104 protein-coding genes (1 of these 104 cut by a window edge) are annotated in these 115,343 nt (G+C 52.8%); 58 read left to right on the plus strand and 46 right to left on the minus strand.

What is annotated here, in order from left to right; translation table 11 throughout:
• Positions 1 to 147 precede the first annotated feature (147 nt).
• The 6 genes from ACTJIK_RS06095 (at position 148) to ACTJIK_RS06120 (ending at position 6,955) form a co-directional block, all read left to right on the plus strand.
• Complete coding sequence (locus ACTJIK_RS06095) at positions 148 to 1,026, plus strand: EboA domain-containing protein (RefSeq protein ID WP_440645466.1); 879 nt, start codon at positions 148 to 150, stop codon at positions 1,024 to 1,026.
• Between the two features lie 64 nt (positions 1,027 to 1,090).
• The gene (locus ACTJIK_RS06100) at positions 1,091 to 2,077 is read left to right on the plus strand and encodes a TatD family hydrolase (RefSeq protein WP_440645467.1); all 987 of its coding nucleotides are present in this window, start codon (positions 1,091 to 1,093) and stop codon (positions 2,075 to 2,077) included.
• Between the two features lie 44 nt (positions 2,078 to 2,121).
• Positions 2,122 to 3,024, plus strand: a complete 903-nt coding sequence (eboC, locus tag ACTJIK_RS06105) for a UbiA-like protein EboC (RefSeq protein ID WP_440645468.1) — start codon at positions 2,122 to 2,124, stop codon at positions 3,022 to 3,024.
• Between the two features lie 109 nt (positions 3,025 to 3,133).
• Complete coding sequence (locus ACTJIK_RS06110) at positions 3,134 to 4,285, plus strand: 3-dehydroquinate synthase (RefSeq protein WP_440645469.1); 1,152 nt, start codon at positions 3,134 to 3,136, stop codon at positions 4,283 to 4,285.
• 40 nt (positions 4,286 to 4,325) lie between these two features.
• The gene (eboE, locus tag ACTJIK_RS06115; RefSeq protein WP_440645470.1) at positions 4,326 to 5,534 is read left to right on the plus strand and encodes a metabolite traffic protein EboE; all 1,209 of its coding nucleotides are present in this window, start codon (positions 4,326 to 4,328) and stop codon (positions 5,532 to 5,534) included.
• Positions 5,535 to 5,584: 50 nt separating this feature from the next.
• Complete coding sequence (locus ACTJIK_RS06120; protein ID WP_440645471.1) at positions 5,585 to 6,955, plus strand: alkaline phosphatase family protein; 1,371 nt, start codon at positions 5,585 to 5,587, stop codon at positions 6,953 to 6,955.
• A 2-nt stretch (positions 6,956 to 6,957) separates the two neighbouring features.
• Here ACTJIK_RS06120 and ACTJIK_RS06125 read toward each other — a convergent pair whose 3' ends face one another.
• Positions 6,958 to 8,064 carry a Fic family protein gene (locus tag ACTJIK_RS06125; RefSeq protein WP_440645472.1) on the minus strand — a complete coding sequence of 369 codons (1,107 nt, stop codon included), beginning with the start codon at positions 8,062 to 8,064 and terminating at the stop codon, positions 6,958 to 6,960.
• Positions 8,065 to 8,353: 289 nt separating this feature from the next.
• Here ACTJIK_RS06125 and ACTJIK_RS06130 point away from each other — a divergent pair, with 289 nt between their 5' ends.
• Complete coding sequence (locus ACTJIK_RS06130) at positions 8,354 to 9,688, plus strand: Gfo/Idh/MocA family oxidoreductase (protein ID WP_440645473.1); 1,335 nt, start codon at positions 8,354 to 8,356, stop codon at positions 9,686 to 9,688.
• Positions 9,689 to 9,731: 43 nt separating this feature from the next.
• On the opposite strand, the gene ACTJIK_RS06135 is transcribed toward ACTJIK_RS06130, so the two are convergent.
• Positions 9,732 to 10,073 carry an MmcQ/YjbR family DNA-binding protein gene (locus ACTJIK_RS06135; protein WP_440645474.1) on the minus strand — a complete coding sequence of 114 codons (342 nt, stop codon included), beginning with the start codon at positions 10,071 to 10,073 and terminating at the stop codon, positions 9,732 to 9,734.
• 107 nt (positions 10,074 to 10,180) lie between these two features.
• The gene (locus tag ACTJIK_RS06140; RefSeq protein ID WP_440645475.1) at positions 10,181 to 11,542 is read right to left on the minus strand and encodes a 3-keto-disaccharide hydrolase; all 1,362 of its coding nucleotides are present in this window, start codon (positions 11,540 to 11,542) and stop codon (positions 10,181 to 10,183) included.
• A gap of 460 nt (positions 11,543 to 12,002) precedes the next feature.
• Between ACTJIK_RS06140 and atpG the strand changes: the two genes are divergently transcribed.
• The 3 genes from atpG (at position 12,003) to ACTJIK_RS06155 (ending at position 14,579) form a co-directional block, all read left to right on the plus strand.
• Positions 12,003 to 12,887, plus strand: coding sequence for an ATP synthase F1 subunit gamma (atpG, locus tag ACTJIK_RS06145; RefSeq protein ID WP_440645476.1), 885 nt, complete (start codon positions 12,003 to 12,005; stop codon positions 12,885 to 12,887).
• Positions 12,888 to 12,993: 106 nt separating this feature from the next.
• Positions 12,994 to 14,160 (plus strand): SMC-Scp complex subunit ScpB, encoded by a 1,167-nt coding sequence (gene scpB / locus ACTJIK_RS06150; RefSeq protein WP_440645477.1) that lies wholly within the window; start codon positions 12,994 to 12,996, stop codon positions 14,158 to 14,160.
• 140 nt (positions 14,161 to 14,300) lie between these two features.
• On the plus strand, positions 14,301 to 14,579 hold the full coding sequence (locus ACTJIK_RS06155) for a hypothetical protein (protein WP_440645478.1): 279 nt from the start codon (positions 14,301 to 14,303) through the stop codon (positions 14,577 to 14,579).
• A gap of 13 nt (positions 14,580 to 14,592) precedes the next feature.
• Here ACTJIK_RS06155 and ACTJIK_RS06160 read toward each other — a convergent pair whose 3' ends face one another.
• Positions 14,593 to 16,146: a serine hydrolase domain-containing protein gene (locus tag ACTJIK_RS06160; protein WP_440645479.1), complete on the minus strand. Its 1,554-nt coding sequence runs from the start codon at positions 16,144 to 16,146 to the stop codon at positions 14,593 to 14,595.
• Positions 16,147 to 16,372: 226 nt separating this feature from the next.
• On the opposite strand from ACTJIK_RS06160, the gene ACTJIK_RS06165 reads away from it, so the two are divergent.
• A complete protein-coding gene (locus ACTJIK_RS06165; RefSeq protein ID WP_440645480.1) occupies positions 16,373 to 16,852 on the plus strand; it encodes a LytR/AlgR family response regulator transcription factor in 480 nt (159 codons plus the stop codon).
• On the opposite strand, the gene ACTJIK_RS06170 is transcribed toward ACTJIK_RS06165, so the two are convergent.
• The 4 genes from ACTJIK_RS06170 to ACTJIK_RS06185 all read right to left on the minus strand — a co-directional run bounded on the left by ACTJIK_RS06170 (position 16,853) and on the right by ACTJIK_RS06185 (position 20,457).
• The gene (locus ACTJIK_RS06170) at positions 16,853 to 17,674 is read right to left on the minus strand and encodes a purine-nucleoside phosphorylase (RefSeq protein WP_440645481.1); all 822 of its coding nucleotides are present in this window, start codon (positions 17,672 to 17,674) and stop codon (positions 16,853 to 16,855) included.
• A 56-nt stretch (positions 17,675 to 17,730) separates the two neighbouring features.
• Positions 17,731 to 18,336, minus strand: coding sequence for a 3-keto-disaccharide hydrolase (locus tag ACTJIK_RS06175; protein ID WP_440645482.1), 606 nt, complete (start codon positions 18,334 to 18,336; stop codon positions 17,731 to 17,733).
• Positions 18,337 to 18,440: 104 nt separating this feature from the next.
• Positions 18,441 to 20,006, minus strand: a complete 1,566-nt coding sequence (gene rny, locus ACTJIK_RS06180) for a ribonuclease Y (RefSeq protein ID WP_440645483.1) — start codon at positions 20,004 to 20,006, stop codon at positions 18,441 to 18,443.
• Between the two features lie 157 nt (positions 20,007 to 20,163).
• Positions 20,164 to 20,457: a cell division protein ZapA gene (locus ACTJIK_RS06185; RefSeq protein ID WP_120518383.1), complete on the minus strand. Its 294-nt coding sequence runs from the start codon at positions 20,455 to 20,457 to the stop codon at positions 20,164 to 20,166.
• 234 nt (positions 20,458 to 20,691) lie between these two features.
• On the opposite strand from ACTJIK_RS06185, the gene ACTJIK_RS06190 reads away from it, so the two are divergent.
• Positions 20,692 to 21,180 (plus strand): antitoxin Xre/MbcA/ParS toxin-binding domain-containing protein, encoded by a 489-nt coding sequence (locus ACTJIK_RS06190; RefSeq protein ID WP_440645484.1) that lies wholly within the window; start codon positions 20,692 to 20,694, stop codon positions 21,178 to 21,180.
• A gap of 12 nt (positions 21,181 to 21,192) precedes the next feature.
• Entirely contained in the window at positions 21,193 to 21,642 is a 450-nt protein-coding gene (locus ACTJIK_RS06195; RefSeq protein ID WP_440645485.1) for an RES family NAD+ phosphorylase, read from the plus strand.
• Positions 21,643 to 21,768: 126 nt separating this feature from the next.
• On the opposite strand, the gene ACTJIK_RS06200 is transcribed toward ACTJIK_RS06195, so the two are convergent.
• Positions 21,769 to 22,074, minus strand: coding sequence for a hypothetical protein (locus ACTJIK_RS06200; RefSeq protein WP_440645486.1), 306 nt, complete (start codon positions 22,072 to 22,074; stop codon positions 21,769 to 21,771).
• On the minus strand, positions 22,075 to 24,507 hold the full coding sequence (gene pheT, locus ACTJIK_RS06205) for a phenylalanine--tRNA ligase subunit beta (RefSeq protein ID WP_440645487.1): 2,433 nt from the start codon (positions 24,505 to 24,507) through the stop codon (positions 22,075 to 22,077).
• A gap of 485 nt (positions 24,508 to 24,992) precedes the next feature.
• Here pheT and dnaB point away from each other — a divergent pair, with 485 nt between their 5' ends.
• From dnaB to ACTJIK_RS06220, 3 genes are all read left to right on the plus strand, one after another.
• Positions 24,993 to 26,570, plus strand: coding sequence for a replicative DNA helicase (gene dnaB, locus ACTJIK_RS06210; RefSeq protein ID WP_440645488.1), 1,578 nt, complete (start codon positions 24,993 to 24,995; stop codon positions 26,568 to 26,570).
• Positions 26,571 to 26,647: 77 nt separating this feature from the next.
• Positions 26,648 to 28,009: an MATE family efflux transporter gene (locus ACTJIK_RS06215; RefSeq protein ID WP_440645489.1), complete on the plus strand. Its 1,362-nt coding sequence runs from the start codon at positions 26,648 to 26,650 to the stop codon at positions 28,007 to 28,009.
• A 9-nt stretch (positions 28,010 to 28,018) separates the two neighbouring features.
• Positions 28,019 to 28,729, plus strand: coding sequence for an RsmE family RNA methyltransferase (locus tag ACTJIK_RS06220; RefSeq protein ID WP_440645490.1), 711 nt, complete (start codon positions 28,019 to 28,021; stop codon positions 28,727 to 28,729).
• Between the two features lie 204 nt (positions 28,730 to 28,933).
• On the opposite strand, the gene ACTJIK_RS06225 is transcribed toward ACTJIK_RS06220, so the two are convergent.
• From ACTJIK_RS06225 to ACTJIK_RS06255, 7 genes are all read right to left on the minus strand, one after another.
• Entirely contained in the window at positions 28,934 to 29,722 is a 789-nt protein-coding gene (locus tag ACTJIK_RS06225) for a TerC family protein (protein WP_440645491.1), read from the minus strand.
• 3 nt (positions 29,723 to 29,725) lie between these two features.
• On the minus strand, positions 29,726 to 30,757 hold the full coding sequence (locus tag ACTJIK_RS06230) for a quinone-dependent dihydroorotate dehydrogenase (protein WP_440645492.1): 1,032 nt from the start codon (positions 30,755 to 30,757) through the stop codon (positions 29,726 to 29,728).
• A gap of 79 nt (positions 30,758 to 30,836) precedes the next feature.
• Entirely contained in the window at positions 30,837 to 31,415 is a 579-nt protein-coding gene (locus tag ACTJIK_RS06235) for a YdeI/OmpD-associated family protein (RefSeq protein ID WP_440645493.1), read from the minus strand.
• Between the two features lie 42 nt (positions 31,416 to 31,457).
• A complete protein-coding gene (locus tag ACTJIK_RS06240; RefSeq protein WP_440645494.1) occupies positions 31,458 to 32,045 on the minus strand; it encodes a YdeI/OmpD-associated family protein in 588 nt (195 codons plus the stop codon).
• 10 nt (positions 32,046 to 32,055) lie between these two features.
• Positions 32,056 to 32,445 (minus strand): DoxX family protein, encoded by a 390-nt coding sequence (locus ACTJIK_RS06245; RefSeq protein WP_440645495.1) that lies wholly within the window; start codon positions 32,443 to 32,445, stop codon positions 32,056 to 32,058.
• A 6-nt stretch (positions 32,446 to 32,451) separates the two neighbouring features.
• A complete protein-coding gene (locus tag ACTJIK_RS06250; protein WP_440645496.1) occupies positions 32,452 to 32,919 on the minus strand; it encodes an SRPBCC domain-containing protein in 468 nt (155 codons plus the stop codon).
• 7 nt (positions 32,920 to 32,926) lie between these two features.
• The gene (locus ACTJIK_RS06255) at positions 32,927 to 33,250 is read right to left on the minus strand and encodes an ArsR/SmtB family transcription factor (RefSeq protein WP_440645497.1); all 324 of its coding nucleotides are present in this window, start codon (positions 33,248 to 33,250) and stop codon (positions 32,927 to 32,929) included.
• A 141-nt stretch (positions 33,251 to 33,391) separates the two neighbouring features.
• On the opposite strand from ACTJIK_RS06255, the gene ACTJIK_RS06260 reads away from it, so the two are divergent.
• The 10 genes from ACTJIK_RS06260 to ACTJIK_RS06305 all read left to right on the plus strand — a co-directional run bounded on the left by ACTJIK_RS06260 (position 33,392) and on the right by ACTJIK_RS06305 (position 46,828).
• Positions 33,392 to 33,898, plus strand: coding sequence for an RNA polymerase sigma-70 factor (locus ACTJIK_RS06260; RefSeq protein ID WP_440645498.1), 507 nt, complete (start codon positions 33,392 to 33,394; stop codon positions 33,896 to 33,898).
• 65 nt (positions 33,899 to 33,963) lie between these two features.
• Positions 33,964 to 34,944 carry a FecR family protein gene (locus ACTJIK_RS06265; RefSeq protein ID WP_440645499.1) on the plus strand — a complete coding sequence of 327 codons (981 nt, stop codon included), beginning with the start codon at positions 33,964 to 33,966 and terminating at the stop codon, positions 34,942 to 34,944.
• 32 nt (positions 34,945 to 34,976) lie between these two features.
• Positions 34,977 to 37,622 (plus strand): TonB-dependent receptor, encoded by a 2,646-nt coding sequence (locus ACTJIK_RS06270; protein ID WP_440645500.1) that lies wholly within the window; start codon positions 34,977 to 34,979, stop codon positions 37,620 to 37,622.
• 1 nt (position 37,623) lies between these two features.
• Positions 37,624 to 38,472, plus strand: coding sequence for a DUF4249 domain-containing protein (locus ACTJIK_RS06275; protein ID WP_440645501.1), 849 nt, complete (start codon positions 37,624 to 37,626; stop codon positions 38,470 to 38,472).
• Between the two features lie 46 nt (positions 38,473 to 38,518).
• On the plus strand, positions 38,519 to 39,697 hold the full coding sequence (locus tag ACTJIK_RS06280; RefSeq protein ID WP_440645502.1) for a thiolase family protein: 1,179 nt from the start codon (positions 38,519 to 38,521) through the stop codon (positions 39,695 to 39,697).
• Between the two features lie 272 nt (positions 39,698 to 39,969).
• On the plus strand, positions 39,970 to 41,613 hold the full coding sequence (locus ACTJIK_RS06285) for a DUF1800 domain-containing protein (protein WP_440645503.1): 1,644 nt from the start codon (positions 39,970 to 39,972) through the stop codon (positions 41,611 to 41,613).
• Positions 41,614 to 41,799: 186 nt separating this feature from the next.
• Positions 41,800 to 43,377: a DUF1501 domain-containing protein gene (locus tag ACTJIK_RS06290; protein ID WP_440645504.1), complete on the plus strand. Its 1,578-nt coding sequence runs from the start codon at positions 41,800 to 41,802 to the stop codon at positions 43,375 to 43,377.
• A gap of 85 nt (positions 43,378 to 43,462) precedes the next feature.
• Positions 43,463 to 43,801, plus strand: a complete 339-nt coding sequence (locus tag ACTJIK_RS06295; RefSeq protein WP_440645505.1) for a hypothetical protein — start codon at positions 43,463 to 43,465, stop codon at positions 43,799 to 43,801.
• A gap of 80 nt (positions 43,802 to 43,881) precedes the next feature.
• Entirely contained in the window at positions 43,882 to 46,230 is a 2,349-nt protein-coding gene (locus ACTJIK_RS06300; RefSeq protein WP_440645506.1) for a TonB-dependent receptor, read from the plus strand.
• A gap of 22 nt (positions 46,231 to 46,252) precedes the next feature.
• Positions 46,253 to 46,828 (plus strand): hypothetical protein, encoded by a 576-nt coding sequence (locus ACTJIK_RS06305; RefSeq protein WP_440645507.1) that lies wholly within the window; start codon positions 46,253 to 46,255, stop codon positions 46,826 to 46,828.
• A gap of 150 nt (positions 46,829 to 46,978) precedes the next feature.
• On the opposite strand, the gene ACTJIK_RS06310 is transcribed toward ACTJIK_RS06305, so the two are convergent.
• The 3 genes from ACTJIK_RS06310 to ACTJIK_RS06320 form a co-directional block, all read right to left on the minus strand.
• Positions 46,979 to 48,181, minus strand: a complete 1,203-nt coding sequence (locus ACTJIK_RS06310) for a hypothetical protein (RefSeq protein WP_440645508.1) — start codon at positions 48,179 to 48,181, stop codon at positions 46,979 to 46,981.
• Positions 48,182 to 48,560: 379 nt separating this feature from the next.
• Positions 48,561 to 49,025, minus strand: coding sequence for a DUF983 domain-containing protein (locus tag ACTJIK_RS06315; RefSeq protein ID WP_440645509.1), 465 nt, complete (start codon positions 49,023 to 49,025; stop codon positions 48,561 to 48,563).
• An 86-nt stretch (positions 49,026 to 49,111) separates the two neighbouring features.
• Positions 49,112 to 50,911, minus strand: a complete 1,800-nt coding sequence (locus ACTJIK_RS06320) for an ABC transporter ATP-binding protein (protein WP_440645510.1) — start codon at positions 50,909 to 50,911, stop codon at positions 49,112 to 49,114.
• A 213-nt stretch (positions 50,912 to 51,124) separates the two neighbouring features.
• Here ACTJIK_RS06320 and ACTJIK_RS06325 point away from each other — a divergent pair, with 213 nt between their 5' ends.
• Positions 51,125 to 53,263, plus strand: a complete 2,139-nt coding sequence (locus tag ACTJIK_RS06325; RefSeq protein ID WP_440645511.1) for an elongation factor G — start codon at positions 51,125 to 51,127, stop codon at positions 53,261 to 53,263.
• Here ACTJIK_RS06325 and ACTJIK_RS06330 read toward each other — a convergent pair.
• From ACTJIK_RS06330 to ubiE, 5 genes are all read right to left on the minus strand, one after another.
• Entirely contained in the window at positions 53,260 to 54,843 is a 1,584-nt protein-coding gene (locus tag ACTJIK_RS06330) for a YifB family Mg chelatase-like AAA ATPase (RefSeq protein WP_440645512.1), read from the minus strand. The two genes, ACTJIK_RS06325 and ACTJIK_RS06330, sit on opposite strands and share 4 nt — an antisense overlap.
• A gap of 42 nt (positions 54,844 to 54,885) precedes the next feature.
• A complete protein-coding gene (locus tag ACTJIK_RS06335) occupies positions 54,886 to 56,214 on the minus strand; it encodes a MutS-related protein (protein ID WP_440645513.1) in 1,329 nt (442 codons plus the stop codon).
• A 127-nt stretch (positions 56,215 to 56,341) separates the two neighbouring features.
• Positions 56,342 to 57,679 carry a dihydroorotase gene (locus tag ACTJIK_RS06340; protein WP_440645514.1) on the minus strand — a complete coding sequence of 446 codons (1,338 nt, stop codon included), beginning with the start codon at positions 57,677 to 57,679 and terminating at the stop codon, positions 56,342 to 56,344.
• Positions 57,680 to 57,696: 17 nt separating this feature from the next.
• Positions 57,697 to 58,401 (minus strand): outer membrane beta-barrel protein, encoded by a 705-nt coding sequence (locus ACTJIK_RS06345; RefSeq protein ID WP_440645515.1) that lies wholly within the window; start codon positions 58,399 to 58,401, stop codon positions 57,697 to 57,699.
• The gene (gene ubiE / locus ACTJIK_RS06350; RefSeq protein ID WP_440645516.1) at positions 58,374 to 59,117 is read right to left on the minus strand and encodes a bifunctional demethylmenaquinone methyltransferase/2-methoxy-6-polyprenyl-1,4-benzoquinol methylase UbiE; all 744 of its coding nucleotides are present in this window, start codon (positions 59,115 to 59,117) and stop codon (positions 58,374 to 58,376) included. The genes ACTJIK_RS06345 and ubiE overlap by 28 nt, the downstream gene beginning before the upstream one ends.
• Positions 59,118 to 59,159: 42 nt before the next feature.
• Between ubiE and yihA the strand changes: the two genes are divergently transcribed.
• The gene (gene yihA, locus ACTJIK_RS06355) at positions 59,160 to 59,768 is read left to right on the plus strand and encodes a ribosome biogenesis GTP-binding protein YihA/YsxC (RefSeq protein WP_440645517.1); all 609 of its coding nucleotides are present in this window, start codon (positions 59,160 to 59,162) and stop codon (positions 59,766 to 59,768) included.
• Here the strand turns inward: yihA and ACTJIK_RS06360 are convergent.
• The 8 genes from ACTJIK_RS06360 to ACTJIK_RS06395 form a co-directional block, all read right to left on the minus strand.
• Positions 59,765 to 60,238 carry a ribonuclease H-like YkuK family protein gene (locus ACTJIK_RS06360; protein ID WP_120518413.1) on the minus strand — a complete coding sequence of 158 codons (474 nt, stop codon included), beginning with the start codon at positions 60,236 to 60,238 and terminating at the stop codon, positions 59,765 to 59,767. The two genes, yihA and ACTJIK_RS06360, sit on opposite strands and share 4 nt — an antisense overlap.
• A 164-nt stretch (positions 60,239 to 60,402) precedes the next feature.
• A complete protein-coding gene (locus ACTJIK_RS06365) occupies positions 60,403 to 60,774 on the minus strand; it encodes a CoA-binding protein (RefSeq protein WP_440645518.1) in 372 nt (123 codons plus the stop codon).
• 147 nt (positions 60,775 to 60,921) lie between these two features.
• Positions 60,922 to 61,875 (minus strand): TIGR01777 family oxidoreductase, encoded by a 954-nt coding sequence (locus ACTJIK_RS06370; protein ID WP_440645519.1) that lies wholly within the window; start codon positions 61,873 to 61,875, stop codon positions 60,922 to 60,924.
• A gap of 81 nt (positions 61,876 to 61,956) precedes the next feature.
• Positions 61,957 to 62,463, minus strand: coding sequence for a GbsR/MarR family transcriptional regulator (locus ACTJIK_RS06375; RefSeq protein WP_440645520.1), 507 nt, complete (start codon positions 62,461 to 62,463; stop codon positions 61,957 to 61,959).
• Between the two features lie 329 nt (positions 62,464 to 62,792).
• The gene (locus ACTJIK_RS06380) at positions 62,793 to 63,182 is read right to left on the minus strand and encodes a VOC family protein (RefSeq protein ID WP_440645521.1); all 390 of its coding nucleotides are present in this window, start codon (positions 63,180 to 63,182) and stop codon (positions 62,793 to 62,795) included.
• A 215-nt stretch (positions 63,183 to 63,397) separates the two neighbouring features.
• Positions 63,398 to 65,065, minus strand: coding sequence for a pyruvate dehydrogenase complex dihydrolipoamide acetyltransferase (locus tag ACTJIK_RS06385; protein ID WP_440645522.1), 1,668 nt, complete (start codon positions 65,063 to 65,065; stop codon positions 63,398 to 63,400).
• A gap of 108 nt (positions 65,066 to 65,173) precedes the next feature.
• Positions 65,174 to 67,069: a DNA polymerase III subunit gamma/tau gene (locus ACTJIK_RS06390; RefSeq protein WP_440645523.1), complete on the minus strand. Its 1,896-nt coding sequence runs from the start codon at positions 67,067 to 67,069 to the stop codon at positions 65,174 to 65,176.
• Between the two features lie 94 nt (positions 67,070 to 67,163).
• The gene (locus tag ACTJIK_RS06395) at positions 67,164 to 68,330 is read right to left on the minus strand and encodes a hypothetical protein (RefSeq protein ID WP_440645524.1); all 1,167 of its coding nucleotides are present in this window, start codon (positions 68,328 to 68,330) and stop codon (positions 67,164 to 67,166) included.
• A gap of 284 nt (positions 68,331 to 68,614) precedes the next feature.
• On the opposite strand from ACTJIK_RS06395, the gene ACTJIK_RS06400 reads away from it, so the two are divergent.
• From ACTJIK_RS06400 to ACTJIK_RS06420, 5 genes are all read left to right on the plus strand, one after another.
• A complete protein-coding gene (locus ACTJIK_RS06400; RefSeq protein WP_440645525.1) occupies positions 68,615 to 69,862 on the plus strand; it encodes an efflux RND transporter periplasmic adaptor subunit in 1,248 nt (415 codons plus the stop codon).
• Positions 69,863 to 69,880: 18 nt separating this feature from the next.
• On the plus strand, positions 69,881 to 71,230 hold the full coding sequence (locus ACTJIK_RS06405; RefSeq protein WP_440645526.1) for an ABC transporter permease: 1,350 nt from the start codon (positions 69,881 to 69,883) through the stop codon (positions 71,228 to 71,230).
• Positions 71,223 to 72,689: a TolC family protein gene (locus ACTJIK_RS06410; RefSeq protein WP_440645527.1), complete on the plus strand. Its 1,467-nt coding sequence runs from the start codon at positions 71,223 to 71,225 to the stop codon at positions 72,687 to 72,689. Before ACTJIK_RS06405 ends, ACTJIK_RS06410 begins: the two co-directional genes overlap by 8 nt.
• Positions 72,690 to 72,753: 64 nt before the next feature.
• Entirely contained in the window at positions 72,754 to 73,374 is a 621-nt protein-coding gene (locus tag ACTJIK_RS06415; protein WP_440645528.1) for a hypothetical protein, read from the plus strand.
• 45 nt (positions 73,375 to 73,419) lie between these two features.
• Positions 73,420 to 73,593, plus strand: a complete 174-nt coding sequence (locus tag ACTJIK_RS06420; RefSeq protein ID WP_440645529.1) for a hypothetical protein — start codon at positions 73,420 to 73,422, stop codon at positions 73,591 to 73,593.
• 76 nt (positions 73,594 to 73,669) lie between these two features.
• On the opposite strand, the gene ACTJIK_RS06425 is transcribed toward ACTJIK_RS06420, so the two are convergent.
• Positions 73,670 to 74,911 carry a metallophosphoesterase gene (locus ACTJIK_RS06425; RefSeq protein ID WP_440645530.1) on the minus strand — a complete coding sequence of 414 codons (1,242 nt, stop codon included), beginning with the start codon at positions 74,909 to 74,911 and terminating at the stop codon, positions 73,670 to 73,672.
• Between the two features lie 216 nt (positions 74,912 to 75,127).
• Between ACTJIK_RS06425 and atpD the strand changes: the two genes are divergently transcribed.
• Together atpD and atpC are read left to right on the plus strand one after the other, a co-directional pair.
• Positions 75,128 to 76,627: a F0F1 ATP synthase subunit beta gene (gene atpD / locus ACTJIK_RS06430; RefSeq protein ID WP_440645531.1), complete on the plus strand. Its 1,500-nt coding sequence runs from the start codon at positions 75,128 to 75,130 to the stop codon at positions 76,625 to 76,627.
• A 23-nt stretch (positions 76,628 to 76,650) separates the two neighbouring features.
• On the plus strand, positions 76,651 to 76,902 hold the full coding sequence (atpC, locus tag ACTJIK_RS06435) for an ATP synthase F1 subunit epsilon (protein ID WP_440645532.1): 252 nt from the start codon (positions 76,651 to 76,653) through the stop codon (positions 76,900 to 76,902).
• A 156-nt stretch (positions 76,903 to 77,058) separates the two neighbouring features.
• Here the strand turns inward: atpC and ACTJIK_RS06440 are convergent, their stop codons facing one another.
• Complete coding sequence (locus ACTJIK_RS06440; RefSeq protein ID WP_440645533.1) at positions 77,059 to 77,610, minus strand: YqgE/AlgH family protein; 552 nt, start codon at positions 77,608 to 77,610, stop codon at positions 77,059 to 77,061.
• A gap of 486 nt (positions 77,611 to 78,096) precedes the next feature.
• Between ACTJIK_RS06440 and ACTJIK_RS06445 the strand changes: the two genes are divergently transcribed.
• From ACTJIK_RS06445 to ACTJIK_RS06455, 3 genes are read left to right on the plus strand one after another with little or no spacing between them, the layout of a single operon-like run.
• On the plus strand, positions 78,097 to 79,401 hold the full coding sequence (locus ACTJIK_RS06445; protein WP_440645534.1) for a sensor histidine kinase: 1,305 nt from the start codon (positions 78,097 to 78,099) through the stop codon (positions 79,399 to 79,401).
• A gap of 31 nt (positions 79,402 to 79,432) precedes the next feature.
• Complete coding sequence (locus ACTJIK_RS06450; protein WP_440645535.1) at positions 79,433 to 80,239, plus strand: HesA/MoeB/ThiF family protein; 807 nt, start codon at positions 79,433 to 79,435, stop codon at positions 80,237 to 80,239.
• Positions 80,240 to 80,246: 7 nt separating this feature from the next.
• Positions 80,247 to 81,077 carry an alpha/beta hydrolase gene (locus ACTJIK_RS06455; protein ID WP_440645536.1) on the plus strand — a complete coding sequence of 277 codons (831 nt, stop codon included), beginning with the start codon at positions 80,247 to 80,249 and terminating at the stop codon, positions 81,075 to 81,077.
• A gap of 39 nt (positions 81,078 to 81,116) precedes the next feature.
• Here the strand turns inward: ACTJIK_RS06455 and ACTJIK_RS06460 are convergent, their stop codons facing one another.
• The gene (locus tag ACTJIK_RS06460; protein WP_440645537.1) at positions 81,117 to 82,031 is read right to left on the minus strand and encodes a S66 peptidase family protein; all 915 of its coding nucleotides are present in this window, start codon (positions 82,029 to 82,031) and stop codon (positions 81,117 to 81,119) included.
• Positions 82,032 to 82,183: 152 nt separating this feature from the next.
• On the opposite strand from ACTJIK_RS06460, the gene metG reads away from it, so the two are divergent.
• The 7 genes from metG to lpxB all read left to right on the plus strand — a co-directional run bounded on the left by metG (position 82,184) and on the right by lpxB (position 90,771).
• Complete coding sequence (gene metG / locus ACTJIK_RS06465; RefSeq protein ID WP_440645538.1) at positions 82,184 to 84,268, plus strand: methionine--tRNA ligase; 2,085 nt, start codon at positions 82,184 to 82,186, stop codon at positions 84,266 to 84,268.
• A gap of 109 nt (positions 84,269 to 84,377) precedes the next feature.
• Positions 84,378 to 86,777, plus strand: coding sequence for a 3-hydroxyacyl-CoA dehydrogenase/enoyl-CoA hydratase family protein (locus tag ACTJIK_RS06470; RefSeq protein WP_440645539.1), 2,400 nt, complete (start codon positions 84,378 to 84,380; stop codon positions 86,775 to 86,777).
• A gap of 32 nt (positions 86,778 to 86,809) precedes the next feature.
• Entirely contained in the window at positions 86,810 to 87,703 is an 894-nt protein-coding gene (locus ACTJIK_RS06475) for an ABC transporter ATP-binding protein (RefSeq protein ID WP_440645540.1), read from the plus strand.
• Positions 87,704 to 87,725: 22 nt separating this feature from the next.
• A complete protein-coding gene (locus ACTJIK_RS06480) occupies positions 87,726 to 88,508 on the plus strand; it encodes an ABC transporter permease (RefSeq protein ID WP_440645541.1) in 783 nt (260 codons plus the stop codon).
• A 53-nt stretch (positions 88,509 to 88,561) separates the two neighbouring features.
• A complete protein-coding gene (gene surE, locus ACTJIK_RS06485) occupies positions 88,562 to 89,335 on the plus strand; it encodes a 5'/3'-nucleotidase SurE (protein ID WP_440645542.1) in 774 nt (257 codons plus the stop codon).
• Between the two features lie 10 nt (positions 89,336 to 89,345).
• A complete protein-coding gene (locus ACTJIK_RS06490) occupies positions 89,346 to 89,645 on the plus strand; it encodes a hypothetical protein (protein ID WP_440645543.1) in 300 nt (99 codons plus the stop codon).
• A gap of 25 nt (positions 89,646 to 89,670) precedes the next feature.
• The gene (gene lpxB, locus ACTJIK_RS06495) at positions 89,671 to 90,771 is read left to right on the plus strand and encodes a lipid-A-disaccharide synthase (RefSeq protein ID WP_440645544.1); all 1,101 of its coding nucleotides are present in this window, start codon (positions 89,671 to 89,673) and stop codon (positions 90,769 to 90,771) included.
• Between the two features lie 6 nt (positions 90,772 to 90,777).
• Here lpxB and ACTJIK_RS06500 read toward each other — a convergent pair whose 3' ends face one another.
• Complete coding sequence (locus tag ACTJIK_RS06500) at positions 90,778 to 90,951, minus strand: DUF6728 family protein (RefSeq protein WP_440645545.1); 174 nt, start codon at positions 90,949 to 90,951, stop codon at positions 90,778 to 90,780.
• 70 nt (positions 90,952 to 91,021) lie between these two features.
• On the opposite strand from ACTJIK_RS06500, the gene ACTJIK_RS06505 reads away from it, so the two are divergent.
• The gene (locus tag ACTJIK_RS06505; RefSeq protein ID WP_440645546.1) at positions 91,022 to 93,574 is read left to right on the plus strand and encodes a beta-mannosidase; all 2,553 of its coding nucleotides are present in this window, start codon (positions 91,022 to 91,024) and stop codon (positions 93,572 to 93,574) included.
• Between the two features lie 14 nt (positions 93,575 to 93,588).
• On the plus strand, positions 93,589 to 95,004 hold the full coding sequence (locus ACTJIK_RS06510; protein WP_440645547.1) for an alpha-L-fucosidase: 1,416 nt from the start codon (positions 93,589 to 93,591) through the stop codon (positions 95,002 to 95,004).
• 177 nt (positions 95,005 to 95,181) lie between these two features.
• Here ACTJIK_RS06510 and ACTJIK_RS06515 read toward each other — a convergent pair whose 3' ends face one another.
• The gene (locus ACTJIK_RS06515; protein WP_440645548.1) at positions 95,182 to 96,003 is read right to left on the minus strand and encodes a hypothetical protein; all 822 of its coding nucleotides are present in this window, start codon (positions 96,001 to 96,003) and stop codon (positions 95,182 to 95,184) included.
• A 28-nt stretch (positions 96,004 to 96,031) separates the two neighbouring features.
• Positions 96,032 to 97,063 carry a LacI family DNA-binding transcriptional regulator gene (locus ACTJIK_RS06520; RefSeq protein WP_440645549.1) on the minus strand — a complete coding sequence of 344 codons (1,032 nt, stop codon included), beginning with the start codon at positions 97,061 to 97,063 and terminating at the stop codon, positions 96,032 to 96,034.
• Between the two features lie 64 nt (positions 97,064 to 97,127).
• Here ACTJIK_RS06520 and ACTJIK_RS06525 point away from each other — a divergent pair, with 64 nt between their 5' ends.
• On the plus strand, positions 97,128 to 97,691 hold the full coding sequence (locus tag ACTJIK_RS06525; protein ID WP_440645550.1) for an HPP family protein: 564 nt from the start codon (positions 97,128 to 97,130) through the stop codon (positions 97,689 to 97,691).
• Between the two features lie 182 nt (positions 97,692 to 97,873).
• On the opposite strand, the gene ACTJIK_RS06530 is transcribed toward ACTJIK_RS06525, so the two are convergent.
• The gene (locus ACTJIK_RS06530; RefSeq protein WP_440645551.1) at positions 97,874 to 100,429 is read right to left on the minus strand and encodes a zinc-dependent metalloprotease; all 2,556 of its coding nucleotides are present in this window, start codon (positions 100,427 to 100,429) and stop codon (positions 97,874 to 97,876) included.
• A gap of 590 nt (positions 100,430 to 101,019) precedes the next feature.
• Here ACTJIK_RS06530 and ACTJIK_RS06535 point away from each other — a divergent pair.
• The 6 genes from ACTJIK_RS06535 (at position 101,020) to ACTJIK_RS06560 (ending at position 107,233) form a co-directional block, all read left to right on the plus strand.
• The gene (locus ACTJIK_RS06535) at positions 101,020 to 101,874 is read left to right on the plus strand and encodes a MotA/TolQ/ExbB proton channel family protein (RefSeq protein WP_440645552.1); all 855 of its coding nucleotides are present in this window, start codon (positions 101,020 to 101,022) and stop codon (positions 101,872 to 101,874) included.
• Between the two features lie 70 nt (positions 101,875 to 101,944).
• Positions 101,945 to 102,592, plus strand: coding sequence for an ExbD/TolR family protein (locus ACTJIK_RS06540; protein WP_440645553.1), 648 nt, complete (start codon positions 101,945 to 101,947; stop codon positions 102,590 to 102,592).
• 58 nt (positions 102,593 to 102,650) lie between these two features.
• The gene (locus tag ACTJIK_RS06545; protein WP_440646139.1) at positions 102,651 to 103,226 is read left to right on the plus strand and encodes an ExbD/TolR family protein; all 576 of its coding nucleotides are present in this window, start codon (positions 102,651 to 102,653) and stop codon (positions 103,224 to 103,226) included.
• Between the two features lie 47 nt (positions 103,227 to 103,273).
• A complete protein-coding gene (locus ACTJIK_RS06550; protein WP_440645554.1) occupies positions 103,274 to 104,110 on the plus strand; it encodes a TonB family protein in 837 nt (278 codons plus the stop codon).
• Positions 104,111 to 104,190: 80 nt separating this feature from the next.
• The gene (gene mnmE / locus ACTJIK_RS06555; protein ID WP_440645555.1) at positions 104,191 to 105,573 is read left to right on the plus strand and encodes a tRNA uridine-5-carboxymethylaminomethyl(34) synthesis GTPase MnmE; all 1,383 of its coding nucleotides are present in this window, start codon (positions 104,191 to 104,193) and stop codon (positions 105,571 to 105,573) included.
• 151 nt (positions 105,574 to 105,724) lie between these two features.
• The gene (locus tag ACTJIK_RS06560) at positions 105,725 to 107,233 is read left to right on the plus strand and encodes a hypothetical protein (RefSeq protein ID WP_440645556.1); all 1,509 of its coding nucleotides are present in this window, start codon (positions 105,725 to 105,727) and stop codon (positions 107,231 to 107,233) included.
• A 117-nt stretch (positions 107,234 to 107,350) separates the two neighbouring features.
• Here ACTJIK_RS06560 and ACTJIK_RS06565 read toward each other — a convergent pair whose 3' ends face one another.
• The 3 genes from ACTJIK_RS06565 to ACTJIK_RS06575 form a co-directional block, all read right to left on the minus strand.
• Positions 107,351 to 108,214: an SDR family oxidoreductase gene (locus tag ACTJIK_RS06565; RefSeq protein ID WP_440645557.1), complete on the minus strand. Its 864-nt coding sequence runs from the start codon at positions 108,212 to 108,214 to the stop codon at positions 107,351 to 107,353.
• A 36-nt stretch (positions 108,215 to 108,250) separates the two neighbouring features.
• Positions 108,251 to 108,577 (minus strand): (4Fe-4S)-binding protein, encoded by a 327-nt coding sequence (locus ACTJIK_RS06570; RefSeq protein ID WP_440645558.1) that lies wholly within the window; start codon positions 108,575 to 108,577, stop codon positions 108,251 to 108,253.
• Positions 108,578 to 108,678: 101 nt separating this feature from the next.
• Positions 108,679 to 109,281: a Crp/Fnr family transcriptional regulator gene (locus ACTJIK_RS06575; RefSeq protein WP_440645559.1), complete on the minus strand. Its 603-nt coding sequence runs from the start codon at positions 109,279 to 109,281 to the stop codon at positions 108,679 to 108,681.
• A 304-nt stretch (positions 109,282 to 109,585) separates the two neighbouring features.
• On the opposite strand from ACTJIK_RS06575, the gene ACTJIK_RS06580 reads away from it, so the two are divergent.
• On the plus strand, positions 109,586 to 110,242 hold the full coding sequence (locus tag ACTJIK_RS06580; protein WP_440645560.1) for a hydrolase: 657 nt from the start codon (positions 109,586 to 109,588) through the stop codon (positions 110,240 to 110,242).
• A gap of 66 nt (positions 110,243 to 110,308) precedes the next feature.
• Here the strand turns inward: ACTJIK_RS06580 and ACTJIK_RS06585 are convergent, their stop codons facing one another.
• The 3 genes from ACTJIK_RS06585 to ACTJIK_RS06595 form a co-directional block, all read right to left on the minus strand.
• Positions 110,309 to 110,881, minus strand: coding sequence for a glycine-rich domain-containing protein (locus tag ACTJIK_RS06585; RefSeq protein ID WP_440645561.1), 573 nt, complete (start codon positions 110,879 to 110,881; stop codon positions 110,309 to 110,311).
• 9 nt (positions 110,882 to 110,890) lie between these two features.
• Positions 110,891 to 111,370: a hypothetical protein gene (locus ACTJIK_RS06590; protein WP_440645562.1), complete on the minus strand. Its 480-nt coding sequence runs from the start codon at positions 111,368 to 111,370 to the stop codon at positions 110,891 to 110,893.
• Between the two features lie 84 nt (positions 111,371 to 111,454).
• Positions 111,455 to 112,642, minus strand: coding sequence for a metallophosphoesterase (locus tag ACTJIK_RS06595; protein WP_440645563.1), 1,188 nt, complete (start codon positions 112,640 to 112,642; stop codon positions 111,455 to 111,457).
• A 365-nt stretch (positions 112,643 to 113,007) separates the two neighbouring features.
• On the opposite strand from ACTJIK_RS06595, the gene ACTJIK_RS06600 reads away from it, so the two are divergent.
• From ACTJIK_RS06600 to ACTJIK_RS06610, 3 genes are all read left to right on the plus strand, one after another.
• On the plus strand, positions 113,008 to 114,150 hold the full coding sequence (locus ACTJIK_RS06600) for an endo-1,4-beta-xylanase (protein ID WP_440645564.1): 1,143 nt from the start codon (positions 113,008 to 113,010) through the stop codon (positions 114,148 to 114,150).
• 143 nt (positions 114,151 to 114,293) lie between these two features.
• On the plus strand, positions 114,294 to 115,052 hold the full coding sequence (locus ACTJIK_RS06605) for a helix-turn-helix domain-containing protein (RefSeq protein WP_440645565.1): 759 nt from the start codon (positions 114,294 to 114,296) through the stop codon (positions 115,050 to 115,052).
• Between the two features lie 10 nt (positions 115,053 to 115,062).
• A protein-coding gene (locus tag ACTJIK_RS06610) for a gluconokinase (protein ID WP_440645566.1) crosses the window boundary here: on the plus strand, positions 115,063 to 115,343 show its start. The gene runs 1,228 nt beyond the window's last position; the window shows 281 of its 1,509 coding nt (coding positions 1-281); it begins with the start codon at positions 115,063 to 115,065; the stop codon falls past the right edge of the window.

A 115,343-nucleotide genomic window follows, 5' to 3' on the forward strand; every position in this document is an offset into this window, starting at 1 on the left:
AGGTTTTAGAATGGCGGAAGGAGAGGCACTAGTTGCCTCTCTTTTATTTTTACAAAACCCCATCAAGAGCCCGCCCGGTACCATTTTCCTCTCCCGTATAAAAATTATCACCCTTTCCCTAAGCCTGAAATTCATTATTTTAGCCCCATGGGATACGCATTTAACAGGGAACCGGTTTCGGGAACGCTATACCAGGTACTTGCCAACAATACACCGGAAAAAGGCCAACAGTGGATCACAGATAAACTTCGCGCCTGGCAGGAGCAGCACTCCATGCAGGCATTCAATATTGCTTTTACCGCCGCCCCCCGTTTCCTGGGCCGTGATAACGTTAACGTAACCGATGAGCAGGCCGCGGCATTGCTGCCCTTTCAACTGGAAGGTTATACAACCGACCGCCTGTTCAGGGTCTGGTGGCTTATGCAGCTGCCGCCCACGGATCAGAGAACGTATACGCAGGCGATAGAGAATCTTTTTCATGCCGCTGAAATGAACGAGCTGGTAGCGCTTTATGGCGCATTGCCATTGCTGGCATTCCCGGAAGCCTGGAAGCTGCGCACCGCCGAAGGCATCCGCTCCAACATCGGCGTGGTACTGGAAGCCATCATGCTGCGTAACCCTTACCCGGCCCGGTATTTGGATGAACCTGCGTGGAACCAGCTGATCATGAAAGCCTTCTTCACCGAAAAACCGGTGCAATATATAGTGGGAGTTGATGAACGCGCCAATCCCGCGCTTGCCCGCATCCTGACAGACTTTGCGCACGAACGCTGGGCTGCCGGAAGAACCGTGCATCCGCTCATCTGGCGCATGGTAGCGCCGTTCATCCATGCCGGCAATTTTGAAGACATTGAAAGGATATGGTTCTCCGAACAACATGCTGAAAGGGAAGCAGCTGCGCTCGCCTGCGCTGCATCTGCATATCAGCCCGCGAAGGACCTGCTGGAAACAAGAAAGGAAATGAAAACGGATATAAGCTCCGGAAAGCTTACCTGGAACACGGTTGCCAGTCGTGTAAATGACTAGTTTATGTTATTGGACAGCCTGCCCATTATTATTAATTTAAACCCGATCGTAATTTATAATTCTTATGTGTTGTAGTGCTCAGCTGACGGAAAAAGATCTTGTACCCCAACCGCACAACCCGGCTTACCTGGAGGCCATCAAAGGCATGCGTTTTTTTGATCCGCATGTACACATGACCTCCCGTACCACGGACGATTACCAGGCCATGGCAGACGCCGGAGTGGCCGCTATCATAGAACCCGCGTTCTGGCTCGGCCAGCCCCGAACCGGCGTGGATACTTTCAGGGACTATTACAGCAGCCTCGTTGGCTGGGAAAGGTTCCGCTCCTCGCAGTTCGGCATCAAACATTACTGCACCATCGGCCTCAACTCAAAAGAAGCGAACAACGAAGCGCTCAGCGAACAGGTAATGGAGATACTGCCGCTTTTCATTTACAAAGAAGGCGTGGTGGGCGTTGGCGAAATAGGCTTCGACGACCAGACGGCGCTGGAAGAAAAATATTACCGCGCGCAGCTGCTGCTGGCCAAAGAAGCCGGCCTGCCCGTGCAGATACATACCCCGCACCGCGATAAAAAACAAGGCACACAGCGAAGCATGGACATCGCCATTGAAATGGGCCTCGACCCCTACATGGTGATCGTGGACCACAACAACGAGGAGACCGTGAAAGAAGTGCTGGACCGCGGTTTCTGGGCGGCTTTCACCATTTATCCCTTCACTAAAATGGGGAACGAACGCATGGTGGAAGTCGTGAAACAATACGGTACGGAGCGCATCATGGTGAACTCCGCCGCAGACTGGGGCATCAGCGATCCGCTGGCAGTGCCCAAAACCGCCGCGCTCATGCTGGAACGCGGCATCTCAAAAGCGGATGTTGAACTGGTGACCTATCGCAACGCCATCACCGCGTTCGCGCAAAGCGGCCAGATCAACGAAGCGGACTTTGAACAACCCGGCCAAATTGACCAAAGCCTGAAGTATAATGGGAGCACGGTTTTGCGCGGAGGGCAGCAACCCAGACCCAATAAACAATCCACCATTATCCGGTAACAATTTTATCCATTGCTTTATTGTATTGAAAACCTGACTAACAAGTGAACTATATCCTCAGCAAACTGCTTGGCTATCTACGACTGATGCGGCCCGCCAATATACTGACGGCCATTACCGATATTATGGCCGGCATTGCGATCTCCGGTTTTCTCGCTCACGGGCTCACAGACGTTCAGTCGGTTTTGCAGGCTACCTGTCTTGCCATAGCCACCATCGGCCTCTACGGCGGAGGCGTGGTGTTCAACGATATTTTCGACGCCTCGCTGGACCGCATAGAACGGCCCGAGCGGCCCATTCCTTCCGGCATCATTTCAAAAACAGAAGCGGTGGTGCTGGGCGTATACCTGCTGCTGCTGGGAGTGCTGGCCGCTTTCACCGTAGGGGAGATCTCAGGTTTCATTGCCATCGGCATTGCGGTGGCGGCGCTCGTGTACGACAAATGGGGCAAACACCACAAAGCGCTCGGTCCATTTAATATGGGGCTGTGCCGCGGATTGAACCTTTTGCTGGGCATCAGCATCGTTCCCGCATCACTGCCGCAATACGGCTGGCTGGCGGTGGTGCCGGTGCTTTATATCGCATCCATCACCATGATCTCCCGCGATGAAGTGCATGGCGGGAAAAAACGCACGCTCATGATGGCCGCCGCCGGTTATGCCATTGTATGCGGCGTTATTTTCTGGCAGGGCCTGATGAAAGGGGAGGCGCTGATGGTGGGAATTTACCTGCTCGTTTTACTGTATCTTATTTTCTCCCCCCTGCTGAAAGCTATGAAAGAGCCGACAGGGCCCAATATCGGGAAAGCCGTGAAAGGGGGCATTATAGGCCTTATTGCCATGAATGCCGCCTGGGTGGCGGCCTTTGCAGTGTTTCCCTATCCATTGATAGTGCTGGCCTTTCTGCCAATGTCCATCCTTCTTTCCAGGGCGTTTGCCGTTACCTGAACCGTTCAACTGAAGTATCTGCCAGCTGTAAAAAATAGCAGCCGGTAACGTCCTTTTTTGTACATTTAACCGTTTAAAAATTGCCCGGCAAACGGGGCGGAGCTTAGCTATGTCGTATATTCAACAATCTTTCAGCGTTCAGTTCGAATACAAGGTTTTTTTTACAGAACATTTATTTGATCCAACCAACCCGGTATTTTCCGGCTTCCTGGATTCCCGTGCAGAGAAAGGCATCCGGAAAAAATTGCTGTTTATCGTGGATGATGGCGTGACCAAACACCACGACACGCTGCAGGAACAGATCACCGCATATTGCAGCAGCCTGGATAGCTACGAGCTCGTGCAGGACATCATCGTGGTGCCCGGCGGAGAAGCTTCCAAGAACGATCTGCAGCTATTTTACTGGCTTGTGAACGAGATCGACCAGCATGCGATAGACCGGCATTCATACGTAGTGGCCATCGGCGGCGGCTCCGTGCTGGACCTTGTTGGCTACGTGGCCGCGGTAAGCCACCGCGGCATCAAACATATTCGTATACCCACTACCGTGTTATCGCAGAACGATTCCGGCGTGGGCGTGAAGAACGGTATCAACTACCACGGTAAAAAGAATTTCCTCGGCACTTTTGCACCGCCCGCAGCCGTGTTCAACGACGCGCATTATCTTTCCACGCTGGATGAGCGCGACTGGCGCTCCGGCATGATAGAGGCCGTGAAAGTGGCGCTGATCAAAGACGCTACCTTTTTTGAATGGATGGAAGCGCATGCCGAAGAGCTTTCCGTGGGCGAATCCCAAAGCCTTCAATACCTCATCCGCCGCTGCGCGGAACTGCATATACAACATATCGGCGGCGCCGGCGATCCTTTCGAGAGCGGCTCTTCGCGCCCGCTGGACTTCGGCCACTGGAGCGCGCACAAGCTGGAGCAGCTCACCGATTTTGAATTGCGCCACGGCGAAGCCGTATCTATCGGCATCGCGCTGGACAGCGTGTATTCCTGGCTCACCGGCCTGCTGGATGCGGATTCTCTTGAAAGGATCATACAGCTGCTGAAAAAGCTGCGCCTGCCGCTGTACCACCCGTTGCTGGAGATAGAAGACGATGCTTCTCCCATCATGGCGGGCCTGGAAGAATTCAGGGAACACCTTGGCGGAAGGCTTACCATTGCCCTGCTTGAAGGGATCGGCAAAGGAAAGGAAGTGCATTCCATAGACAATGCCACGCTGCGCAAAGCGGTGAACATGCTGCGCGACAAATGGTAGCGCCGCTTTAATTGAACAGATTAGCATAAGATTATAGAACATGTATACGCCATCGGGCCATCTGACTTATTGCACCAATATCCATGCAGGCGAAAGCTGGAGCGAGCATTTCGCGCAGCTGCAGCAGTTCATACCCGCCGTAAAGGCGCAGGTAAGTCCCGGTAAGCCTTTCGGCATCGGCCTGCGGCTCAGCAACCTGGCCAGCCTGGAGTTGTCCAAAGAAGCGCCCCTGAACGCTTTCCGTGACTGGTTGCGGGAAAATGATTGTTACGTGTTTACCATGAACGGTTTCCCGTACGGCGGTTTCCACAAGGAGCGCGTGAAAGACCAGGTGCATACGCCTGACTGGGCTACGGCGGAACGCGTGGCCTACACCATCCGCCTCTTCCGTATACTGGCGGCGCTGCTGCCCGAGGGCATGGAAGGCGGCGTGTCTACCTCCCCGCTTTCTTACCGCATCTGGCACCGCTGCGGCGAAGAACATACATCCATCATGGAAAGCGCCACGCTCAACATGCTGCTGGTGGTGGAACAGCTCATCAGCATCCATAAAAGCGGCGGCCCACTGCTGCATATAGACGTGGAGCCTGAGCCCGACGGCATGCTGGAAAATTCCAAGGAATACCTCGACTGGTATTTCCAGCACCTGTTGCCCGCAGGCGTGATGATGTTCACCGACAAGTTCGGCATGAGCGAAGAAGAAGCTACCCTTGCCATCAAGAACCACGTGCAGCTGTGTTACGACGTATGCCACTTTGCCGTGAGTTATGAAGACCCGAAAGTGGTGCTGGAACGCATGCATTTCTTTGGCCTGAAAGTTGGTAAGATACAGATAAGCGCCGCACTGAAAGGCCTTTTCCCGAAAGAAGGGAGGGAGCCGGTGATCAACGCGTTTGCGGCTTTTGACGAGAAAATATACCTGCACCAGGTGATCGCGCGGATGAGCAATGATCAGAAAGTGCATTATCCTGATATGCCCGAAGCGCTTGCGGATGCAGGCAGGGCGGACCTTGAAGAATGGCGTGCGCATTTCCACGTGCCGGTATTTGTCCAGGACTTTGGCGTGCTTACCTCCACCCGCGACGACATTAGCCGCGTGCTGGCCTTGCAGGCAGCCAAACCGTTCACCCAACACCTTGAAGTAGAAACCTATACCTGGGAAGTGCTCCCTCCCGGGTTAAAACAGGAAATGGGCGGATCTATCGCCCGGGAGATGAAATGGGTGTTGCAACAGTTGGAATTATCCTGACAGGGTCATAGTTTTGAGCCCGAAATTGTAACGCGAAGAAGAAAGAAACTATGAAAAAGACCGTGGTAATAGATGTAGTAGGATTGTCTGCTGCGCTGATCGGCGAACACACGCCATTCCTGGCAGCTTACGCTAAAAAGCACCACACATCTGCTATTGCGCCAATGCTGCCCGCCGTTACGACCGCCGTACAATCCACCTACCTCACCGGCCAGTGGCCCAGCGAACATGGGATTGTAGGCAACGGCTGGTACGACCGCACAGACTCCGAGATCAAATTCTGGAAACAATCCAACAAGCTCGTTTACGGTGAAAAGGTCTGGGAGCGCGCCCGCCAGCTGCATCCAGGCTTCACCTGCTCAAAAATGTTCTGGTGGTACAATATGTATTCCAGCGCGGACTTTTCCGTTACCCCGCGCCCGCAATACCTTTCAGACGGGCGGAAGATGCCCGACTGTTATTCGCATCCCGCCTCCCTCCGCGACCGCTTGCAGCAGGAGCTGGGCCAGTTCCCGCTCTTCCAGTTCTGGGGCCCGGGCGCCAATATCAAAAGCACCCAGTGGATCGCCGATGCGTCTATTCTCACGGACAAATGGCATGATCCCAACCTCACGCTCATTTATCTTCCCCATCTCGACTATTGTTTGCAGAAATTCGGTCATGACTATACGAAAATAGCGCCTGAGCTGAACGCGATCGATAAAGTAGTGCGGCAGCTCGTGGAATACTACGAGCAGCAGCAAAGCGAGATCATCATATTATCCGAATACGGCATCACCAACGTCAGCAAACCTATTCACATCAACAGGCTGCTGCGCGAAAAGGGGCTGATCAGTGTGAGAGTGGAAAGAGGCCTTGAACTGCTCGATGCCGGCGCTTCCCGCGCCTTTGCAGTGTCTGACCACCAGGTGGCGCATATTTATATCAACGATCCCTGTTGCGTGAAACAGGTGCGCGAGCTCCTGGAGAACATTCCCGGCGTGGAAATGGTGCTGGACCGCGAAGGCATACACGAACATCACCTGCATCACGAACGCAGCGGCGATTTTGTGCTGGTGGCCGATGCGCAAAGCTGGTTTACCTACTACTACTGGGAAGACGATGCCAAAGCGCCGGACTTCGCGCGTATCGTGGATATTCACCGCAAACCCGGATACGACCCCGTGGAGATGTTCCTCAACCCGGCCGACCCTTTCGTGAAAATGAAAGTGATCGGTAAAGTGCTGAAAAAGAAACTCGGCTTCCGCTACCTTATGGACGTGATACCGCTGAACGCCACGCTGATAAAAGGTTCCCACGGAAGGATCGCCGAAGACAAAAAGGACCACCCCGTGCTGATCACCACGCAGGCGGTAAAAGAAAACGTGCAGGCGGTGGACGTGCATGATATTATCCTGCAGCATATCGGGCTGGAGGAATAAAGTCAGGGTATGTTCAGATGATATTTTACGGATCTTCCCGCGCCTTCCTGCGTAAATGCCCCTATCTCGTGAAGATGCTGCAGATCCCGCGTAGCAGTAGGTTTGGAGGTTTGGGTGATACTGATGTATTTCCTGGCTGTCATTCCCCCTTCAAATCCTTCCTCTCCTGCATCCAGCATTTTATTCACAGCTTTTAGCTGCCGGCTGTTCAGCTGGTCTTTATACCGGTCAAAGAAGCGGGCTTTCTTTAGGATAAATTGCACCATCGATTTTGCATCTTTCTGCGCCTCGATGATCACCATCGCGAAATACCTTATCCAGTCTGTAATTTCCAGGGAGCGCTGCGCTTTTTTGAGCGCTTCGTAATACGCCTTCCTGTTTTTCTCGATTATTTTGGACAGGCTAAGCATCACTGGGCGCCTCAACGACTGCGACAGCGCTTTCTCAGCAATAGCCCTGCCAATGCGCCCGTTGCCGTCTTCGAAAGGATGTATGGATTCGAAATACAGGTGAGCTATCGTGGATTTTAATATGGCATGTGCAATATCCCCGTTTATGTCGAAATCAACGTTATTAAACCATTTTACAAAGCGCTCCATTTCTTTGGGTACGATAGCGGAAGGCGGCGCTTCGTAGTGAATGATCTCTTTCCCCGGCGCGCCGGAAATAACCTGCATGGGAGCTGTGCCTTGCCGCCATTCACCGGTGTTGATGTTTTTGGCGTTCTCCAGTAAATCCTTGTGCCATTCTTTCAACATCGCGATATTTAGCGGTGCTGCATAGGATCTGCGGACGTCCACCATCAGCCTTGCGACCCCCGAGGCCCGGCGGTCTTTGACATATTCAGGCGTTTCATTTAATCCCAGGTTGTTCCGGATGGAAGACATCACATCTTCCCGGCTCAGATATTCTCCTTCTATTTCCGAAGTATTCACCGCTTCTGCCAGCATCAGCTGAAGGGATATTTCCTCCTGCACATTCCCTGGCAAAGCCAGCAGCACGCCGTTCATCTCTCCCGTTTCACGCGCAAAATCGGTTATCAGCGGTTGGATATCTTCAGTCCTGTATGTAAAATTGGGCCAGTCGGGCAGTTGCCAGTGATACGCCATGAGCCGATTAATTTTGATAATCGGCTCAAATATAGGCAAAAAATGAGCCGATTAGCGATTTTAATCGGCTCAGATACCGGGAAAAATTGAGCCGATTAACCGCCGTAATCGGCTCATCGCCTTTAAATGGCCCTGCCCTGTCTTCCCGCTCATCTATTTTTTTCGCAATAATTTCCTATTCTTCCTTACATTTAATTGCAACCGATTGCTGTCAATAGGGACGCGGGTTCCCAACCCCGTCCGCCACGTTAACGCAGGTACGGTAAGCAAGGCTAAACCAAACTATGTTATGAAAAGGAGAGACTTTCTGAAGACCGGCGCCATGGCCGGCGTAGGGGCGGGGATCACCGTTCTGAACTTCCCTGTGTTCGGTAAGAACGCACCCAGCAACAAACTTGTGATAGGCATGATGGGCGTGAACTCGCGGGGCAACTGGCTGGCCAAGGTGGCTTCCAAGCTGCCCAACGCAGAGGTGGGCTTTATTTGCGATGTGGACGACAAAGCCGCTGAAAAGGGCCTCAAAGCCGTCAGCCAGCAGGCCCGCAAGCCGGAAGTAATAAAAGATGTGCGGAAAATGCTGGAAAGGAAAGACCTGGATGCGGTGATGATCGCCGCGCCGGACCACTGGCATGCACCCGCCGCTATCATGGCCTGCGCTGCGGGCAAACACGTGTACGTTGAAAAGCCGGTAGGCCACAATCCCCGCGAAGGCGAACTGGTAGTGGAAGCCGCCGCGAAATATAAACGCGTAGTGCAAATGGGCAACCAGCGTCGTTCCTGGCCTAACATGCGGCAGGCTTACAAAGACATCCAGGAAGACAAGATACTCGGCCGCGTGTACTTCGCCCGTGGCTGGTATGTGAACGACCGCAAGCCGATAGGCGTAGGCAAAAAAGTACCCGTGCCGTCCAACCTCGACTGGGGGCTCTGGCAAGGCCCCGCGCCCAGACATGATTATGTCGACAACGTGGTGCATTACGACTGGCACTGGCGCTGGCTCTGGGGCACCGGCGAAGCCTGCAACAACGGCACCCATGAGGTGGATTGCATGCGCTGGTTCATGGGCGTGGATTATCCCACCAGGGTAACCTCCGCGGGCGGCCGTTACGCCTATTCCGGCGACGACTGGGAAACACCTGATACACAAACCATCACTTTCGAGTTCGACGGCAACCGCTCCATTGTATGGGAAGGCCGCAGCGCCCATCCTTACAAGCTGGAAGGCAGCGGCCGCGGGTTCACCATCTTCGGCGAAAAAGGTTCTCTTTACTGCGACGGCGGCGACAGCTATAAGATCCTTGATCTGAAAGGCAACGTCGTAAAAGAAGTAAAAGAGAATAAAACCGAGAACCGCGACGCTACCAACGTGGTAAGCCCTGCCGGGGAATTCCTGGACGCGGTGCACATCAGCAACTGGATGGAAGCCATCCGCGGCAACGCGAAGCTGAACTACGGCGTGGGAGAAGGCGCCAAAAGCGTGCTGCTCTGCCACCTGGGCAATATCTCCCAGCGCAGCGGCTCCATCCTCACCACCGATCCTGCCAACGGTCATATTCTGCATAACAAGGAAGCAGCTCAGCTTTGGGGGCGGTCCTACGAAAAGGGCTGGGAACCTAAAGTCTAACGAAAAAGGGCCGTTTTACGCGGCCCTTTTTTTATGGCAGTTTTTATTTCCCCAATTTTTCCTGCACTTTCTTCGGCAGCTTGTTTCTTACCATTGTATAAGATTCCTCCAGGAGCTGCGCCAGTTCGTCCTTTTTTAATACGGAAGGCTTGCGCACGGCCACCCACAAGTGTTTCGCCATGTATGGCGCGGGAATGACGCCCTCCCGTTCGGTCAGCGCTTCAAAATTTTCCTCCGAGCATTTGAAAGAGAAGTTATGCGGCGCTTCTATGCCTACCACGCAAAACATTTTCGCGCCCACGCAAAAACAAAGGTCGGCGCCCCACTTGATATCTTCCGTAACGCCCGGGAACTGGCTGCAAATGGCGCGGAGCTTGTCTATCATAACACCCGGTTTTACCGGCGAATTTAGCGAGAATACCCATAAAAAAAAGACATCCCGAGGAATCGGGATGTCGATTGAAAAACAGTGAACAATGAAATAGTCGCTGACTACTTCAAACTCTTTATTTTGATGCTACGGTAGCTCACGAAATTTCCGTGGTCCTGCAACAATATATGTCCTTTTTCAGCCATGCCGAAATTGGGAAATTTCTCGTATTTACTGCGGGCCACGAGCGCTTTGAAGATATTGTCGCCGCGCACATAACTCACCACTTTATGGCCGTTCATCCAATGTTCCACGCGATTGTCGGGATATACAACAATGCGGCCATGGTTCCATTCGCCCACTTTCTTATGGGAAGCGTACAATTTGTAGGCCGGAATAAGATCGTACAGTGAACCGATCTTGCGGTTGCCGGCTGCGCCCAGTTTGGCGTCAGGATGTTTTTCGTCGTCCAGCACCTGGTATTCCAGGCCAATGGCGGAGCCTTTGTTGCCTTCGGATTCGGTCACAAAATATTTCACGCCGCTGTTGGCGCCTTCGGTCAGTTTGAAGTCAAATTCCAGGTCGAAGGCTGAAAACTCTTCGTCCGTCACAATATCTCCGCCATTGGTGCTTTCGCCGCCAGCCGCGGGTTCCACGTTCAGGGTGCCTTCTGTGATATTCCAGCCCTTTTCGGGGAAGGATTGTTTGTAAGCCCCGCGCCAGCCTTTGGTAGTGCTGCCGTCCCAGAGGAGGCGGATGCCCTGGCGTTTTTCCTGTTCAGACAGCGTGTTGGGGATATTGTTCACCACATACACGTCGTCGTAAGGAGAATATTGCGAAGGCGCCGGGTTTTCGATGATGCGGATGTTCCTCCAGCGGATGTTCTTCCCGGCATCTTCCGTTTTTTTGCCGATGCCGTGCACCTGCAGGGCAATGAAGCCTGAAGGCAGCTCTGCGTCTATCACATGGGCCGCGGCTTTGCCGTTAACGAAAGTGCGGATCTCGGAGCCGCGGCATTCGATGCGGTATTTGTTCCAGTCGTTGGCTTTGTAAGCGTTCTGGGCGCCGGGGTTCAGGTCCAGCGGGTAGAGCCAGCCGCGGCGGCCTTCCTCGTACACGCCGCCGCTCCAGCGGCGGGGAGAGGGGTCCACTTCCATCTGGTAGCCGTATACACGGCCGTTCTGATAGTCGGGCTTGCTCTGGCTGCGGAACTGGATGCCGGAATTGAAATCCTTGTCCAGCTTATATTCCACTTCGAAAATAAAGTCTCCGTAATTTTTTTCGGTTGCCAGGAAAGAGTTGGGTTCAGACAAAACAGTGGTGCCCACGATCTCGCCGTTCTTAACTGAATAGATGGCTTTCCCGTTCAGCTGTTTCCAGCCTTTCAGGTCTTTGCCGTTGAAGAGGTTCTGCCATTTGCCGCCCTGAGCGGAAGCGGCTGAGAGCCAAAGCAGGCCGCATCCGAGAAGGATATACTTTTTCATGGAAATAGATTTGTATCAGTAAAGCCGCCGTTTGCAATCCGGGCTTTGCACCTGCTGCTTTCAGTTTGTTTTTAGTTGACCAATGTAAAACGCCCTGCCCGGGCGGCGCTGCGCTAAGCGTTATGCACCAGTAAGATGCGCTCAGGCGGCAACCAAGATAGAAAAATATCATCAATATTTGCAACCGATTGCAATAAAAATATTCCCGGGCGGTTTCCTGTGTAAAAACGGTACAGGTGTATGCCACTTTAGCATAGGCCGTTCCAAGATAATACGATTATTCTATTCATCCAAGGCTCTTCTATCCATCCAGGGCCCTTTTACGGCTGTTTCCCGTGGGAACCTGACCAGAATCAGGAGAAAATATCCGCGGGGTTATTCCGGAATATCACTCCTTTACTTACCTTTGCAGCCAAAAATAAGAGGGATAATCCCCTTTTGTGTAAACATTTTAATATATATGTCTGGACAGCTTAAAGAAGTTCGTAACCGTATTAAATCCATCCAGTCCACCCAGCAGATCACCAAAGCCATGAAAATGGTAAGTGCTGCCAAGCTGCGCCGTGCCCAGGATGCCATTGTACAAATGCGCCCTTATGCCGAGAAGTTGCAGGAAATGCTGCAAAATATCGTGAGCAACAGCGAAGGTGATTTCGACATGGCGCTGGCTGCCAACCGCCAGGTGGAAAAGGTGCTGATCGTGGCCATTACCTCCGATCGCGGTTTGTGCGGTGCTTATAACTCCAACATCATTAAGCTGGCCAAACAGACCATCCGCGAAAAGTACGCTGAACAGTTTGCCAAAGGCCATGTGGAGATCCTCCCCATCGGAAAAAAAGCTTACGAGCATTTTTCCAAGAACGGCTATAAAGTGAACGACAGCTACTGGACCCTGTTCACCCAGCTCACTTTCGAAAATGTGAAAGCTGCCGCATCCGTAGCAATGGAAGGCTTCATCAAAGGCGAATACGACGCGGTGGAGATCATCTACAGCGAGTTCAAGAACGCCGCTACCCAGCGTTTCAAAGCAGAACAGTTCCTACCCATCGCGAAAGTGGAAAACAAAGAAGGAAAAGGACAGAAAGCCGACTTCATATTCGAACCTGAGAAAACTATCCTGGTGGCCGAGCTGATGCCGAAGATACTGAACACGCAGTTCTTCAAAGCAGTGCTGGACGCGCACGCTTCAGAGCATGGCGCCCGTATGACCGCGATGGACAAGGCGACAGACAATGCCGGCGAACTGCTGCGCAACCTGAAGATCGAATACAACCGCGCCCGCCAGGCGGCGATCACCACGGAACTGACCGAGATCGTGAGCGGCGCTGCGGCCCTGATGGGTTGATCTTATTCACAAATAATCAACAGCACATTTTTTATATTTCTGAAAGAATGTCAAAGGTCTTATTTTCGGCCTTTGACATTTTTGTTTCAGACAAACACCACCGTCCATGGAAATTTCCCAGCTCATTCCGCATGTAGAAGCACTGATCTTTGCCGCAGACCGGCCCTTGCCGGTAACAGACATCCTGGAGCTGCTCAACAACGCCCTGGCCTTCCTGGAAGACCGGGCCACGCAGGAACAGGTGGAAGCTGCCATTGAAGCCATACAGGAGAAATATAATTCAGAGTTCTACGCTTTCAGCGTTCGCGAAAGCGGCGGCGGGTACCAGTTCCTGACCAAAAAGGATTATTACCAGACCGTTGCGCAGCTGAATGGCGAGAAGTTCCTGAAACGGCTGTCTACCGCCGCGCTGGAAACCCTGGCCATCATTGCCTACAAACAACCGATCTCCAAAGGGGAAATTGAGCATATCCGCGGTGTGAGCACGGATTATTCCATCACGAAACTGCTGGAAAAAGAACTGATCGTGATCTCCGGCCGCAGCGAGGAGTTGCCCGGCAAGCCGCTGCTGTATTCCACTTCCAAGGCTTTTATGGACTATTTCGGGCTGAATTCCCCGAAAGACCTGCCGAGGCTGAAAGAAGTGTTCGAAGAAGACTTTGTGCCGCCCACGCAACTGACGCTGGAAGGTAATACAGAAGAGCTGCGGGTGGACGAAGAGATCACGGACGACGAAGGCCACCTGGTGATCTCAGAAAACGGCGAACTGACGGAAACCACTACCATCATGATGGACGACGAACCGACCGAAGAGCATACCGCCGATGTTACCGGTGAAACGGAGGTTGGAGAAACGTCGGAAGAAACGCCCGATCTTGAATCTTCTGATGAAGAACCGGTAGAAGAGCTTGTGGTGGAAGAGATCCGTATTGAAGAGGAAGCGGAAGACGAAAGCACCAATGAAGGAACGCAGGAAGCTGAAGAAGCAGAAGATGCAGTAGCGTCGGAAGTCTCAGCCGAAGACGATATTGCAGAAGACGCAGAAAATGAAGATGCGGAAGAAGAAGCCGGTGAAGACGACGCTGAAGAGGAAGAGACGGAAGAAGGTGAAGAAGAGGACGAAGAAGGAGATGAGGAAGCGGAAGAAGATGATGAAGATGAGGACGAAGAAGATGATGAGGACGATGAAGAAGAAGATGAAGACGAAGAAGACGACGAAAATGAGGATAAAGAGGGCGACGGGGACGAAGAAAATGGGGAAAATAAAAAATAACATAATCTTAAAAAAGCCGGGAAGCAACGCCCGGCTTTTTTCTTGCCATATTTCCCATCATTTCTTCTTCAATTACAATAATTCATATTCATCCTGCCAGATCAATTTTCCGTAATTTTCTATTCTAAAAACATTTCAAAATGATCAAGCAAAAAAGCGACGGCACCGCCGGGATAGAATGGGAATCCCTGCAGAACCTGCAGGAAGCGGATTACCAGACCATGCTGAAAGTATTGGCTGCCGCTGCCCAGGGTGAGGATGAAGATGAAGAAGAGGACGAAGACGAATTGGACGACGAATTGCTGGAACTGGAAGAAGACGCCTACGACGGGGACGACATCGAAAAAGAGGACGATCTCGAAGAGGAGATCGAAGATGCGGACGACCGGCTGAATGATGAAGAAGACGAAGAGGAATAACCCGCTTCATGGATCATTCTTCCACCCGGTTGAGCGTACCTTCACGGCCGCGCTGGTTGATCGTCATTTTAACCCCTTTCCCTGTTTCGTCTGTTACGAAACAGGTCTCGAAATCTATATCATCCTTCAGAAAAAAACATAAAGGGCTTATCGCGCAAAGCGTGGACCGGGGGCCTCTCTCCGGGTAAGCCGCCAGTTCGCCGTTCTCCAGCACGATGTGGACTTTAAGGTTCTTTTCCGCCAGCAGGTAAGTGCCGGTATACTTCTTCAAAACGGCCGTATCCAGTTTAATGATCGTTTTGCTGGCAGGCAGCTGATAGGGCAGGTCATACAGAACGGCCACCAGCTTTTCGGTGATGTTGTGCAGCGCCTGCGTTTCCGTGTTGCCCAGCAGCACAATACAGATATCGTCTTCCGGTATGCGGATGAAGTTGGTCCTGAACCCCCGCATGCCGCCGCTGTGGCCCACGGTGTATTTCCCCTGTATGCTGTCGATATCCCAGCCATAACCATAGCCATTCCGTTTGTCGGTGCTTATTTCCTGCCAGCCCGCCGGGCTCACGATGGCATACTTCATCAACCCCTGGTGCCATTTGAACAGGTCGCCCGCCGTGGTATAAATAGAGCCCGCGGCAAACGAAACAGTTGAATCCGTGCCGGGCACGGGCTGTGTATAGGCGCCGGCAGAATCTTCATGATAGCCGCTGGCTTTATCCGCATCCTGCAAGTGCACAAAGTCGAACCCGCTGCGCTGCATATCCAGCGGGCCAAAAATGTATTTCCTGACAGCTTCTTCATAACTCAGCCCCGTTACTTTCCGGATGATGTAGCCCAGCAGCATATAGCCGGAATTGCTGTAGTTCCAGCCTGTGCCCGGCGGAAAATCCAGCGGCTTATCGCGGAAGAGGGCCAGCATCTCTGCTTCTGTGGCTGGTTTTGTAGACCTGGTCTGCATAAATTCCCCATCCATGGTATAGTTGTATATACCGGAGGTATGCGAAAGCAAATGTGCGATCGTAATGCTGTCGCCTTTCGGATAACCGGGATAATATTTGCTGAGCTTATCCTGTAACGAAAGTTTTTTCATTTCCGCTAGTTTCATCACCAGTGTGGCGGTGAAGGTTTTGGTGATGGAAGCGGCCTGGTAGATGCTGTTTTCGTCGTGGGGAATTCGTTTTTCAACATTCCGCCACCCATATCCTTTTTGCAGGATGACCTTCCCATGAAGGGCCACGAGCGCGGTGCCGCTAAATTGGTTGCGTGTGAAATACGCGCTGAGCAGGGTGTCTGCTTTTGCCCGGAGAAGGGCCTCGGCTTTTGTCAGGCTGTCCGGTTTTTTTACCTGCGCTGCGTCATCGGATCGCTTATGCCTGAAATACGCACTGAGCAAGGTTTCTGCCCTGGCCGGAAGCCGCGCTTCTTCATTCGCCGTGCCTGCCGGTAATTGAGCGTTTGTTTTTATCTGCGGGGCTGCGGCATCGTCCTGCGCCTGTTCCTGGTCGGTCTGACAAAAGGAAGGAACGCTTTGAAGGGTCATAAGGATGCCAAATAGAGCTTGTCTGAGCATAGCTGGGGGATTTATTCACCCGCCAAATTGCGCATAATCCTGCGGCTGGTTGCGGCAAATGTGACGAATGCCGCCGAATATGGGGTGAACCGCCGCCCGGTTTCATTTCATCCCCCGGAAACGACTTTTCATCGCCGCTCCCTGCGCTTCATCGATTTGAATAAACCTTCCGGGCCGGGCATTTTACATTTGAACCAGGTCCCATGCTTATCATAAAACCCCGGACATGAAAATACTCATCAATGAATCGGAAACCGCTGCGGCACAGCAGCTGAAAGACATTATCGCCACTTTTGACTACGAGGTGGAGATCCTCCGGATGTCTCCCCAGATCGGCAGCCTGCTGAGCAGCTTCAACGGGCCAGTGCTTCCACAGCGTTACCTCGTCAGGAACGGCACCCGCCTCATTTCCCTGCCCGTAAGCGACATCGCGTATTTTTATGTGCGCGACCGCATGTCGTGCATCCGCACGCACGGCAATACTGATCATCTCACGGAAAGAAGCCTGGATGAAATTTCGTCGGATCTGGACGCCGCGGATTTTTTCCGCCTCAACCGCCAGTGCATTGCGCATTACCGCAGTATTGCGAGAGTGCAGGCCTGGTTCAACGGGAAACTGAAAGTGCAGCTGAAGCCCGCGCTGGAAGAAGACATTATCGTAAGCCGCCTGCGCGCGCCGGAATTCCGGAAATGGCTGGGGGAATGATCAGCTCATGCCTTCGATCACCGTGGCGAAAATGCCGCTCAGCACTTTGTCCGCCTTACCCGCCACTGCAATGATCTCCGCGATGGATACCGGTTCCAGGTGATCGGGATCGCATTCGTCCGTTACCACGGAAACCGCGGCGCAGGGCAGACCGGCCTGGTTGGCCACAATTACCTCAGGCACGGTGCTCATGCCCACAAGGTCTGCCCCGATCATGCGCAGGAAGCGGTATTCCGCGCGGGTTTCGAGGTTGGGGCCCATCACCGCCGCATACACGCCTTCGTGCAGTGGTTTGTTGTGCTGTATGGCGGCGGCTTTCAGCTTTTCTCCCAGTGCGGGGCTGTAGGGTCTGCTCATGTCAGGGAACCTCGGGCCGAAAGCGGGGTCGTGCGGGCCGCGCAAGGGGTTTTCGGGTTGAAGGTTGATATGATCGTTCAGCAGCACCAGGTCTCCTTTTTTATACGCCGCATTCATGCCGCCCGCAGCGTTGCTGAGCAGCAGCAGCTGCACCCCCATGGCTTTCATGATGCGGATGGGGAAAGTGATCTGCTGCATGGTGTACCCTTCGTAATAATGAAAACGGCCCTGCATGGCTATCACAGGCGTTTTGCCGATGAGGCCGTAAATGAGGTGGCCTTTATGTGTTTCTACGGTGGATTCAGGAAAGTGGGGGATGCTGCCGTAAGGAATGCTCTTTCTGATGTCGATCCGGTGGATGAGCTCACCCAGGCCGGTGCCCAGCACGATGCCGGCAACGGCATCGCCAAAGCCCTGCTGGCGCAGGTATGCGGTGGTTTCTGAAAGCTGTTGCTGTAAAGTCATGCTGCAAAATAAACGAAATAAAAAAAGGAAAGAGAAGACTCTTTCCTTTTCGCGGATCATTTGATCTCTTTGATCTTTATATTCTTCCAGCGTACTTTAATGCCGCCGCCGGAATGTATTTGCAGGGCGATCTGGCCTTCTTTCGCGCCGATCTTCTCATCATCGAGCGTGATCATTTCCGCGCCGTTCAGGTAGGTGGTCACGTTGTTGCCTTTCACGACTACTTTCATCGTGTTCCATTCGCCCATCTTCAGGTTCTTGTCTTTGTCTGCAGCGGGTTTAATGAGCCAGCCGCGGCCGTATGATTCGTAGATGCCGCCGGTGTTGCTGCCGGGAGGCGCTACTTCCGCCTGCCAGCCGGATATTTTAGTGCCTTCCAGGGAAGAGTGGAAAAATACGCCGCTGTTGCCGTTGGCTTCCTGTTTGAAGTCCACGGTGAGCTCGAAATCTTTGAAGGTTTTATCGGTGGCGAGGTAGCCGTATTCTTTATCAGGACCGCTTTCGCATATCAGTTCCCCTTTCTCTACATACCATTTCTCCGTGCCATGGATCTTCCAGCCGTCGAGGTTCTTACCGTTGAACAGTTTCTGTTGCTTTTGCGCAAAGGCGGTGCTTACGGAGAGTAGCCCGAACACGGCCAGCGTTAGCCATCTTTTTTTCATCTTACCATAGTTTTTTGTGGACAGGTAAGATAGGGAAAAAGGGGCATAAAAAAGAACGCCGTCCCGGTTCAGCGGGGACGGCGTTCCTGTGTACGTGAAAGATATTACCTGGCAACATTCACGGCCCTGCGTTCACGGATCACCGTTACTTTGATCTGGCCGGGGTATTGCATGTCGTTCTGTATTTTGTTCGCGATCTCGAAGCTGAGGCGGTCCGCATCGTTGTCAGTTACTTTTTCACTTTCAACAATTACGCGCAGCTCGCGGCCTGCCTGGATGGCGTAGGCTTTTTCAACACCGTCGTAACCCATAGCGAGGTTCTCCAGGTCCTTGATGCGCTGCAGGTAGCTCTGCATGATCTCGCGGCGGGCGCCGGGGCGGGCGCCGCTGATGGCGTCGCAGGCCTGCACGATGGGGGAGATCACATAGGCCATTTCCATTTCATCGTGGTGCGCGCCGATGGCGTTCACGATAGCGGGATGCTCGCCGTATTTTTCAGCCAGTTTGGCGCCGAGGAGGGCGTGGCTCAGTTCAGATTCCTCGTCGGGCACTTTACCAATGTCGTGCAGCAGGCCGGCGCGTTTGGCAAGCTTGGGGTTGAGGCCCAGCTCGGCTGCCATCACGGCGCAGAGGTTAGCGGTTTCTTTGGAGTGCATCAGCAGGTTCTGGCCGTAAGAGGAACGGAAACGCATTTTGCCGACCATACGCACCAGTTCTTTGTGCAGGCCGTGAATGCCCAGCTCTATCACTGTACGTTCGCCGATCTCCATCACCTGTTCTTCCAGCTGGCGTTTGGTCTTTTCCACCACTTCCTCGATACGGGCGGGGTGGATACGGCCGTCCTGCACGAGGCGCTGAAGGCTGAGGCGCGCAATTTCGCGGCGCAGCGGGTCGAAAGAGGAAAGCACGATAGCCTCCGGGGTATCGTCCACGATCAGGTCCACGCCGGTAGCGGCTTCGATGGCGCGGATGTTGCGGCCCTCGCGGCCGATGATCTGGCCTTTGATCTCGTCGCTTTCCAGGTTGAAGACGGTAATGGCGTTCTCGATGGTCTGCTCCGCGGCAGTGCGCTGGATGGACTGTATGATGATCTTTTTGGCTTCTTTGTTGGCTTTCAGCTTGGCGTCCTCGATGATCTCCTGGATGTGGCTGAGCGCCTGGCTGCGGGCTTCTTCCTTGAGGCTTTCGATCAGCTGGTGACGCGCTTCCTCAGCAGTGAGGGCGGCTACTTTTTCCAGGCGGCGGATGTGCTCTTCCTGGTGTTTTTCCAGTTCCGAACGTTTGATGTTCACGAGTTCTATCTGGCGGGCAAGGTTTTCCTTGATGGCTTCATTTTCGGTAACCTGCTTTTGAATATTCTCGGTTTTCTGGTTCAGGGCCTGTTCTTTCTGTTTGATGCGGTTTTCTGACTCGGAGATCCTCTGGTTGCGCTGCATCACCTCTTTTTCATATTCGGACTTCAGCTGGAGGTATTTCTCCTTGGCTTCCAGCAGCCGGTCCTTTTTCAGGTTCTCTGCGCTCAGCTGGCCTTCAGCAATGATTCTTTTGGCCTGTTCTTCTGCTTCCTGGATCTTTATTTTGGTGTTTTTAGCGAAAATCAGTTTCCCGAGTATTATACCAACCACCAGGGCAACCGCCCCGGCGACTATAATCGTGATGGATTCAGTCATATCTCAATATTTAAATAGTATTTATAATTAAGTCCCTGGCCCGTTTCCAACGAAAGGGCTAAAGCCGACCCGCGAAAATAACAAAAAAATAGCAGCAAAGCACAGGAGACCTTGTGATAATGAATAATTTATGGATGCTAAACGTTGCAGCGCCGGGCTATTTAAGCTGCTCATCCAGCAGATTGTCAAGGTGTTGCAGCTTTTCCCGGAGAAAAGGGGCTACCCCGGCCTGGGCTTTTCCGCCGCTGGTAGCGGGGTGGGTGGCGTACATGATCAGGGCCATGGCGATATAATCCTGGATGTCTTTCCCGGCATAGGCGGCTTTGAACTCGATGATCTTCTCATTCACTTCTTTCATAACTCTCCGTACGTCTTCTTCTTCTTCGGTTCGGATCTTTATCCTGTAGGTGCGGTCCGCAACAACAATATTAACGGGTATTAGAGGTTCCATTATAAGTTGGGTTGGTGTATGTTGCAAATGTAACAAAAGCGCGGGCTTCGGGAAGTGGAAAAATAATTGCTGGTTTTTTGTACAATTATGTGATTATTATCTTTATAATTGACAAAAATATACGATTCCGTGAATGTTGATTCCGCTGCGCTCATCCTGATGTTGAGCCAATCAATTTTGGAAAAAATTCACGGAGGTGGGTATACAAATGTCAATTAAAAACTTATCTTCGCTATGAACTCAAAGACAGACAAGGCTAAGGCAGGCGCCGGCAAAAAAGCCGCAGCCGCCCGCAGGCCTGTAACAGACGGGCACGACATGCTGGTATCTTATGAATCGATCGTGAAAATGCAAAAGGTATTATTTACAAAGAAGATCGAAGTTGTAAAAGCTGGCGTATCCAAGGAACAGCTCACCCGTCTCAAAGAGATCTTTGAGCTGGATTACGATACCCTGAGCGCCCTGCTGACGGTCACCAACCGTTCCCTTCACCTGAAAAAGGGGAAAGACATCCTGAGCAGGAACGTCAGCGACCGCATCATTGCCATTGCCGATGTGTTCAGCCTGGGATATAACGTGTTCAATGGCAAAGAATTATTCCACCGCTGGCTGCGCCAACCCTCCCGCGATCTCGGCGGGGTGGTGCCTCTCACCATGCTCGATACCATTACCGGCATGGAAGAAGTGAAGCAGCAGCTGATGCGCATGGAAATGCACTCCTAGAAATTTTTTCTTATGATTTTATATCGAATGGCTAAAGAAGACCGCTGCCGGGAAATGAGCGCAAGCGGTAAGGCCGACCGTTGGAATTTCGCAACGGATCCCTGCCTGCACGTCAAGGATCACCCGGCCATGTGCCTGGTGGAAAGCGACCTGGTGACGGGGCTGTTCACCGTGCCGGACGGGTACATGATCGTTGAGTATGATGTGCCGGACAGTATCATATGGATCAGTGAAGAGCAGCTGCCGGTAGGCTGGGACCAGTTCCCCTTCGGATTCGAGACCCGTGAGTTCGGCTCGGCCCTGCTGCGGCAGGCGGAGAAACTGGTACTGGCCTTCCCTTCCCCCGAAATGAGCCACCAGTGGAATTACCTGGTCAACCTGCGGCACCCGCTGGCAAATGAAATTAAAATAAAGAAAGTGTATCCCCCTAACCGAAAGAAACAATCCCCGTCAGGAATGTAAGCAAGTAGGCACCAAAACCGGCATTATCGCCCCAACGCAGGAAACAGTTCCATTGATCAGTAACAATAATGCATAACGCCCCGGACGGGTTAAGTCCCGCACAGGTCTGTTCCACAATTTAAAATATCAGGAATTGAGTAACGCAATGCAACGGTCGATCTCACGGATGTAATCGTTGATCTTGCCCCGTACTTCTTTCCGGAACGCGTCTTCCTCTTCGGGAAGCCCGTTGCCCTGCGTCATAGTAGCTATTTTGGCGAGCTTCAGTTTTCCATCCAGCGCCTCGATGGTCTGCTGATGCAGCAACAGCTCGTCCTGCTGCTGCTGCACCTGCTCGCGCAGCATGGCATTGTCTGCCTGCGACTGCTGCAGTTTTTTGAACAGCTGTTGCAGCTTGTCCTCGATGCTTTGTATGTACTGTTCGATCTCCATTTATTTGCGGATCTCCGCCTGTAGTTGTGATTCGAAGGCTTTTACCAGCTTGTTCATCAGCGCATCCGTTTCCTGGTCTGTCAGCGTTTTCTGCTTGTCCTGGAAGGTGAGGCTCACGGCGTACGACTTCTTGCCTGCGCCCAGCTTCTCACTTTCAAAAACGTCGAACAGGTTGATATGTTGCAGGAGCGATGTTTTCACGGAACGGGCCGCTGTTTCCACCGCAGCGAAAGTAACGTTTTTGTCCAGCACCAGCGCCAGGTCCCTGCGCACAGCCGGGAAGCGGGGGATCTCCTCGTAGAAGGAATCCTTTGTTTGCAGCTGCTTCAGTATCTCTTCCCAGTAAAAGTCCGCGTACCAGACGGCTTGTTTGATATCGAATTCCTTCAGTTTCCGGGGATCAACGCCGCCGGCAACGGCAACGGTTTTGCCGTTCACGCTCACTTCAAAAGCAGGCTGAAGGCCGTGGATATTGGCGGCGGTCATTTGCGCGGCGGGCAGGGCCAGCAGCTGCAGGATGTTGCCGATGAAGCTTTTCAGGTAATAAAAGTCTACCGGCTGGCTTTTGTGCATCCAGTTCTCGGGCAGCTTCTGGCCGGTGAGGTAAAGGCTCAGGTGTGCCGTTTCCGGGTATTGCCCCACTTCTTCTTTGCGGTAAGTTTTCCCGAATTCGAAGAACAGCAGGTCTTCGCTGCGGCGGTTCAGGTTGTAGGCAATGCGCTCCAGGCCGGTTTCCAGCATGGAAGGGCGCATCACGTCCAGGTCTGATGTGAGGCTGTTCAGCATCTTCACCAGGGTGTCCTCATCCAGGTGTTTGTAATACTGGCTGTTGGTGATGGAGTTGGTGAATATCTCGGAAAAGCCGTTGGACGCGAGGTAATCCGCCACTTTTTCCTTTACGCGCTCTTTATCGGGCTGCGCCTGGCGGCTGGGCACCATGCGCACGAACTCGGGAATGGGAATGTTGTCCAGCCCGTCTATCCGCATGATCTCCTCCACGATGTCCGCCGGGATGTTGATATCCGGCTTGTGCAGCGGCGGCATGGCGCGGAGTTCCGTATCATTTTCGGAATGCACGGTAAAACCAAGGCTGCAGAGGATGTTCTTCACTTTCTCAGGCGCGTAGGTATGGCCGCTGAGCTTATTGATATAGGCGTAAGTGATGTCTATATGTTTTTGTGCCGCGGGAGCCGGGTACACATCTGCCACGTCTGAAGCGGGCGCGCCGTGCGCCAGTTCGTTAATGAGGGCAACTGCTCTTTCGAGGGCGAAAGGCGCGAGGCCGATGTCCAGCCCTTTTTCGAAACGCACGGCGGCGTCTGTACGGAGGCCATGGCGTACGGAGGTTTTCCGGATGCCGGTGGCGCTGAAGTAGGCGCTTTCCAGGAAGATGTTGCTGGTATCGGTTTTAACGCCGGAGTTCAGGCCGCCGAATACGCCGGCGATACACATCGGGTTGTTCTCACCATCGCAGATCATGAGGTCGCCCGCGTCCAGCTTGCGTTCTTTGCCGTCCAGTGAAAGGAAAGGGGTGCCGGCAGGCAGGTTTTGTATGATCACTTTGCCGCCCCTGATCTGGTCTGCATCGAATGCGTGCAGGGGCTGGCCGGTTTCGTGCAGCACGTAGTTGGTGATGTCCACGATATTGTTGATGGGCCTCACGCCGATGGCTTGCAGGCGGTGCTGTATCCAGGCGGGGGAAGGGCCTACTTTCACACCGGTGATGCTCTGGCCGCAATAACGCGGGCAGGCTTCGGTGTTTTTTATTTCCACGCCGATGTTCAAAGGCTGCGCGGCTTTGGTGGCTGCGTGTATGCCAGGCCTGCGGACCTGGTAAACTGCTGTATTCTCGTTGTTGTTGAGCCAGGCGCATACATCACGGGCCACGCCCATATGGCTCATGGCGTCCATGTGGTTGGGGGTGAGGCCGATCTCGTATACCCAGTCCTGCACGGGCTTAAACAGCTCGCGGGCGGTGGTGCCGGGCTGGAGGGAAGGATCGAGCACAAGGATGCCCTCGTGGCTGGCGCCCAGGCCTATTTCGTCTTCCGCGCAGATCATGCCGAAGCTTTCTTCTCCGCGGATCTTGGCTTTTTTCATGGTCAGCGGCTCGCCGGAAGAGGGGTAAATGGTGGCGCCGATGGGGGCTACCACTACTTTCTGGCCGGCGGCCACGTTGGGGGCGCCGCATACGATAGACAGCGGTTCGCCATTGCCGATATCCACTTTGGTTAAACGGAGCTTATCTGCATTGGGATGTTGTTCCACGCTAAGCACTTCGCCGATCACGAGTCCTTCCAGGCTGCCTTTCACGCTTTCGAACCGCTCGAGGCTTTCCACCTCAAGGCCGATGGCCGTTAAGATCACAGAAAGTTCCTCCGGCGTCGGTTTTACCGGTAAATAATCACACAGCCAGTTGTACGAAATAGTCATTGTATGCTCCTTGAATTATCCTGCCCGATACCGTGGTATCGATTTAATTTTGTGAAAATCAATTATTTCCATCACTTTTGCACGCTTCGTGCAGCCGTGATTGTGCCGCGTAAAGTTAACAACTTCTGCTGTACGGAAACGGGGAATTTTCCCAAACAAAATGTGGAAAATCTTTTTGCACAAGAAATGTGAATAATCGGACCTTTGCTATGGATTTTCCGGCGTTTTGGTGGATAACCACATCCGAAACGGTGGATAACCCAGTGAAGCATGTGGTTTAACCGGTGGATTGGCGACGAATAAATATAGTTCCGGGGGAAGAAGGTTTTATCGGAAAAATGCCTTTACCTTAGTTTCCCTGGCCTGAAAAAATTTACAATTTGTTAAAGAAAGCAGTCGATTCAACGTGCCCGAAATGTTGTAAACAAATAAGCCAAAACCATCCGGTAACCATTTTTTTAACCTTATTAACGCCTAAAATATAAATGGATCTTAATCTGAAGAAAGACCGTAACACCCGCCGGAAGCCGGGCGTAGACATTTCCACGATGGTTTACGGCAAAATTCCCCCTCAGGCGAAAGAATTGGAAGAAGCGGTGCTGGGTGCCCTTATGCTTGAAAAAGGGGCGTTTGACGTCGTGATCGAGATCCTGAAAGCCGAATGTTTTTATGTGGATGCCCACCAGAAGATATTTGCAGCCATGCAGCGCCTGGCCGCAAAATCGATGCCGGTGGATATACTTACCGTGGTAGAAGAACTCAAAAGCTCCGCCGAGCTGGACGTGGTGGGCGGCCCCTTTGCCGTTACCCGCCTCACCAATATGGTAGTTTCCTCTGCCAACATCGAGGCGCATGCCCGTATCGTATTGCAGAAATTCATCCAGCGCGAGCTTATCCGCATTTCCGGGGAGATCATCAGCGAGGCGTATGAAGATACGGCTGATGTGTTCGACCTGCTGGACACCGCGGAATCCAAGCTGTTTGAAGTAACCAATAACCACCTCCGTAAGAACTACGACTCCATCGACCGTGTACTGGTGAATACCATTAAGCGTATCGAGGACCTCCGTAACAAAGGCGACGATATCACCGGCGTACCTTCCGGCTTCCCTTCGCTGGACAAGATCACTTACGGCTGGCAGCCTTCCGACCTGATCATCCTGGCCGCCCGTCCTGCGGTGGGTAAAACGGCGTTCGCGCTGAACCTTGCCAGGAATGCGGCCCTTCACCCGAAATTCCCCAAAGGCGCGGCAGTGTTCAGCCTTGAGATGTCCAGCGGGCAGATCGTGCAACGTATCCTTTCCGCCGAATCGGAGATCCACCTGGAAAAGATCACCAGGGGTAAACTGGAAGAACATGAAATGCGCAAGCTGATGACCCATGGTATTGAACGCCTGGCCAAAGCGCCTATTTTCATAGACGATACCCCCGGCCTGAATATCTTCGAGCTGCGCGCCAAATGCCGCAGGCTGGTGCACAACCACGGCGTGGGCATCATCATCATCGACTACCTGCAGCTGATGAGCGGCTCAACGGATGGCCGCAATACCAACCGCGAGCAGGAGATCAGCAAGATATCCCGCGACCTGAAAGGCCTGGCCAAGGAGCTGCATGTGCCGGTACTGGCGCTTTCCCAGCTGAGCCGCGATGTGGAGAAAAGGAAGGACGGCAACAAGATGCCCCAGCTGAGCGACCTTCGCGAATCCGGCGCTATCGAGCAGGATGCGGACATGGTAATGTTCATTTACCGCCCCGAGTACTACGATATCACCACCAACGAACACGGCGAATCCAATAAAGGCGAAACCCACGTGCGTATCGCGAAACACCGTAACGGCCAGCTGGATACCGTGAAGCTCCGCGCCGTACTGCAGTTTCAGCGCTTTGAGGACGATGGTTTCGTAGACGGGCCGCCCGCGCCCGCAGGCGGCGGTTCCTTCGCAGGCATGAAAGGCCATCCCGGCAGCGGCGGTTACGACGAAGCCAAGATCTTTATCCAGAAGGGATCGAAGATGAACGACATGGATTTTGAAGACGACGCATTCGGAGATGCCCCGTTCTAAAACAGGAACATCTTTACAGATATTAAAAAGCCGGTCCGTTCTGAAAAGAAACCGGCTTTTTTAATGGATCATACACCATGAAACGGATATACACCAAATACAAGACACATTACACCCACAATTTCCACCTCGCCTACCCTGTGGTGATCTCGCAGCTCGGCCATACCCTCGTGGGCCTGAGCGACAGCATTATCATCGGTCATACCGGGAAAGTACCGCTGGCAGCGGTTTCCCTGGGAGTGAGCCTGTTCTCCATCTTTATGGTCACGGGCATCGGCATGTCTTACGGGCTTACGCCGCTCATTGCGCAGGAGAACGGGCGCAACAACCGCGGTTATTGCGGGCATTTGCTGGCGCATAGTTTTATCATCAACATGATCACGGGGCTGGTGCTCACGGGCGGCATCCTGCTGGTGGGCAACAACCTGGAGCGGATGGAACAGCCGCCTGACGTGGCGGCGCAGGCCAGGATATTCCTGCAATACCTTGCGGCGTCTTACATCCCGCTGATGGTGTTCCTCACGTTCAAACAATTTGCGGAAGGGCTGGGCTTTACCCGCCAGGCCATGAACATCAGCATTATCGGCAACCTGCTGAACATCCTGCTGGGCATTACGCTTGTATACGGCCTGCTGGGCATGCCGCGCATGGGCATTGCGGGCGTGGGTATCGCCACTTTTACGGACCGGTTGCTGATGGGCATCACCATGGCCTGGTATGTGCTTAAGAGCCCGCGTTTCAGGGAATACCTGGCAACGTTCCATTTCAGGGCCATCAGCGCCGCTTCGCTGAAGAAGATCGCGGGGCTGGGTATGCCGGTGGCATTGCAGTATATTTTTGAAGTGAGCGCTTTCAGCGGCGCCGTGATCATGGCGGGATGGATCGGGTCTGCGCAGCAGGCGGCCCACCAGATCGCCATCAGCCTGGCTTCCATGACCTACATGATGGCCAGCGGGATATCCGCGGCGGCGGGCATCCGCAGCGGCAACAATCTCGGCGCGCAGAATTTCAAAGACCTGCGGCATTCCGCCATCGCCAGCTATCATATGGTGCTGGTGCTGATGGGCGTTGCCGCGCTGGTGTTCGTGCTGGGCAACCGCATTTTGCCGGCCATGTACATCCAGGATCCCGCGGTGATCCACATTGCATCGGGCCTGCTGCTGATCGCGGCATTCTTCCAGCTGTTCGACGGTACGCAGGTAGTGGGCCTGGGCGTGCTGCGCGGGCTGGGCGATGTGAAGCTGCCCACGATGATCACCATGCTGGCTTACTGGGTGCTCGGGCTGCCTGTCGGTTACCTGTTGGGCTTTACGTTCGGTTTCGGCGTGTATGGCATCTGGTGGGGGCTCTCGCTGGGCCTGCTGATCGCTTCCGTTCTATTGTTCTTCCGCTTCCAGTCCATTACCCGCGGTTTGGAACGGACGGCCGGAAATGTATAATTTTACACGATGGAGTTACCCGTATTTTACGCAAAGGAACTGATACCAGGCGCTTCATCGTTCACGATGGACGAGCCTGCGAGCAAATACTGCATCCAGGTGCTGCGCCGGCAGAAGGGAGACAAAGTGTTGCTGGCAGACGGCAAAGGCAACCGCTACGAAGCGGAGATCACAGACGACCACCGCAAGAAATGCGTGACCGCTATCAGACAAGTGGAAACCATACCCCGGCCGGAACCGCGGCTTCGTATAGCCATTGCCTTTACCAAGAATGCCGCGCGCATGGAATGGTTCCTCGAAAAAGCAGTGGAGATAGGCGTGCAGGGCATTATCCCGCTGGTTACGCTGCGCACGGAAAAAGAAAAGCTGAAAGCGGAAAGGCTGGAGAACATCCTGGTTTCCGCCATGCTGCAATCGCGCCAGTGGTATTTGCCGCAACTGGGCGCGCCCACACCGCTGGAATCGCTCATGAGCGCAACGGATCAGCGTTTCATTGCCCACTGCCTGCCGGGAGAGAAACTGCATCTGCTTGCTGCAATGCAGCCGGGGAAAGATTCTATTTTACTGATCGGCCCCGAAGGGGATTTTGCCCCGCAGGAAGTGGAGCTGGCTTTGCAGTACGGCTTTACGCCCGTGAGCCTGGGTAATACGCGCCTGCGCACGGAAACGGCGGGGATGGTAGGTTGTGCGCTGATGGCGGCGGTGAATGCAGCGAAGTAAAAGGTGAATGTTGCCCGCTGATGCTTTTTTAACCCACACCAGGTCCGGACCAAGTCCGCTTTTTCTGCGTGTATCTGTCGGTTGTCATTGGGTTTTCGCACAATGATGCCTCGATTGTCTCTTTATGGTAATATAGTATGGGGCGATATAAAATAATAAAGAAGGGGCTGCATGAATTTGCAGCCCCTTCTTTATTACCTATTATTATTTTAAATCCTTTTCTTTCGGGTCCACAGGCCCTCTCAGCTGCACCGGCTCTGATTTTTTCCGCATTCTCATATTCAGCAGCTCTACGGCGAAAGAGAAGGCCATCGCGAAATACACATAGTTCTTCAGGTGAAGGTTATGCGCCGCTTCGGCATTCCAGCCTTCTATGATCAGGATGCCGCCTACCATGATGAGGAAAGAAAGCGCCAGCATTTTGAGCGTGGGGTGTTTGTGAATGAAATTACTGATGCGCGGGGCGAAGGTGAACATGATGAACATGGCGATGACAACCGCCACGATCATGATCTCCACGTGTTTGGCGAGCCCTACGGCCGTGATGATACTGTCGAAGGAAAACACCATATCGATGATGATGATCTGCCCCACCACGTTCAGCAGGGTGGCGCCGGATTTTTTGGGCTTGACGTTCACGCCGGGCGCTTCATCGTCTTCCCCTTCCAGCTTATGGTGGATCTCGAGGGTGGTCTTTACGAGCAGGAACAGGCCGCCCGCCAGCATAATAAGGTCGCGGAGGGAAATGCCTTTGCCGAAGATGAAGAACAGCGGGTCCACAGCGCGTACGATATAGCCGATGAACAGCAGCAGGATGATACGCACGGCAATACCGGTGAACATCCAGATACGCCTTGCCTGCAGCCTTTTTTCCTCGGGCAGCCGGTTCATTACGATGGAAACGAAAATAACGTTGTCGATACCCAGCACCACTTCCATCAGGGTGAGGGTGAGCAGGCTGATAAGAGAATCTAAGGTCAGTAATTCTTCCATGATCTATGATTGTGGTGATAATCCCTGGCAGATCTTTTTAACGATGGCGGGGCCTTCGTAGATGAAACCGGTGTATACCTGCACGAGAGATGCGCCGGCATCCAGTTTTTCCTGTGCATCGGCTGCGGTAAAAATGCCGCCTACGGCAATGATGGGTATTTTGCCGCCGGAACCTTTATGGATGTAGCGGATCACGTCGGTAGCCCTTTCTTTCACCGGCAGCCCGCTCAATCCTCCCGCTCCGATCTTTTCCAGTTCGGCGGCAGGGGTGGAAAGGCCTTCGCGGCTGATGGTGGTATTGGTGGCTACAATGCCCGCCAGTCCTGTATCCTGCACGATTTCGATGATATCGTCCAACTGCTCGTTAGTGAGGTCGGGGGCGATCTTCAGCAGGATGGGCTTGGGTTTGCTTTTTTGCGAATTGAGGGTTTGCAGGTGATGGAGCAATTGCTTCAGCGGCTCTTTTTCCTGCAGGGCGCGGAGGCCGGGGGTATTGGGCGAACTTACGTTCACCACGAAATAATCCACCCCGTCGAACAGGGCGTGGAAACATTTTTCGTAGTCGCTTACCGCATCTTCATTGGGCGTGAGCTTATTCTTCCCGATGTTGCCGCCCACGATGATGTTAGAGCGTCTTTTCTGTAATCTTTTCGCGGCCGCCCTTACGCCTTCATTGTTGAAACCCATACGGTTGATGAGGGCCTGGTCTTCCGGCAGGCGGAACAGCCGTGGCTGATCATTGCCCGGCTGGGGCAGGGGAGTAACGGTGCCGATTTCCACGAAGCCGAAGCCGAGATGCGCCAGCTCGTCGATATACCGCGCGTCTTTGTCGAAACCTGCGGCCAGGCCTACCGGGTTGGAGAAAGTGAGGCCCCAGAGTTTTCTTTTCAGGCCGTCGTTCTTCGGCTGGCAGAATGCGTCCAGCACGTTGCGGCCGAAAGGGAGGGCGTTCACGACTTTTAGTCCCCGCATCACGCTGTGGTGAATGCTTTCGGGGGGGAAGCGGAAAAGTATTTTCTTGATGAAACCGTACATGTACGCGCAAAGATATAAAATTGGGGATTGATATGCGCGTTTTCGCACTAAATGGCTGTCTATTTAACGGGGCCGTTTTTCAGTCATTTAACCCCTTCCCATCGAGGATCCGCTGTACATATTTTTCGATCCTCGACTCCCTGGTTTTGGATTGTTTGGCTGCGGAAAAATAGAGCAGATACCCCCGCTGCCGCCCCGGCGTCAATGCATTAAAGGCAGCTTTAAAGGAGGGCATCGTATCCATTTTTTGCTGCAGCTCTTCAGGAACGGGAAATTCAGAAGGCTCTTTGGAAGGTATTGTCAAACCGGCCTTTTCCACCTCAATGGCTTCGTAAATGTATGCTTTCAGGACAGGCGCCATCCCGGTTATTTCACGGACGCTGGTGAATTTGATGATGCGCGAGGTGTTCGAATTCTCCGTTTGCTGGATCAGGACGCCATCAGGGTCCTGCAACAGCGCGCCTTTGAAAAAGCCGATCACGCAGCTGTCCTTTAATTCGCCCATTATCACGATGTTGGCGTTCCCGTATGTGTAACAGGGTTGCCACCACTTGAAATCTTCGGTCAGCCCGCAGCTGAGCATGATCTTTCGCAGCGTTTCCAGCTCCTTCCCCCATTTTTTGGCGTTGCTGATGAATGTATCAACCTTAGGATTCATGTTATGATGTATTGATTAACCGGGATGGCGTTTATGCCGGCGCTAGTCGTCCAGGCCTTTCCCGCTGAGTATCTGCGGCACATATTTTTCCACCCGCGATTCCCGGGTTTTGGCAAGTTTAGGCGCTGAAAAATAAAAGAGATAGGCTCTTTGCCGCCCCGGGGTTAAGGCTTCAAAGGCTTTCTTCAATGCAGGCTGCTTATCCAGTTTCTTTTGAAATTCTTCCGGAACCTTGAAGTCCTTCGTCTTTTTTAAAGGCACTTTCATGCCGGCTCTTTCCACCTCAATGGCCTCATAGATATACCTTTTCACGACCGGCGCCAGCTTTTTGACTTCGCTGAGACTGGTGAACCGGACCTGGCGTGCGCCCTGCACATTCTCCGTCTGCTGTATCAGGATGCCTTCGGGATCCACCAGCAGGGAGCCTTTGAAAAATAAATACGCGCAGTATTCTTTGAATTCATGTATCAGCACAACATTGCTGCCGTTATCCGTATAGCAGGGGCAGCCCCATTTCACTTCTTCGGTCAGTCCGCAGGAAAGCGCGATCGTTCTCATTTGCTCCATCTCTTTCCCCCACTTGTCGGATTTAGCGAAATAAAAGTCAGCTTTGGGATTCATGTTATTCATGTTATCAGTTTTATTGATTAACAGAAACGGTTTTTCTATCCGCAGGCCTGAAGTACCACGATACTACAGTAAGGATCAACAGCAGCAAGGCACCATAATATACGCCAAAAGAATTTCCCAGCACAAAATGCGAGATCAGGGCCCCCGTCATAGCAAAGAAAAATCCGGCATAAGCCCATTCCTTTACCAAAGGAAATTTCGGGATCAGGATGACCACCACGCCCAAAATTTTCCAAACGCCGATGATGGTCAGAATATAGGGAGGATAACCTAAACGGGTAACGTTATCTACTTCTTCCTTCATTTGCATTAACTGTACAATGGCAGTGGATATCATACCTAATGCAAGCCATATGGTAGCGATCCAGTAGATGATCTTATTTCTTTTTGTTGTTGTCATAACGGTTTATTTTAGTTTGCCTGCAATTTTTTCCAGTTCATTATGTGCCCAATTGACGCCTTGCTTAAACGGCAGCTTCAGGTTCTCGTCCCTCAGCGCATTAGAGCGGTATACCACGTGCATGGTGAGCTTGCTCGTATCGTCGCTGAGCTTTTCAAATTCCAGGAACTCCAGCGTTACGCCGTAAGGCGCATTCATCATTTCAAAGGTGCGCGTGATCTTCTCCTCCGGGACAAACTCGTGGATGGTGCCATTCGCCGCGAATACCACATTGCCGTTCTCGTCTTTGGTTTCAAAATGGTAGCCTCCATACTTTTGGTTGTCCATCTTCAGTACCCTGGTGCCCATCCATTGTTCCAGCAGCTCAGGCTCGGAATACGCCCTGAACAATAATTCTACGGGCAGATCAAATTCTCTCGTAATGAGCAGATCCTGCCTGCCCTCTTCGGCGTTGACTTTTGTTTTCAGTTCCATAACAGTTTTATTTTTTGGATTTATAGGTTTTCATTACTGATTCTAATTTGTTGAACCTGTCATCCCACATTTTGCGGAACGGCTCCAGGAAGTCTGCGATCTCTTTCATTTTTTTCGGGTTTAAGTGATAATAAATTTCCCGGCCGTTTTGTTCCTGCCGGAGCAATTCGCATTCGGTGAGTATTTGCAGGTGCTTTGAAACGGTTGGCCTGGCGGTGTCAAAGTTCGAAGCTATTGCGCCTGCCGTCATGGACTGCGTGGCCACCAGCAGTAAAATAGCCCTTCTGGTCGGGTCTGCTATGGCTTGGAAAACATCTCTTCTCAGGTTCATCGTGTAGCTATTTGACTACAAATATATGCGTAGTTACTTAACTACACAAATTTTTTTTGAAGCCGGGGCGGGAGCAGCTTTTTTTAACATTCCCTATTTGGTTAATCAGCTGTGGCCGCCTAATTTTGCCCGGACTATAATATGTTGGACCTCCAGGCATTTGAACGGCTCTTCCGGGAGCATCATGCGCATTGCCTCGCTTTCGCCATTCATTATACGGGTGATCCGTATGAGGCGGAAGAAGTAGTGCAGCTCGTTTTCTCCCAGCTCTGGGAGAAGCGGGCCGGCATTATGATCAACGGGTCCGAACGTTCCTATCTTTTTACGGCCATCCGCAATACCGCCATCAGCCAGTGGCGCAAGCAGAATGTGCGGAATGAGAAGGAGCAGTCATTTGGCCGTATGCAGGACGATGTGGTTCACCTCTCCGTGCAGGCGCGGGAGTTGGAGCGGAAGCTGCAGGTGGCGCTGGACAAGTTGCCGGAGCGCTGCCGCGAGGTTTTTTTGCTCAGCCGGAAGGAGCAGCTGAAATATGCGGAGATCGCAACGGTCATGAATATTTCCGTTAAAACCGTTGAAAATCAAATGGGTAAGGCGCTCAAGATCCTCCACCACGAGCTGAGGGAGTACCTGAACCTGTTTTTTTAATAAGCATAGGGGGAAAGCGCCTTTGCGTGCGTCTTTTACCATAACTGATAACTTTACAACTGTTCATGAGCAATTTGCAACCTGATGAGGCTTTATACTCCTTGCTGTGCAAGTACCTGCTGGACGAGGCCGATGTAGCCACGCGCCAGTGGGTAGATGCCTGGCGGAGCGAGGCACCGGCCAACGAGGAAGTGCTTGCAGCCATCCGCAAGATGCTGGAAGTACCGCTTCCCGTGGCCGCGTACCCCGGCCTCAGTACGGACGCAAGCTGGGATAGGCTCAGGGCGGGTATCGGGTATCATGAAGAACATGAACAGCCTGCCGTGGTGGTGCCCATACGCCGCAGCTACCGCTGGCTGGGCATAGCCGCCGCCATGCTGGTGCTGGCGCTTGGCCTCACCTGGGTGCTGCTGCCTTCCAAAGGTCCAGATGAGCAGGTGTTTGCAGGCGGCCAGCAAGCCGCATTGCCGGATGGCAGTAAAGTGCAGCTGTTTCCCGGCGCTGAAATGAAAATGGAAAGCGGTTTCGGGAAAAACGAACGCCGCGTGGCATTCACCGGCAAAGGGCAGTTCGATATCAGTCCCGATCCGGACGCCCCGTTCGTCATTCTCCTGGGCCGCACTGAAATAAAAGTGCTGGGCACCCGTTTTACCGTTGACTATAAAGCCGGAAACTTGGTAATACATGTGTCCAGCGGGAAGATACAGGTAAACGACCCGGACAGCCGCGAGAGCGTAGTGCTCACACAGGGAATGCTGCTGCGCCGCGGCGAAGCGAAAGAACCGTTTACCGTAGCGGCCCACATACCTGACCTGGAGATGAAGCGCCTCGTATTCCGGGATGTGCCGCTGGAAGATGTGATACGATCCATAGAAGCGATGTACGATGTGCGGGTGGAAGTAAAGGATACTTCGCTCCTGCGCCGGTCCATTACTTCCAACTTTGAAAATGAGACCATCGACGATGTGATGGCCGCCATTGCTTTTATTACCAATACCTCCGTAGAGAAAACCGGAGCGCAGCAGTTTACCCTGCAGCCATTATAACCTGACCTTTGTAACTGTTAATTTGTTTTAGAATGATGAGGAAAGTTCTGCTGGGATTGCTTTTAGCCTGGTTGCCCCTCCAGGTATTTGCATGGAACTGGCGAACGCGGATTTCCCTGTCGCTGAACGATCAGCCACTCTCCGCCATTTGTGAAAGAATAGAAAAGACTTACGGCATCCATTTCTCCTACAGTTCCGATGTGGTGAAAATGAGCCGCAGGATGGATATGAATGTCCGCGACATGCCGCTGCGCCGCGTACTGGAGCTGATGTTCTCCGAAAACGGCATCGAATTCAGGCGCATCGGCGACCAGCTGGTGCTCACCGCCAGCAAAGCCACCACCCGCACCATCAGCGGGTATGTGGAAGATGCGCATACCGGCGAAAAGCTGATCGGCGCCACCGTTTATTCGCCTACCCTCCGCGTGGGCACCACAACCAACCAGTTCGGTTTTTACAGTCTCACCACCGCCCGCGACACGCTCAGCCTGCTCGTTTCCTACGCCGGCTATACAACCGCGCAAATACCGATGAAGGATAAAGAGAACAGGCAATTGCATGTAAAGCTCGGCCCTTCAAATACGTTACAGGAAGTGGAAGTGACAGAAACGCTCCCACGCCTCCAGGAACAAACGCAGATGAGCAAAGTGAACCTTTCCGTGTCGCAGGTGAAAACCATGCCGCGCATGCTCGGCGAGGCGGACGTGCTGCGCACCATACAGGCCATGCCCGGCGTAAGCGGCGGCATGGAAGGCACCAGCGGCATTCACGTGCGCGGCGGCAGCCCGGATCAGAACCTCATACTGCTGGATGGCACGCCGGTATACAATTCCACGCATCTCTTCGGAGTGTTCTCCGTTTTTAATCCGGACATCATTAAAAACGTGGACCTATACAAAGGCGCATTCCCGGCGCGTTACGGCGGAAGGCTGTCTTCCGTGGTGGATATTTCCATGAAAGACGGTGATATGTATAAATACCACGGCGAAGTGTCCATCGGGCTGCTCGCGTCGAAGCTGATGGTGGAAGGGCCGATCTTCAAAGGCAAAACATCCTTCATCGTTACCGGCCGCCGCACTTATGCGGACCTCATCATGCAGGACTTTACGAAGCGCGAGCTGAACCTCGGTGAGCAGGGAGACCTCTTCGCTTATTTTTACGATGCCAATGTCAAGATCAATCACATCTTTTCTCCGAAAGACCGCTTGTACATCAGCGCCTATGGCGGGCAGGACAATATGAGCCTCCGGAGAGACATGGTGTTCGATTCCATCAACGGCACGCCCAAAAAATACCATGAAGAAATGCGCTTCCGGCTGGGCTGGGGCAACCAGGCCTACGCCCTCCGCTGGAACCACATCTTCAACCCGCAACTTTTTTCCAACGTAACGCTCAACTATTCCCAATTCTATTTCGTAACCGATTACCGCTATAAACACATGGCGCTGGATACGCCGGCTGTCCGGGAATCCGACAACATGTCCGGGCGTTATATGTCCAAAGTGCAGAACGCCGGCGCCAAGATAGATTTTGATTACCGGCCCAGCCCCAAACATGCCGTGAAATACGGTGCACAGGCCACCTGGCATATCTTCCAGCCGGGCATTACGAAGTTCAACAACGTATCCGACGACCAGGAACTGACGGATACTGCGTATAACAACCAGACGAACAAAGGCGTGGAATTGTCCTTATATGCGGAAGACGACTGGAAGATCCGCGATTCCGTGCATATGAATCTCGGGGTGCATGTTTCCGGTTTCCTGGTGAACAACCGGTTTTACCTGTCCGTTCAGCCGCGGTTGGGCTTCCGCTACATCTTACCGAGAAGGTGGGCGCTGAAGCTGTCGTACACCATGATGACGCAATACATCCATCTGCTTTCCAACAACGCTACCTTCTTGCCCACCGACCTCTGGGTGGCCGCTACCGACAAGGTGCCGCCCATGTATTCCAAGCAGCTGGCGGTGGGGCTTGCCAAAACCACCAACGACGGCAAATATGAAATTTCCGCCGAAGGTTATTATAAATCCATGGAGAACGTGATAGAATACGTGGAGAACCTGGACAACTTCAATTCCGCCACCAGCAGCTGGGAAGACCAGGTGGTTACCGGCCGGGGCTGGAGCTACGGCGCGGAATTGTTCCTGCAGAAAAAACAGGGAAATTTCCGCGGCTGGGTGGCTTACACGCTGGCATGGTCGCAGCGGGCGTTCCCGCATGTGAACAACGGTTCCATCTTTCCTTACAAATATGACCGCAGGCACGAGCTGGAAGTGGTGCTCACGCAGCGTTTGGGAAAACGATGGGAGCTGTCGGGCCAGTGGCAGTATTCCACCGGCGTGCCTTTAACCCTGCCCACGGGCAGTTATGAGCAGATCACCGATCCTTCGCCGCACCTGCCGCCCACCACCACTACCCCGGGGCAGGCAGACCTGGTGCAGGACCGCAACGCCCTGCGCATGCAGAACGTTCACCGGCTTGATCTTGGCGCCACGCATACCAAAGCGCGGAAACGCGTTACGTATATCCTGAACATCAGCCTGTACAACGTATACAACCAGAAGAATCCTTTCTTTTATTATTATAAACACAATGAGGACACACAAAAGCGCGAACTGACCATGTTGAGCATCCTGCCGGTTCTGCCCAGTGTTTCCTACGCAATAAGGTTTTAATATGCAAGCAATCAAGTGGTACCTGGCATTGTGCGTCCTGTTTGCCGCCTGCGAAAAACAGGTGGAAATAGACGTGCCTTACGACGGCGATAAGCTGGTAGTGAACAGTTTTATCCAGCCGGACAGTGTGGTCTATCTCCGCGTTACCCGCTCCCAGCCGCCCGGCAGCAGCAGTTTCCCGGAAGTGCCCGGCGCAAGTATCGAGCTGAAGGCTGGTAATGAAGTGCTGCCTTTGCAATGGAACATCATCAGCGGCAAAGGGTATTTCGTGTCCACGAAGCCGGCCAGGCCAGGCGTGGAATACAACATCAGCGTATCCGCGCCCGGGCTCGATACCATTACGGCGAAAGATACGCTCCCGCGCAAACCCTTGCTGGCGGAACCGTTTGCACAGGGCGGGGGCAACCGCATCAAGTTCGTGATGAAAGACCTGCCGGGCGTGGATTTCTACCGCTTCCGCCTCTTCAAAGGCACAAAGAATACCAGCGGTGAAGTAGTTCCCGCCGAACGCCGCCTCTTCCGCTTCGACCCTTCCTACAACAACAGCTTCACAGACATGCTCACTGAAAATTACCTGGAATCCACCCTCATCCCCGACGACCGGTTCGACGGGCGGGAGATCACCATCGTGATGCAGACGAAAGACGTGAATGTGCGGAACGAAATATTATTGCTGGAAGTGACCGGCCTCACCCGCAGCAGCTGGATGTACCTCAAGACCATGGAGCTGCAGCTCGATAACGAAGGCAACCTGCTGGTGGACCCGAGCAAGGTGTATACCAATGTGGTAAAGGGTTACGGCATCTTTGGCGGTATGAATGCCGCGCGTTTGACAGTGGAGGTCAAATAAGGATCAAATTCCGTAAATTTGATTAACACCAAAAAAAGGATTAGCCATGCAAGACGCATATATCGTAGCAGGATTCAGAACAGCGGTCACGAAGTCCAAGAGAGGAGGTTTCCGTTTTTACCGGCCGGACGACCTGGCGGTGGATGTGATCACCGGATTGCTGCAATCCGTTCCGCAGCTGGACCCGAAGAGAGTGGACGACCTGATCGTGGGGAACGCCGTTCCCGAAGCGGAGCAGGGGCTCCAGATAGGCAGGATGATCTCCGTGAGGGCTTTGGGCATTGAGGTGCCGGGCATGACCGTGAACCGTTACTGCGCTTCCGGACTCGAAACCATTGCGATCGCTACGGCGAAGATCAGGAGCGGGCAGGCCGAATGCATCATTGCGGGCGGCACCGAAAGCATGAGCCTGGTGCCTACAGCCGGCTGGAAAACAGTACCGGCCTACAGCGTAGCCACCACCAACCCCGATTATTACCTCAGCATGGGCCTCACCGCGGAAGCTGTGGCCAAAGAATTCAACGTGAGCCGCGAAGACCAGGACCAGTTTTCGCTGAACTCCCACCAGAAAGCCCTTAACGCCATCAAGAACGGGTATTTCAAGCCCGGCATACTTCCCATCAGCGTCGAAGATGTATACCTCAACGAAAAAGGGAAAAAACAGACCCGGAATTTCACAGTAGATACCGACGAAGGTCCCCGTGGAGACACTTCCCTCGAAGCGCTGGCTAAGCTGAAGCCGGTGTTTGCGGCAGGAGGCTCCGTAACAGCGGGTAATTCTTCCCAAACCAGCGACGGCGCCGCTTTTGTGATCGTAATGAGTGAAAAGATGGTGAAAGAACTGGGCCTCAAACCCCAGGCACGCCTGGTAGCCTGCGCGTCAGCCGGCGTACATCCGCGCATCATGGGCATCGGGCCGGTGGCCGCCATTCCCAAGGTATTGCAGCAGGCCGGTAAGACCCTGCAGGATATAGACCTCGTGGAGCTGAACGAAGCCTTTGCTTCCCAGTCCATTGCAGTGATCCGCGAGCTGGGCCTGAACCCTGATATCGTGAACATCAACGGCGGGGCTATTGCGCTGGGCCATCCCCTGGGCTGCACCGGCGCCAAGCTTACCATCCAGGTGATGCACGAAATGCAGCGGCTGAAGAAAAAATACAGCATCGTATCCGCCTGCGTAGGCGGCGGCCAGGGCATTGCGGGGATCATTGAGAACCTCGCATAAACGGCATACCATACACTGAATCAATATAAAAAGTCTGACCCGGCATTCCTGCGTCAGGCTTTTTTCATGGAGCCGCCGGTTTTCCCATTCACCTGTGAAAAATATTTAAGATGTTATTTCATATAAAATAATATGATTGAATTAAAGTTTTTGCTAATTTGGTGTCGGAAAACCGCTATTGCTGACTATATCTTGTAAATGAACGTGCATAACTGAACCAATAGAGCAACAGCCAAAACCATTTCTTTGAATCGTCAATAACCGTATCCCAGATGGACCGTAGAGACTTCTTAACACTAGCCCCTTCCCGCAAAAAAACGGTGAAAGTAAACGTTTCCAGGACCTTTTCAGGGCTGAGCCCTTATACAGGCGCCTGGGGAAGAGCGCAGGTGGTGCATTTGCTGAAGCGCTGCATGTTTGGCGCTACGCCCGCGGACGTGAAACATTTCGAGGCAATGACGCTCGATCAGGCCGTGGACGCGCTGTTGCAAGCCAATGCGAATACGCCCGCGCCCCCGGTGAATAACTACGGGACTGATTCCACCGGCGTTGCGCCAGGCGCAACCTGGGTGAACGCTCCCGACGGAGACGAAGACCTCAACAACGACCGCCGCGCTTCCTATAAAGCCTGGTGGACGGGCGTAATGCTCAACCAGGAAAGGACCATGCACGAAAAGCTCGTGCTGTTCTGGCATAATCACTTTGCTACCGAAACGCAGACCATCGGCGATGCGCGTTTTATGTACAAGCACAACGTAATGCTGCGCAACAATGCGCTGGGTAATTTCAAAACGCTTACCAAAGCAGTGACGCTGGACCCGGGAATGCTGGTATATCTCAACGGTTACCTGAACGAAAAAACGGCGGCGGACGAGAACTATGCACGTGAGCTGCTGGAGCTGTTCACCTGCGGCAAAGGGCCCGATTCCCGATACCAGGAAGAAGATGTAAGAGCCGCCGCGCATGTGCTCACCGGCTATAAGGTAGACAAGGTGAATATCACCTCCTACTTCGATCCCACCAAACACGACATTACCAATAAACAGTTCTCCTCCTGGTTCTCCAATAAAGTGATCACCGGCAAAACCGGCGAGATGGGCACCACCGAGCTGGACGATATGCTGGCGATCATTTTCCAGCAACATGAAGTGGCCAAATTCATCTGCCGCAAATTCTACCAGTTCTTCATCTACTACGAAATAGACCAGAATGCCGAAGAGAACGTGATCACGCCGCTGGCGGACATTTTCCGCAGCGCCAATTACGAGATAAAACCGCTGCTCAGCGCGCTGCTCAGAAGCGAGCACTTCTACGACCCGCTGAACATGAGCTGCCTGATCAAAAGCCCGGTGGACTTTACTGTGGGGCTTTGCCGCGAGTTCGGCGTGCAGTTTGCGCCCGCGGCGAATTACGCACAGGCCTACCCGCAATGGCGCGCCTTGCAGAATGCGGCAGCGCAGCAGCAGCAGAATATCGGCGATCCGCCCGGAGTGTCGGGTTGGGACGCTTATTATCTTGCCCCGCAGTTCCATGAGCTGTGGATCAACACAGATACGCTGCCGAAACGTACATCCATGGCGGACAGGCTGATCACCACCGGATATTCTTCCGGCGGCGCCACCCTGCAGATAGACCCGCTGATCTTTACCGACCAGCTGCCCGACCCTTCGGACCCCGTTGCGCTGATCAACGACGCGCTCAGCATCCTGTACCGGATGGGCATTTCAGACGCCATGAAAACATATCTTAAAAACAATATCCTGTTGAAAGGCCAGGAACAGGATTACTACTGGACAACCGCATGGAATGCATACAAAGCCGCTCCCGGGGATGCAATGGCGCGCGGGCTGGTGGTGAGCATGCTGAAAGACCTTTACCATTCCATCATGAACCTGTCGGAATATCATTTAGCCTGATCGATGTTGAAAAATCCTATTTATGAAACCGAGCGGAACCGCGAGGTTCCATCCGGTCCCTTAAAATAAATTATGTACGGATGAAACCGAACCCTGAGGTTCCATCCGACCTTTCAAAATAAATTATGCACGGATGAAACTGAACCCTGAGGTTCCATCCGACCTTTCAAAATAAATTATGCACGGATGAAACGTAGAGACTTCCTCAAATATACCGCACCGGCCGCCATACTGCCGTCTTTTATCAACGGGTTCGCCGTAAAGGCTTTCGGCGCTTCGCCGTTGCTGGCAGCGCTGGAATCCACCGCTACAGACAATGATCACGTGCTCGTGATGATCCAGCTGAACGGCGGTAACGATGGGCTGAACATGGTGATCCCGCTGGATCAGTATGACAAGTACCAGGCCGCGCGTTCCAATATCGCTATTCCTTCAGGCAGCGTGCTGAAGCTTGCCGGGCAGACCAAAACCGGCCTCCACCCCGCCATGACAGGCCTGCGCGATATGTATGACGATGGCCACGTGAGCATCGTTCACAGTGTAGGTTACCCTTCACCCAATTTCTCGCACTTCCGTGCAACAGATATCTGGCTCACCGGCTCCGATGCCAATACCATCCTGGATACAGGCTGGGGCGGGCGTTACCTCGATACCGAATATCCCGGCTTTCCTGACGCCTATCCGAATGCCGAAATGCCCGACCCGCTGGCCATCCAGATCGGTTCAATCGTTTCCCCCTCTTTTGTGGGCGGTGGCGGCAATATGGGCATGGCCGTAACCAGCGCAACAGATTTTTACGACCTGATAGAAGGGCGCGAGCAGGATGTACCCAATACCCGCGCAGGGAAAGAGCTGAAATACATCCGTCTGATCCAGAAACAGACCAACCGCTTCGCGGACGCCATTAAAGCGGCTGCCTCGAAAGTGACCAACCAGCGCACTTATCCGGCCAACAACTACCTCGGCGAACAGCTGAAAATAGTTGCGCGCCTCGTGGGCGGCGGCCTCAAAACAAGGCTGTACATGGTGAGCATCGGCGGTTTCGACACGCATGCCAGCCAGACCAACAGCGGCGATACCACCACCGGCAGCCACGCAAGGCTGCTCCAGAATATTTCCGATGCGGTAAGAACGTTCACCGAAGACCTGCGCGACATGAAAAAATCGCAGCGGGTGGTGGGCATGACCTTCTCGGAATTCGGCCGCCGCATCAGGTCCAACGGCAGCATGGGTACGGACCATGGCGCTGCCGCTCCTATGATCATCTTCGGCGATTATGTGAACCAGCAGGTACTGGGCAATACGCCTGAGATACCCACCGGGTCGCAACCCACCGACAACGTTCCCATGCAGTACGACTTCCGCTCCGTATATGCATCGCTGTTAGAACAATGGTTCTGCGTAAAACCGGCAGACCTGAACAAGATATTGCTGAACAATTACCAGAGCCTGCCGCTCGTCAACGGCCTGGCCTGCAGCGTTGTAACAGGCGTGCCCGGCGTGAACGACGACGATGTGCTGGTGACCAACTATCCCAATCCCTTTCAGCGTAAAACTGTCATTTCCTACAAATCCCGCGGGGGGCATACGATGCTCCAGGTGTTCGATACGATGGGCCGCCTGATGGCCACGCTGGCGGACAGGGTGCATGTAGCCGGCAATTACACCATCGATTACGAAAGCGAACTGCCTGCCGGTATTTATTACATCCGTTTGCAGAACGGCACCACGCAGCAGGTGCGTACCATGCTGAAAGTGCGCTAAGCCGCTGTTACCGCTGGTGTATTATGGCCTGCAACGCTGTTGCATTCATTCCCTTTTCCTTATCTTTGCTGGCATAACCGGTAAAGTGAGAAAGCTGATCCATTCCATAGGAGCTATTATTCTGCTGGGCGTGTTCTGTTTATACATTACGCCCAGGGATTATGTGCACCATTTTACCGGTCACGAGGATACGGTGGATGAGGCGGTGATCTGCAAATCCGCTTACGAAAGCGGCCCTGTGCTGTCCACCGAGCACCGCCACTGCGAATGGCTGACCTGGACGGTGGATGTATATCTTCCGGCGCATACCGTTCATCTTCCCGCTGCTGCAATTTCCTATGCGAACCCCGTTGAGGGCTTGCCTGCTTATATCTTTTCCTGTCCCGCGTATTTCTTTTCCCTGCGCGCGCCGCCTTCTGCATAAGAGCGGATTCCCCCTTTTTTTGATTATTTATTTTCGGCGGCTGCGGAAGCATGCTGCCAGTGACGATTGATTCATACAAGATGATAAGGAAAATCGCGCTGATGGGCGTTGCGCTGCTTTTACTGGCAGGCACGGCCGGCGCACAATGTACTATCCGCCTGAGCGGAACGGTAACAGACAGCCAGACCAAACAAGCGCTTGCAGGCGCAACGATCATAGTGAAGGAGAACGGTCTTTCCGTGAAGAGCGCAGACAATGGGACGTATGTAATTGACGGGCTTTGCCCCGGTTTTTATACCCTGCGCATCAGCCACATCGGCTGCCTGCCCGTTGAAATGAGCTGGCAGGTGAGCGGGGACGAGCGGCGGAACATTTCGCTGCCGCACAGCATCACACAGCTGCAGGAAGTAGCCGTTACCGGCCATGCCGCCAAAGAAGTGACCACCGCGCCGGTGGAATCGCTGAGCGGCCATGCGCTGGACCAGACGCGCGGGCTTACGCTGGGCGAAGCGCTGAAGAAGGTGAACGGCGTTACTTCCATGACCACCGGGCCGAACGTTTCCAAACCCGTTATCAACGGCCTGCACAGCAACCGCGTGCTCATCCTCAACAACGGCATCCGGCAGGAAGGCCAGCAATGGGGCTCCGAACATGCGCCGGAAGTGGATCCTTTTCTTGCCAATAAAATGGTCGTGATCAAAGGCGCCAGTGCATTGCGTTATGGCGGCGACGCCATTGGCGGCGTGGTGCTGGTGGAACCGAAAGCATTGCCTGTAAATCCAGGGCTGGCCGGAGAGGTGAACATGGCGGGGTTTTCCAACAACCGCCTGGGCGCGCTGTCCGCGATCATAGAGCAACAGGTGCCGGCCCTGCCAGGCCTCAGCTGGCGCTTGCAGGGCACCGTGCGCAAAGGGGGCAACACCCGCACGCCGGACTACTGGCTGGATAACACGGGCGTGGAAGAATTTAATTTCTCCGCCGCCGCAGGATGGAAAAAGCCGAAGTACGGCGTAGAATTATTCTACAGCCAGTTCAATACCAACCTCGGCGTTTTCGAAGGCTCGCACATCGGCAACCGTACAGACCTGGAGCAGCTGATCAGCCAGCGGAAACCCCAGCCGGAATACACCGAAGGTTTCAGCTACGATATCGAAAGGCCATACCAGCATGTGGAACATGAGCTGTTCAAGGTAAAAGGTTATGTAAATACAGGAAAGGCGGGCAGGCTGAACCTGACATTCGCGCGGCAGTTCAACTACCGCGACGAGCTGGACCGCAATTCCGCCCTTTCCGTGAACCAGATGAACCTGAACCTCACCACCTGGACGGGCGACCTCGTTTGGGACCACAACAGCTGGAAAGGACTGCGTGGCACCGTGGGCGTATCGTACATGTACCAGGAGAACAGCTACAAACGCCGGCTGTTCATCCCCAACTACGAAAGCCTGCAGTACGGCGTGTTCTGGACGGAAAAATGGGAAAGCATTGATTCCAAATGGCTGCTTGAAGGAGGGATCCGCTACGACAACAAAGAATATTTCAACCTTGGAGATAACACGGGAGACATCAATTATCCCGGCCAGCAGTATTCCGGCTTTTCGGGCTCATTGGGCGCGCAGTACCGCGTAACGGACCATTTCCATGTTTCCGTGAACGCTGCCCGCGCCTGGCGCCCCGCTGCCGTGAATGAGCTATATGCCTCCGGGCTTCACCATGGCGCCGCCGTGATCGAACAGGGCGATGCGTACCTGAAAGGAGAAACCGCTTCCAAGTTCAACGCCGCTTTCCACTACGATATATCCGACAAGCTGGAAGCCGATGTGAATTTCTATTATAACCACATACAGAACTTCATCTACCTGCAGCCGACGGACAGCATCGTGGTGACCATCCGCGGCGCTTTCCCGTTCACCTATTACCGCCAGTCGGACGTGAACATGAAAGGCATGGATGCGCAACTGCGCTGGCAGTTCCTTCCCAAATGGCAGCTCACCACCAAAGCCTCTGTGCTGCGGGCTTACAACGAAACGGGAAACGACTGGCTCATCAATATGCCGTCTGACCGGTTCGAGCATGAGCTTAGCTTTTTCCCCGGCAGCACCGCCCGGATGAAGGACAACTATATTTCCGTAAACCTGGGCAACGTGCTGAAACAAACGCGCATTCCCGCCAACCTCGTGGATAAGAACGATCCGCGCGGGCAGGACCTGATGCCACCGCCGGCAGCCTACAACCTGGTAGGGCTGGAAGCGGGCAGCACGCTGCAACTGGGCAAACAGCCGCTTTCCGTGATCCTGGGGGCCAGCAATATCTTTAATACGCGTTACCGCGATTACCTGAATTTTTTCCGCTACTTCGCGGACGAACCGGGCACCAATGTTTACCTGAAACTCAAACTGCCGCTGCAATTCGGCAAAAAAGCATCCTGACAATTTTAAAAACGAACAACACATGAAGAAGAATATCGCATTATACGCTGCTGCCGCTACACTGTTTTTTGCCGCCTGCAAGAAGGAAAAGAACGATACGCCGACCGAGAACGAGAACGAAGAGATCACCACGGTGAAGCTCACCTTTACGAACGCGGCCGTGCCCGCCGAAAAAGTGATCGCTACCTGGAAGGACCTGGACGGTTCCGGCGGAACCGCGCCGGTAATAACCAAGATCAACCTGAAAGCCAACACAACTTATACGCTTGCCACGGAAGTGCTGGACGAAACAAAAAATCCCCCGGACAATGTGACTGAAGAAATTGAAGAAGAAGGAGACGAGCACCGCGTGTTTCACCTGTTTTTCCTGAATGCCAACGCGCCGGTTACAGATTCGTTGACCACCGCCGCCACCGTTGTTCCGCTGGATAAAGACGCGAACAACCTGCCCATCGGGCTGGAGGTTTCAGTGGCCACTAAAAATGCATTCACCGGGTTCCTGCGCATGGTGGTAAGGCACCAGCCGGGCAGCAAGAACGGTACCTACGGCCCGGGCAGCACAGACGCAAGCGCGGAGTTCCCGATCGAGATCAAATAACGGAAACCGCAGGTAATACAAAGTAGAAGAGAGCGCTTTATGGCGCTCTCTTTTTGTTGGAAGACCGTCGTTGCGAGGAGCAGCGGGGGAGATTGCTTCGTCGCTCCCCGCTTTAGCTCTGCTGCTCCCCGCAATGACGGCCCTTGTTGGTCAATGGTCTTCCACCTTCAACCCCGACTGGTCGCCCACTACGAGCAGCTTAAACGGTTTGCCGCCCACATTCACGCTGCCTGCTTCTTTCAGGTTGCCGGTCTGGAACATCTTCACCGCGCCATTTGCGGGGTCGGTGATGTATACGATCTTTTTTGAAACAGCGAAGGAGGGAATGCTTTCCGCCGCCGCGCCATCTGGGACGGACGCGGTTATTTTGCCTTCGGTTTTCAGCTGCGCGGTAACCGCATCGAATACTTTCATGTTACCGTTCTTCAGCAGCACGTACAGGAATTTCCCATCCGTGTCCAGCACATACTGCACAATGTTTTGATCATCGTTCTTCAGCACCGGCGTGATCTGCGAGTTAGCCGGGTCGATCTTGTAAAGGCCGAGGGCGGCGGTGTAGCCGAAGAAATGCGGCAGGCCTTTCCTGCCCAGCACTGTGCCCAGCCAATTGGTACCAAAGGCAGCAGGATAATTGATCAAAGATTGAGTGCCATTTTGATGAACGATGAGAATGCCGTCCTGGCTCCCGAAGGCCGCCAGCTTGCCGTTCCCGGCATCGCCGTGAATGCCTTTGGTGACGATCTGCGCTTCATGCAGCGTAACGCCGAAGCGGTCTATGATCTTTACTTTTTCCGGCAGGGTGCCGCTGGCGGAACCGTCTTTCTGCGTAACAGCAATGGTGTGATCGTCGTAGATCACCATGGCGCCATGATGCGGCGCGGCTACAGGAAGTACGCGGCCCTGGCCGTCTTCCAGGTCGCTGTCTTTGAACAGGCTGAGGCTGCCCGCGCCGTCGTTGAAGATGGCGTTCAGCCCTTCATGTGCAAAGAAGTGCGTGGGCCCGGCCTGGGTGAGTTGTACGGGCGACATCTCCGGTGTATGCGCATGCAGGTGCCCGCCATGCACTTCGATGCCGGTGTTAAAAAATTCCACGAGGTTGGCCGCGCGGCTGATGATGGCCGCAAACTGCCCCGTGCTGGTGGCGTAAAGCGTGGGTTTGGCAGCATGTACGGGGTAGATGGCCGTTTTCTTTGAAACCGGCTCCAGTACTGTGATCTGCGCTTTCTCCGCATCGGAGATCACCAGCCGCAGGTACTCCGCTTCCGGCTTTTCCGGCTCCGCGGGATGGTCGTTTTTCTTACAGGCTGCCAGCAATAGTAGGGCAAGCATTACAGGTGTCAGGATTCTTTTCATTGATGATGTTTTAATAAGTGCAACAAAGTTGCAAATCTATACAAATGCATCGTTGTTGCAAATAATAAAATGGTATTTTTGAGCGAAAGGGGATATGTCAACGGAGCTTACCATGCATTTCAGGGGGCGCGCATGAGCTACCGTTTATAACCTGGTCTGATGAGCGCCAAAACGCCGCTGCTGCCGTTCGTACAAAAAAGCAGCGAAAGAGTGGAGGGGAAAAGATATATTTGTTAGTTGATGAAACTGTTAACCGGGAAGCCGGTTTCGAACATATTAAACGGACTAAAGATGATCTGACATACTGCTCAGATTTTGGATGAAAAGCAAAAAGGGCCGTTTTCACGGCCCTTCCTGAATCAATATCTTTAGTATCCTTTTAATGTGAATGCCCTGCCGGGTGCGGACGGGAGTGTTCACCATGCTTATGATCTGCATCCGGCAGGCCAGCTGTATCTTCATCGTAATACACGAAGAAGTACAGGTAAATAACACGGGAAATGCGCATCAGCCAGGGCTGAGCGACTACGAGGATAACCCCATTCACGCCTAACCACCAGAAAATACTGTTGTCCCAGAAGGACATGCCGAATATCAGCCAGTACCAGATCAGGTTGAAGACGGACAGTGCTACGCCCAACGCATAGCTCACGTAGCCGGTACCGAACCAGAACCCTGTTTCCAGCTCAAATTTCTGCCCGCATACGGGGCAATGCTCATGCATGTCCAGTATCCTGGAAAGCCGCCAGTGGAAAGCGTTTTTCGTGCGGAACATATTTCCTCTCCGGCAGTGCGGGCATTTCATCTTGAGCATGCTCAGGAAATAATTCGGTCTTTTTTTCATGTTCTGCAAAGCTACGTTTTTTTAACGGCGCAGGGCAATGACGGATATCATTGCCCTGCGTGGTAAAATTTGTTAAGAGATGCTGCTTATGCCACCGGCTGCGCGCTTTCGGAGCTTTTCCTTTCCCCGATCTGCTGGCGCCACATAGCGTAATAGAGCCCTTTTTCGTCCAGCAGCGAGTAGTGGTTGCCGGTTTCCACGATACGGCCTTTTTCGAGCACGTAAATACGGTCCGCATGCATAATGGTGCTCAGCCTGTGAGCGATCATCACGGTAATATGTTCTTTGCTGGATGCTACCTGGCGCACGGTCTGGGTGATCTCCTCCTCGGTGATGGAATCCAGCGCGGACGTGGCCTCGTCGAACACCAGCAGGCGCGGCTGGCGCAGCAGTGCGCGGGCGATGGACAAACGTTGTTTTTCACCGCCGGATATCTTGATGCCGCCTTCACCGATCACCGTATCGATGCCTTTCTCCGCGCGGGCCAGCAGGCTGTAGGCGGATGCGCGTTGCAGGGCGTTCATCATTTCTTCTTCCGTGGCCTTGGGGTTCACGAAAGCGAGGTTCTCGCGGATGGTGCCTGAAAACAACTGTGTGTCCTGCGTTACAAACCCGATCTGGTGCCGCAGCTCCTCGATATCTATGCTCGAGCTGTTGAGCCCGTTGTACAGTATATTCCCTTCGCCGGGTTTGTACAGGCCCACCAGCAGCTTTACCAGCGTGGTTTTTCCGCTGCCTGAAGGGCCTACGAAAGCGATGCTTTCCCCGGTTTTTACGGAGAAGCTGATATCGTCCAGCGCTTTGTTCAGCGCAGTGAGGTGTTTGAAACCCACATGGTCGAAGGTCAGCTCGCGTACATTGGAAAGTTTGGGCGGGTTCACCGGTGTTGCTTCCACGGGCGTTTGCAGTATCCGCTCAAAATTGCCGAGGGAAACCTGCGCTTCGCGGTAGGAGAGGATGATGTTGCCCAATTCCTGCAACGGCCCGAAGAGGAAGAATGAATACAGCTGCAGCATGAAAAGCTGGCCGATGGTTGCCACTTCTCCATACACCAGCCACAGCAGGAGGAACAGGATGCTGGAGCGCAGCAGGTTCACGAAAGTGCCCTGCACGAACGCGATGCTGCGCACGCTGCGCACCTTCTTCAGTTCCAGCAGCAGTATTTTCATAGTATTGGCATTCAGGCGGCGGATCTCCTGGTTGGTAAGGCCCAGGCTCTTCACCAGCTCGATGTTCCTTAAAGACTCAGTAGTGGCGCCCGCCAGCACGGTGGTTTCTTTCACGATACCTTTCTGGATGGTCTTGATCTTTTTGCTGAGCACGTTCATCAGCCAGCCGAGTATCACGCTGCCGCCTAAATACACGAAAATCAGGCTCCAATGGATCGTGAAAGCGAACGCCATTATCACTATCACGCCAATAAAGGTGGTGAACAGGATATTGATGAAAGCGGAGATGAATTTCTCCGTATCTGTCCGCACTTTTTGCAGCACAGCAAGCGTTTCGCCGGAGCGCTGGTCTTCAAACTCCTGGTACGGCAGCCGCATGGAATGGCGCAGGCCATCGGTATACATTTGCGCGCCCAGCCGCTGTGTGACGGCGCTCACGAAGTAGTCCTGGAAGGCCTTTGCAATGCGGCTTACCATCGCCACGCCAATGGAAGCCAGCAACCACAGCAGTACGCCTACCAGGTACTCGTTCTCGCTGCGGAATATGAAGGTTTCTTTGGCGGGATTAAGCGAAGTGGGATGCGACGCGAATTTGTCCACGATTTTCCCGAATATCCAGGGGTCCATCAGGGAGAACACCTGGTTGATGGTGGCCAGCAGCAATGCCAGCACGACGAGCCATTTATAGTTCTTAAGATAATTTAGTAACAATTTCATAGGGCAAAGTTAGTGGAAAAACGAGCTGTAATGATGTTGGAACATTAATTTTAACCTGTACTTATCACGGTATTTACCCTAAAAATTGCGTAATTTAATAGTATAAGCCGGAAGATTATTCCACCAGCATGTTCTGAGCCTTTAAACTGATACTATTCCCCGAACGGCATACGCAAGAACCCGGCGTACCATCACTGCTAAAACTCCTGCCGTATGAAAATGTATGATGAAAAACACATTAAAAATGTCGTGCTCATTGGCGCTGCCAAGAGCGGCAAAACCACGCTGGCCGAGGACATGCTGTTCGAGGCCGGCATCATCAGTAAACGCGGTTCCGTGGAGGAGCGGAACACGGTATCCGACTATCATGAGGTGGAGCACGAAAGGGGCAATTCCGTATACGCCACCACGTTGCACACGGAATGGCGCGATTACAAGATCAATATCATAGACACCCCCGGGCTGGAAGATTTTGCGGGGGAAGTGATATCCTCCGTTCGAGTATGCGACACCGCGGTACTGCTGCTGCATGCCTACAACGGCGTAGAAGTAGGCACAGAGCTGATCTGGGACTATGTGGACCGCTACAACAGGCCCACCATCCTCGCGGTCAACCACCTTGACCATGAAAATGCCAACTACAACCAGGTGCTGGAACAGGCCAGGGGGTTTTTAGGCCATGCTGTGACTATTATGCAGTACCCCGTGAACCAGGGCCCCGGTTTCAATGCCATTATCGACCTGCTGAAAATGACCATGTACCGCTTCCCCGCGGGAGGCGGCAAACCGGAAAAGCTGCCCATCCCGGAGGAGGAGCGTGAGCAGGCTGAGAACCTGCACAACGTACTCGTGGAAAAAGCGGCGGAGAACGACGATGCCCTGATGGAACTGTTCTTCGAAAAAGGGAGTCTTGATGAAGACGAACTGCGCCAGGGCATCAAGATTGGCATGATGAAACACCAGGTATTCCCCGTTTTCTGCCTTTGCGCGAGGAATAACATGGGCAGCGGCCGCCTGATGGGGTTTATCGACAATGTGGCCCCTTCCGCGGTGGAAATGCCGCCCGAGCTCTCTGAAGACGGAAAGGAAGTGCCCTGCAACCCAACGGGCCCCACCTGCCTGTTCGTATTCAAAACCTTGCTGGAACCGCATATCGGTAAACTTTCTTTTTTTAAGGTGATGAGCGGGGAAGTAAAGGCGGGGCAGGAGCTATACAACGAAAAAGGCAACACCACGGAACGGCTCAACCAGCTGTTCATCACAGACGGTAAGAACCGCCAGCCGGTGGAGCGCCTGCGTTCCGGCGACATCGGCTGCACCCTCAAACTGAAAAATACCTTCACCAATCATACCCTCAACGAAAAGAATTTTTCCGCGCAGATCGAGCCCATTCATTTTCCCCCGCCCAAAGTACGGGTGGCCATTGTGGCGAAAAACAAGGGGGATGATGAGAAGCTCGGGGAAGTGCTCAGCGAGATACATACGGAAGACCCTACGCTTGAAATAGAATACAACCGCGAGCTGAAGCAGGTGATCCTCCATGGCCAGGGCGACCTGCACCTTGCCGTTACGAAATGGCGGCTGGAAAATATCTACAACATGCAGGTGGAATACCATTCCGCCCGCATTCCTTACCGCGAAACCATCCAGAAGCCGGCCATGGCCAGCTACCGGCATAAAAAACAATCCGGCGGCGCGGGGCAGTTTGGCGAGGTGTACATGAAAATAGAGCCCTACTACGACGGTATGCCCGTCAGCAAAGAATGGCCCGTGCGCGAAACGGAAGAGATCGCGCTGAACTGGGGCGGCAAGCTGGTGTTTAACAACTGCATCGTGGGAGGCGCTATAGACACGCGTTTCCTGCCTTCCATCCTCAAAGGCGTGATGGAAAAAATGCAGGAAGGCCCGCTTACCGGCTCTTATGTGCGCGACGTACGGGTAACCGTATACGACGGCAAAATGCATCCTGTAGACAGCAACGATATTTCCTTCAAAATAGCCGGCATGATGGCTTTCCGCGAAGCCTTCCACCAGGCGGCGCCGCAGCTGCTGGAGCCGGTCTATGACCTGGAAGCCTCCGCCCCGGATGTGATGATGGGCGACATCATGAGCGAATTGCAGACCCACCGCAGCGTGATCACCGGTATGGACAGCGGCACTTCCAGCCAGGTGATAAAAGCCCGCACGCCGCAAGCCGAGCTGGACAAGCTTTACGCCGCGCTCCGCAACGTTACCCAGGGCAAAGCGAAAGTAAAAGCGGTGTTTGCCGAATACGCGCCCGTTCCTGCCGATGTGCAGCGGAAGCTGAGCGAAGATTACAAAAAAGTGGAGCAGCAGAACGGCACGCATTAATACTGCCTCCCCCAGCTCTCCCTGTCCAGCGTTCTGTACTGGATGGCTTCCGCGATGTGATGCGGCGTGATCGCCTCGGAATCTTCGAGGTCTGCAATGGTGCGGCTCACCTTAATGATCCGTTCGTATGCGCGGGCGGAGAGCTGTAATTTTTTCATAGCCTGCGAAAGCAGCTCCCTCGCTTCGGGCGGCAGGCGGCAGTAGTGATGCAATTGTTTTGCATTCATCTGCGCGTTGGAATACGTGGACGCCCCCGGAGAGTTTGCAGCGATCAGGCCGGGAGAAACCGGAAAAGATCTATTGAGTTCCCGGAAACGCGCGGCCTGTTTATTACGCGCAGCGATCACGCGTTTGCGTACCTCTCCGCTTGTTTCCGTCTGCACTGTACTCGACAGCGAAGCGGGATTTACCGGTGTAACCTCCACGTGCAGATCAATCCTGTCCAGCAGCGGGCCCGAAATACGGTTCAGGTATTTCTGCACCATACCCGGCATGCAGGTACAGTTCTTCTGCGGATGGTTGAAGTACCCGCAGGGGCACGGGTTCATAGCAGCCACAAGCATAAACGTAGCCGGGAAATCCGCTGAATTGCGCGCGCGGGAAATGGTGACCTTCCGTTCTTCCATCGGCTGGCGCAGCACTTCCAGCACGGAGCGTTTGTATTCGGGCAACTCATCCAGGAACAGCACGCCGTTTTGCGCAAGCGATATTTCACCGGGCTGCGGAATGCTGCCGCCGCCCACCATCGCCATATCGCTCATGGTATGATGCGGCGAGCGGAAAGGGCGCATGGTGATAATGCCGGCCGCTTCACCCAGTTTGCCAGCCACGGAATGGATGCGGGTCGTTTCCAGCGCTTCTTCGAGGCTCAGCGGCGGCAGTATGGTCGGCAGCCGTTTCGCCAGCATCGTTTTACCCGCTCCCGGCGGCCCTATGAGGATGATATTGTGCCCGCCCGCGGCGGCTATTTCCATGGCGCGTTTCACCATACCCTGCCCTTTGATCTCGGCAAAGTCCACCTCGGAAGAAAAGTCCGGGCAATAAGGCTGGGGTGTTTCTGGAGATCTTGTTCCTCCCTGCAAAAAAGCCAGCACTTCGTTGATATGCTGCATGCCGAATACTTCCAGGCCTTCTACCACCGCTGCTTCGCGCGCATTCTGCATGGGGAGTATGATGCCGCCGAAACCTTCCTTCTTCGCCTGCATAGCCATGGGCAATACGCCGCGGATGGGCCGCAGCGCCCCGTCCAGCGAAAGCTCGCCCATGATAATGTATGTATGCGGGGAACGGGCGAAGGTAACCTGCTTTGAGGCGGCAATGATGCCCAGCGCAATGGGCAGGTCGTAAGCGGAGCCCGCCTTGCGGATGCCCGCCGGCGCCATGTTCACCACTGTGCGCAGGCGCGGCATTTTATAACCGATGTTCTTGATCACCGTTTCGATGCGGAACTCGCTTTCCTTAACGGCATTGTCGGGCAGGCCGACCAGGCAGAAACGCGTGCCCTGGCCTACATTTACTTCGATGGTAATGGTAATGGCTTCCACGCCGTGAATAGCGCTGCCGAATATTTTGACGAGCATGGGACAAACAATGGTTGTTACCTTCCGAAGATAACGAATTTCTTATTTCATGTTCGCCAGCAGCTCAATTACTTTTTCTTTCCGCAAAATAAGATACCCGATCTTTTCTTTCGCTATACCGTCTTTCAGCTCGTAAGTAAAATGCAGGTTATCGTCTATCACTTCAGACTGGAAATATTTGAAAATGATCTGGTCTTCCCCCTGCAATTCTTCCGCGATCTCGTACAGGTGCGTGGAAAGGATGTAAAGGCAGCGGTGATTGTTCAGCAGGCCGCGGATCACGGCCAGGGAACAGTTCTTCGCGTCTTCCACGTTCGTGCCTTTGAACATTTCATCGATCAGTATCAGCCAGTTTTTGCCGTCGCTGATCTTGATGATGGTGTTCTTGATGCGCTGCACTTCGTTGTAGAAATAACTTTCTCCCTTGAAGATATTATCCTTCACATCGATATTGCTGAGGATGCCGTGGAAGAAGCTCAGCCGCATGTTCTCCGCGGGCACGCCCATGCCCAGGTGCGCCAGGAACACGGCGATGCCCACTGCCCTGATGAAAGTGGTTTTGCCCGCCATGTTGGCGCCGGTGAGAAAAGTAAAATGCCGGTGCGGGTCCATGGCTACGTCGTACGCAACGGGATGCGGCAATATCATGTGGTACAACTGTTTGATCTCGATATGCGGCTTGCCTTCTTCCGAGAACATGGGGAAGTTGAGCCTGAAATGGCGCATAGCCATAGCCATGCTGTGATATGCGTCCAGCCGGGTATACAGCTCGGTCAGTTCCCACAGCACTTTTTTATGTTTCTTGCGGATAAGCTTGTCGTAACGGAGTATCTGCACAAAATTCAGCGTTCCTCTTTCATGCATGGCGATGATGTCGTGGAACTCGCGCTGGTTGATGAGGATGCGCGCTCTTTCCAGCAGCAGGCGCAGGTTGGCCGGCGCTTCGGCCGCGGGGAACGTTTCCGTCAGGAACCTGAAACCGTTGAGCAGGTTCAGCAGCTGGTCGAAGGAAAATTTGATGAACCCGAAATCGGGCGCGTAAATGGTTTTGGTGATGAGCGCATTCACGTACAGGAGCGGCCCTTCGGAAGTGGAGATGGGTTCTATTTCCGCATTGAGATAGTTTTCAACGACCACGATGGTGCCGTTGGTGATCATGGGCGGCCAGGCGTCTTCTTTTTCCAGCAGGAACTGCAGCATCTGCTGGCGGTTGTGAATGGCGTCTATGTCTTTCAGCGGGTTGCTGAAAAGCGTGCGAAGGTATTCCCTTCCGCCCGAGGTAGTGGTAAAATCCAGCTTATGGAACAGCGAATATTCGTCTTCCCGGTTAAAGATCGACAGGTCGAGGTAGGTTGTTTTATCCAGCTCCATGCGCAGAATTTTTGGTGAATTTACAGTGAAACATGTTAACGTGGAAGATGCAGGTCAGGGAATTTTCCATAAATGACACGGGCCGGAAACGCATGGTTCCCGGCCCGTTAAGCTCATTAGCAGCGGTTTACGCGTTGAACAACAGCCGTTGCCCCAGCTGGTTTTCGTTGAACGTACCGTTCTCATACGCCAGGTGGCCGTTCACGAAAGTATGGGTAACGGCCGCAGGGAAGGTATGCCCTTCAAACGGGCTCCAGCCGCAATGGTAGTGGATATTGGACTTGTCGACGGTGGTCTGCGCGTTGAGGTCCACGATCACGCAGTCCGCAAAATAACCCTCGCGGAGATATCCTCTTTCGCGTATGCGGAAACAATCTGCGGGGGCATGGCTCATTTTCTGCACCATCTTTTCGATGGAGAACCGCCCGGCCTTTACCTGCTCCAGCATCATCAGCAGGCTGTGCTGCACAAGCGGCACGCCGGAAGGTGCCTGCAGGTAGGCCTGCTGTTTTTCGTCCCAGGTATGGGGTGCATGATCGGTGGCGATGATGTCCAGCTTATCGTCCAGCAGGCCCTGCCAGAGCGCTTCGCGGTGATGCGGCGCTTTGATGGCGGGATTGCATTTGATGAGGTTGCCGTATTTCGTATAGTCGTTTGCGGTAAACCAGAGGTGGTGCACGCATACTTCGGCAGTGATCCTTTTTTCTTTCAGCGGCAGCAGGTTGCTGAACAGCTGTAATTCCTTTTCGGTGGAAATATGCAGGATGTGCAGGCGGGAATTGTGTTTCATGGCAAACTGCACGGCCACCAGGGATGATTCGAAGCAGGCTTCTTCGTTGCGGATCAGCGGATGGTCCGCCGCGGAAAGACTGTCGCCTTTTTCCTGCTTATATTTCTCCATGTTGGCGCGGATGATCTTTTCATCTTCGCAGTGCGTAGCGATCAGGAGTTCTGTTTCGGAGAAGATCTTTTCGAGGGTGAGGAAGTTGTCTACCAGCATATTGCCGGTGGAGGAACCCATGAATATTTTCACGCCGGCCACCCTGTCTTTTTTGGCATTGGTCTTCAGCACTTCTTCCGCATTGTCGTTGGCCACGCCCATAAAAAAGGAGTAGTTGGCCAGCGAGCTGCGGGCGCCGATGTCATATTTTTCTTCGAGTCTTTCCTGTGTAACGGCTTCGGGTTTGGTATTGGGCATTTCCATAAAGCTGGTGGTGCCCCCGGCTACGGCCGCGCGGGCTTCGGAACGGATATTGGCCTTGTGGGTGAGGCCGGGCTCGCGGAAGTGTACCTGGTCGTCTATCACGCCGGGCAGCAGGTGTTTGCCTGTGCCGTCTATCTCTTTGCCTGTTTCGCTGATCTGCGGGGCGATCTTTTCAATACGGCCATTGCGCAGCCATACGTCCTGCACGCTGGTAACGCCCTCGTTCACTACGGATATATTCCTGATGATGACATTTTGCATGCCGCAAAGGTAAAACTTTACCCCTGAAGATGTATGGAAAACACGATCATGCGGGAATTGAGCTGGTCTATCACGTTGGAATAACGGAGGTTGGGGTCCCGCACGTGCACATCGTTCAAACCGTTGCTGATCTTGAATTCCGGGGTGAAGATGAAGGAAGGGAAATAAAATTCGAACCCCGCGCCAAGCTCAAAACCGTAAGTGGTCTTGTTCACCTTCACGAGGTCTTCCGCCAGGCGCACGCTTTTGTTGGAAGCGAGGTCATGATCCAGCTTCATGCCGGCAATGGTGTATACGCGCATGTTGCCAATGCGGTCCGACTTGAATTTTATTTGCAGGGGGAAGCTCACCACGATGGATTCCACTTTCTTTTCGGTGGCGCGGTCCGGGTAATTTTCGCGGAAATAGAGATTTTTATTGGCGAAAAAGAGCTGCGGGTTGAAGCGGAGGTCGAAACGGTTGGTGAGGCGGAGGTTGGCCAGCAGGCCGAGGTTGAACCCGACGGTCTTCAGCGGTTCGGCCACCATGATGGAATCCTGGTGGAGGAAGAGGTCTGAATGCGAGAGCCTGAAATAGGACTGGTTCGCGGCCAGGGTGATGCCGAAGTAATAGGGCTTGCGGTCATGTTCCTCCATGTTCATTTGCGCGCTGGCAGAGAGTGATATGGTGCTTAAAAGGACTAACAGTGCTCCCGTTAGCGGGTAGCGCAATAAATTGAACATATTCCGAAGGTTAGCGTTTTGCATGTAACAGCCTGGAAGCCAACTTTGTGTAAAATATCGCACATGGCCTGGCCTTGCGGGAAAGCCTTTACGGAGTCGGGCAGATAGCTGTATGCTGCTTTGTTCCGGGCTATCCATTTGCCGATCAGGGGCGTAATGTAGCGAAAATAAAAATTATACAACTGTTTCACGGGCGCCTTGGTGGGATTGGAAAATTCCAGTATCACCGCTTTGCCGCCGGGTTTGAGCACCCTGCACATTTCCGCCAGCCCCTTTTCAAGGTTCTCAAAATTCCGGACGCCGAAGGCGGCCGTTATGGCATCAAACGTTGCATCGGGGAAACTTATTGTTTCACTGTCGCCCTGCTGGAGGGTGATGGTGCCGTTCAGGCCGGCTTTGGCGACCTTCTCGCGGCCCAGGGCCAGCATTCCTTCGGAAATGTCTATGCCAATGATCTTTTCGGGTTTCAGCATGCGGTGGGCCATAATGGCCACGTCGCCTGTGCCGGTAGCTACGTCCAGTATGGTTTTGGGCTGGAGGGGCAGCAGCAGTTTAAGGGCTTTTTTGCGCCATTGAACGTCTACGCCCATGCTCATGAAATGGTTCAGGAAGTCGTATCTGCCTGCAATATCATCGAACATGTGGGCTATCTGCTCCTTCTTGCTTAATTTTGACCCTTCAAAAGGAACCACTTTCTGTACATCATTGCTCGCCATAGTGGGGCAAAGGTAACAGAAGGGCCGCAAAATGGGAAAATTATGGTGATCAAATCTGCCGAATACCTGATCAGTAATGTGGACTGGCAAAAGTGCCCTCCGCCGGATATGCCGGAATACGCTTTCATCGGCCGTTCCAACGTGGGCAAAAGCAGCCTGATCAATATGCTGACCAATCATTCCAGCCTGGCAAAAACATCCGGCACACCGGGTAAAACGCAGCTGATCAATCATTTCCTGATCAATAAAAGCTGGTATATCGTGGATCTGCCGGGGTATGGCTTCGCAAAGGTCTCTCAAAGCCAGCGCCGCAGCTGGGAGCAGATGATCGAAAATTACCTGAGGAAACGGACCAACCTGGTGAATGTGTTTGTGCTGATAGACAGCCGGTTGCCCCCGCAAAAGATAGATATAGAGTTCGTTAACCAGCTCGGGGAATGGCAGGTGCCCTTCCAGCTGGTTTTCACGAAGGCAGACAAAAGCACACAGCTGGAAACCAGCCGTAATGTGAAGGCTTTTTTGAACAAACTCCGCGAAACCTGGCAATTCCTGCCGGCGAACTACGTCACATCCACCGTCAAAAAATCAGGCCGGGACAAGATCCTGGAGTTTATCGACGAAATGAACGGGCGCTTTCAGCGCATCGCCTAATTCACGATCTTGTTGGCGCAGGAGCTGCTGGCAAACGCTTCAGGCTTCGCCTTGAACGCAAACCCCATCCCGAGAATGTAGCCCATGGCCTCCCTGAGGGCCAGGTTGCTTTTGAACTGGGGGTTGGTGTTGATGTCCGCATGCACCTCCATGTCCACATCGTACTCGGTGAACAGGTCGCATAGTTCATACGCGATCTCGATGCTTTTGGCAACTTCCACCAGCATTCTTTCTTTGATGGAATAAACGTCCCGCGTTTTTTCGTTGTGAATGAACATGAATCCGCCGTGGCCTTCACGCAGGAACACGATAACGGTGGCGAATTCGGTTTCAAGCCCTTTTACCTGGGAGTCTGTACCGATGCAGACCTTTAAACGGTGGCCAAGGCCGGTTTCCCGGACGATGGCGTGCCTCACTTCCTCCTTAATGGGCAACTGAATAGGTTCGCCGTTGAATCTTCTCCATTTCATGGGTTGTAAGTTTTGAACGGTAAAGCGTATACGAATGCCTGTCTGTTGGGTCTTTGGCCGGAGGGGTCAACAGGATGTATGAAGTATTGTCCGAATATACGACTTTTTACTGCAGTGAGTGTTACCGCAATATGAAGGGAGGGAGCTTGGGGAAATCGTGTGGATTAGTACTGGCCGGTGCTCAGCATTACGAGCGTACAGGCGGGCTGCGCCTTGATGCCGTTGGCTTCGGCGAGCTGGATGAGCTCTGGGTTTTCCGTGCCCGGGTTAAAAATGATCCGTTTGGGTTTCAGGCTGAGGATGTAATCGTAGTATTCCTGCTGCCGGAGCGGGTTCAGGTATAACGTGACCGTATCAACGCCTTCTGCCTGGGGGTGCTCCGCCGTAATGGGCGTGTCGCCGATGGCGCCGTCGCGCTGGCCGATGGCGAGCACCGGGTGGCCGTGCGCCCTCAGCCGGGTTACGGCCAGGTAGCTGTAGCGTTCGGGATGGGGTGAAGCGCCGATAACAACGGTCAGTTTAGGTGTTTCTGCCATGGTTCAAAGTTATGATTACCCATACAGAGGCTCAAAAGTTATACCACGATGGCATGCATGACATTGTTGCATAGGCCTGCTGCCCGCATCCGGCGTGAATGCCCCTGGCCCTGGTATTGCCCGCTGGCTGATATTTCCGTTCCCGGTTTAAAAGAGGTGATAAGCATTCCGTGGCAGCCGGCCTACGATCTGTTGCATAGCCCCGCGCAAATGCGGGTATTTGAAGGTGAACCCGGCCTGTGTGATGCGCGTGGGCAGCACCCAGCGGCTTTTAAGGAGCAGTTCCGTTTCCGTGCCGATCAGCGCGGCCCCGATCGCCAGCATCCACGCCGGTGCGGGAAGGCCGAAACGATGCCCTGCCACTTCCCGCAGCGTGGCCATGAATTCGGTGTTGCTCACGGGATTGGGAGAGGAGCAGTTATAAGTGCCCTCACATTCGGGGTGATGGTAAAGCCATTCCATCATCCGCGCCACGTCGGCAATATGTACCCAGCTGTATTGCTGCCTGCCGCTGCCCTGGTGGCCGCCCAGCCCGAATTTCACGAGGTTCAGGTAAGGTTCCATCACGCCGCCGTTCCCGAGTGTGACCGCGATGCGGAGGATCACCTTGCGGGTTTGCGGGAGGGTTATACCGTTGAAGGTCTGTTCCCATTTTTTGCAGACCTGCACGGAAAAATCATTTTCCATCTCGCCGGTGAATTCATCCATCGGCCGGTCTTCCGCGTGGCGGTATATCGTGGCTGAACCTGCGTTGATCCAGAGCGCGGGCGGCCGTTTCAGCCCTTTAATGGCTTCGCCCAGCGCGGTAGTGCTGGCGGTGCGGCTGTCGAATATCGCGGCTTTATTGGCTTCGGTATAGCGGCAGTTCACGCTTTTACCGGAGAGGTTCACCAGCAGGTCTGCCCCTTCCAGCGCTTCCGCCCAGGGGCCGGTGTGGCGGCCGTCCCATTCCATGTAGGTTACATGCGGCTGTGCATGCCCGTTCAGCCCGTTTGCACGGCGGGTAAGCACTACGATGTGATTGCTGCCGCCGAAATATTCGATAAGCCCTGCGCCAATGAACCCGGAGCCTCCTGCTATCACGATCTTTTTATCTTTCATACCAAGGATGTTTTTGAACTTTCAATAAAAATTGAAATATGTGGGTATTGAAATGCCTGAGGTTGCCCGGAAACAATATGTTTAGCGGATCACCTTCAGCAGCGTGCTGTAAAACCAGTGTTCTTCGGATTTGATGAAGGCATTGAGCGCGGCATCGGTCTGGTGCGCGAATTTCTGGATGTTCTGCATGGTTTCCCGGAAAGCCTTTACGTGTTTGTCTTTCTGGTCGCCTTCCACTTTGTTGAGCTGGAGCAATACTTTAAGGATGGGATCCAGCTCGCGTTTTTTCCTCTCCCGCGCGATGGCGGTGCCTGCTTTCCAGATATCCTTCTCCGCAATAAAAAATTCTTTTCTTTCGCCGGGCACGAGCACTTTTTCCACGATGCCCCAGTTCATCAGCTCGCGTACGTTCATGTTGGCATTGCCTCGGGAGATGTCCAGCGCTTCCATGATCTCTTCCGCGCTCATGGGTTCAGGGGCGATAAGGAGAAGGGCGTGGATCTGCGCCATGGTGCGGTTGACGCCCCATTGTGCCCCCAGCAGGCCCCATGCCTGGATGAACTGTGCTTTGGCTTCTGGCAATTTCATATCTCAAAGCTATACAATGTTTTTGAACTTTCAAAAGTTATTGAAAATTATTTATAGGAGTGCAGTTTGCTAAAAGGGTTCCCGGTGTGGTGAATCAGCAGTACAGTTAGCTGGCAATAGGCTTACGATGGCACAAGTCAGCTCCACCGGTCCGCGCTTCAGACTTACGCCAGCCTTGATTGATGGAAAGAGTTGGGAAGAGGTTTTCGGGGTGATCTGGCCATATGTTAACGGTAGCGTTCTAGTAGTGTTCTGGTAGAGCTCTGGTAGTAATACCGTAGTAACCCCATTTATTCAACCAAAGATGAACAAAATTGATAATGTAATCGTCAGCCCTCGGAATGCAACCCGATCCGGTTGCCTTCGCTGTCGGTAAACACTGCCTGGTAGCCCATTTCCTGCTCGTTGGAAATCGGCGTTTTTTCGTACACGATACGCCCGCCCGCCCCGGGCACGCGTTCCAGCACCTCTGTCAGGTCGGGGCCGGAATAAAAATACATCACGCAGCCTCGCTGGCTTGGCACCGCATCAGGCCCTTCCACGATTGCACCGCTCACACCGCTGTGCCCCTCTCCACAGGGGAACAGTCCCACACGGTTACCACGGATGCGGGCTTCCTGCAGCTCGAAATTGAATACAGTGTTGTAAAACTTTCTGGCCCGATCAAAATTGCTGACAGGTATTTCAAACCATTTGAGGGCATTTTTGGGAACCTGCATTGCGTACTGTTTGGGGGAATGGATATGAATTTAATAAAATATGGGGAGATTATTAGATTTTTTTCAAACAAACTGAACGAAAAAGGCAGTGAAAAATACTATATAAGCCGGGGTGATGCTATTTTAACGGGAACGCCTGTACGGAGAACGGTCCGGGCGAAAATAAAAAAAGGCCATCCCGGTACAGGAATGGCCTTTGCAATATAGGAATGCTTTTATACGAACATGGTAACCGGGTTCTCCAGGTAGCCTTTCAGCGTTACCAGGAAGCGGGAACCCACAGCGCCGTCTACCGTACGGTGGTCGCAGCTCATGGTCACTTTCATGACGCTGGTGGCTTTGAACTGCCCGTTTTCCACGATCACTGTTTCCTTGATGGCGCCTACCGCGAGGATGGCGGAATCGGGCGGGTTGATGATGGCGGTGAACTGTTCGATGCCCATCATACCCAGGTTGGATACGGTGAAGGTATTGCCGGTGTAGTCCTGCGGCTGTAATTTTTTGTTCTTCGCTTTATCGTTCAGCACTTTGGTTTCGGCAGCGATCTGGGAGAAACTCTTCTGGTCTGCAAAGCGGATCACGGGAACGATCAGCCCTTCGTCTACCGCAACGGCGGAGCCGATGTGGATATGCTGGTGATGGCGGATAGTGTCGCCCAACCAGCTGCTGTTCACGTCAGGGTGCTGGCGCAGCGCCATGGCGCAGGCTTTGATCACCATGTCGTTGAAGGAAACCTTGGCGGGGGATACTTTATTGATGGCTTCGCGGGCTTCGATAGCCTTGTCCATGTTGATCTCCATGGTAAGGTAGAAGTGCGGTGCGGAGAATTTGCTTTCACCGAGACGGCGTGCGATCGCTTTGCGCATCTGCGATACGGGGGTATCGGTATGGCCTTCCTGGCCTGCGGGCGCAAATGCGGCCACTTTCGGGGCAGGAGCGCCGGCAGCGGCTGCGGGAGCTGCGGCAGGAGCGGCTTTGGAAGGCACGAAGCTGTCCACATCTTTTTTCACGATACGGCCGCCGTCGCCTGAGCCGGGAACCTGGCTGATATCGATGCCTTTTTCTTCGGCCAGCTTTTTAGCGAGGGGAGAGGCTTTCACCCTTCCGTCGCCGGAGCCGGATGCGGCGGGAGCTGCTTCCGCTGCGGGAGCGGATGCGGCAGGAGTGGCTGAAGTACCGGCTGTTGCGGCAGCCTGGGGAGCTGCGGCGCCGCCGGATTGTTCGGCAGCGAGTATGGCTTCTACATTAGTGCCTTTTTTACCTACAATGGCGATGATGCCGTTCACTTTGGCCACCTGGCCTTCGGGAACGCCAACATGCAGCAGGGTGCCGTCCGCATAACCGATCACTTCCATGGTCGCCTTGTCGGTTTCCACTTCGGCCAGCACATCGTCCGATTTAACGGTATCGCCTACTTTTTTATTCCAGGCTACGATCTTTCCTTCGGTCATGGTGTCGCTGAGCAGCGGCATCCGGATCACGCTCACGTCTTTCAGGGCTGCGTCCAGCGCGCCTTTGTCCACCGCGGGGGCAGCTGCTGCTGCGGGAGCGGCTTCGGCTTTCGGGGGGGGAGCGGCTGCATCTGCTTTGGGAGCGGCGGCAGTAGCGCCTCCGTTACCTTCCAGCAGGGGTTTGTAATCTTCGCCGGGTTTACCCACAATGGCAATGATCTCATTTACCTTGGCGGCCTTTCCTTTCTCCACTCCAATATATAACAACGTACCGTCCGCATATCCCATTACCTCCATGGTGGCCTTGTCGGTCTCCACTTCGGCAATAATATCGTCGGACTTTACGGTATCGCCTACCTTCTTATGCCATTCCGCAATCACCCCTTCTGTCATCGTATCGCTTAAAAGGGGCATTCTGATAACTTCTGCCATAGTGTTTCTTCGAAATTTTGCCCAAACCTACATGTTTTTGCGCAAAAACGCAACGCATGCGGCGGACAGGTGTTTAAAAAATAACCGTTCCCCGGGCCGGGTAACGGTTTAGAAATCAAGTTCCATGTTCAATCTGTCCTTCAATTCTTTCACCAGGGGGTATTTCTCCACCATACGCGCGAATTGTTCCCGGCTGGACAATGGCGCCGGGCCTGTATCTGCCTTTTCCTGCTGGCTCTCGTCCAGCTGGAGGGTAAGAATGAGGGCGTTGTTGCGGAATTTCTGCTTGAAGAACTCGGATATTTCCAGCTTTTCTTCTTCCATGAACCGGTATTGCACAATATTGCGGCTCACAATGCAGATCTCTTCGGGCCCCAGCATGGCGGTTTGGGCCAGCTGGAGGTTGCTCACCACGGTCATTTTGTTGGCCTGCCTGAACCGGTCGATAAACTCGTCCCAGTACACGGCAATGGCGCCGGCGGTAAGGGGCACGGAGGTGGTCGTTACGGTGGAAACCTGCTGCTGTTTGGCGGCAAGGGCCTCTTTCATGGCTGCCAGGCCGGTGAGCTTGGGCTTCGCGGCCCCGTTCCCTGCTGCGGGCGCAGGCTGCGAAGGCTGCGGCGCGGCGTATGCCGGTTGCTGAACAGGTACTCCCGCCGGCTTTTCCTGTGGCGGCGGCGTGTAAGCCGGTGCGGCTTTTTCAGGCGTCGCAGTATGGGCCGCGGGGGCAGCTGCGCCTTTTTCCACTTCTATGGTGAGCCTGGGCTCCTGTGATGTAATTGTTTTACTGGTAGCGGGTTTGCCGTAGATCGGCTGGGGCAGCGGGGCCCTCAGGCGCTGGGGGGCTCCTTCAGGAATCAGGTTTTTTTTTACCACTTCGCCCGTCTGGTCGTTGCTCACCAGGGTTACCGCCTGCTGGAGGTAACACAGCCTGATCAGCGCCATTTCCACATGCAACCTTTTGTTGCGGGCCATCCTGTAGCCGATCTCGGTCTCGTTCAGCAAATGCAGCGCCGTAACCAGGTAAGCGGAGCTCACCCGGCCGCTCATTTGTTTGTAGCGGTCTTTCAGGTTGGCGCTCACTTCCATGAGGTGCAGCACTTTATCGTCTTTGCAAACGAGGAGGTTGCGGAGGAATTCCGCCCATCCGCCCAGGAAGTTGTCGCCCTCGAAACCTTTCTGCAGCACTTCGTCGAAGATCAGCAGCGCGCCGGCGATATCCTGCGCCAGTACTGATTCCATGACCCTGAAGAAATAATCGTAATCGAGGATATTGAGGTGCTCCAGGGTGTTCTGGTAGGTAAGTTTTCCGCCGGTAAAACTCACGATCTTGTCCAGCGTGCTGAGGGAATCCCTCATGCAGCCGTCTGTTTTCTGGGCTATCAGGTGAAGGGCGTCGCCTTCGGCGGTCATATGTTCTTTGGTAACGATCTCCTGGAGATGGTCCACCGTATCCTGTATGGTAATGCGCTTGAAATCGAAGATCTGGCAGCGGCTGAGGATGGTGGGGAGGATCTTGTGCTTTTCCGTGGTGGCGAGGATGAAGATCGCGTAGGATGGCGGTTCTTCCAGCGTTTTCAGGAAAGCGTTGAAGGCCGATGAGCTGAGCATGTGCACCTCATCGATGATGTATATCTTGTATTTACCGGCCTGGGGGGCGAAGCGCACCTGGTCCACCAGCGTCCGGATATCGTCTACCGAGTTATTGGAAGCCGCGTCCAGCTCGTGGATGTTGAAGGAGCTGCCCTCGTTGAAGGTGCGGCAGGAATTGCACTCGTTGCAGGCTTCGCCATCGGCCTGGAGGTTCTCGCAGTTGATGGTTTTGGCCAGGATGCGCGCACAGGTAGTTTTACCCACGCCGCGCGGCCCGCAAAACAGGAAGGCATGCGCCAGCTGGTTGTTGCGGATGGCATTTTTGAGTGTTGTGGTGATATGGGCTTGCCCTACTACCGTGGAGAAGTTCTGCGGACGGTATTTACGGGCGGATACTATAAAATTTTCCATGATGGGACTCGCTCCTTTCCAAAAGCCGAAAGTAACGCAAAAATCAAAAAGTAAAAAGCGAAAAAGCTCAAATAGGCCACCATGGCTGTTTTTGCTATTTCAGGATGGGGTGGCGCTTAAATTCCTTCGTGCGGTCGAACAGGTAACGGAAAGTGATCAGCCGCCGGCTCGGGTAAGCGCCCAGGTTCTGGCCGATATTCATCATTTTCGGGTTAAAGTCCCCGATCCACTGCATTTCATAGTCGTCGTACAGGTTCTGCGCCTGGATCACCTTGGTGCCGCCTTCCACGATAATATACGAATCCACTCCCCTCGCCTGGAACTCCGGTACCACGCCAAACGCGATGCCGGTGAACTTGCGGCAGGCGCCGGTCATTTTCAGCCAGAGGAACTGCAGCTTCTGCAACAGGCCGAATTTGCCGTGCATATGCTTGAAGTACTGGTTCAGCTCGGGCAGGTTGATCCAGATCGCGATCGGGTCTTCCTTGTAATAGGCGAACCAGACGATCTTTTCATCCAGCACCGGTTTCATTTTTTTGAACAGCAGCATGACCTGCTCTTTGGATATCTCCTTGCTGCCGCCATGCTGGGCCCAGGCTTTGTTGTACACGGTGGTGAAATCCTGCGCGAACTTTTCGAGCTGGTTCTTTTTGATGTGGCGCGCGGAAAAGTTGGGGTCTTTGGCCACCGCGGCATGCCGTTCGTAGAACTTGTCCTGTATCTTGTTCTTCACGTCCAGCGCGAAGCATACCTGGTTGAAAAACGTTTCGAAACCGTAATTCCTGAAGAGCGCTTCGTAATAAGGCGGGTTGTAGTTCATACCGTACGGCGGGTTCACGAATCCTTCCACCTGCAAGCCCCACCAGCGGTCGCGGTCGCCGAAATTGATCGGGCCGTCCATCGCTCCCATGCCTCTTTCCAGCAGCCATTGTTTGGCGGTATCGAATAAGAGGTTGGCCGCTGCCTGGTCGTTGATGCAGTCAAAAAAGCCGATGCCGCCCGTGGGCTGCTCGTCGCCGATGGTCTTGTATTTTTTATTCACGAAAGCGGCGATGCGGCCAATAAGTTTGCCTGCTTCATCTTTCATCACCCACCGCACGCATTCGCCAAAACGGAACGCTTTGTTCCTTTCCGGGTTGAATACATCTTCTATATCCTTGTCCAGCGGCTGTATCCAGCCTTCATGGACTTTATTCAGCTCTACATGTACGTCCAGGAATTCCCGGGCTGTTCTGGCATCGTTTACAACAAATAATTTCATCAGGGACATTTGGGCAAAAATAAAAGTAATTGCGAGACCGTTATCAGGGAAATGCAAATTGTTGGATTTGAGTGCAAACGGAGCGTCTATCCCTTTAAATCAATGTTTATAATGAAAATCCCGGAACTGATCACAATTAACGTTTCCTTTAGTATTCAGCCTATATTTTTATGGAATAGTTGAACCCGTGCATCTGGATAAGAAACCATGTAGAGCCGTGAGCCATTGCGTTATGACCGATCAGTAGCTATTTCACCCTTGTATATACCACACACTATTCACCTATGTTTAAGAAAAAATGGTGGCTCATTGCCGCGTTACTCCTCGTTTGTACGATCATTGCCTATTTTGTTTTCGGTAAAAAGGCAACCGGGCCAGGCGCTCTGGCTAAAGTGAAGAAAGAGCACTTTCGCGACGTAGTGGTCAGCCCCGGGGAACTGATGGCCGAAAATACCGTGTACATCCAGGCTCCGCCCCTCCAGACGCACCAGATCTATGAAGAGATCAAGATACAGGATATGGTGACGGAAGGTATCACCGTAAAGGAAGGGGATTACATTGCCACGCTGGACCCCGCCGTGGTGAACAAAAAGATCGGAGACGTGCAGCTGGAGCTGGACCGTTCCATCACCACCCTTTCCCAAACAGCGCTTGACACCACGCTGCAAATGCGCGAATCGCGTGACAATATCACCAATCTCCGTTTCCAGATGGAACAGAAGAAGCTCGCGCTGGAACTGAGCAAGTTCGAGCCGCCGGCCACCATCCGCCAGGCTGAGCTGGACCTCGAGAAGGCGGACCGCGACCTGACGCAGCTGGGTGAAAAATATAAGATACAGCAAAGGCAGGCCTCCGCCAAAATGGAACAGGCCGGCCGCGAAGTAAAACGGAAGCAGGAACAGCTTGCCGCGCTGGAAGATCTCCGCAGCAAATTCCGCATCACCGCGCCTAAAAAAGGCCTGTTGGTATATATCCCCGACTATTCCACCGGGGGTAAAAAGAAAGCCGGCTCCGCCATCCGCTCCTGGGACCCGCGCATCTGCATGCTGCCCGACCTCAGCAGCATGCTGTCCAAAACCTATATCAACGAAGTGGACATCAGCAAGATCAAAAAAGAACAAAAAGTATCCATGGGGCTGGACGCCTTCCCTGAAGTGAAGCTCAGCGGCATCGTCACCTCCGTGGCCAACATCGGCGAAAACCGCCCCGGTTCCAACGCCAAGGTGTTCGAGGTGCTCATCAAGCTGGAGAAAGTGGATTCCATCCTCAAACCCGGCATGACCACTTCCAACAACATCCTGATCAACCAGATCCCCGATAAGCTCACCATCCCGCTGGAATCCGTGTTCAGCGAAAAATCGAAAAGCTTCGTTTACCTCCGCAGGGGCAATGGCATAGAAAAACGCGAAGTGAAGCTGGGCAAGAGCAACGACGAAGTCGTGATCGTCGAAAAAGGCCTGGAGGCCGGCGATGAAGTGTATATGTCCGAGCCCGAATCCGCCAAGAACCACAGCCTTGTTGTTTTAAAATAACCTCATAAATCAAACCGTATGCGAAAATTATGGGGTGCCCGTAACATGAACAATCTCGGCATCGCGCTGGATTCGCTTGTGGCAAACAGGCTGCGTTCCTTCCTGACCGCGCTGGGTATCATCTTCGGCGTGGGCGCCGTGATAGCCATGCTGGCCATCGGCAAAGGCGCCAAAGAAGAGATCATGAACCAGATGAAGCTGGTGGGCGTGAACAACATCGTGATCAAACCTGTAACGGAGGATAAAAAAGAGGAAGACGAAAAAGAAGCGAAAGAAGCCGCCGGCCAGGAAAAAGAAAAACAGAAATTCTCCAAAGGGCTCAGCCTCGAAGATGCGCACAGCATCCGGCGGATGGTGCCCACGGTAGACGCTATCAGTCCCGAGATGATCCTGGACCAGGATATGATCTACAACGGCAAGAGCAAAAAACTCAAAATGGTAGGCGTGGAGCCGGCCTTCTTCGAATTGAACAATATCGGCCTCTCCGAAGGCAAGATGTTTAACCCGGAGCAGCTGCGCGGCGGCGAAGGCGTTTGCATCATCGGCGCGGGCGTGAAAAGGAAATTCTTTTTGTCTGAAGACCCGATCGGCAAAACCATCAAATGCGGCCAGCAATGGCTGAAGGTGGTGGGCGTAACGGATGAAAAGCTCATCAGCAGCGCCACCAAGGAAAACCTCGGCATCAGGGATTACAACATGGACCTGTATGTGCCCATTCAAACCACCCTCACCCGCTACCGCAATCCCGCCATCCGCATCCAGGAGCAGCAGGGCTGGTTCGACGAAGGCGAGCGCGTGAGCGTTCCGGATGTGCCCGTGCACCAGCTGGACCAGCTGATCGTGAAAGTATCGCAGCCGGAGCAGCTCACCGAATCTGCCGGCATCATCAGCCGGATGCTCAAGCGCCGGCATTCGGACGTGATGGACTTTGAAGTATCCATTCCCGAGCAGTTGCTCCAGCAACAGCAGAAAACAAAAGACGTGTTCAACATCGTACTCAGCGCCATCGCGGGCATTTCGCTGCTGGTGGGCGGTATCGGCATTATGAACATTATGCTGGCGAGCGTGCTGGAGCGCACCAAGGAGATCGGCATACGCATGGCGCTGGGCGCGCAGAAGCGCGACATCGTGATGCAGTTCCTTTTCGAAGCCGTGCTCATCAGCCTCGGCGGCGGTATTATCGGCATCATTCTCGGTGTGGCCGGCGCATATACGGTAGACAAAGTGGCGGATATCAAAACCATCATTTCCGCGCTTTCCATCCTGATATCCTTTGTGCTAGCCTCTTCCGTAGGCCTCATCTTCGGCATTTCCCCCGCCCGTAAAGCGGCAAACCAGAACCCAATTGAATGTTTACGCCATGCTTAAAATCAGATTCATAATAACCTGCCTGCTGGGCGGCATTACCTTTTGCCAGGCACAGCAGAGCCTTGTATTGCAGGATGTGGTGGCCCTTGCCCAGCGCAATTCCCCCAGCTATTACCGCGCGCAAAGCCGCGCGCTGAACTCGCTCTATGCCTACCGGTATTTTAAGGCAGGACAATTGCCGCAGCTGGTGCTCGGTATCGACAACAACAGCTCCCCCTTCGGAGAAACCGTGGAAGTGCTCCAGCCGGACGGTAAAGTGGAATACGTGCGCCGCTCCACGTCCAACACCGCCATCAACCTCGGCCTTCGCCAGAATGTGCCCTGGACGGGCGGTACGTTCTCCGTGCAGTCTAACCTGAACCGCTTCGACGAGTTTTCTTCCACGAATACGACCAATTACCTCGCCACGCCCTTTTCCATCAACTATAACCAGCCCAGCGTTGTGTACAACCCGTTCTACTGGGAACGCAAGCTGTCGCCTATCATTTACGACGAAAGCAAGCGCCAGTATATCGAAGACCTGGAAACCGCCGCGCTCGACGGGGCGTCTATGTTCTTCGAAGCCCTGGCCGCCCAGACGCAGGAAAAGATCTACCAGCTGAACGTGGCCAACCAGGATACACTGTTTAAAATTTCCAAAGGCCGCTTCGACCTTGGCAAGATCGCGGAGAACGAGCTGCTGCAGATAGAGCTGAGCCTGCTGAACGCGCGTAATACGCTCGAACAGGCCACCCTGCAAAAAGAAATGGCTTACCAGGAACTCAAACGTTTCCTGAACATGCCCAAAGACGCGGCCATCCAGCTCACGCCACCGGAAACCGTGCCGCTGTTCAGCGTGCCGCTGGATAAAGCCGTGGCTGAAGCGGCCAACAACCGCCAGTCTGTGCTGGAATTCAGGCGCAGGAGGCTGGAGGCCAGCCAGGATGTAGCCGAAGCCCGCGCGTACAGCGGTTATGAGTTTAACCTGCGGGCGCAGCTGGGGCAGTCCAACAACGGGCAGACGCTGGGCAAGGTATATTCCGGCGGCGAAATACAGCAGAACTTCTCCGTGGGCATCGGCATCCCGCTGATGGACTGGGGCAGGGCCCGCTACAGGGTGCGCCAGGCCAAGGCCAACCGCGACCTCATCGAGATAGACGTGCAGCAGGCGGAGCGGCAGTTTGAGCAGGAAGTATACCTGCAAACGCAGCAGTTCAACATCCAGAAGAACCTGCTGGCAAGCGCCTCCAAGGCAGACACCATTGCCCGCCTGCGCTACGAGATCACAAAGGCCAGGTACATGATCGGCAAGATCAGCATTACAGACCTCAACCTGGCACAGAGCGAGAAAGACCAGGCTTCCCAGGGGTACGTATTTGCCCTGCGGAACTTCTGGAGAGCCTATTACACCGTGCGCAAGCTGACGTTGTATGACTTTGAGCGGAATGAAAAAATACGCTACGAATTCAGGGAGAAATAAGATTTGCTGAGTATGGAGCCGGGTTTCGCAGGAAATCCGGCATTATTTTTTCTATAACAGCCGTATGAGTCAAAGATGGATCGTACCGGTTGTTATGCTTTTCCTGATCGTGCTGCTGGCCGTGAGGTCCTGCCGGGATCAGCGGCGGGCGAAGGAATTGCTGAGTGTGAACGAGCAGTTGCTGCGTGAGAACCGCGACCTGAAGAACAGCCTGACCCTGAGCAACCGCACGGCGGAACAGATCGCCGGCCGCAAGGATATGCAGGCACAGGCGCAGGTCACGTTCGTGGACCGCAGGGAATATTTCCGCAAGAACTGGAAACAGTACATTTCACTGAATACGGGCGATTATAAAACCGGCTTCCTGGGCGGTATCAAAAACCTGCAAATTACTTTGCGCAACCAGACGGAATACCCGCTGGACAATGCGGTGGTGATGGTGGAATACCTGCGCGGGAATGGCGATGTGTTCAAGAGTGAGCCTTACACCATTCACAATATTGCGGCGAAAGGCGCGCAAACGGTCCAGGCCTCCAACAGCAGGAAAGGCACGAAAGTCAATATCCGCCTGATGAGCGTAACCAGCCAGGCGATGAACTTCTGCTGGAGCCACGACAAAAGGGCCGCGCCCGGCGATCCTGATCCTTATGCATGCGTACCGGCGCCGAAGCCGCTTCCTCAATAACGTATTCTCCGGAAACACCTGCTGTAAATGCATTAAAAGGCGTCATTGCGCGTTAAAAGACGTCATTGCGCATTGAAAGACGTCATTGCGAGGAGCAGCGAGGGGTTTGTGCAGGGGCGCGACGAAGCAATCTCCTTCCAGGTATTGGAGTATTTCAATTCAGTGCGGGAGATTGCTTCGTCGCCCCACCCGCTTTGGCGCTGCTGCTTCTCGCAATGACGGGGGCTGTAAAACAAATACCGGGCGATCGCAGTGAAAAGCCCGGTATGGTCGTATATAAAAGCATTAGTCAGGTCTATCCTCTCTTCGTTTTCAGGTCCACCCTCCCCAGCTCTGATCCATCGTCTTTCAGCATCACGAGGTTCAGGTCCTTTTCGGTGGCCTTTACTTTGATGAGTGTGCGGTTGCCGTCTTTCGGGCCGCCGCCTATCACGATCGGGTAGGCGTGCTGCCCTGCAACCGGCTGGTGGATGCCGGGGCGGTGGGTATGCCCGGCTATGAACAGGTCTATTTTCGCTTGCTCGAAGATAGGCGCGAAAAGTTTGCGGCATTCCGTAGGGCCATGCCAGTCGCCGGAATAATAGTGCGGGATGTGCATCATCACCACGCGGAACTTCGCCTTTTTAAAGGCCGGGGACTGGACGATCCGTTTCAGGTCTTCCGCCTGCTGGCGGCGGTATTCGTCGAAATTCACGATGCCTGCGTACACGGGATGTTCATCTTCCTTGTCTTCCCCGGTATCCAGCACGGTGAAATGCACCGGGCCCCATTGTTTGGAAAAAACGTACGGCCCGTCGAAGTAATTGCCGAGCTCGCGGCGGAATTTGCCACGGGTTTCGTGGTTGCCGCGGGTGAAAACAAAAGGCTTTTCCGATGCAAAGGTTTTGCCGAGCGGAGCGAGCAGGTGATCGATGATCTGCTGCTCATCTTCCTGGTAATCAAACATATCGCCGTTCAGGAACACAAAGTCGTATGGATCTTTGTTCATCGCCATCAGATGAGGGAAGCTGTCTGCCCCGCGGTCGTGTATATCGTTGAAAACCAGCCAGCTTACATCTTTCGGGTTTTTGCCCGGGGTGGTGAAGCTGAAGGTGTCTGAGCTGATTGTTTCGCCGTAGGTGAGCTTGTAGGGCCTGAATTCCACGATCTCTTTAGACAGCACTTTGTAATGATAGGTGGTGCCGGGCTTCAGGTTACCCAGGCGCACACGGTGCAGCCTGTCGTACGAATCCACGATGCCGGCCTGCACGTTATGCGCGGTTTGGCCCAGGGCGCTGGTTTCGCCATATTCCACCCAGCTGTAGGTGGGCCTGTTGCTCATCCACATCACGGTCATGGCTGTTGGCTCAGGATTCTGAAGGTAAGGAGGGCAGAGGAAAGCGTGCTCGCCCGCCAATACGGTTGAAATAGGTGCGGTTTCTGCTGTGGCGGCCGCTGCGCGGGCTGCGGGCGTAAGGCCGATGGCGCCCAGGATGCCTGCTTTGGTGATGTTGCCGAGGAAGTCCCGGCGGTCTAATGAGGGCTTATCTTTTTCCATATAAAGAGTGATTGAACGATAAAAATAGCAGGCGGCCGCGGTAAATCATATCTTATTGATAAAACTTAATATATTTGTAACCCTGGCGCGGGAAACCTGACGAAAATCACCCCAAATCAAATTCCCGGAATTTTGGGTTTTCAGGCTTCAATGATTACCTTTGCGCGAAATTTTGCATCAGCACATTTACTTGCATTCTATAAACTTCTAAGAAATATGCCTAACACAGGTAAGATCAAACAAATCATCGGTCCCGTTGTGGACGTGCATTTTGAAGGAAAATTGCCGGAAATTTACAACTCCCTCTACCTGATCCGTGAGAACGGCCAGAAAGTGGTGCTGGAAGTTCAGCAGCATCTTGGGGAAGACAGCGTTCGTACTGTAGCCATGGATTCCACTGACGGCCTGGTACGCGGTATGGAAGTTGTCGATAACGAGGCTCCCATCAAAATGCCTACCGGTGAGGCCATTAAAGGCCGTTTGTTCAACGTGGTAGGTGAAGCTATTGACGGTCTGGGCCAGCTGGACACGACCAATGGTGCTCCCATCCACCGCCAGCCCCCCCGTTTTGAAGACCTCGCTACCGATACCGAAGTGCTTTTCACCGGTATCAAGGTGATCGACCTGATCGAGCCCTATGCAAAAGGCGGTAAGATCGGCCTGTTCGGCGGTGCGGGTGTAGGTAAAACCGTACTGATCCAGGAACTGATCAACAATATCGCAAAAGGCCACGCCGGTCTGTCCGTATTTGCGGGCGTAGGCGAGCGTACCCGTGAAGGGAACGACCTGATGCGCGAAATGATCGAAGCGAACATCGTTCGTTACGGCGATAAATTCAAAGAATCCATGGAACACGGCGGCTGGGACCTGGCCTCTGTGGACAAGGAAGAACTGAAAGGTTCACAGGCCACCTTCGTATTCGGCCAGATGAACGAGCCTCCCGGCGCCCGTGCCCGTGTAGCCCTTTCCGGTTTGACCATGGCAGAATACTTCCGTGATGGCGACGGCACTGCAGGCAGCGGCCGCGACATCCTTTTCTTCGTAGACAACATCTTCCGTTTCACCCAGGCCGGTTCCGAAGTATCCGCGCTGCTTGGCCGTATGCCTTCAGCGGTAGGTTACCAGCCCACCCTGGCCACTGAGATGGGCCTGATGCAGGAGCGTATCACTTCCACCAAGAACGGTTCCATCACCTCCGTACAGGCGGTGTATGTACCTGCGGATGACCTGACCGACCCTGCTCCGGCCACCACCTTCTCCCATCTGGATGCTACCACCGTACTGTCCCGTAAGATCGCGGACAAGGGTATCTATCCCGCTGTGGATCCCCTGGATTCCACGAGCCGCATCCTGAGCCCGTCAGTAGTAGGGGAATCTCACTACAACACCGCACAGCGCGTAAAAATGATCCTCCAGCGCTATAAAGAGCTGCAGGACATCATCGCCATCCTGGGTATGGACGAGCTGAGCGACGACGATAAACTCACCGTATCCCGCGCCCGCCGCGTGGAACGTTTCCTGAGCCAGCCCTTCCACGTGGCAGAGCAGTTCACCGGTCTGAAAGGTGTACTGGTTCCCATCGAGGAAACCATCCGTGGTTTTAATATGATCATGGACGGCGAGGTGGACGAGTATCCTGAAGCAGCTTTCAACCTCGTAGGTACCATCGATGATGCTATCGAGAAAGGCAAGAAGCTGATGTCTGCCGCTAAATAAGGCTCTAAACAAAACCGATTAACATGTTATTGGAAATATTAACACCGGAAAGAAAGCTGTACACAGGGGAAGTATACGGCGTGCAGCTGCCGGGCACAGATGGTTCCTTCGAAGTACTGGACCGCCACGCCCCGCTGATAGCCGCCCTGGGTAAAGGCAAAATGAAGGTGCTGAAAGATAAGAGCCATTCGGAGCAGTTCACCATCGAAGGCGGCTTCGTTGAAGTGCTGAACAACAAGGCAACGGTGCTGGTAGAAGGCGCCACCGCGCTGTAATTCCATCACAGGCAATATATTCGCGACCGTCCCGGCTTAGCCGGGACGGTCTTTTTTATGTAGATTATTGAACGGGGCTCACGTTGGCACAAACCGGCCCCGCAAGTGGCTTCGCTTCAGGCTTTCGCCAGCTACGGGAAATACTTATGGGAAAGGTTAATTCAGAGAAGGATCGATCGGGAAATTGGCCATCATGGCGAAGTTGTGCCCCATGTTCTGAAGGCTTTGCTTCCATATCTCCTGCTCTTCGCGGGAGAACAGCAGGGGCGGGTTGATGCGGCTCAGTATCCAGCTTTTTTCGCTCAGCTCGCCTTCCAGCTGGCCGCTGCTCCAGCCGGAATAACCGATGAAGAATTTGATCTTCTGCAGATCCAGCGCACCGCTGTTCAGCAATTCCACAACCGTGGCAAAATCTCCTCCCCAATAAATACCCGGGAACACCTCAAATCCCCCTTCGATCAGGTCGGGCATCTGGTGAATGAAATGAATGGTATCCATTTGTACGGGGCCGCCAAAATAAACGGGTATGTCGGGGGTGAGAACCGCGGGGATCAGCTCGTCGAGCCGCTGGTCGAACTGCCGGTTCACTACAAAACCAAAACTGCCTTCCTCCTGGTGTTCACACAGCAGTATTACAGTGCGGGCGAAATTCGGGTCTTTCAGAAATGGGTCCGCGATCAGCAATATTCCAGGCGCAAGTGTATCCATGACATTACCTTTTTTCCTGAGCTCTATCCAAATTTAACCAACAAAAGCCAAACCAGTCGTTATTTTTTTCCGAATAATGATAGAAAAACAGGGGGAGTGCAAACAGGGTAAAAATGAAAAAGGGACCTAGACAGATCCCTTACCATTTTATCAACCAAAATCTAAATCGCTTATGGAACGAATCCACGTCGATGTATGTAGAAAGTTTATTCGCTTTTTATAGGTTATCAGTATCAAATTTGGTACCAGATAACAGTGCAAAGATAAGGGGACTACCAATAATTATAGCATAAATTCTGCGTTAAAATTACGTTAAAGTGATATTTTTTATCATACATCCCTACAGATGTGGCTTTTCACGGTTTAATTTTGTATCATAGTTGCTATAGCAAATAGTTTCCCCCGCCGGGAAATTCGCTATATTTAGCGTTTTATAGGATCCGTAACATGCTGCCGTTAAAGAAGATATTTCCTGTCATAATTGCATTGATCACCTTATCCCTGCTGGGAATCATTTACATCCAGTACAGCTGGATCCTGAATGCCGCCCACATCAAAAAGGAAGAAAAGGAACAGAAAATGGTGGACGCCGTAGAGGCCGTCCGCAACGAACTGATGAGCCGCTCCCTCCCGCCCATCGCCCGCATCAAGATAGACCGCTTCAAGCAGGACGGCGCTTCCAACCGCCTCACGCTGGAGCCGATCACAGACGGCATCATCAAGCCGACCATTCCCGTGAGCGCGCAGTTTGAAGGAACGGAGGTATCCGGCCTTCTCAAAAAAGCGATGAAAGAGCGCAAGCTCGATACCATGTTCGAATTCGGTATCGTAAGCAATGCGCTTATCCAGATGTATTCGTCCAACTTCATTGAACGGCTGAACAAACGCGAGACAGACTCTGCATTGTACCAGGAGATCATTGTGCCGCTGGCGGAAAACATCAATTCACCCACCTTTGAAGTGCTGCACGTTTTTGTGCCGCAAAGCAGCCTCACCGTATTCAAATCCCTCGGCTGGATGATCTTCGGCGGCATCCTGTTCACTGCCATTATCGTGACCGCCTTCGCGCTCACCATCCGCACCATGCTGGGGCAGAAAAAATTGTCCGAGATCAAAAGCGACTTCATCAACAACATGACCCACGAGCTGAAAACGCCGCTGGCCACGATATCCCTCGCGATAGACGCCATCGGCAACGAGCGCGTGATGGACAATAAAGACAAGATCCGTTACTTCTCCGGCATCATCAAGGAAGAGAACAAACGTATGAACAAGCAGGTGGAATCTATCCTGAATTCCGCGCTCATGGAGAAAGAGGAGCTTACGCTCAACCTGCAGCCGATAGACGTTCACCAGCTGATCAACAGCACCGTGGAGAACCTGCAGCTGCAGCTGGAAGGGAAGAACGGCAAGGTGGACCTGCAGCTGAATGCCATCCAGCCCATCATCAAAGCCGATGAGGTGCATTTTTCCAACCTCATCTTCAACCTGCTGGACAACGCCATCAAATATTCGAAAGACAATCTTGAAGTGCGTATCACTACCGCCAATACACGCAAGTTCCTGGTGATCTCCATTGCCGATAACGGCATTGGTATGAGCAGGGATACGGTGTCGCGCATATTTGAGAAATTTTACCGGGCGCATACCGGCAATGTGCACAACGTGAAAGGTTTCGGGCTGGGGCTCACCTACGTGAAAGCCATCGTTGACGCGCATAAGGGCCGCATCAAGGTGGAAAGTATTTTGGGGAAGGGAAGCCGCTTCACGATGGAGTTTCCGCAGGAGTAGGCTATCTTTGCAACGAGTAACAGTAAGCAGAATGTTGTCAGAAAAAGAACTGGGAAGATACAAGCACCCGATAGCGGTGCCCGGCATGGGAATAGGGTTGCAGGAAAAACTGAAGCAGAGCCGGGTGCTGGTGATAGGCGCCGGCGGCCTCGGCAGCCCGGTGATACAATACCTCAGCGCGGCGGGCGTGGGCGTGATAGGCATAGCGGATTACGGGGTGATACTCGAAGAAGACCTCCACCGCCAGCCCCTTTACAATATGCAGGACCTGCGGAAACATAAAGCCAAAATGGCCGCCAGCAGGCTCTTTTCGCTCAATCCCTGGAACAAGCATTACCCCTTTCTCATACAAATAAGGCCCGATAACGTCAAGCAGGTGTTCAGCGGCTTCGACCTGGTGGTGGACTGCTCGCAGCACCGCGCCACGCACCTCGTGGTGAACGATGCCTGCATTTTGCTGGACAAGCCTTTCGTGACCGGCGAAGTGCATAACTGGACGGCCTGGTGGGGCGGCTTCAACATGAAGCCTGACAACAATCCCACGCTGGCTTCCTACCGCTGCAACGAATACCTGCTGGACGAGTTCCGCAATTTCGACGCGGGTGCCATGGGTGCCACACATGGCGCTACCGCGCTGCTGATGGTGAACGAGATCATCAAATACCTCGCGGATGTGCCCGGCCTTGCCGGCAAGCTGCACACGTTCAACTACCTGCACCAGCAGTTCACCGTGACCGACCTTGCGGCCGATCCCGAAAAGATCGCAGCCGTGAAAGAAACGGGCCTGCTCACGCCGGAAGAATACGGGCTGGAAGTAGTGCCCGACGTGGAAGATTAAACCATTAATGCGTTTAGATATGCCAATGCCCGACCTCCGGAAGAATCTGAAGAAAATAGCCCTCTGGGCGATTGGCATTTACCTGGGGGCGGGACTGGTGCTGTATTTCGTGCAGGACAAGCTGCTCTTCCACCCGGAAGTGCTGCCGGCCAATTACCAGTACAAGTTCGACGTCCCTTTCCAGGAGCTGCTCATTCCCGTCAATAAAAAAGTGAAGCTGAGCGCGGTGCTCTTTAAGGCGGAACGCCCGAGGGGCATGGTGCTGTATTTTCACGGCAATTCCCATAATATCAACCGTTACGCGCAATACATGCCTGAATTCACCCGCAACGGGTACGACGTGCTGATCATGGATTACCGCGAATTCGGGAAAAGCACCGGCCGGTTAACGGAAGCCGCGCTGTATGAAGATGCTTTGCTGATGTACAAAGTGGCCCGCAGCCGTTTTTCGCCCTGGCAGATCGTTATTTACGGGAAATCGCTGGGAACGGGCATTGCAGCCCAGCTGGCCGCTATCCGCGACTGCCGCAGGCTGATCCTGGAAACGCCCTACTACAGCCTGCAGGACGTTGCCGCATCGTCCATCCCGATCTATCCCCACAGCATCATGCTCGATTTCAAGCTGCCCGCCAACGAATACCTGCCGAAAGTAACGGCGCCGGTAGCGGCGTTTCACGGTACGAAAGACGAAACTGTTCCTTATGCATCAGGGAAAAAGCTGGCGGATGAATGTTTTAAACCGGGAGACACCCTGTTCACCATCAAAGGCGGCAAGCATAATAACCTGCACGAATACCCGCTGTTCCAGGCCAAGCTGGATTCTTTGCTGAAATTGTAGTTCGGGTCAATTCCCTCATGCCTGTGTTCCGGAGTGTACTTACCCTTTTATTTCCTTGAGGCTCACACCTTTGTCGCTCACCTTCAGCTCGTGCGGAATACCCAGCTTCAGCGCGTAATTCGCTTCCTGGTGGCCGACAGGGAAATCGTAACACACGGGGTAGCCGTATTCCTGCACCATATTCCGGATGATCTCGTATTCCGTTTGCCCGAAAGGCGTGTCTGTTTCACGTTCTTCCGTGAAAGAGCCTACCACCAGCCCGGCCAGCTTGCTGAGCCAGCCCGCGCGTTTGAGGTTGTACATCATACGGTCCACGTTATAACGGTATTCGCCCACGTCTTCCAGCACCAGTATCTTCCCTTTTGTATCGGGCTGCGAAACCGAGCCGGACAAATTGGCCAGCAGCGTGAGGTTGCCGCCCACGAGCCTGCCTGTGCCCTTGCCGTTGCGGTTCATGGCGTGAGGCCGGGCTTCGTATTTGCTGCGTTTGCCCAGCAGCGCATCGCGCAGGCTGCTTACATACACATTATCCTTCGTGGAAGCGGTGATGCCGCTGCACATCACGGAATGGATAGTGGGGATCTTATAACGTTCCTGGATATGGGCGTGAAGGGTGGTGATGTCGCTGTAGCCGCAGAGCCATTTCGGATCTTTGCGGAAGCGGGAGAAATTGACGCGGTCCAGGACAGACACCATGCCGTAGCCCCCGCGGCCGAACACGATGGCTTTGATGCCGGGATCGTCTATCATATCCTGCAATTCTTCCAGCCTCAGCTCGTCCGGTGCGGAAAAATTATGGAAACTGGTGCCTACGGTTATGCCGAGGTGTACCCGGAAGCCCCAGGACTCGATCACGTTGGCGGCGAATTCGGCGGCTTGAAGCTCCATTTTGCTGCTGGGACACATGATCCCTATCAGGTCGCCTTTTTTTAGATAGGGCGGAATTTTGATCATTCTAAAGTCTTTAGTTTACCTTTGCTGATTAAATGAGGAAGAAGGAATTCTTATCCCATTCGACGGCCAAAGTAGTCGTTATTGGGTTAACTGCAAATCCATTTCCCTGTTTTTCTGAATAATTTACATTTTTTTCAACGGAGGAAGCATCAATGAAACAATTTAACAGATACCTCGTTACGGCAGCCCTTCCCTATGCCAACGGCCCGGTTCACATCGGGCACCTGGCCGGCTGTTACCTGCCGTCCGACATCTACGTACGGTATCTCAGGGCCAGGAAAGCGGACGTGAAATTCGTCTGCGGTACGGATGAACACGGCGTTCCCATCACCATCAAGGCCATGCAGGAAAACGTGACGCCGCAGGACATCGTGGACAAATACCACGCGATCATCAAAGAATCCTTTGCCTCCATGGGCATTTCCTTCGATATTTTCTCCCGTACCTCCAACAAGGTGCATCACCAGACGGCCGCGGACTTCTTTAAAAAGATGTACGACGATGGTCTTTTCGAAGAGAAGGAGTCCGAACAATATTTCGACGAGGTGAAACAGGTGTTCCTGGCAGACCGTTACATCATCGGCACCTGTCCGAACTGCGGTAACGACCGGGCCTACGGCGACCAGTGCGAGCGCTGCGGCAGTTCCCTCAGCCCTGACGACCTGATCAACCCCCGTTCCGCCCTCAGCGACGCCGTGCCGGTGAAGAAAAAGACGAAGCACTGGTACATGCCGCTCCAAAACTATGAACCCTGGCTGAAACAATACGTCATCGAAGATCATAAGGAATGGAAAGCTAACGTGTACGGGCAATGCAAAAGCTGGCTGGACAACGGGCTGCAGTCCCGCGCCATGACGCGCGACAGCAACTGGGGCATCAAAGTGCCGCTGCCCGATGCCGAAGGCAAAGTGCTGTACGTATGGTTCGACGCGCCCATTGGGTACATTTCCGCCACCAAGGAGCTGACGGAGAACTGGGCCGATTACTGGTGCAAGGAAGATACCCGCCTGATCCACTTCATCGGGAAAGACAACATTGTGTTCCACTGCATTATTTTCCCGGCCATGCTCAAGGCGCACGGCGGGTACGTAGTGCCGGACAATGTGCCTGCCAACGAGTTCCTCAACATCGAAGGGGAGAAGGTGAGCACTTCCCGCAACTGGGCCGTGTGGGTGCATGATTACATCAAGGATTTCCCGGACCAGCAGGACGTGCTGCGGTACGTGCTCTGCTCGACCGCGCCCGAAACCAAAGACAACGATTTTACCTGGAAGGATTTCCAGGACCGCAATAACAATGAGCTGGTGGCGAACCTCGGCAATTTCGTGAACCGCACGATGGTGCTGATGCACAAGCTCTGCGGCGGCAAGGTGCCCCCGATGCACGCTGCCGTGAAAGACGCATCAGACGATGGTATCTTTACCATGCTGCAGGACGCGAAGATGAAGATATCCGAATCGTTGGAAACCTTCCGCTTCCGCGATGCGCTGAACGAAGTGATGAACGTGGCCCGCGAAGGAAACCGCTACCTCCAGGAAAAACAACCCTGGATACTGGCCAAAACGCCTGAGCTGCAAGCGAAGAACCAACAGCAGATAGACAACTGCCTGCACGTATGCCTGCAGCTTACGGCCAATCTCGCCGTATTCATCAATCCCTTCCTGCCGTTCACCGCGCAGAAGATCTGCCACATGCTGAAGGTGGTGGACCGTATGCTGGAGTGGGAGAATGCAGGCAGCATGAAGCTTGTGAGCGTGGGGTATTCCCTGCGCGCGCCTGAACTGCTGTTCAAGAAAATTGAAGACGACCAGGTGAAAGCGCAGGTGGAGAAACTGCATGCAGGGTTGAAACAATCCGCCGCCGCACAGCAGTCCGCAGCAGAACCCGCGAAGGAAGCCGCGCCTGCCAAACCGGAGATACAGTACGAGGATTTCGCGAAGCTGGAACTGAAAGCAGGCACGATCACCCATGCGGAGAAAGTGGCCAAGGCAGACAAGCTGCTGAAGCTGACGATAGACCTCGGCACGGAACAGCGCACCGTTGTATCCGGCATTGCCCTGCATTACACGCCTGAAGCCGTTATCGGCAAGCAGGTAACGCTGGTGGCCAACCTTGCGCCGCGCAAAATGAAAGGCATTGAAAGCCAGGGCATGATCCTGATGGCCGAAGACAAAGACGGCAAGCTGGTGTTCGTAAACCCCGACCAGGCCGTAGCGCCCGGCAGCGGGGTGAGCTGATCATGAAAACATAACATGAAAAGGCTGGTCGCAGGACCAGCCTTTTTTCTTTGTGCTGCGCCGTTCAAACAAGAAAAATGCTAAATTCATTATTCTAAAGCGGAAATATATGCAAAGAAGGATCAACAAAGTTGCAGTGCTGGGTTCCGGCGTAATGGGCTCAAGAATAGCCTGTCTTTTTGCAGGCGTAGGCGTAAAAGTGCTGTTGCTGGACATTGTGCCCAAAGAACCCAATGATGCGGAAAAGGCTAAAGGATTAACAACAGAGCATCCCGCTGTGAGGAACGGGATCGTGAACGAAGCCCTCCAGGCCGCCATCAAATCCAACCCCTCGCCCCTCTACACGAAAGAAGCCGCCAGGCATATCAGGACAGGCAACTTCACCGACGATATGAAATCCATCGCTGATTGCGACTGGGTGATAGAAGTGGTGGTGGAGAACCTGGATATCAAGAAAAAAGTATTCGAGCAGGTGGAGCAGTTCCGCAAACCCGGCACACTGATCACTTCCAATACTTCCGGCATTCCCATCCACCTGATGGCGGAAGGCCGCAGCGAAGATTTTAAAAAACATTTCCTGGGCACGCACTTCTTCAACCCGCCGCGTTACCTGCGGCTGCTGGAGATTATTCCCACCCCGCATACCGATCCCGCAGTGACTGATTTCCTGATGCATTACGGCGACCTGTACCTGGGGAAAACCACCGTGCTGTGCAAGGACACGCCTGCTTTCATTGCCAACCGCGTGGGTGTGTTTTCCATCATGGCCATCTTCCACATCATGCAGGAAATGGGGCTGGGCATCGATGAAGTGGATGCATTGACAGGCCCCGTGATCGGCCGCCCGAAATCGGCCACATTCCGCACGGCGGACGTGGTGGGGATAGACACGCTGGTGAAAGTGGCCAAAGGCGTTGCGGATAATTGTCCCGGCGATGAAGCGCGCGATATCATGCAGATACCGCCTTTCCTGCAAAAGGTAGTGGAGAACAACTGGCTGGGCGATAAGACCGGGCAGGGCTTTTATAAAAAGACCAAAGGCGCGGGCGGAAAGGAAATCCTCACCCTCGACCTGAAGACCATGGAATACGGCCCGAAAGTGAAAGCGAAGTTCGCCAGCGTTGAAGCCGCCAAACCGGTGGAAGACCTGAAGCAGCGCATTAAAATGCTGGCCTCCTCTTCGGATAAAGCGGGGCAATTTTACCAGGCATTCCATGCAAGGCTGTTTTCGTATATCTCTCACCGTATCCCCGAGATCGCGGATGATCTCTACAAGGTGGACGATGCCATGAAAGCGGGCTTCGGCTGGGAAATAGGCGCGTTTGAAACCTGGGACCTGCTGGGTGTTGAAGCCGGTATCAAAAACATTACCGACAAAGGCCTTACCGTGGCGCCCTGGGTGAATGACATGCTGGCTGCGGGCGTGAAGAACTTTTACAAGATCGAGAACGGCAAAAAATATTACTACGACCTGGCTACAAAGGCTTACAAAGCCGTACCGGGCGAAGATGCGTTCATCATCCTGGAGAACCACTTCAACAACATCATCTGGAAAAACAGCGCCTGCAACCTGTACGACCTGGGCGACGGCATCGTGTCGCTGGAATGGAAGACCAAGATGAACACCATCGGCGGCGAGGTGCTGGAAGGCGTGCATAAAGCGATAGACCGTGCTGAGAAAGACTTCCGCGGCCTCATTCTGGCCAACGACGCGGCGAATTTTTCCGCGGGCGCTAACGTTGGCATGATCTTCATGCTGGCGGCCGAGCAGGAATACGACGAGCTGGACATGGCCGTGCGCCTGTTCCAGAAAACCACCATGCGTCTCCGTTATTCGTCCATCCCCGTAGTGGTGGCCCCGCACGGGCTTACCCTCGGCGGCGGTTGCGAAATGAGCCTGCATGCGGACCATGTGCAGGCTGCTGCTGAAACCTATATCGGCCTGGTGGAACTGGGCGTGGGCCTGATACCCGGCGGCGGCGGCACCAAGGAGCTTACGCTGCGGGCTTCGGACCAATACCGGGAAGGGCAGATCGAAAACCCGATCCTCCAGGAACGTTACCTTACCATTGCGCAGGCCAAAGTGGCCACCTCCGCCCATGAAGCCTTTGAGCTGGGCCTGCTGCGCGAAGGCATGGACGCCATCAGCCTGAACCAGAGCCGCGTGATCGCCGATGCCAAAGAAAAAGCCATAGAGCTGGCCAATGCCGGTTATGTGAAACCCATCGAGCGCACAGATATCCGCGTGCTGGGCCGTTCCGCCCTGGGCGCGATCCTTACCGGCATCAACGCCACGCACTTCGGCAATTATATTTCCGAGCACGATGCGAAGATCGCCCGCAAGCTGGCCTACGTAATGTGTGGCGGCGACCTTTCGGAACCCGCGCTGGTAAGCGAACAATACCTGCTGGACCTGGAACGGGAAGCCTTCCTGAGCCTCAGCGGGGAAAGAAAAACGCTCGAAAGGCTGCAAAGTGTGCTGAAAACCGGGAAGCCCGTGCGTAATTAGTTATATATTGCATTGAATTAATATAACCGACTTTGGAAAATAAGCAAATCCTGTCCCTTCACGAGGTGTCCAAGCACTATGGGCCTATCCAGGCGCTCAAATCCGTTTCCTTCCACGTTCCGGAAGGCAGCGTATTCGGGGTACTGGGGCCTAACGGCAGCGGTAAGACCACCCTTCTCGGCATCATCATGGACGTTCTGAAAGCCAACGCCGGAACGTACAGCTGGTTCGGCCAGCCGCCGCACGCCGATCTCCGCAAGCGGATAGGTACCCTGCTGGAAACGCCCAACTTTTATCATTACTATTCCGCCGTGCGCAACCTGCAGATCAACGCAGCCATCAAGGGCCGCGGCGAAGATGATATTGAACGCGTACTGCGCCTCACCGAGCTGTGGGAGCGGAAAGATTCAAAGTTCAGCACCTTTTCCCTCGGTATGAAGCAGCGCCTGGCCATTGCCAACGCTTTGCTGGGCAGGCCCGACGTGCTGCTGCTGGATGAGCCTACCAACGGGCTGGACCCCGCGGGCATCGCGGAGATCAGGGAGCTGATCCGCAACCTTGGCAAAGACGGTACTACCGTGATCATGGCCAGCCATCTACTGGATGAAGTGGAAAAAGTGTGCAGCCACGTAGCCATTCTTAAAAAAGGTGTGCTGGTGGCATCAGGGCATGTGGATGAAGTGCTGGCCAACGAGGATATGATAGAGCTGGGCGCTTCCAACCTTGAACAGCTGGAACGCGTGCTGAACGCCATGGCCGGGCTGAAAAGCCTCCGCAGGCATAACGGCAGCATACAGGTGATGTTCGAGAACGGGCAAACGGCCGAACAGCTGAACCGCGCCTGCTTTGAACAGGGCATCGCCCTCAGTTACCTCGCCGTGAAACGGAAAAGCCTCGAAGCGAGGTTCATTGAACTCACCAATTGATCGCCCTTAACCGCATTGAATCATGATACGATTACTGAATATAGAATGGCTTAAAGTAAAAGCATACCGCACGTTCTGGATACTGACCGGGCTGTTTGTGCTCGCAGTGCCGCTGCTCACCTGGGCGTTTGAAAGCGCGCTTACATCCACCAACCAGGCCGTGGCTCAATTCCTCGCTGCGTTCTCGTTCCCGAAAGTATGGGACACGACCGCCTGGATCGGGAGCCTGGCAACGCCCGTTATCGGCATCATGCTGGTCATCTTCCTCACGAACGAAAATAATTTCCGCACCATCCGCCAGAATATCATCGACGGGTGGAGCAGGGAACAGTACATCAACGCCAAATTCGGCGTGTTGCTGACCGCGGCGCTCTTCATTACAGTGGTGATTGCGCTGACGGCGCTTGTCTTCGGCCTGAAAACCGGAACCGGCGACGCGACGGATGGAACCATCTTTATATGGTACACGTTCACGCAAAGCCTCGCCTACCTGTCCATGGCGTTTTTCCTGGGCGTGTATATGAAAAGGGCGGGTATCGCCATCGGCATTTACATCATGTACGTGTATGTCGGAGAATTTGCGATCGCTGGCCTGCTCGATTTCAAAGTGAAATACCATACAGGCGGTTACCTGCCGCTGGAGAGCACAGACAGGCTTGTGCCCGGGATGTTCGACAGGCTGCGCGACCTGATGCGCAAAGGAGGTCCCGGCCCGACCAAAACCACCTATGTGCTGGTAGCATGGTTCTATATCGCGGTTTTCACTGCGCTTTCCTGGTTCAAAATGAAAAAGGCTGATCTGTAATTAACCATATTTTGTAAATCCCAGCATGTATTTTTGTTGATAAAAGTAAGATCGTGAAGAAGGAAAACCTGATACTGGTAACGAACGACGACGGCATTACCGCCCCCGGCATACGCAATCTCATTGAAGCTGTAAAGCCCCTTGGGAAAGTAGTGGTGGTGGCGCCGGACAGCCCGCAATCCGGTAAAGGCCACGCCATCACGCTCGGCTTTCCCTTACGGCTGAACCAGGTGGATATTTTTCAAGGAATAGAAGCATGGACCTGCTCCGGCACGCCGGTAGACTGTGTGAAACTGGCGCGGGACAAGATACTGGACCGTTCGCCGGACATCTGTGTGAGCGGTATCAACCATGGCGCGAACCATTCCATCAACATCATCTATTCCGGTACGATGTCCGCCGCCATGGAAGCCGCGATCGAAGGCATTCCTTCCGTGGGGTTCTCTTTTCTCAACTACGCTTACGACGCGGATTTCAGCGTTCCCCGGCAGGTGGCGCACGAGATCGCCAAAAAGATGCTGGAAACGCCGCTGCCGCCGCATTCGCTGTTCAATGTGAACATTCCCGACGTGCCGGCTGGGGATTATAAAGGCGTACGCATTGCACGGCAGGCCAATGCCAAATGGAAAGAAGAGTTCGACGAGCGCAGAGACCCGCACGGCAAAAAATACTACTGGCTCACCGGCGAATTCTCGAACAAAGATCTCGGGAACGATACAGACGTGTGGGCCCTCGAAAACGGCTATACATCCCTTGTGCCTGTACAGTTCGACCTTACAGATTACCGCCTGAAGGGAAGACTGGAAACCGAATGGCAATTCCAATAATCCTATGACCATGTTGAATCAAGACAAACTACCACTCGGCATACTGCTCGGCTTCCTCACCCCGCTGGCCGCCTTCCTGCTGTATTGGCTGCTGGCCGTGTACATGCCGAAAGACGTGAACCTGGCGGACTTCCTCATTTACCTCAAAAATGCCCGCCAGCAGATACCCAAGGTGATCAGCATCTGCCTGCTCGCCAACGGCATCGTTTTTTACCTCTACACCCGCAAACGGCTCGACCTCACCGCCCGCGGCATTTTCCTGATCACATTGTTGTACGCAATCGTTATCTTGCTGCTTAAAATTATCTGATCAGTTCCGTGAAATTCGTTTAGGGATGAAGTACTATTTAATTGCCGGGGAAGCCTCCGGCGACCTGCATGGCAGCAACCTGGTCAGGCAGCTCAGGCAGCAGGATCAGCAGGCAGACATCCGCTGCTGGGGCGGCGACCTGATGGAACAGGCCGGCGCCACCGTGGTGAAACATTACAAAGACCTTGCGTTCATGGGCTTCGTGGAAGTAGTGATGAACCTGCGCACCATCTTCAAAAACCTCGACCTCTGCAAAAAAGATATCGAAGCCTGGAAGCCGGATGTGCTGGTGCTGATCGATTACCCCGGCTTTAACCTGCGCATCGCCGAATGGGCCAAACAGCAGGGCCTGAAAGTAGTGTATTACATCAGCCCGCAGGTATGGGCCTGGAAAGAAGGCCGCGTGAAGAAGATCAGGGAAACGGTGGACAAAATGCTCGTCATCCTTCCTTTCGAAAAGGATTTTTATAAGAAATGGAACTTTGAAGTGGAATATGTTGGCCACCCGCTCATCGAAGCGGTGAAAGCCGCCAAGGAAGCGCCCGCCCTGCCGCCGTTCTCCGGCAAACCCATCATTGCCCTGCTGCCGGGCAGCCGTAAGCAGGAAGTGGAAAAGAAACTGCCGGTGATGCTTTCCATGGCCAGATATTTCCCCGAATACCAGTTCATCATGGCCCAGGCCCCCAGCCTGGACGATAGTTTTATCAACGGTTTTACCGGCGCATACCCCAATGTGTCTGTCGTAAAAGGACAAACCTACCCGCTGCTGCTGCAGGCTACGGCCGCGCTGGTCACCTCCGGCACCGCTACCCTCGAAACCGCCTTGTTCGGCGTGCCCGAAGTGGTGTGTTACAAAGGCAGCTCCGTGTCTTATTTCTTCGCCAAACGGCTGATCAAAGTGAAATATATTTCGCTGGTGAACCTCATTATGGATAAACCCGTAGTGAAGGAACTGATCCAGGACGAGCTCACGGAAGAAAACCTTCTTAAAGAACTAACGCTTATCTTAAAGGATACCGCCCGCCACCAACAAATGAAAGCCGATTACGCCATGCTGTGGACGCTGCTGGGCGACGGCACGGCTTCCCGCAAAGCGGCGGAGGCTATCGTGGCCATGGTGAAGTAGGAGAGGCTACAAATAATGCCTGATCACTTTGACCAGCATCACGATGAGCGCGATGAGGAACACGATGATGGAGATCCGGTTCATGCCGTGCATCAGCTTCGTATTGGTGTTCAGCGGTTCGGATTTGTCGCGCTTTTTGATGTAGAGGTATTGCAGTATTTGGCGCCAGATGCTTTTCATACCCCAAATATCCATAATTCCATTTTGTCAATAACCGTTATTTTTACCCCGCTTAAGCACGTTTACAGATATGAGGAAATTACTATTGGGGGTATTGACGGCCATACTGGCCATACCCGCTTCCGCGCAGATGCGGATAATAGTCGACAGCGCGTGGGAATTCAGAAGAACAGATGAGAATGTATGGCGGAGGGCCGCTGTGCCCGGCACCGTGCATACGGACCTGCTGGCCCACCGGCTGATCCCTGATCCTTTTGCCGGGGCCAACGAAAAAGGCCTGCAATGGATCGATAAAAAAGACTGGGAATACCGGACTTCATTCCTCGTGCCGCCGGTTACGCTCCAATACGATGGATTGGCGCTGGATTTTACAGGCCTCGATACCTATGCGGACGTGTACCTGAACGACCAGCTCATATTAAAAGCGCAAAATATGTTCGCGGGCAAACAGGTGCCCGTGAAATCATTCCTCAAACCCGGCCTGAACCAGCTGCGCATCTACTTCCACAGCCCGATCGCGAACGATATGCCCAAATTCATGAACGATCGGCTGGTGTACCCGGCAGGCAACGATGCGGACGACATCCCGCTGAGCGTGCATGCCCGCAAAGCGCCCTACCACTATGGCTGGGACTGGGGCCCGCGTTATGTGACCAGCGGCATCTGGCGGCCGGTGTATTTTGTGGCCTGGAACAAAGCGCAGCTGAGAGACGTATGGATCAAACAGCAGCAGCTTACCACCGCCTCCGCGCAGCTCACGGCCCGCGTGAAGCTGGACGTGCAGCAGGCCGGGCAATATAAAATAGCCGTGTACAGCCAAAGCGGCGCTTTCAGTACCAAAACCTTCAACGCCCAGCTTACAGCCGGTGCAACAGAAACAGACATTGCCTTTACCATTCCCAAACCCAGGCGCTGGTGGCCCAACGGGCTGGGAGAACAACATCTTTACCCCGTTTCCGTAGCCGTGATCCATGGCAGGGATACCGTACAAAAAATGCAACGCAGGATAGGGCTGAGAACCATCGAAGTGATCAACGAGGCGGACAAGATGGGCACCAGCTTTTACGTGAAAGTGAATGGCCACCCCGTGTTCATGAAAGGCGCCAACTACATTCCCTCCGATAACTTCCTGCCCCGCGTGAGCCCGCAGCAATACGAAAAGATGTTTGCAGACATGCAGTCTTCCCACTTCAACATGATCCGTGTATGGGGCGGCGGCATTTATGAGAACGACCAGTTCTACGACCTTGCGGACGAAAAAGGGATACTCGTATGGCAGGATTTTATGTTCGCCTGCACGCTTTATCCTTCAGATAAAAATTTCCTGGAGCAGGTGAAAGAAGAAACCGCGTACAATATCGCGCGGCTGCGCAATCACCCCTCCCTCGCGCTTTGGTGCGGCAACAATGAAATTGCCGTGGCTATCAAGAACTGGGGGTGGAAGGATGGCTACGCGTATACAGACGCACAGTGGCAGAAAATGCTGAAAGGATACGATACCCTCTTCCAGGACATTCTGAAGAAAGAAGTGCAGCAGCACGATCCGGGGCGTTTTTATTTTCCTTCTTCCCCCATCAGCAACTGGGGCAAGGCGGAGGACTTCCGTCACGGCGATAACCACTACTGGGGCGTATGGCACGGCATGGAATGGTTCGAAGCCTTCACCACGCACATTCCCCGCTTCATGAGCGAGTACGGTTTCCAGTCCTTCCCCGAACTGAATACCGTGCGCACCTATGCGGACAGCAGCCAGTGGGATATTAATTCCTTCGTGATGCAGGCGCATCAGAAAAGCACCACCCGCGGCAATGCGGCTATCAAAACCTACATGGATCATTATTACAAACAGCCCCGCAACTTCCCCGCCTTCCTTTACCTGAGCCAGGTATTGCAGGCCGAAGGCATGAAAACGGGCATGGAAGCGCACCGCAGGGCTATGCCTTTCTGCATGGGCACGCTTTACTGGCAGTTCAACGACTGCTGGCCCGGCGCATCCTGGAGCGGCATCGATTATTACGGCCGCTGGAAGGCCATGCAGTATTTCGTAAAAAAAGCCTACGCGCCCATCCTGGTAAGCAATACATTGGAAGAAGATAAAGTAAGGACCTATGTGGTGAACGACCGGCTGGAAGATGAAAACCTCCGCCTGGTGCTGCAGCTGATGGATATGGAAGGCAAAGTGTTGTCTGAAAAACAGCTTGCTGTGAAAGCCAAAGCCAGCACGAGCGAAGCAGTGCACAGCATCGGAAAGAAGGAGCTGCTCAACGGCGGGGACGCATCTAAGGTAATATTGTACACCAAACTGTTAAAGAACAACCAGCAGGTGTCTGAGAATGTGTTTTATTTTGCTGCGCCCCGCGACCTGCAATTGCCTGAACCGGTGGTAACCACACATGTAACGGAGAACGAAGGGAAGATTTCCGTGCAGGTGAGCGCTGGTAAGCTGGCGAAAAACGTCTGCCTGCTACTCGAAGACGATAAAGGCGTTTCGCATTTTTCGGACAACTACTTCGACCTGCTACCGGGCGCCACCAGGACGCTGCAGCTCAGCACCCTGCTGACCGCCGCTGAGGTAAGCAAACAATTACGCGTGCTGCACATTGCAAATGCGTGCGAGAAATAAAAACAGTGAACACTATGAAAAAGATCTTTTTGGGAGCTTGCCTGTTGGCCGCGCTGGGCGCTCAGGCGCAGAACGAGCCTTACGTAAAGGAAACAGACCCGCTGGTGCTGCAGAAGCTGGATGAGTGGCAGGACTGGAAGTTCGGCCTTATGATGCACTGGGGCACCTATTCCCAGTGGGGTATCGTGGAATCGTGGAGCCTTTGCCCTGAAGACGAAGGCTGGACGCAGCGCAAGCCCGCCGGTATTCCCTATTACGAATACGTGCAGAAATACGAAGCCCTGGCCAACACCTTCAACCCGCAAAAGTTTGATCCCGCCAAATGGGCGGCCGCCGCTAAAAAAGCGGGTATGAAATACATGGTGTTCACCACCAAACACCACGACGGCTTCAATATGTTTGACACCAAACAGTCACAATACAAGATCACCGCGCCCAATGTGCCTTTCAGCAAAGACCCGCGGGCGGACGTGACCAAAGAGACCTTCAACGCCTTCCGCAAAGAAGGCATCCACATCGGCGCGTATTTTTCCAAGCCCGACTGGAACGTGGATTCTTACTGGTGGCCGTACTTTCCGCCGAAAGACCGTAACCCGAGCTACGATATCGCAAAATATCCCGAGCGCTGGAAATCGTTCCAGACCTTTACTTTCAACCAGATCGAGGAGCTGATGACCGGCTACGGGAAAGTGGACATCCTCTGGCTGGACGGCGGCTGGGTGCGCCCGCTGAGCATGCAGACCAAGGAATCGCTGAGCTGGAGCAAAACGCCCCCGCAGGACCAGGACATCAATATGCCCGTCATTACCGCAATGGCGCGCAGGCACCAGCCCGGCCTGATCGTGGTGGACCGCAGCGTGCATGGCCCTTTCGAGAACTACCGCACACCTGAACAATCCATCCCCGACAAGCCGCTGGATTACCCCTGGGAAACCTGCATGACCATGGGCGGCTCCTGGAGCTATGTGCCCGACGACCGCTACAAATCCGTGAACACGCTCATCCACAACCTGGTGGACATTGTGGCCAAAGGCGGCAACTATTTGCTGAACGTTGGCCCCGGCCCGGACGGTACCTGGCACGACGAAGCTTACCGCAAGCTGGACAGCATCGGCGCCTGGATGAGCACCAACGGTGAAGCGATTTACGGCACGCGTTACATCGCCCCTTACAAAGACGGGAAAGTATGCTTCACCCGGAAAAAGGACGGCAGCGCCGTGTATGCGATCTATTTAATGGAAAACGGGGAGCAACTACCCTCCGTGATAAAATTCGCCGGCATTTCGCCTAAAAAGGGCGCTAAAATGGAATTGCTGGGCTACAAAGGGAAGCTGAGCTGGAAACAGGAAGGTGACACGGTGGAAATACGCTTGCCTGCGGCTGCCCGGAAACGCGGCGGGGAACATGCGGTGGCAGTGAGGATACAATAACTTTGAATATTGATAGCGAAGGCCGTTCTGGGAAGAGCGGCCTTTTTTATTATCGCGATAAAGATATTGGTTTTCAAAAAGCAAAAGTTTTTTGAGACTGATTGTTTTTCACTCATTAACATTAAAATAAAAAGGGCGCCGATAAGCGCCCTTCAATTTTTTTTTCAATATCTCAAATCACTTCCCTGCATCTTTCACCCATTGCCCGAAGTTGAGGGCCACGCCCATGGTGAAGGATACCGGCTGGAAATATTCGTTCACTTCGTAGCCGCTGTAGGTTTCGTCGTTCATGGGCACGGAGAACATGAGCTGGCCGAACCATTTCACGTAACGGTAACCTACTTTCACGGTGAACGCCGGTTCAAAGAAAGGCACTACATTGTCGCCGAGGCTCATGAAATTGAGGCGGCGGTTTTCGTCGTTTTCAAAAACGTTCGCGCCCATGGATTGCCCGTAGAATTTCACCAGGGAAAAGCGTGTGGCAAACGAAGCTTCCACTACCTTATGGCTCAGGCCAAAGGCCGGCTGCACAAAAAATTTATTGAACTTCGTGCGCAGCGTATAACCCGCTGTGGATGTACCGGCGGGGGCTGAATTGAAATTGCCGTCCAGGGTTTTGAAGGCGCCGTTGCCGTAACCGGCCCAAACATCAAAGACTGCGCGCTTTTTGGTGTCTACAGGCTTGAAGAAACCTACGGCCCCTTCGATAATGCCGCCACGGGTGTTTTTGTCTACGAACAGGTCGTCGTCGTTATCGCTGTCGTTGTCGTCGTCAAAAAAGATGGCGCGGTTTACGTACTGGCCGTTTACCATCACGCCTATATTGTCCGTAATGGCATATGCCGCCTGCCAGTTGGACAGGGAGAGGTTGGCCTTGAATTCGTTTTTTTCTTTCAGCAGGGGTGCGTTCACCTGGTTGGGCACGTAGATGTCGCGGCTGCAGGAGGTCATGCTTAGCACGGCCAGTACCGGTAAAAGGATGCGGATAATTTTTTTCATAAAGTCGTTGTAGGTTTTAAATAAGAAACTATCGCTGAGATGATTCCCGTGGAATAAGCTCTACTTCAAATACGTAATTCCGGGTGATCTTGATCTTATCCTCTTTGTTGATCAGCTGCACCATTGTTTCCACTGCCTTTTCGCCCATGCGGTAACCGGATTGTTCGATGGTGGTGAGCGAAGGACTGATGATGCGGCTGGACAGGTCGTTGGAATACCCCACCACCTTCACCTGTTCCGGCACCTGGATGCCTTTGCGGCGCGCTTCCTGGATAAAAGCGACGGCGGAGCTGTCGTTGGCGGCAAAAAGCCCGTCAGGCAGGTTGTCTAACGCGAAGATCTGCCGTGCGGCTTCGGCGCCGGCGTCGAGGGTGAGGTTGTGAATGTAGATCAGGGAATCGTCGAAAGGGATCTTGTATTTGGCTAAAGCAGCTTTGTAACCTGCGAGGCGTTGCTGGTACAGGTTGCAGGTAAGCTGGCCGGAGAAATGGGCAATGCGCTTGCAGCCCTGTTTGATGAGGTGTTCCGTGGCCAGGAATCCGCCTTTGAAATCGTCGCCGGTGATGGAATAGCCGGGGAAGTCGATCGGCACGCGGTCGTAGAACACGAGCGGGATATTGTTGCGTATGAATGGAGAAAAATGGTCGAAGTTGGTGGTGAACATGGAAGCTACGGCCAGCAGCCCGTCTACCCTGAGGGAAAAGAAGGTATGCACCAGTTCCTTTTCCATGGCCACAGTTTCGTCTGACTGGCCGATCACGATGCTGAAGCCGTATTTGTGGGCTTCGTGCTGGATGCCGCTGATGGCGGTGCTTTGGAAGTACATGCTGGTTCTGGGTACAATAAGGCCCAGGATGTTGGAACGTTTTTTCCGGAGGCTGGAAGCGATCCAGTTGGGTACGTAACCCATTTCGGCGGCAGTGTCCTGCACCTTTAAACGGGTTTCCTCGTTGATCAGGGGGTTGTTCTGCAATGCGCGGCTAACGGTGGATGCACTGAGCCCTAATGCCTGTGCGATGTCGTAGATCGTTATCTTATTGGTGTTATGACGTTCTTTCACGTTGAGGCATGTAGATTTAGGGCGATATTAAGAAAATTTATTGATAGGTGTATTTTTGCATCCCATGAAGCATCGCATTAAACGGACTTACAGGATAGCCCGGTATGTAATATACCGCGAAACGTTAGTAGATAAAAAGGATATGGCCTGGTCGTTCCTCGGGGCTTTCCTCGGCGTGGGCCTTATCGGAGCGCTTAACCAGTTTTACCTGCCCGCGCGGGACAATCTCTTTGTGCTGGGCTCTTTCGGCGCATCGGCCGTGCTTATTTACGGGCATACCCAAAGCCCGCTTGCCCAGCCACGCAACGTGATCGGCGGGCATGTGCTGAGCGCAATCACGGGGGTTACCATGTGCCTGCTGATCTCCGGCCCCGAATGGGAATGGCTGGCCGGTGCGCTGGCGGTGGCCTGCTCCATAGTTGTCATGCAGCTGACCAAAACGGTGCACCCGCCCGGCGGCGCCACGGCATTGCTGGCAGTTGCCGGCAGCCAGAAGATCAGGGCGCTGGGATACCTGTATGTGCTGAGCCCTGTGGCTTCGGGCGTTTTTATATTGCTGCTGGTAGCCTTTATCGTGAATAATATTCCCGGCAACCGCAGTTACCCCGCCCGCGGGAAATGGTGGTAACGCTGCGCAGATACACTGCATAACCGGCTGATATCTTTACGCTGTACTTTTATTAGTATAGGGTAATAACAGGCCCGCCCGATATCGGGCGGGCCTTTCTTATAATGTATCCAAAACAAAACCGCCCCGGCATTTGCAGCCGGGGCGGTTTTGTTTTATTTTATATGTTGCTGACGCCTGGTTTATTTAGGGTCAAGCGCTTTGTTGATGCGGTCTGCCAGGTCCTGCAGGTGGTAGCGGCTCATAGCGTCCGGAGCGGCCGCGGCGCGGGCTTCGGAACGGATGGAGCTGAGCTGTGCACGGGCAAGGCTTGTAACGTCTGTACGGGTCGGGTTGGGGAACATGGAAGCAAAAGCAGCCGGCACACCGGTTACATCCGGTTTGCTCAGCAGGCCGATCAGGCTGTTTACGTATGCTTTCTGCAGGTTTCTCCTGTAGATATCGATCTGTTTGCCTGCCGCCAGTTCGGAGAACACGCCTTTTTTCAGATCGTTCATGAATTCAGCGGCCTTGTAGGAATCAGATTCCATGGCTTCGGCATTCAGCAGCTTGTTGATGGTGGCTGCGCTCAGCAAACGGCCCAGCACTGCCTCCTGGCGGGCCAGGATGATGGAAGGCGCATCCGCTTTCACTCTTGTCAGGATGTCTTTATTGATCAGCCAGGTGGGGGTGGTGAACAGCTGTGCCTGGAGGAAAGCTACCGCATCTTTCTGGGTGGCTTTCGGTACGGTTTCGTAGATAGCGCCGTTCTGCTCAACTGTTTTCGGCGTTTCATAGATACCGCCTACGTTTTTGGCCACATGGCCCATGTAGCGGGTATATTGACCCAGCACTTCGCCATACAGCTCGCCCAGGGTACCGTAACCTTCGTTGTCGGTACGCGTCCAGGCCATGAGGTTGGGCACAATGCGCTGGAGGTTCTTGATACCGTAACCGCTGGCTTTCATGGCGTTGTCGCCAAGGTCTTCGTTCTGGCTGCGCGGATCGTCGGGGTTGCTTTCGGTGCCGAACCAGTATTTTTTATCCTGCATCTTGCTGATCACCCACTTGTTGAGGGTGCTTTTCTCGGAATCTTCGTTGGTACCGGGAATGGCTTTGTAACCCCATTCAATGGCCCATTTGTCGTAATGGTTGATGCGGGGGTACAGGTCCGCGCCGGTGATGCCGTCGCCGGGCTGGGCAACGTAGTTAAAACGGGCGTAGTCCATAATAGAAGCGGCGTGGCCGTTCTCTTTCACCCAGTTCTTGTCGCGCAGTTTTTCAACCGGGTAAGCGGAGCTGGAGCCGAAGTTGTGGCGCAGGCCGAGGGTGTGGCCTACTTCGTGGGAAGATACGAAGCGGATCAGTTCGCCCATCAGCTCGTCGTCGAAGGTCATTTTGCGGGCGCGTTCGTCGTTGGGCGCTGCCTGGATGAAGTACCAGTTGCGCAGCAGGCGCATTACGTTATGATACCAGTTGATGTGGCTTTCCAGGATCTCGCCGGAGCGGGGATCGTGTACGTGCGGGCCGGAGGCGTTAGGCACGTCGGAAGGCTTGTACACAATGGCGGAATAGCGGGCGTCTTCCAGGCTCCAGGTAGAGTCTTCGTCTTTGGTAGGCGCCATTTTCGCATAAATAGCGTTTTTGAAGCCGGCCTGCTCGAAAGCTCCCTGCCAGTCGTTCACACCCTGGATGAGGTATTTACGCCATTTGGCCGGGGTAGCGGGATCGATATAGAATACGATGGGTTTTTTAGGTTCCACCAGTTCGCCTTTTTTCCATTTCTCCAGGTCTTCAGCCTTGGGTTCCAGGCGCCAGCGGGTAACCATGGTGAGCCTTTTAACACCCTGGGGGTCCGCATCGAAGTCGGTAAGACTGGTAGCGAAATACCCAACGCGGGGGTCGAAGTAGCGGGGCTGCATGGGCACTTCGGGCAGCAGCACCATGGAGCTGTTCAGTTCCAGGGTGGCATAGCCGCCGCCGGTGGGGGGCATGCCGGGCATGGGAGAGGAGCCGCTTTTGGTGTAGGTCTTAACGGTCTTTATTTCCACGTTGCCGGGGTAGGAGCGTACATCCTGGATATAGGATTTGTCCGGCTGGGGAGGGCCCAGCTTGAGCATGCCTTTCAGGCTGCCGTCGAAGAACAGGATGTCGTTATCGCCGTTGATGTAGTCGGTAAAGTCCAGCACGGAGCCGTTGTTTTCCTTCGAAAATGCTTTGACGTCGAAGGAAGCGACAATGGGCTGGATGTTGGAGTTCAGCACGGAGATATACATGGGCTGGGTGGAGTCTTTGGAACGCTCCGCGAAGGAGATGTTCTTCAGGAAGATGCGGTTGTTGGGTCCTTTTTCGAAGCGGATCACGTTTTCGTTGATCTGGTCGCCTCCGAAGCCGAACATACCGACGCGCATGCCGGCTGCTGCTTTGGACATGCGGTTTACCACGAGGATGTCGCGGCCGAGGAGGTTGTCAGGGATTTCCACGAAGAACTTGTCGTCCTGCTTGTAGATATTGAACATGCCTGAGTCTGCCTTGGCTTTGGTGGTGATCACCTCCGCGAATTTTTTTGGCGCCGGTTTGGGCGGTCCTCCTGCGGGCGGTCCTGCGGGTTTGGTGGAGTCTTTGGCTGGTGCTGTGGCGGCGGGTTTCGATTTATCATCTTTTTTCTTTCTCTGTGCCCCGGCGGCATAGGGTGTGAACATGCAGGCAGCGCACATGAGACCTGCTACTGCCGCAGTTAATTTGCTCGGTAAATACATTGGTTGTTGGTGGTTTTATTGATTTGTAAAGGAATTAATATGAACATTTAATATGGACAAAGAAAGGGATAAGTGTTAAATTAACAGATAAAAATCCATAAATGTGCAAAAGCGATTAGGAACGGAAAGAAAAAGCCGTAAATTGCCGGAACGGATGCGAGAACACTAATTACCATGCCAACGACCGAAACTCCACGCTAGTGAAGGTAGCCCGCCGTTAAGCGATGAATTAAATTTTTGTTGGATCATTTGAAAATTTTCTTAAATTGTGCGTCCAACTTTGAAAAAAATCAATCGATTCCCTTGACAGTGGGGGCCGGGTTGGAAGAGGACGGTACGAGTTATATTATTTGTTTTACTTATTTAAGTGTTTGCTCAATAAATGTGAAAGGTGGAAACGCTCTGTTTACGGGGCTTTGAGGGGTATGGTTAAATTTCTTGGGTGACACTTGTTTTTTTGAGGAAGGCTTATAACTTTGCGAATCACTGATTATAAGCCGGTTATTTTGTGAGTTTGAGAATAAATGCGATCTAAATCTTAATTACTAACAAACAAACAGTTTAATTTTTAACACTAAAATTCAATCAACATGGCTGAGACTAAAACAACTGTGACTGCAGCTGCTGCCAAAACTTCCTCTCATCAGGCCAAGAAGTCTTCCAACTTATTTGCGATCCTGGCTGTGCCCATTTGTATAGCAATCGGGTACATCTTTTACATTTTTGTTCTGGGGAATCCCGCGAATTTCCAAGGCGGCAATCCTGAAAATCACCCGGTTGAAGCAGGTATCGGCAAATGGTTTGGTACTGTGCACAAAGGCGGTGCTATCGTGCCTATCCTGATCTCGACCCTGTTGATCTGCCTCACTTTCGTTATTGAGCGCTTCCTGTACCTGGCAAAAGCCAAAGGTAAGTTCAGCGGTTCTGAGCTGGTACGCAAAGTGCAGTATCACCTGGCCAACAAAAATGTTGACGCGGCCCTGTCTGAGTGCGACAAACAGAAAGGTTCTGTAGGTAACGTACTGAAAGCCGGTCTGAAAAAGTACAAGGAAATGATCACCAATACTGAGCTGGACACAGATCAGAAGATCCTGACCATTAAGAACGAGATCGAAGAAACCACTGCGCTGGAACTGCCGATGATGGAAAAGAACCTGGTGTTCCTGTCTACCATCGCTTCCGTAGCTACCCTGCTCGGCCTGTTCGGTACGGTACTCGGGATGATCAAGGCGTTTTCCGCGATGTCTTCCAGCGGTGCACCTGACTCTGCCGCCCTGGCACTTGGTATCTCTGAAGCGTTGATTAATACCGCTTTAGGTATCGGTACTTCCGCTATCGCGATCATCATGTACAACTACTTCACTACCAATATCGATAGCATCACTTACGCTATTGACGAATCTGGCTTTACTTTGACACAGTCTTTCGCTGCCAACCACAAATAATTTCGTAAATTATAGTGTGGAATCTGCGGAGAATTGAATCTAATTAAGTGAACCAAATAAAAGGAGTAAGATGCCAAAGGTAAAAATGCCCAGGAAAAGCACCCTCATCGACATGACTGCGATGTGCGACGTAGCGTTCCTGCTGCTGACCTTCTTCATGCTGGCAACCAAGTTCAAACCGGACGAGCCGGTGGCTGTGGTTACTCCCTCCTCTATCAACACGCAATTACTGCCGGATTCCGACGTGATTTTGCTGACGGTAGACAAGGACGGGAGAGTGTTCTTCAGCATGGACGGTCAGCCGAAAAGAAAACAACTTATTGAGGATCTGAATACCAACTTCAAACTTAACCTCACTCCTGCACAGATCAAGAGTTTCCAGGTGGGTTCCAGCATTGGTACGGACTTCAAAAATCTGGGCCGTGTTCTTTCCATGAGCGCAGACGAGCGTAAGAACTCTAAAGCAGAGATCGGCATCCCGATGGACTCCACCAACAATGAGCTGGCCATCTGGATCGAATATGCCCGGTCTGCCCAGGGGAACAACAACAAGTTGAAATATTGCATCAAGGCAGATAACGAAACGCCTTACCCGGTGATCAAACGGGTGCTGGATACCTTCAAAGAGAAGAAGATCCAGAAGCTGAACCTGGTGACCAACCTGGAAGCCAAGCCGGCGGGCTCTGCTGCTGCAATATTTGAAGAGCAGCAACAGTAATGATGCTGAACAGTAAACAACATTAACAGACCAAAAAAAATTTGCTACCATGGCTGAAATGGATACCAGTAGTAAGGGCGGTGGTAAACATGATGGTACGAAATCGAAAAAGCTTTCGACCCGTGTGGACATGACTCCGATGGTGGATCTCGGGTTTCTCCTGATCACCTTCTTCATGTTGACCACCACCATGTCCAAGCCCAAAACGATGGATCTGATCATGCCCAAGGATACTGAGAAGCAGGAAGAGCAGAACAAGGTGAAGGAAAGCACCGCTCTCACGATTCTCCTTGGCAAGAAGAACCAGGTTTACTACTACGAGGGATTGGCGCAAGACCCCAATGCCTCCAGCAACCCGGACTTCTTTAAAGCAACTTCGTTTGCCAACACCGGCGGCATCCGCGACGTGATCATCAAGAAGCGCGATGAAGTGGCAAGGCTGCGTAACTTTAAAGGCGAACCCGAAGATGTGGTAGTGATCATCAAAGCAGATGACGGCGCCACATACCAGAACTTTGTAGATTTATTGGATGAAATGGCTATCAATCGTATCCAGCGTTATGCTACGGTGGATATCAGCGACCAGGACAAGCAATGGATCAAATCTACTGAAGCCAGCAACGGTATCCAGTAGATTTATGGAAAAACTAATTTTTTGCATCCATCAATAAACATGTAACAATGGATTCAGCTAAAATCCTTAAGTCCGACTTTCTTGACATCCTGTTTGAAGACAGGAACAAGAACTACGGCGCTTATGAACTTCGCAAGAAGTACGACCAGCGCGTGCGGAACTCCATTCTGGGTACAGCTGCATTGGCCTTGTTGATCGTCGGTAGCTATCTGATCTATATGAATCTGAGAGGTAACGACGCAGACAAGAACATCAAGCCTGTAATCGAGGATATTAAACTGGAGGACGTGAAGTTGCCGGATGATCCGAAAACTCCGCCCCCTCCGCCTCCGCCGCCCGCACCACCGCCGCCCGTGAAGCCTTCCGTGCAGTTCACGCCGCCGGTGATCAAAAAAGATGAAGAAGTAAAAGCCGAAGAAGAGCTGGTAAAACTCGACGAGATCAAGGACAAAGCCGTATCTACCAAAACCGTAGAAGGCGATCCCAACGGTATCGATCCGGGACTTATCAACGACTCTAAAGGTACCGGCGTTGTAGACGCTCCGCCGCCCCCTCCGAAAGAAGAGATCTTCACATTCGTGGAGCAACCTCCTACCTTCCCCGGTGGTGACGATGCGCTCAACAAGTTCCTGAGCAATAACATCCGTTATCCGCACCTGGCAACTGAAAACGGTATCTCCGGTACAGTGTTCGTATCCTTCGTAGTTGACTCTGAAGGCAACATCAAGGACGTGAAAACTGTAGGCGCACCCAAAGGTGGCGGTCTCGAAGAAGAAGCCATCCGCGTGGTGAAGAAAATGCCGAAATGGAAACCAGGTAAACAGAACGGACGCCAGGTATCTGTGCAGTTCAACCTGCCGATCCGCTTTACCCTCCAGGAGTAGTATTTAGTCTCAAGCTAGTATGAAATATAAGTTCCCCTGGCGTTCAGCCGGGGGAATTTTTTTTTATTTAATTTCGGCGTATGATAGGAAAGTTAGGCGGTCATGACGATACCATTGTTGCCATCGCTACAGCCCCCGGTGTAGGCGCCATAGCCGTGATAAGGCTTAGCGGCGCAGCAGCCATTACCATTACGGACAAATTATTCCCTTCCAGGGACCTGGCGGCCCAGCCCAGTCATACCCTGCATTTCGGGGGGCTGCACTTCCAGGGGCGGGTGATAGACGAAGTAGTGGTAAGCCTTTACCGCGCGCCGCGTTCCTATACCGGCGAAGAGGTCGTGGAAATATCCTGTCATGGTTCTCCCTACATCCAGCAGCAGATCGTAGAAGCCTGCATCGCCTCCGGCGCCCGCCTGGCCAGGCCGGGAGAGTTCACCCAACGCGCCTTCCTTAATGGCAAGCTGGACCTTACCCAGGCAGAGTCCGTGGCCGACCTTATTGCAAGTAACACCGCAGCCAGCCATCAAACCGCCCTTCAGCAAATGCGCGGCGGCTTTTCGCGCGAGCTGCAGGTTTTGCGTGAACAGCTGATCAGGTTCTCCGCCCTGATAGAGCTGGAGCTGGACTTCAGCCAGGAAGACGTAGAGTTTGCCGACCGCACTGCCCTGTATGCGCTGGTGAACGAAGCGCTCACAGAAGTGGAGAAACTGGTTACGTCCTTCAAAGTAGGCAACGTCATCAAAAACGGCGTCAACACCGCGATCATCGGCCGCCCGAATGCCGGTAAGTCCACGCTGCTGAATACGCTTCTAAACGAAAACAGGGCCATCGTAAGCGATATCGCCGGCACCACGCGGGACACTATCGAGGAAGTGCTCAACATCGGCGGCATCCTTTTCCGGCTGATAGACACCGCCGGCATCCGCGAAAGCACGGACACCATCGAAAGCATCGGCGTGCAGAAGTCCCTCGAAAAAATGCGCGAAGCCGGCATCGTGATCTACCTCTTTGACGTAGCTGAACTTTCCGTGGACGAACTGCTCGCGCAGGTGCATGCCTTCGACAGCGAGGGGATATCTTACCTGCTGGTCGGCAATAAAACAGATGTACTCGGGGCCGAAGAAGCCCGCGCTAAATTTGCGATGATACCCGGCGTGATATTTATTTCTGCAAAAGACCATGCGCAGATCGGGGCTCTCAAAGACCAGCTCGTATACCAGGTAATGGGTGGCGCCGTCAATACCGAAAACACGATCATTACCAATGTACGCCACTACTCCGCTTTGCAGGAGGTATACACTTCTTTGCGTGATGTGAAAGGCGGGATGGACGCAGGTTTGCCGGGGGATCTGCTGGCGTTGGATATACGAAGGTGTTTGCATTACCTGGCGGATATTGCCGGTGAGGTGACGAATGAGGATCGGTTGGATTTTATTTTTTCGAAGTTTTGTATCGGGAAGTAGAACGACTTAATATCAGAACACTTTGATAGGTGAGGATGTAGACAAATTGTAGATGCTAATTTAATAAACTGTAGACTGTTGAATTTGTGGGTTATTTTTATAAGCTGTAGCTTTACCAGAGCAATAATCCGCTTTCAACTTTAACAGAATAATGGAGAAGAAATACGACTTTACAACAGAGAATTTCACTAGGATCATCAATTCTGACACTGTTCCCGCTCATGATCACAATGGACTTGACCTTGAATTCGGCGATACGGAAATTACCATAAAAAAGCCCTACATCGATGCTGATGGGGAGGAAATGGGCAACAGTATCTTTATTCTGCACGACAATACGCTGTGTGTCTCCATGCGGAGCGAAGGCGGCTTTTTGTTTACTTTTTACCGGGAAAACGAAAATGAAAGTTTTAAAAACCTCGAAGCCGGTAGCCCGGATAGCATCAAAGAATTTACCTGGCAGATCTGGATTAAAATTGTAAACTATATAGATGATATGAATGCTGGGAAAACCCCTTTCCATGCCTTCCGAGAACAATTCGGTATATATAGCGTTCCTTACGACCTGGAAAAGCTTTTTGAATTTGAGAAGGAGTATGGTGGAGGCAGCTATGCGGATGGCTTTTACCTGAAAGCGATTGATAAGACCGGATTAAAGACCTATTCAGAGGAAGAAGGTTTTCTGAATTCTTTTATAGAGTTCGCGACAGCAACAGGCGGAGGAAGCACCTATGCCATTTGGGTGATTAATGAAAACCTGGACAAATGCCCTATTGTGGTTTTTGGAGATGAGGGCGGAATACATCTGGTGGCTAAAAACACAACGGATTTGATCCACCTGCTCGGTTATGATGTGGAAATTTTCGTAGACTGGAGTTCAGCTTATTTTTATAAAGGCGGGGAAAACGATAACAGAAGCGAACACCGGGACGCTTTTTTGGCCTGGTCCAAAACAAACTTCGGGCTGGAACCGGTACGAACAGATGAAGAAGCGGCGGCCATTGTGCAGGTCGCCAGTGATCAGTATGCCGATAGTCTGTATGATTTTTTAATAAAATACGACATTGATGTGGAAGAGGGGTTTGAAACAGTAAAGGAACACAGGAGCTTTGAAGCATTTGAAAAGAATTTTCAGGGAAGAGTAATCCCTCAGGAATTGGTTTCGCTTTACGCTTTTCAGCAAAGCCATGCTAATTATTCACAATATTTCCTGCTTAGAGGATACGATTCTTCTATTTTGAAAACATGGAGCCAGAGCGATGCGTTTATAAGCGCCGTTATACCTTTTGCAAGGGCGACGAGCTTCGGGGCATGCTACGCTTTGTGGGATGAGGGGCTGGGTAAAGAAACTAAAGATATGCCCGTAATTGTACTGGATAGGGAAAACGGAATAGATGTCGTCGCTGAAAACGTATTGCAACTCCTGCGTTTACTCACTTACGATATTGAACCTGTGCTGGATGGCGAATGCTTTAAGCTCAGTAATGATAAGGACAGTTATTCTTTGAGCAATAATATAGACGCTTACCGATCCTGGCTAACCGATAATTTTAAAATAGCGCCTGTAGAAGAACCTTATGAGGAAATTATAGATCCTGCCCAGGCAAAATTTTCTGATGCATTTTGGCACTGGGAAAATCTTCACCGGCCCGATAAGTAAAGCAGCTATCCTAACTAAGCATATGTTGTACTATGAAACCGCTAAAAGCAGCACATGTTTGAAGTGTAATTTTTAGCTCAAAAAAGTATTTGCTGAGGCGGTTCGTTTACTTTCTCATTACGCTAAAAGTTCTTCCATGCCAAATGCGGTCAATGCTTTTGCATATTCAACTTTAACAGCGTCGTTAGCCGTTTTAATAAATTCTCCAGTCGCAGGGTCAACAACCGTCCTTAATGGCCTTTGTCCTTTCGGTAAATTGATCAGGTTTATTACTGCTTCCGCAACATCCTGCGGATCTGGATTTGTAGTTTCGAATATTTGACCAATGGCTGTGAACATTTTATTTGGAACATCAGCGATCGCTTTATAATCGTCAACAACTGATGTGTCAGAACCGACCTGGATCTTTTGGGACATTTCAGTAGGGAAAGCGCCTGGTTGAATAATGACTACATCAACTCCTAATGGTCTTAATTCATAATGCAAACCTTCGCTTAAGCCTTCCAAGGCAAATTTTGAAGCACCGTACACTACTGAAAAAGGAACGGAGAATCTACCCCACCCGCTCGAAACATTGATGATCAAGCCTTCCGCTTGTTTACGCATAAAAGGTAACACCAATTTTATCAATCTCCAGGGGGCGATAACGTTGACATCGAACATTCGCTGCACATCACCGGTAGTAGAACTTTCAGCCACGCCGAACATCGCAGCACCAGCATTGTTTACCAAGACATCGATCGTTCCTTCTTTTGCGATGATCGTGTCAATAGCTTTTTTTACACTTGTTTCATCAGTTAATGACACATCCAGCACAGTTACATTTTCTACTTGTGCCAAGGCTTTTGCCTTATCGGAATTTTTTCCTTCGGTATCTCTTATAGTAGCGTACACTTTATGCCCTAAAGCCGCAACGGACCTGGCGGTAAGCCATCCAAACCCGCTATTCGTTCCTGTAATTAAAACAACTTTTTTGCTCATTTTCTGGTTATTTAAAAATTTCATCTGCTGAATTCCTTACCCGTTCACCTCGTTATTCACAACATCATTTTGAATACTTAATGCTCCGGACGGGCATTTCCCGACCTGATCGATCAGTTCCCGGGTGGTCGTGTTTTCCGGTCTGATCCAGGGTCGCGCTTTGGGATCATAAACCTGGGGTAATGTTCTTACACAAATGCCTGAATGAATACATGCTTTCGGTTTCCAGAGGATCGTAATTTCCCCGGTTGGATATTTTATCGTTTCCATAAGTTGATTCAAAAAATAGTTCTTAGACTTAAAAAATAACGGCATTACAAATAGCCATGAGCTATACGGAATGGCGCGTTGCTTTGCAAGCATAAATGCAAAGTTCGGGAAGCGGGAGAAAGAGAGAGATGATATAAGTCGAAAAATAATGTAGACAAATGTCTACTTTCTAAGGTGAAGAGCGCGATGCCCTCTTATTTTTTAAGAAGCTGACGCCTGACGCGGCTCAGGGTGTCTTTAGTGACGCCAAGGTAGGAAGCAATGATATGCTGCGGGAAACGATGCAGCAGCTCGGGATAACAGGCGATAAAATCTGTATATCGTTTGTCTGCGGTACCACTTATAGATGAGGTCAGCCTCCGCTGATTGGCAATATTATTCCGCTCGTCAAGCTGGCGTACCATTTCACAAAAGGCAGGTACCGTCTTGATGAGCTCAAGGGCATTATCCCTGGTGATCAAAAGCACTTCGGTGTCTTCCCAGGCATCGATATTATACAAACTTGGCGTAACCATGACCCAGCTTTCCCGGTCACCCATCCACCAGCCTTCCACACCCAGCCGCACAATATGTTCAGATCCCTTGTCGTCCACCGAATACATCCGCATGGAGCCTTTTACAATAAAGGCAAAATGTTTGCACAGGTTACCAGCCTGCAGGAGATACTGTCTTTTTCTCAATTTAGACGGAATGAATGCTTGCCTGAGCAGCGCTTTTTCGTCTTCTGAAAGTGGATCAGCACTGAATTTTTTCAGATAGTCAAAAAAAGCTTCGTACATATTAACCTCGCGTATCATTCTTATAATATAATCTAAAATAATCAATTATTGTTTGGACAAAAATACTGATTAAATGCGCATTCTGCCGCTACCGTCTAATTGCGGCACGTCAACCGCATGACTGCCGGTCTCTGAGCCGTCATATATTATCTTATCCCAAACGCCCCGGTAAACGTAGACATTTGTCTACTTTATTTTTCGACTTATATCATCTTTCTCTTTTTGCCGGGTTCCTGAACTTTGCTGTCATATAGAATAATATTCGAGAAATCATCTGCCCCTTAATTTTCAATCTTAATAATTAATATACAAAATTAACAGCATGTCAAAAAATGTAAAAGCAGGCCTTGAAGCCCTGTTGCGTCCAGAGGACAGTATCCTGGTATTGATTGATCATCAGCCTTTCCAGTTCGCCAACCTGAACAGCCATGAACCGACTATGATCATCAACGCTGTGGCGGGAATTTCAAAAGCTGCTAAAATTTTTAATGTACCCACCATCCTGACCACAGTTATAGAAGAACGCGGCGGTTTGATCATCAAACAGATCCAGGAAGTATTTCCTGAACAAAAACCCATCAACCGTACCTTAATTAATACCTGGCAGGACCCTGCTGTTACCGGCGTTGTGGCAAAAAGCGGCCGTAAGCAGCTGATCATTGCAGGTTTGTGGACAGAGGTGTGCGTAGCCATGCCGGCGATCCAGGCAGCAGGTGAAGGTTATGATGTATTTGTGATAACAGATGCCTCAGGGTCAGTATCAAAGGAAGCTCACGATATGGCTGTACGCCGTATGGTACAACATGGTATTACGCCGATCACTTGGGTGGCCGTAGTCTCTGAATGGCAGCGTGATTGGGCTCGCACCGAAACAGCAGGTCAATTGGCCGGTCTTATGGTAGAGCATGCCGGGGGAAGCGGGGTTGCATATGCCTGGGAACTGCAACTGCTGGCTACACCTGTTCCGGCAGAAAAATAAGTAATTCAGCAAAGCAACATCCTGATCGATCCGGGATGTTGCCTTGGTTTGACCAATCGCCACTAATCAGGGGAATAAATTCCATATACCGGAAAGTTTGTCCAGCACCAGCCTTTTCCAGGTGTAACGGGATATAAATTTTTTCTTAACCGCACTACCCGGTAAAAGAAACGGCAAAATGTCCGCAGGTATTCTCCAAAAATCGGAAGGAGGATTTTCTTCAAAGACCAACAGGTAAAGCTTAAGTGTTTCAAGATACCAGTCCTGGTGTTTATTATATTCAGCAATACCCCCAACATTAGGATAATGATGCAACTCCCGGCCTAATATATCAGGACAAAATTCTTTCCAGTATTCCACCGTATACAACAGGTGCATGTGCCATACCTTATCCACCACAACAGATGGAGATGCGCCATTGCGTGAAATGCAGCACAGATAAACAAACCGTTTGTATTCCTGGATGGCCTGCAAGGTAAACCGCCTTGTCCAGCCTTCTGTTACCGCCAGTTTCCTGGAGAAGGGGATGGCGTAATTTTCATTGTCAGGGGAATAAGCTTCGACCCTCATCCACAAGGGATTTTCTTTGTAGTGCAGGTGTTCTTCCGGTAACAAGATAGTGGAAAATGCAGGTTTCATAGCGATCAATTAACAACCACAGGAAACGGATGTTTCATATACGTAAATTTTCCCTGTAAAATAACTGCCCAGCAACTCAACAAGTACATTTACATTGTATTCAAAGGTAGTTTGGGTCAGATTCACTGAAAAGTCTGAAGAAGGCTTTCCTTTGACAGTAACGGCTAACTTCTTATCAATGATTTCTATTTCCGATATCTCATCCCAGCTGAGAGGTGCAGCATGCTGAAAATAATGCATGCCCTCCCGTGTTACGGATAATACCTTAACATTTTCACCTTTGTTGGCATAGAATTCGGCGGCTTTTATTATCACTAACAGAACAATGAGGCCGGGCGTAAGGTATAAGAAGACCTTCAGCACCGGCGGTTCCGGTATGAAATAGGCCGTGATCATCATTACAATACATGTGAATATGAATAGTGAGACAAGGCAGGATGCATTGCCGTAGTCATGGTCTTTTTGGTATATAGTTATGTTGTCCTTCATGAGAATCTTTTCGCCAGTGTCCGGTTCTGATGAAGATAAGGAAAAAATAAAACATTGGCCGTCTCCGTTAGTACGGTTCGTTCATTATCCAGCCTCCCCCCGCTTTAATGTCAGCACAGTGATCTCCGGCCATATGCCTACTCTCCCCTTTAACCCGTGATAACCGAAGCCCCTGTTCACATAAAGATACTTCCCGTCCTGTTCATATAATCCTGCCCACTGTTTGTAGACGTATTTTACAGGGCTCCACTTAAAGCCAAAAAGTTCAATGCCAAACTGCATTCCATGTGTATGCCCGGCCAGTGTAAGATGAACATGCTGATCATGGTCTACTGTCACTTCATCCCAATGGGAAGGGTCGTGAGACATCAATATTTTGAACGCGTTATCCGGTACGCCCGTGGCGGCTCTTTTCAGATCGCCGTATTTATGAAACCCGCCTTTACCCCAGTTCTCCACGCCGATAAGCGCAATGCTCTGCCCTTGTTTGCTGATCGTTACCGATTCGTTCAGCAATAACCTGAAGCCGATCTCCGCATGGATTTCTTTCAGGTGGTTAAGATTGGCATTCTTGGCTGTTTCACTTTCCCATCTGATATAATCTCCATAATCATGATTCCCCAGAACCGAGTATTTGCCGTAAGGCGCTTTGAGCTTTGCGAACAAAGGTATCCAGGGCGTCATTTCCGAGGCCATGTTGTTCACAAGATCGCCTGTGAACAACAGCAGGTCGCTGTTTTGCGCATCCGCCATGTCAAGGCCTTTTTGTACGCCTTTGACGTCGCTGAGGCTACCGGAATGCACATCGGATAACTGTGTGATCGTGAATCCGTCAAATGCTTCGGGCAGGTCCGGGAAGTACAGGATCTCCCTTTTTACTTTATAAAAGTGCCTGCCGCGGGTTAAACCGAACAGGATGATCAGGAAAAATATCCCGGCGAGTACAACCGCTGCTTCACTTACATATACACTTCTGGGAGGGAAGCCCTCAAACATGCGCACTATATCTTCCGCCAGTAAAACCAGTGAAGAAAATACTTTGGGAATGAATATCAGCAGCATGGCTGACATCAATATGGCAATAAAGCGCTGGTCATTACTGCCCATTCTGCGGACAAATACGACGAACAGGATACCTGCGAACAATAAAGTGTCAATCAACCAATAACCTAAATGGATCAGCGGGTTCCCTGTAAGGGTAGCGACCGCCTGGTAGAAATAAATATCGCTCACCACGAAGAGCAATAACATCAGTAAAAGCCGTCTTGCCATATAACGAGTACGTTTAATTTAGATGACGAATAACCGCCGGAAATATTTTAAAATCATACGATTACCTGGTTTATGGTCGAAACACCGGAGTAATCATTTCTTTCAAAGGGCGAAATCGCGTGGCTGGAAACAGTAACGGAAAGGGGATTCAAGACGCTGGAAATTAATAGCTTGCACATTCTGTGCCAAAACAAGGACCTCAAAAATGTCTTTACGCTCTCACAGCAGTATCAACCAATATGAATGATCTGAAATTGATATTGCAGTTATGAAAACAGAGTATTATTTTCAGTCTGCAGTACCGGCCGCCCGATTACCGAACCGGGAGCAACCCCTGGTTTTCAACGCAGGATTTACACGTTATCATGAAAAAATATTCTCTCATTGTCCTTCTTCTTTCTATCGGACTAGCATGCTGTGTTTCCACGGGCGGCCGTAAAATGCCCGGTTCCGGGAAAACGCCTTCCCTGAAGGATGTATTTAAGGGCGACTTTGTGATCGGGGTAGCCCTGAACAGAACGCAGATAGAAGAAAGAGATTCTGCGGCGGCTGTATTTATCCCCCGGCAGTTTAATGCCTTCACGCCGGAAAATGGCATGAAGGCGGCCCTGTTGCACCCGCAATGGGATACCTACAACTTCGCGGAAGCGGATAAGATCATAGCCTACGGCCGGAAACACCGTATGCAGATCAACGGGCACACGCTGATATGGCATAGCCAGCTGCCTTCATTTGTGCTGCGGATAAAGGATAAGGATTCGCTGCGCCGGTTTTTTGCTGAGCATATCAGCACCATCGCTTCCCGGTACGACGGACAGGTTTATTCCTGGGATGTGGTAAACGAAGCCCTGAACGAAGACGGAACCCTGCGCAGGTCTGTTTTCCGCGAGAAGCTGGGTGAGGACTATGTGGTGGAAGCGTTCAGGCTGGCACAGCTGGCAGCCCCCAACACCAGGCTTTATTACAATGATTATAACATCGAACGACCCTGGAAAAGGGCCGGCGCTCTCGCATTGATTAAAAAGATACAGGCCGCGGGCGTGCGTATAGACGGGGTGGGCATACAGGGGCACTGGCATATCAACAACCTGCCCCTGGAGGATATTGAGCAAAGCATCCTTGAATTTTCATCTTTAGGTGTTAAAGTGATGTTCACGGAGCTGGATATAAGCGTGTTGCCTGATCCTGCTCATGCCAACGGGGCGGATATAAGCCGGAATCTCGCATTCAATGCAGCTCTGAACCCCTATACGAACGGATTGCCGGATTCCCTTCAGAGCAGGCTTGCAGGCAGCTATGAAGAATTGTTCCGCCTGTTCCTGAAGCATAAAGACAAGATCGGCCGTATCACTTTCTGGGGCGTTAATGACAGGTATTCGTGGTTAAATAACTGGCCCGTGCGCGGCAGAACCAACTACCCGATGCTGTTCGACCGGCAGTTCGATCCGAAGCCTGCTTTTTACAAGGTGATCGCAGTTAAAGCCGGGAATGCGGTAAGGAAACAATAATAGCTTAACGAAACGGCATGGACCAATTTTTATTTGAACGGGGTTCCGGGGAATTAAGTTTGTTTCCTCATATCGTGGAAATTGGTTTAAGGAAAAATACATCCATCCGGTTGAATTCCTTCCCGAAATCCGAGGCAAGGCATATGTGTGTGTATTATGTCATCGACGGGAAGTTCGAATGGAATGTGGGCGGCCGGAATACGGTGATATTTCCTACAGATGCGGTGTATGTGCTTCCCGGTGAAGAGATCGGCGGTGCAAACGGGTTTCTGGATATAGGTACATTCGCATGGATACAAATAGAGGTTGGAAAGAAGGATCATGGCAGGATAGTGCCCGGGAACTGGAGCTCCCTGACGGACGGCGAAGTGCAGGCAATAGGAACGATCCTGTCAATAAACAAGGCAGGGCACCTGCCTGTTATAACAGAAATTGGGCGTATATTTCAAAGCCTGCGGCTGGAGTTCTTCAACCAGGAAATGGGCTATTACACAAGGGTAAATCACCTCCTGGATGAGCTGCTGATTGTGCTGACCCGGCAGCTGACACGGCAAAACAGCCAGGGCCGTGATTTTCCGAAGAAATTTTTACAGCTGGAGCAACTATTAAGGAAAGATCTTTCACATCAATGGACGGTAGAGGAAATGGCGGCCAGCGTAGGGATGGGTACCACCCTTTTTAATGAGAGAGTAAAGAGTTACTCCGGCTTCTCACCGCTTGCATACCTGATCAATATCAGGATATCGGAAGCGATAAAGCTGCTGAGAAACCCTGATCTGAGCATTACAGATATTGCATTGGATACCGGTTTCTATTCTTCGCAACATTTTTCGACCACTTTCAGGAAGCTCACGGGGTATACGCCGAGGGAGTTCCGCAAAAAGAATACATCGGACGAGTAAAAAAAATATTATGGACTGCATCATCAGCATAGAGTTGGGCACTAACGCAGTGAGAGTATACGCATTTGACGTTTCAGGGAAAATAATCGGGTCCAGCAAAGGAGCATATCCCACTTTCCATCCTTATCCGGATTATAGCGAGCAGGACCCTGAGCAGATATTCATCACGATGTTATATGTGCTGAAGAATTTTTTGAGTGAAAAGGTATACCCCTATAAATACCGGGTAGTGTCGGTTTGCTTCAGCGCTTCCATGCATAGCCTGCTTGTTACGGATAAAAAGGGAATTCC

Source organism: Chitinophaga sp. 22620 (genome assembly GCF_052044405.1).
Lineage (GTDB): Bacteria > Bacteroidota > Bacteroidia > Chitinophagales > Chitinophagaceae > Chitinophaga.

Bases quoted from the DNA above. Each gene is read 5' to 3' on its own strand.
- ACTJIK_RS06095 (WP_440645466.1), top strand. From the start codon at position 148: ATGGGATACGCATTTAACAGGGAACCGGTTTCGGGAACGCTATACCAG.
- ACTJIK_RS06100 (WP_440645467.1), top strand. From the start codon at position 1,091: ATGTGTTGTAGTGCTCAGCTGACGGAAAAAGATCTTGTACCCCAACCG.
- ACTJIK_RS06110 (WP_440645469.1), top strand. From the start codon at position 3,134: ATGTCGTATATTCAACAATCTTTCAGCGTTCAGTTCGAATACAAGGTT.
- eboE (WP_440645470.1), top strand. From the start codon at position 4,326: ATGTATACGCCATCGGGCCATCTGACTTATTGCACCAATATCCATGCA.
- ACTJIK_RS06120 (WP_440645471.1), top strand. From the start codon at position 5,585: ATGAAAAAGACCGTGGTAATAGATGTAGTAGGATTGTCTGCTGCGCTG.
- ACTJIK_RS06125 (WP_440645472.1), bottom strand. From the start codon at position 8,064: ATGGCGTATCACTGGCAACTGCCCGACTGGCCCAATTTTACATACAGG.
- ACTJIK_RS06130 (WP_440645473.1), top strand. From the start codon at position 8,354: ATGAAAAGGAGAGACTTTCTGAAGACCGGCGCCATGGCCGGCGTAGGG.
- ACTJIK_RS06135 (WP_440645474.1), bottom strand. From the start codon at position 10,073: ATGATAGACAAGCTCCGCGCCATTTGCAGCCAGTTCCCGGGCGTTACG.
- ACTJIK_RS06140 (WP_440645475.1), bottom strand. From the start codon at position 11,542: ATGAAAAAGTATATCCTTCTCGGATGCGGCCTGCTTTGGCTCTCAGCC.
- atpG (WP_440645476.1), top strand. From the start codon at position 12,003: ATGTCTGGACAGCTTAAAGAAGTTCGTAACCGTATTAAATCCATCCAG.
- scpB (WP_440645477.1), top strand. From the start codon at position 12,994: ATGGAAATTTCCCAGCTCATTCCGCATGTAGAAGCACTGATCTTTGCC.
- ACTJIK_RS06155 (WP_440645478.1), top strand. From the start codon at position 14,301: ATGATCAAGCAAAAAAGCGACGGCACCGCCGGGATAGAATGGGAATCC.
- ACTJIK_RS06160 (WP_440645479.1), bottom strand. From the start codon at position 16,146: ATGCTCAGACAAGCTCTATTTGGCATCCTTATGACCCTTCAAAGCGTT.
- ACTJIK_RS06165 (WP_440645480.1), top strand. From the start codon at position 16,373: ATGAAAATACTCATCAATGAATCGGAAACCGCTGCGGCACAGCAGCTG.
- ACTJIK_RS06170 (WP_440645481.1), bottom strand. From the start codon at position 17,674: ATGACTTTACAGCAACAGCTTTCAGAAACCACCGCATACCTGCGCCAG.
- ACTJIK_RS06175 (WP_440645482.1), bottom strand. From the start codon at position 18,336: ATGAAAAAAAGATGGCTAACGCTGGCCGTGTTCGGGCTACTCTCCGTA.
- rny (WP_440645483.1), bottom strand. From the start codon at position 20,006: ATGACTGAATCCATCACGATTATAGTCGCCGGGGCGGTTGCCCTGGTG.
- ACTJIK_RS06185 (WP_120518383.1), bottom strand. From the start codon at position 20,457: ATGGAACCTCTAATACCCGTTAATATTGTTGTTGCGGACCGCACCTAC.
- ACTJIK_RS06190 (WP_440645484.1), top strand. From the start codon at position 20,692: ATGAACTCAAAGACAGACAAGGCTAAGGCAGGCGCCGGCAAAAAAGCC.
- ACTJIK_RS06195 (WP_440645485.1), top strand. From the start codon at position 21,193: ATGATTTTATATCGAATGGCTAAAGAAGACCGCTGCCGGGAAATGAGC.
- ACTJIK_RS06200 (WP_440645486.1), bottom strand. From the start codon at position 22,074: ATGGAGATCGAACAGTACATACAAAGCATCGAGGACAAGCTGCAACAG.
- pheT (WP_440645487.1), bottom strand. From the start codon at position 24,507: ATGACTATTTCGTACAACTGGCTGTGTGATTATTTACCGGTAAAACCG.
- dnaB (WP_440645488.1), top strand. From the start codon at position 24,993: ATGGATCTTAATCTGAAGAAAGACCGTAACACCCGCCGGAAGCCGGGC.
- ACTJIK_RS06215 (WP_440645489.1), top strand. From the start codon at position 26,648: ATGAAACGGATATACACCAAATACAAGACACATTACACCCACAATTTC.
- ACTJIK_RS06220 (WP_440645490.1), top strand. From the start codon at position 28,019: ATGGAGTTACCCGTATTTTACGCAAAGGAACTGATACCAGGCGCTTCA.
- ACTJIK_RS06225 (WP_440645491.1), bottom strand. From the start codon at position 29,722: ATGGAAGAATTACTGACCTTAGATTCTCTTATCAGCCTGCTCACCCTC.
- ACTJIK_RS06230 (WP_440645492.1), bottom strand. From the start codon at position 30,757: ATGTACGGTTTCATCAAGAAAATACTTTTCCGCTTCCCCCCCGAAAGC.
- ACTJIK_RS06235 (WP_440645493.1), bottom strand. From the start codon at position 31,415: ATGAATCCTAAGGTTGATACATTCATCAGCAACGCCAAAAAATGGGGG.
- ACTJIK_RS06240 (WP_440645494.1), bottom strand. From the start codon at position 32,045: ATGAATAACATGAATCCCAAAGCTGACTTTTATTTCGCTAAATCCGAC.
- ACTJIK_RS06245 (WP_440645495.1), bottom strand. From the start codon at position 32,445: ATGACAACAACAAAAAGAAATAAGATCATCTACTGGATCGCTACCATA.
- ACTJIK_RS06250 (WP_440645496.1), bottom strand. From the start codon at position 32,919: ATGGAACTGAAAACAAAAGTCAACGCCGAAGAGGGCAGGCAGGATCTG.
- ACTJIK_RS06255 (WP_440645497.1), bottom strand. From the start codon at position 33,250: ATGAACCTGAGAAGAGATGTTTTCCAAGCCATAGCAGACCCGACCAGA.
- ACTJIK_RS06260 (WP_440645498.1), top strand. From the start codon at position 33,392: ATGTTGGACCTCCAGGCATTTGAACGGCTCTTCCGGGAGCATCATGCG.
- ACTJIK_RS06265 (WP_440645499.1), top strand. From the start codon at position 33,964: ATGAGCAATTTGCAACCTGATGAGGCTTTATACTCCTTGCTGTGCAAG.
- ACTJIK_RS06270 (WP_440645500.1), top strand. From the start codon at position 34,977: ATGATGAGGAAAGTTCTGCTGGGATTGCTTTTAGCCTGGTTGCCCCTC.
- ACTJIK_RS06275 (WP_440645501.1), top strand. From the start codon at position 37,624: ATGCAAGCAATCAAGTGGTACCTGGCATTGTGCGTCCTGTTTGCCGCC.
- ACTJIK_RS06280 (WP_440645502.1), top strand. From the start codon at position 38,519: ATGCAAGACGCATATATCGTAGCAGGATTCAGAACAGCGGTCACGAAG.
- ACTJIK_RS06285 (WP_440645503.1), top strand. From the start codon at position 39,970: ATGGACCGTAGAGACTTCTTAACACTAGCCCCTTCCCGCAAAAAAACG.
- ACTJIK_RS06290 (WP_440645504.1), top strand. From the start codon at position 41,800: ATGAAACGTAGAGACTTCCTCAAATATACCGCACCGGCCGCCATACTG.
- ACTJIK_RS06300 (WP_440645506.1), top strand. From the start codon at position 43,882: ATGATAAGGAAAATCGCGCTGATGGGCGTTGCGCTGCTTTTACTGGCA.
- ACTJIK_RS06305 (WP_440645507.1), top strand. From the start codon at position 46,253: ATGAAGAAGAATATCGCATTATACGCTGCTGCCGCTACACTGTTTTTT.
- ACTJIK_RS06310 (WP_440645508.1), bottom strand. From the start codon at position 48,181: ATGAAAAGAATCCTGACACCTGTAATGCTTGCCCTACTATTGCTGGCA.
- ACTJIK_RS06315 (WP_440645509.1), bottom strand. From the start codon at position 49,025: ATGAAAAAAAGACCGAATTATTTCCTGAGCATGCTCAAGATGAAATGC.
- ACTJIK_RS06320 (WP_440645510.1), bottom strand. From the start codon at position 50,911: ATGAAATTGTTACTAAATTATCTTAAGAACTATAAATGGCTCGTCGTG.
- ACTJIK_RS06325 (WP_440645511.1), top strand. From the start codon at position 51,125: ATGAAAATGTATGATGAAAAACACATTAAAAATGTCGTGCTCATTGGC.
- ACTJIK_RS06330 (WP_440645512.1), bottom strand. From the start codon at position 54,843: ATGCTCGTCAAAATATTCGGCAGCGCTATTCACGGCGTGGAAGCCATT.
- ACTJIK_RS06335 (WP_440645513.1), bottom strand. From the start codon at position 56,214: ATGGAGCTGGATAAAACAACCTACCTCGACCTGTCGATCTTTAACCGG.
- ACTJIK_RS06340 (WP_440645514.1), bottom strand. From the start codon at position 57,679: ATGCAAAATGTCATCATCAGGAATATATCCGTAGTGAACGAGGGCGTT.
- ACTJIK_RS06345 (WP_440645515.1), bottom strand. From the start codon at position 58,401: ATGTTCAATTTATTGCGCTACCCGCTAACGGGAGCACTGTTAGTCCTT.
- ubiE (WP_440645516.1), bottom strand. From the start codon at position 59,117: ATGGCGAGCAATGATGTACAGAAAGTGGTTCCTTTTGAAGGGTCAAAA.
- yihA (WP_440645517.1), top strand. From the start codon at position 59,160: ATGGTGATCAAATCTGCCGAATACCTGATCAGTAATGTGGACTGGCAA.
- ACTJIK_RS06360 (WP_120518413.1), bottom strand. From the start codon at position 60,238: ATGAAATGGAGAAGATTCAACGGCGAACCTATTCAGTTGCCCATTAAG.
- ACTJIK_RS06365 (WP_440645518.1), bottom strand. From the start codon at position 60,774: ATGGCAGAAACACCTAAACTGACCGTTGTTATCGGCGCTTCACCCCAT.
- ACTJIK_RS06370 (WP_440645519.1), bottom strand. From the start codon at position 61,875: ATGAAAGATAAAAAGATCGTGATAGCAGGAGGCTCCGGGTTCATTGGC.
- ACTJIK_RS06375 (WP_440645520.1), bottom strand. From the start codon at position 62,463: ATGAAATTGCCAGAAGCCAAAGCACAGTTCATCCAGGCATGGGGCCTG.
- ACTJIK_RS06380 (WP_440645521.1), bottom strand. From the start codon at position 63,182: ATGCAGGTTCCCAAAAATGCCCTCAAATGGTTTGAAATACCTGTCAGC.
- ACTJIK_RS06385 (WP_440645522.1), bottom strand. From the start codon at position 65,065: ATGGCAGAAGTTATCAGAATGCCCCTTTTAAGCGATACGATGACAGAA.
- ACTJIK_RS06390 (WP_440645523.1), bottom strand. From the start codon at position 67,069: ATGGAAAATTTTATAGTATCCGCCCGTAAATACCGTCCGCAGAACTTC.
- ACTJIK_RS06395 (WP_440645524.1), bottom strand. From the start codon at position 68,330: ATGAAATTATTTGTTGTAAACGATGCCAGAACAGCCCGGGAATTCCTG.
- ACTJIK_RS06400 (WP_440645525.1), top strand. From the start codon at position 68,615: ATGTTTAAGAAAAAATGGTGGCTCATTGCCGCGTTACTCCTCGTTTGT.
- ACTJIK_RS06405 (WP_440645526.1), top strand. From the start codon at position 69,881: ATGCGAAAATTATGGGGTGCCCGTAACATGAACAATCTCGGCATCGCG.
- ACTJIK_RS06410 (WP_440645527.1), top strand. From the start codon at position 71,223: ATGCTTAAAATCAGATTCATAATAACCTGCCTGCTGGGCGGCATTACC.
- ACTJIK_RS06415 (WP_440645528.1), top strand. From the start codon at position 72,754: ATGAGTCAAAGATGGATCGTACCGGTTGTTATGCTTTTCCTGATCGTG.
- ACTJIK_RS06425 (WP_440645530.1), bottom strand. From the start codon at position 74,911: ATGGAAAAAGATAAGCCCTCATTAGACCGCCGGGACTTCCTCGGCAAC.
- atpD (WP_440645531.1), top strand. From the start codon at position 75,128: ATGCCTAACACAGGTAAGATCAAACAAATCATCGGTCCCGTTGTGGAC.
- atpC (WP_440645532.1), top strand. From the start codon at position 76,651: ATGTTATTGGAAATATTAACACCGGAAAGAAAGCTGTACACAGGGGAA.
- ACTJIK_RS06440 (WP_440645533.1), bottom strand. From the start codon at position 77,610: ATGGATACACTTGCGCCTGGAATATTGCTGATCGCGGACCCATTTCTG.
- ACTJIK_RS06450 (WP_440645535.1), top strand. From the start codon at position 79,433: ATGTTGTCAGAAAAAGAACTGGGAAGATACAAGCACCCGATAGCGGTG.
- ACTJIK_RS06455 (WP_440645536.1), top strand. From the start codon at position 80,247: ATGCGTTTAGATATGCCAATGCCCGACCTCCGGAAGAATCTGAAGAAA.
- ACTJIK_RS06460 (WP_440645537.1), bottom strand. From the start codon at position 82,031: ATGATCAAAATTCCGCCCTATCTAAAAAAAGGCGACCTGATAGGGATC.
- metG (WP_440645538.1), top strand. From the start codon at position 82,184: ATGAAACAATTTAACAGATACCTCGTTACGGCAGCCCTTCCCTATGCC.
- ACTJIK_RS06470 (WP_440645539.1), top strand. From the start codon at position 84,378: ATGCAAAGAAGGATCAACAAAGTTGCAGTGCTGGGTTCCGGCGTAATG.
- ACTJIK_RS06480 (WP_440645541.1), top strand. From the start codon at position 87,726: ATGATACGATTACTGAATATAGAATGGCTTAAAGTAAAAGCATACCGC.
- ACTJIK_RS06490 (WP_440645543.1), top strand. From the start codon at position 89,346: ATGTTGAATCAAGACAAACTACCACTCGGCATACTGCTCGGCTTCCTC.
- lpxB (WP_440645544.1), top strand. From the start codon at position 89,671: ATGAAGTACTATTTAATTGCCGGGGAAGCCTCCGGCGACCTGCATGGC.
- ACTJIK_RS06500 (WP_440645545.1), bottom strand. From the start codon at position 90,951: ATGAAAAGCATCTGGCGCCAAATACTGCAATACCTCTACATCAAAAAG.
- ACTJIK_RS06505 (WP_440645546.1), top strand. From the start codon at position 91,022: ATGAGGAAATTACTATTGGGGGTATTGACGGCCATACTGGCCATACCC.
- ACTJIK_RS06510 (WP_440645547.1), top strand. From the start codon at position 93,589: ATGAAAAAGATCTTTTTGGGAGCTTGCCTGTTGGCCGCGCTGGGCGCT.
- ACTJIK_RS06515 (WP_440645548.1), bottom strand. From the start codon at position 96,003: ATGAAAAAAATTATCCGCATCCTTTTACCGGTACTGGCCGTGCTAAGC.
- ACTJIK_RS06525 (WP_440645550.1), top strand. From the start codon at position 97,128: ATGAAGCATCGCATTAAACGGACTTACAGGATAGCCCGGTATGTAATA.
- ACTJIK_RS06530 (WP_440645551.1), bottom strand. From the start codon at position 100,429: ATGTATTTACCGAGCAAATTAACTGCGGCAGTAGCAGGTCTCATGTGC.
- ACTJIK_RS06535 (WP_440645552.1), top strand. From the start codon at position 101,020: ATGGCTGAGACTAAAACAACTGTGACTGCAGCTGCTGCCAAAACTTCC.
- ACTJIK_RS06540 (WP_440645553.1), top strand. From the start codon at position 101,945: ATGCCAAAGGTAAAAATGCCCAGGAAAAGCACCCTCATCGACATGACT.
- ACTJIK_RS06545 (WP_440646139.1), top strand. From the start codon at position 102,651: ATGGATACCAGTAGTAAGGGCGGTGGTAAACATGATGGTACGAAATCG.
- ACTJIK_RS06550 (WP_440645554.1), top strand. From the start codon at position 103,274: ATGGATTCAGCTAAAATCCTTAAGTCCGACTTTCTTGACATCCTGTTT.
- mnmE (WP_440645555.1), top strand. From the start codon at position 104,191: ATGATAGGAAAGTTAGGCGGTCATGACGATACCATTGTTGCCATCGCT.
- ACTJIK_RS06560 (WP_440645556.1), top strand. From the start codon at position 105,725: ATGGAGAAGAAATACGACTTTACAACAGAGAATTTCACTAGGATCATC.
- ACTJIK_RS06565 (WP_440645557.1), bottom strand. From the start codon at position 108,214: ATGAGCAAAAAAGTTGTTTTAATTACAGGAACGAATAGCGGGTTTGGA.
- ACTJIK_RS06570 (WP_440645558.1), bottom strand. From the start codon at position 108,577: ATGCTTGCAAAGCAACGCGCCATTCCGTATAGCTCATGGCTATTTGTA.
- ACTJIK_RS06575 (WP_440645559.1), bottom strand. From the start codon at position 109,281: ATGATACGCGAGGTTAATATGTACGAAGCTTTTTTTGACTATCTGAAA.
- ACTJIK_RS06580 (WP_440645560.1), top strand. From the start codon at position 109,586: ATGTCAAAAAATGTAAAAGCAGGCCTTGAAGCCCTGTTGCGTCCAGAG.
- ACTJIK_RS06585 (WP_440645561.1), bottom strand. From the start codon at position 110,881: ATGAAACCTGCATTTTCCACTATCTTGTTACCGGAAGAACACCTGCAC.
- ACTJIK_RS06590 (WP_440645562.1), bottom strand. From the start codon at position 111,370: ATGAAGGACAACATAACTATATACCAAAAAGACCATGACTACGGCAAT.
- ACTJIK_RS06595 (WP_440645563.1), bottom strand. From the start codon at position 112,642: ATGGCAAGACGGCTTTTACTGATGTTATTGCTCTTCGTGGTGAGCGAT.
- ACTJIK_RS06600 (WP_440645564.1), top strand. From the start codon at position 113,008: ATGAAAAAATATTCTCTCATTGTCCTTCTTCTTTCTATCGGACTAGCA.
- ACTJIK_RS06605 (WP_440645565.1), top strand. From the start codon at position 114,294: ATGTGTGTGTATTATGTCATCGACGGGAAGTTCGAATGGAATGTGGGC.